The organism is Actinomadura sp. NPDC048394, assembly GCF_040651755.1.
GTDB lineage: Bacteria > Actinomycetota > Actinomycetes > Streptosporangiales > Streptosporangiaceae > Spirillospora > Spirillospora montaniterrae.
This window is the reverse complement of the sequence record NZ_JBEZJL010000005.1, coordinates 110,353-195,850: the sequence shown is the minus strand read 5'-3', so window position 1 is coordinate 195,850 and position 85,498 is coordinate 110,353. Positions and strand designations below refer to the sequence as shown.

General features: G+C 75.3%; 93 protein-coding genes and 1 pseudogene. 51 read left to right on the top strand and 43 right to left on the bottom strand.

All coding sequences use genetic code 11. From position 1 onward, the window contains the following. Positions 1 to 338: pseudogene (locus AB0C78_RS05035) on the top strand (hypothetical protein); the annotation flags it as partial. Between the two features lie 34 nt (positions 339 to 372). Here the strand turns inward: AB0C78_RS05035 and AB0C78_RS05030 are convergent. Then, positions 373 to 1,158: an SDR family oxidoreductase gene (locus tag AB0C78_RS05030; RefSeq protein ID WP_360741824.1), complete on the bottom strand. Its 786-nt coding sequence runs from the start codon at positions 1,156 to 1,158 to the stop codon at positions 373 to 375. A 59-nt stretch (positions 1,159 to 1,217) separates the two neighbouring features. Beyond that, on the bottom strand, positions 1,218 to 2,249 hold the full coding sequence (locus AB0C78_RS05025; RefSeq protein ID WP_360741821.1) for an alpha/beta hydrolase-fold protein: 1,032 nt from the start codon (positions 2,247 to 2,249) through the stop codon (positions 1,218 to 1,220). A 61-nt stretch (positions 2,250 to 2,310) separates the two neighbouring features. On the opposite strand from AB0C78_RS05025, the gene AB0C78_RS05020 reads away from it, so the two are divergent. Continuing rightward, entirely contained in the window at positions 2,311 to 2,838 is a 528-nt protein-coding gene (locus tag AB0C78_RS05020) for a MarR family transcriptional regulator (protein ID WP_360741818.1), read from the top strand. A gap of 19 nt (positions 2,839 to 2,857) precedes the next feature. Here AB0C78_RS05020 and AB0C78_RS05015 read toward each other — a convergent pair whose 3' ends face one another. After that, positions 2,858 to 3,700, bottom strand: a complete 843-nt coding sequence (locus tag AB0C78_RS05015; protein WP_360741815.1) for a tyrosine-protein phosphatase — start codon at positions 3,698 to 3,700, stop codon at positions 2,858 to 2,860. Positions 3,701 to 3,852: 152 nt separating this feature from the next. Here AB0C78_RS05015 and AB0C78_RS05010 point away from each other — a divergent pair, with 152 nt between their 5' ends. After that, positions 3,853 to 4,323, top strand: a complete 471-nt coding sequence (locus AB0C78_RS05010) for a PPOX class F420-dependent oxidoreductase (protein WP_360741812.1) — start codon at positions 3,853 to 3,855, stop codon at positions 4,321 to 4,323. A 119-nt stretch (positions 4,324 to 4,442) separates the two neighbouring features. Next, complete coding sequence (locus AB0C78_RS05005; RefSeq protein ID WP_360741809.1) at positions 4,443 to 6,206, top strand: PQQ-binding-like beta-propeller repeat protein; 1,764 nt, start codon at positions 4,443 to 4,445, stop codon at positions 6,204 to 6,206. On the opposite strand, the gene AB0C78_RS05000 is transcribed toward AB0C78_RS05005, so the two are convergent. Next, positions 6,193 to 8,520 (bottom strand): excinuclease ABC subunit UvrA, encoded by a 2,328-nt coding sequence (locus tag AB0C78_RS05000; protein WP_360741806.1) that lies wholly within the window; start codon positions 8,518 to 8,520, stop codon positions 6,193 to 6,195. The genes AB0C78_RS05005 and AB0C78_RS05000 overlap by 14 nt on opposite strands. A gap of 62 nt (positions 8,521 to 8,582) precedes the next feature. On the opposite strand from AB0C78_RS05000, the gene AB0C78_RS04995 reads away from it, so the two are divergent. Both AB0C78_RS04995 and AB0C78_RS04990 read left to right on the top strand, forming a co-directional pair. Next, on the top strand, positions 8,583 to 9,584 hold the full coding sequence (locus tag AB0C78_RS04995; RefSeq protein WP_360741803.1) for a YafY family protein: 1,002 nt from the start codon (positions 8,583 to 8,585) through the stop codon (positions 9,582 to 9,584). A gap of 111 nt (positions 9,585 to 9,695) precedes the next feature. After that, positions 9,696 to 11,096, top strand: a complete 1,401-nt coding sequence (locus AB0C78_RS04990; protein WP_360741800.1) for an MFS transporter — start codon at positions 9,696 to 9,698, stop codon at positions 11,094 to 11,096. Here AB0C78_RS04990 and AB0C78_RS04985 read toward each other — a convergent pair. The 3 genes from AB0C78_RS04985 to AB0C78_RS04975 are packed head-to-tail and all read right to left on the bottom strand — an operon-like array spanning position 11,048 to position 13,124. Continuing rightward, a complete protein-coding gene (locus AB0C78_RS04985; protein ID WP_360741797.1) occupies positions 11,048 to 11,731 on the bottom strand; it encodes a hypothetical protein in 684 nt (227 codons plus the stop codon). The two genes, AB0C78_RS04990 and AB0C78_RS04985, sit on opposite strands and share 49 nt — an antisense overlap. Then, a complete protein-coding gene (locus AB0C78_RS04980; protein WP_360741794.1) occupies positions 11,728 to 12,324 on the bottom strand; it encodes a hypothetical protein in 597 nt (198 codons plus the stop codon). Before AB0C78_RS04980 ends, AB0C78_RS04985 begins: the two co-directional genes overlap by 4 nt. After that, positions 12,321 to 13,124: a TauD/TfdA family dioxygenase gene (locus AB0C78_RS04975; RefSeq protein ID WP_360741791.1), complete on the bottom strand. Its 804-nt coding sequence runs from the start codon at positions 13,122 to 13,124 to the stop codon at positions 12,321 to 12,323. Before AB0C78_RS04975 ends, AB0C78_RS04980 begins: the two co-directional genes overlap by 4 nt. A 363-nt stretch (positions 13,125 to 13,487) precedes the next feature. Between AB0C78_RS04975 and AB0C78_RS04970 the strand changes: the two genes are divergently transcribed. The 6 genes from AB0C78_RS04970 to AB0C78_RS04945 all read left to right on the top strand — a co-directional run bounded on the left by AB0C78_RS04970 (position 13,488) and on the right by AB0C78_RS04945 (position 18,063). Further along, entirely contained in the window at positions 13,488 to 14,471 is a 984-nt protein-coding gene (locus AB0C78_RS04970) for an HEXXH motif-containing putative peptide modification protein (RefSeq protein ID WP_360741788.1), read from the top strand. 1 nt (position 14,472) lies between these two features. Then, positions 14,473 to 15,681, top strand: a complete 1,209-nt coding sequence (locus tag AB0C78_RS04965; RefSeq protein ID WP_360741838.1) for a YcaO-like family protein — start codon at positions 14,473 to 14,475, stop codon at positions 15,679 to 15,681. Between the two features lie 12 nt (positions 15,682 to 15,693). Continuing rightward, entirely contained in the window at positions 15,694 to 16,416 is a 723-nt protein-coding gene (locus AB0C78_RS04960; protein ID WP_360741785.1) for a methyltransferase domain-containing protein, read from the top strand. Position 16,417: 1 nt separating this feature from the next. Beyond that, on the top strand, positions 16,418 to 16,798 hold the full coding sequence (locus AB0C78_RS04955) for a hypothetical protein (protein WP_360741782.1): 381 nt from the start codon (positions 16,418 to 16,420) through the stop codon (positions 16,796 to 16,798). Then, positions 16,795 to 17,574, top strand: a complete 780-nt coding sequence (locus AB0C78_RS04950; RefSeq protein ID WP_360741780.1) for a hypothetical protein — start codon at positions 16,795 to 16,797, stop codon at positions 17,572 to 17,574. The genes AB0C78_RS04955 and AB0C78_RS04950 overlap by 4 nt, the downstream gene beginning before the upstream one ends. A gap of 117 nt (positions 17,575 to 17,691) precedes the next feature. Continuing rightward, on the top strand, positions 17,692 to 18,063 hold the full coding sequence (locus AB0C78_RS04945) for a VOC family protein (RefSeq protein WP_360741777.1): 372 nt from the start codon (positions 17,692 to 17,694) through the stop codon (positions 18,061 to 18,063). 39 nt (positions 18,064 to 18,102) lie between these two features. On the opposite strand, the gene AB0C78_RS04940 is transcribed toward AB0C78_RS04945, so the two are convergent. Continuing rightward, positions 18,103 to 19,449 (bottom strand): cytochrome P450, encoded by a 1,347-nt coding sequence (locus AB0C78_RS04940; protein WP_360741774.1) that lies wholly within the window; start codon positions 19,447 to 19,449, stop codon positions 18,103 to 18,105. Between the two features lie 91 nt (positions 19,450 to 19,540). Here AB0C78_RS04940 and AB0C78_RS04935 point away from each other — a divergent pair, with 91 nt between their 5' ends. Both AB0C78_RS04935 and AB0C78_RS04930 read left to right on the top strand, forming a co-directional pair. After that, entirely contained in the window at positions 19,541 to 19,993 is a 453-nt protein-coding gene (locus AB0C78_RS04935) for a cupin domain-containing protein (protein WP_225992441.1), read from the top strand. After that, positions 19,990 to 20,778 carry an IclR family transcriptional regulator gene (locus AB0C78_RS04930; protein WP_360741769.1) on the top strand — a complete coding sequence of 263 codons (789 nt, stop codon included), beginning with the start codon at positions 19,990 to 19,992 and terminating at the stop codon, positions 20,776 to 20,778. Before AB0C78_RS04935 ends, AB0C78_RS04930 begins: the two co-directional genes overlap by 4 nt. Here the strand turns inward: AB0C78_RS04930 and AB0C78_RS04925 are convergent. Next, positions 20,750 to 21,694 (bottom strand): LysR family transcriptional regulator, encoded by a 945-nt coding sequence (locus AB0C78_RS04925; RefSeq protein WP_360741765.1) that lies wholly within the window; start codon positions 21,692 to 21,694, stop codon positions 20,750 to 20,752. The two genes, AB0C78_RS04930 and AB0C78_RS04925, sit on opposite strands and share 29 nt — an antisense overlap. Positions 21,695 to 21,778: 84 nt before the next feature. Here AB0C78_RS04925 and AB0C78_RS04920 point away from each other — a divergent pair, with 84 nt between their 5' ends. The 8 genes from AB0C78_RS04920 to AB0C78_RS04885 all read left to right on the top strand — a co-directional run bounded on the left by AB0C78_RS04920 (position 21,779) and on the right by AB0C78_RS04885 (position 29,049). Next, the gene (locus AB0C78_RS04920; RefSeq protein WP_360741762.1) at positions 21,779 to 22,849 is read left to right on the top strand and encodes an aminotransferase class V-fold PLP-dependent enzyme; all 1,071 of its coding nucleotides are present in this window, start codon (positions 21,779 to 21,781) and stop codon (positions 22,847 to 22,849) included. Positions 22,850 to 22,975: 126 nt separating this feature from the next. After that, positions 22,976 to 24,058 carry an NAD-dependent epimerase/dehydratase family protein gene (locus AB0C78_RS04915; RefSeq protein ID WP_360741759.1) on the top strand — a complete coding sequence of 361 codons (1,083 nt, stop codon included), beginning with the start codon at positions 22,976 to 22,978 and terminating at the stop codon, positions 24,056 to 24,058. A 37-nt stretch (positions 24,059 to 24,095) separates the two neighbouring features. After that, positions 24,096 to 24,764 (top strand): glycosyltransferase family 2 protein, encoded by a 669-nt coding sequence (locus AB0C78_RS04910; protein WP_360741756.1) that lies wholly within the window; start codon positions 24,096 to 24,098, stop codon positions 24,762 to 24,764. Then, positions 24,761 to 25,426 (top strand): TIGR04282 family arsenosugar biosynthesis glycosyltransferase, encoded by a 666-nt coding sequence (locus AB0C78_RS04905; protein ID WP_360741753.1) that lies wholly within the window; start codon positions 24,761 to 24,763, stop codon positions 25,424 to 25,426. The genes AB0C78_RS04910 and AB0C78_RS04905 overlap by 4 nt, the downstream gene beginning before the upstream one ends. After that, positions 25,423 to 26,040, top strand: coding sequence for a class I SAM-dependent methyltransferase (locus AB0C78_RS04900; protein WP_360741750.1), 618 nt, complete (start codon positions 25,423 to 25,425; stop codon positions 26,038 to 26,040). The genes AB0C78_RS04905 and AB0C78_RS04900 overlap by 4 nt, the downstream gene beginning before the upstream one ends. After that, positions 26,016 to 27,188, top strand: coding sequence for a molybdopterin-dependent oxidoreductase (locus tag AB0C78_RS04895; RefSeq protein ID WP_360741747.1), 1,173 nt, complete (start codon positions 26,016 to 26,018; stop codon positions 27,186 to 27,188). The genes AB0C78_RS04900 and AB0C78_RS04895 overlap by 25 nt, the downstream gene beginning before the upstream one ends. After that, a complete protein-coding gene (locus AB0C78_RS04890) occupies positions 27,185 to 27,658 on the top strand; it encodes a hypothetical protein (RefSeq protein ID WP_360741744.1) in 474 nt (157 codons plus the stop codon). The genes AB0C78_RS04895 and AB0C78_RS04890 overlap by 4 nt, the downstream gene beginning before the upstream one ends. After that, on the top strand, positions 27,655 to 29,049 hold the full coding sequence (locus tag AB0C78_RS04885) for a hypothetical protein (protein WP_360741742.1): 1,395 nt from the start codon (positions 27,655 to 27,657) through the stop codon (positions 29,047 to 29,049). The genes AB0C78_RS04890 and AB0C78_RS04885 overlap by 4 nt, the downstream gene beginning before the upstream one ends. 34 nt (positions 29,050 to 29,083) lie before the next feature. On the opposite strand, the gene AB0C78_RS04880 is transcribed toward AB0C78_RS04885, so the two are convergent. Further along, entirely contained in the window at positions 29,084 to 29,845 is a 762-nt protein-coding gene (locus AB0C78_RS04880; protein WP_360741739.1) for an SDR family oxidoreductase, read from the bottom strand. Between the two features lie 71 nt (positions 29,846 to 29,916). On the opposite strand from AB0C78_RS04880, the gene AB0C78_RS04875 reads away from it, so the two are divergent. Together AB0C78_RS04875 and AB0C78_RS04870 are read left to right on the top strand one after the other, a co-directional pair. Beyond that, the gene (locus AB0C78_RS04875; protein ID WP_360741736.1) at positions 29,917 to 30,816 is read left to right on the top strand and encodes a LysR family transcriptional regulator; all 900 of its coding nucleotides are present in this window, start codon (positions 29,917 to 29,919) and stop codon (positions 30,814 to 30,816) included. A 115-nt stretch (positions 30,817 to 30,931) separates the two neighbouring features. Continuing rightward, the gene (locus tag AB0C78_RS04870; RefSeq protein ID WP_360741733.1) at positions 30,932 to 31,375 is read left to right on the top strand and encodes a DoxX family protein; all 444 of its coding nucleotides are present in this window, start codon (positions 30,932 to 30,934) and stop codon (positions 31,373 to 31,375) included. Between the two features lie 50 nt (positions 31,376 to 31,425). Here AB0C78_RS04870 and AB0C78_RS04865 read toward each other — a convergent pair whose 3' ends face one another. Beyond that, positions 31,426 to 32,448: a ketoacyl-ACP synthase III gene (locus AB0C78_RS04865; protein ID WP_360741730.1), complete on the bottom strand. Its 1,023-nt coding sequence runs from the start codon at positions 32,446 to 32,448 to the stop codon at positions 31,426 to 31,428. Positions 32,449 to 32,662: 214 nt separating this feature from the next. Between AB0C78_RS04865 and AB0C78_RS04860 the strand changes: the two genes are divergently transcribed. From AB0C78_RS04860 to AB0C78_RS04850, 3 genes are all read left to right on the top strand, one after another. Continuing rightward, entirely contained in the window at positions 32,663 to 33,766 is a 1,104-nt protein-coding gene (locus AB0C78_RS04860; RefSeq protein ID WP_360741727.1) for an acyltransferase domain-containing protein, read from the top strand. Positions 33,767 to 33,865: 99 nt separating this feature from the next. Next, the gene (locus AB0C78_RS04855; protein WP_360741724.1) at positions 33,866 to 35,671 is read left to right on the top strand and encodes an acyl-CoA dehydrogenase; all 1,806 of its coding nucleotides are present in this window, start codon (positions 33,866 to 33,868) and stop codon (positions 35,669 to 35,671) included. A 162-nt stretch (positions 35,672 to 35,833) separates the two neighbouring features. Continuing rightward, positions 35,834 to 36,409: a TerD family protein gene (locus tag AB0C78_RS04850; protein WP_151546229.1), complete on the top strand. Its 576-nt coding sequence runs from the start codon at positions 35,834 to 35,836 to the stop codon at positions 36,407 to 36,409. Between the two features lie 63 nt (positions 36,410 to 36,472). Here AB0C78_RS04850 and AB0C78_RS04845 read toward each other — a convergent pair whose 3' ends face one another. Both AB0C78_RS04845 and AB0C78_RS04840 read right to left on the bottom strand, forming a co-directional pair. Continuing rightward, positions 36,473 to 36,895 (bottom strand): RidA family protein, encoded by a 423-nt coding sequence (locus tag AB0C78_RS04845; protein WP_360741720.1) that lies wholly within the window; start codon positions 36,893 to 36,895, stop codon positions 36,473 to 36,475. A gap of 96 nt (positions 36,896 to 36,991) precedes the next feature. After that, positions 36,992 to 38,710, bottom strand: coding sequence for a class I adenylate-forming enzyme family protein (locus AB0C78_RS04840; RefSeq protein WP_360741717.1), 1,719 nt, complete (start codon positions 38,708 to 38,710; stop codon positions 36,992 to 36,994). Between the two features lie 211 nt (positions 38,711 to 38,921). Between AB0C78_RS04840 and AB0C78_RS04835 the strand changes: the two genes are divergently transcribed. The 3 genes from AB0C78_RS04835 to AB0C78_RS04825 all read left to right on the top strand — a co-directional run bounded on the left by AB0C78_RS04835 (position 38,922) and on the right by AB0C78_RS04825 (position 41,412). After that, positions 38,922 to 39,707 carry an HAD-IIA family hydrolase gene (locus AB0C78_RS04835; protein WP_360741715.1) on the top strand — a complete coding sequence of 262 codons (786 nt, stop codon included), beginning with the start codon at positions 38,922 to 38,924 and terminating at the stop codon, positions 39,705 to 39,707. Between the two features lie 90 nt (positions 39,708 to 39,797). After that, the gene (locus AB0C78_RS04830) at positions 39,798 to 40,748 is read left to right on the top strand and encodes a DUF3152 domain-containing protein (protein WP_360741712.1); all 951 of its coding nucleotides are present in this window, start codon (positions 39,798 to 39,800) and stop codon (positions 40,746 to 40,748) included. A 43-nt stretch (positions 40,749 to 40,791) separates the two neighbouring features. Continuing rightward, positions 40,792 to 41,412: a YigZ family protein gene (locus tag AB0C78_RS04825; RefSeq protein WP_360741709.1), complete on the top strand. Its 621-nt coding sequence runs from the start codon at positions 40,792 to 40,794 to the stop codon at positions 41,410 to 41,412. Positions 41,413 to 41,472: 60 nt separating this feature from the next. Here AB0C78_RS04825 and AB0C78_RS04820 read toward each other — a convergent pair whose 3' ends face one another. The 3 genes from AB0C78_RS04820 to AB0C78_RS04810 all read right to left on the bottom strand — a co-directional run bounded on the left by AB0C78_RS04820 (position 41,473) and on the right by AB0C78_RS04810 (position 44,091). Beyond that, positions 41,473 to 42,261: an alpha/beta hydrolase gene (locus AB0C78_RS04820; protein WP_360741706.1), complete on the bottom strand. Its 789-nt coding sequence runs from the start codon at positions 42,259 to 42,261 to the stop codon at positions 41,473 to 41,475. Positions 42,262 to 42,397: 136 nt separating this feature from the next. Then, complete coding sequence (locus tag AB0C78_RS04815; RefSeq protein ID WP_360741703.1) at positions 42,398 to 43,747, bottom strand: sigma-70 family RNA polymerase sigma factor; 1,350 nt, start codon at positions 43,745 to 43,747, stop codon at positions 42,398 to 42,400. An 8-nt stretch (positions 43,748 to 43,755) separates the two neighbouring features. After that, positions 43,756 to 44,091 (bottom strand): YciI family protein, encoded by a 336-nt coding sequence (locus AB0C78_RS04810; protein WP_151546852.1) that lies wholly within the window; start codon positions 44,089 to 44,091, stop codon positions 43,756 to 43,758. A 260-nt stretch (positions 44,092 to 44,351) separates the two neighbouring features. On the opposite strand from AB0C78_RS04810, the gene AB0C78_RS04805 reads away from it, so the two are divergent. Further along, positions 44,352 to 45,143 carry a GntR family transcriptional regulator gene (locus AB0C78_RS04805; RefSeq protein WP_360741700.1) on the top strand — a complete coding sequence of 264 codons (792 nt, stop codon included), beginning with the start codon at positions 44,352 to 44,354 and terminating at the stop codon, positions 45,141 to 45,143. A gap of 92 nt (positions 45,144 to 45,235) precedes the next feature. Further along, a complete protein-coding gene (locus AB0C78_RS04800; RefSeq protein ID WP_360741697.1) occupies positions 45,236 to 46,033 on the top strand; it encodes a sulfite exporter TauE/SafE family protein in 798 nt (265 codons plus the stop codon). A 54-nt stretch (positions 46,034 to 46,087) separates the two neighbouring features. On the opposite strand, the gene AB0C78_RS04795 is transcribed toward AB0C78_RS04800, so the two are convergent. From AB0C78_RS04795 to AB0C78_RS04785, 3 genes are all read right to left on the bottom strand, one after another. Further along, positions 46,088 to 46,339 (bottom strand): hypothetical protein, encoded by a 252-nt coding sequence (locus AB0C78_RS04795; RefSeq protein WP_360741694.1) that lies wholly within the window; start codon positions 46,337 to 46,339, stop codon positions 46,088 to 46,090. A 74-nt stretch (positions 46,340 to 46,413) separates the two neighbouring features. After that, positions 46,414 to 47,472, bottom strand: a complete 1,059-nt coding sequence (locus tag AB0C78_RS04790; RefSeq protein WP_360741691.1) for an NAD-dependent epimerase/dehydratase family protein — start codon at positions 47,470 to 47,472, stop codon at positions 46,414 to 46,416. A gap of 123 nt (positions 47,473 to 47,595) precedes the next feature. Further along, on the bottom strand, positions 47,596 to 48,195 hold the full coding sequence (locus tag AB0C78_RS04785) for a CGNR zinc finger domain-containing protein (protein ID WP_360741688.1): 600 nt from the start codon (positions 48,193 to 48,195) through the stop codon (positions 47,596 to 47,598). Between the two features lie 86 nt (positions 48,196 to 48,281). Between AB0C78_RS04785 and AB0C78_RS04780 the strand changes: the two genes are divergently transcribed. Then, on the top strand, positions 48,282 to 49,262 hold the full coding sequence (locus AB0C78_RS04780) for an EamA family transporter (RefSeq protein ID WP_360741685.1): 981 nt from the start codon (positions 48,282 to 48,284) through the stop codon (positions 49,260 to 49,262). 42 nt (positions 49,263 to 49,304) lie between these two features. Here the strand turns inward: AB0C78_RS04780 and AB0C78_RS04775 are convergent, their stop codons facing one another. The 4 genes from AB0C78_RS04775 to AB0C78_RS04760 form a co-directional block, all read right to left on the bottom strand. Further along, positions 49,305 to 50,081, bottom strand: coding sequence for a methylated-DNA--[protein]-cysteine S-methyltransferase (locus AB0C78_RS04775; protein WP_151543853.1), 777 nt, complete (start codon positions 50,079 to 50,081; stop codon positions 49,305 to 49,307). Beyond that, a complete protein-coding gene (locus AB0C78_RS04770) occupies positions 50,078 to 50,740 on the bottom strand; it encodes an RNA polymerase sigma factor (protein ID WP_360741682.1) in 663 nt (220 codons plus the stop codon). Before AB0C78_RS04770 ends, AB0C78_RS04775 begins: the two co-directional genes overlap by 4 nt. Positions 50,741 to 50,825: 85 nt before the next feature. After that, complete coding sequence (locus AB0C78_RS04765) at positions 50,826 to 51,491, bottom strand: response regulator transcription factor (protein WP_360741679.1); 666 nt, start codon at positions 51,489 to 51,491, stop codon at positions 50,826 to 50,828. Further along, positions 51,488 to 52,915, bottom strand: coding sequence for a histidine kinase (locus AB0C78_RS04760; RefSeq protein ID WP_360741676.1), 1,428 nt, complete (start codon positions 52,913 to 52,915; stop codon positions 51,488 to 51,490). The genes AB0C78_RS04765 and AB0C78_RS04760 overlap by 4 nt, the downstream gene beginning before the upstream one ends. A 70-nt stretch (positions 52,916 to 52,985) precedes the next feature. Between AB0C78_RS04760 and AB0C78_RS04755 the strand changes: the two genes are divergently transcribed. Together AB0C78_RS04755 and AB0C78_RS04750 are read left to right on the top strand one after the other, a co-directional pair. After that, positions 52,986 to 54,830, top strand: a complete 1,845-nt coding sequence (locus AB0C78_RS04755) for a histidine kinase (RefSeq protein ID WP_360741673.1) — start codon at positions 52,986 to 52,988, stop codon at positions 54,828 to 54,830. Further along, positions 54,827 to 55,489 (top strand): response regulator transcription factor, encoded by a 663-nt coding sequence (locus AB0C78_RS04750; RefSeq protein WP_360741670.1) that lies wholly within the window; start codon positions 54,827 to 54,829, stop codon positions 55,487 to 55,489. Before AB0C78_RS04755 ends, AB0C78_RS04750 begins: the two co-directional genes overlap by 4 nt. Positions 55,490 to 55,561: 72 nt before the next feature. Here the strand turns inward: AB0C78_RS04750 and AB0C78_RS04745 are convergent, their stop codons facing one another. The 3 genes from AB0C78_RS04745 to AB0C78_RS04735 form a co-directional block, all read right to left on the bottom strand. Next, positions 55,562 to 56,362 (bottom strand): ABC transporter permease, encoded by an 801-nt coding sequence (locus AB0C78_RS04745; RefSeq protein ID WP_360741667.1) that lies wholly within the window; start codon positions 56,360 to 56,362, stop codon positions 55,562 to 55,564. Beyond that, positions 56,362 to 57,312 (bottom strand): ATP-binding cassette domain-containing protein, encoded by a 951-nt coding sequence (locus AB0C78_RS04740; protein ID WP_360741664.1) that lies wholly within the window; start codon positions 57,310 to 57,312, stop codon positions 56,362 to 56,364. The genes AB0C78_RS04745 and AB0C78_RS04740 overlap by 1 nt, the downstream gene beginning before the upstream one ends. A 190-nt stretch (positions 57,313 to 57,502) precedes the next feature. Then, the gene (locus tag AB0C78_RS04735; protein WP_360741662.1) at positions 57,503 to 58,303 is read right to left on the bottom strand and encodes a phosphatase PAP2 family protein; all 801 of its coding nucleotides are present in this window, start codon (positions 58,301 to 58,303) and stop codon (positions 57,503 to 57,505) included. Between the two features lie 262 nt (positions 58,304 to 58,565). Here AB0C78_RS04735 and AB0C78_RS04730 point away from each other — a divergent pair, with 262 nt between their 5' ends. Next, positions 58,566 to 59,219, top strand: coding sequence for an HAD-IB family phosphatase (locus tag AB0C78_RS04730; protein WP_360741659.1), 654 nt, complete (start codon positions 58,566 to 58,568; stop codon positions 59,217 to 59,219). Positions 59,220 to 59,231: 12 nt separating this feature from the next. Here AB0C78_RS04730 and AB0C78_RS04725 read toward each other — a convergent pair whose 3' ends face one another. Next, entirely contained in the window at positions 59,232 to 60,257 is a 1,026-nt protein-coding gene (locus tag AB0C78_RS04725; RefSeq protein ID WP_360741656.1) for a tyrosine-type recombinase/integrase, read from the bottom strand. 109 nt (positions 60,258 to 60,366) lie between these two features. Between AB0C78_RS04725 and AB0C78_RS04720 the strand changes: the two genes are divergently transcribed. Then, positions 60,367 to 61,074 carry a DUF72 domain-containing protein gene (locus AB0C78_RS04720; protein ID WP_360741653.1) on the top strand — a complete coding sequence of 236 codons (708 nt, stop codon included), beginning with the start codon at positions 60,367 to 60,369 and terminating at the stop codon, positions 61,072 to 61,074. Position 61,075: 1 nt separating this feature from the next. Here the strand turns inward: AB0C78_RS04720 and AB0C78_RS04715 are convergent, their stop codons facing one another. From AB0C78_RS04715 to AB0C78_RS04700, 4 genes are all read right to left on the bottom strand, one after another. Beyond that, positions 61,076 to 61,408: a YnfA family protein gene (locus AB0C78_RS04715; RefSeq protein ID WP_360741650.1), complete on the bottom strand. Its 333-nt coding sequence runs from the start codon at positions 61,406 to 61,408 to the stop codon at positions 61,076 to 61,078. Between the two features lie 751 nt (positions 61,409 to 62,159). After that, positions 62,160 to 62,381, bottom strand: a complete 222-nt coding sequence (locus AB0C78_RS04710) for a helix-turn-helix transcriptional regulator (protein ID WP_360741648.1) — start codon at positions 62,379 to 62,381, stop codon at positions 62,160 to 62,162. Continuing rightward, positions 62,381 to 62,872, bottom strand: a complete 492-nt coding sequence (locus tag AB0C78_RS04705) for a DUF2975 domain-containing protein (RefSeq protein ID WP_360741645.1) — start codon at positions 62,870 to 62,872, stop codon at positions 62,381 to 62,383. Before AB0C78_RS04705 ends, AB0C78_RS04710 begins: the two co-directional genes overlap by 1 nt. A gap of 286 nt (positions 62,873 to 63,158) precedes the next feature. Then, positions 63,159 to 63,731 (bottom strand): isochorismatase family protein, encoded by a 573-nt coding sequence (locus AB0C78_RS04700; protein WP_360741641.1) that lies wholly within the window; start codon positions 63,729 to 63,731, stop codon positions 63,159 to 63,161. 119 nt (positions 63,732 to 63,850) lie between these two features. On the opposite strand from AB0C78_RS04700, the gene AB0C78_RS04695 reads away from it, so the two are divergent. The 5 genes from AB0C78_RS04695 to cydC all read left to right on the top strand — a co-directional run bounded on the left by AB0C78_RS04695 (position 63,851) and on the right by cydC (position 70,589). Then, positions 63,851 to 64,978, top strand: coding sequence for an MFS transporter (locus AB0C78_RS04695; protein WP_360741638.1), 1,128 nt, complete (start codon positions 63,851 to 63,853; stop codon positions 64,976 to 64,978). 191 nt (positions 64,979 to 65,169) lie between these two features. Then, positions 65,170 to 66,414, top strand: coding sequence for a cytochrome ubiquinol oxidase subunit I (locus AB0C78_RS04690; RefSeq protein ID WP_360741636.1), 1,245 nt, complete (start codon positions 65,170 to 65,172; stop codon positions 66,412 to 66,414). 71 nt (positions 66,415 to 66,485) lie between these two features. Continuing rightward, positions 66,486 to 67,229: a cytochrome d ubiquinol oxidase subunit II gene (locus AB0C78_RS04685; protein WP_360741835.1), complete on the top strand. Its 744-nt coding sequence runs from the start codon at positions 66,486 to 66,488 to the stop codon at positions 67,227 to 67,229. Positions 67,230 to 67,251: 22 nt separating this feature from the next. Further along, on the top strand, positions 67,252 to 68,877 hold the full coding sequence (gene cydD / locus AB0C78_RS04680; protein ID WP_360741634.1) for a thiol reductant ABC exporter subunit CydD: 1,626 nt from the start codon (positions 67,252 to 67,254) through the stop codon (positions 68,875 to 68,877). Next, entirely contained in the window at positions 68,874 to 70,589 is a 1,716-nt protein-coding gene (cydC, locus tag AB0C78_RS04675; protein ID WP_360741632.1) for a thiol reductant ABC exporter subunit CydC, read from the top strand. Before cydD ends, cydC begins: the two co-directional genes overlap by 4 nt. 27 nt (positions 70,590 to 70,616) lie before the next feature. Here the strand turns inward: cydC and AB0C78_RS04670 are convergent, their stop codons facing one another. Beyond that, positions 70,617 to 72,128: a PLP-dependent aminotransferase family protein gene (locus AB0C78_RS04670; RefSeq protein WP_360741630.1), complete on the bottom strand. Its 1,512-nt coding sequence runs from the start codon at positions 72,126 to 72,128 to the stop codon at positions 70,617 to 70,619. A 28-nt stretch (positions 72,129 to 72,156) separates the two neighbouring features. Between AB0C78_RS04670 and AB0C78_RS04665 the strand changes: the two genes are divergently transcribed. Next, on the top strand, positions 72,157 to 73,050 hold the full coding sequence (locus AB0C78_RS04665; protein ID WP_360741628.1) for an L-histidine N(alpha)-methyltransferase: 894 nt from the start codon (positions 72,157 to 72,159) through the stop codon (positions 73,048 to 73,050). Positions 73,051 to 73,101: 51 nt separating this feature from the next. Here the strand turns inward: AB0C78_RS04665 and AB0C78_RS04660 are convergent, their stop codons facing one another. The 10 genes from AB0C78_RS04660 to AB0C78_RS04615 form a co-directional block, all read right to left on the bottom strand. Beyond that, entirely contained in the window at positions 73,102 to 73,602 is a 501-nt protein-coding gene (locus AB0C78_RS04660; RefSeq protein WP_360741626.1) for a gas vesicle protein K, read from the bottom strand. Continuing rightward, the gene (locus AB0C78_RS04655) at positions 73,599 to 73,820 is read right to left on the bottom strand and encodes a gas vesicle protein (RefSeq protein ID WP_225992095.1); all 222 of its coding nucleotides are present in this window, start codon (positions 73,818 to 73,820) and stop codon (positions 73,599 to 73,601) included. The genes AB0C78_RS04660 and AB0C78_RS04655 overlap by 4 nt, the downstream gene beginning before the upstream one ends. Next, entirely contained in the window at positions 73,817 to 74,698 is an 882-nt protein-coding gene (locus AB0C78_RS04650) for a GvpL/GvpF family gas vesicle protein (RefSeq protein WP_360741623.1), read from the bottom strand. Before AB0C78_RS04650 ends, AB0C78_RS04655 begins: the two co-directional genes overlap by 4 nt. Further along, positions 74,695 to 75,105 carry a gas vesicle protein gene (locus AB0C78_RS04645; protein ID WP_360741832.1) on the bottom strand — a complete coding sequence of 137 codons (411 nt, stop codon included), beginning with the start codon at positions 75,103 to 75,105 and terminating at the stop codon, positions 74,695 to 74,697. Before AB0C78_RS04645 ends, AB0C78_RS04650 begins: the two co-directional genes overlap by 4 nt. Before the next feature lie 51 nt (positions 75,106 to 75,156). After that, on the bottom strand, positions 75,157 to 75,417 hold the full coding sequence (gene gvpO / locus AB0C78_RS04640; protein ID WP_151543836.1) for a gas vesicle protein GvpO: 261 nt from the start codon (positions 75,415 to 75,417) through the stop codon (positions 75,157 to 75,159). A 28-nt stretch (positions 75,418 to 75,445) separates the two neighbouring features. Next, positions 75,446 to 75,685 (bottom strand): gas vesicle protein GvpG, encoded by a 240-nt coding sequence (locus AB0C78_RS04635; protein WP_360741621.1) that lies wholly within the window; start codon positions 75,683 to 75,685, stop codon positions 75,446 to 75,448. Then, positions 75,685 to 76,461, bottom strand: a complete 777-nt coding sequence (locus tag AB0C78_RS04630; protein ID WP_360741619.1) for a GvpL/GvpF family gas vesicle protein — start codon at positions 76,459 to 76,461, stop codon at positions 75,685 to 75,687. The genes AB0C78_RS04635 and AB0C78_RS04630 overlap by 1 nt, the downstream gene beginning before the upstream one ends. Next, positions 76,458 to 76,901, bottom strand: a complete 444-nt coding sequence (gene gvpJ / locus AB0C78_RS04625) for a gas vesicle protein GvpJ (protein WP_360741617.1) — start codon at positions 76,899 to 76,901, stop codon at positions 76,458 to 76,460. Before gvpJ ends, AB0C78_RS04630 begins: the two co-directional genes overlap by 4 nt. Positions 76,902 to 77,057: 156 nt before the next feature. Then, on the bottom strand, positions 77,058 to 77,411 hold the full coding sequence (locus AB0C78_RS04620; RefSeq protein WP_360741615.1) for a hypothetical protein: 354 nt from the start codon (positions 77,409 to 77,411) through the stop codon (positions 77,058 to 77,060). 90 nt (positions 77,412 to 77,501) lie between these two features. Then, the gene (locus tag AB0C78_RS04615) at positions 77,502 to 78,458 is read right to left on the bottom strand and encodes a TIGR03557 family F420-dependent LLM class oxidoreductase (RefSeq protein ID WP_360741613.1); all 957 of its coding nucleotides are present in this window, start codon (positions 78,456 to 78,458) and stop codon (positions 77,502 to 77,504) included. Positions 78,459 to 78,642: 184 nt separating this feature from the next. On the opposite strand from AB0C78_RS04615, the gene AB0C78_RS04610 reads away from it, so the two are divergent. The 8 genes from AB0C78_RS04610 (at position 78,643) to AB0C78_RS04575 (ending at position 84,537) form a co-directional block, all read left to right on the top strand. Beyond that, positions 78,643 to 79,383 carry a hypothetical protein gene (locus AB0C78_RS04610; protein ID WP_360741611.1) on the top strand — a complete coding sequence of 247 codons (741 nt, stop codon included), beginning with the start codon at positions 78,643 to 78,645 and terminating at the stop codon, positions 79,381 to 79,383. Beyond that, positions 79,380 to 79,631, top strand: coding sequence for a monovalent cation/H+ antiporter complex subunit F (locus tag AB0C78_RS04605; RefSeq protein ID WP_151546101.1), 252 nt, complete (start codon positions 79,380 to 79,382; stop codon positions 79,629 to 79,631). Before AB0C78_RS04610 ends, AB0C78_RS04605 begins: the two co-directional genes overlap by 4 nt. Before the next feature lie 16 nt (positions 79,632 to 79,647). Continuing rightward, complete coding sequence (locus AB0C78_RS04600) at positions 79,648 to 79,992, top strand: monovalent cation/H(+) antiporter subunit G (protein ID WP_360741609.1); 345 nt, start codon at positions 79,648 to 79,650, stop codon at positions 79,990 to 79,992. Further along, positions 79,989 to 80,384, top strand: coding sequence for a DUF4040 domain-containing protein (locus AB0C78_RS04595; RefSeq protein ID WP_360741607.1), 396 nt, complete (start codon positions 79,989 to 79,991; stop codon positions 80,382 to 80,384). Before AB0C78_RS04600 ends, AB0C78_RS04595 begins: the two co-directional genes overlap by 4 nt. Beyond that, positions 80,381 to 81,073, top strand: a complete 693-nt coding sequence (locus AB0C78_RS04590; protein WP_151546104.1) for an MnhB domain-containing protein — start codon at positions 80,381 to 80,383, stop codon at positions 81,071 to 81,073. Before AB0C78_RS04595 ends, AB0C78_RS04590 begins: the two co-directional genes overlap by 4 nt. Further along, a complete protein-coding gene (locus AB0C78_RS04585) occupies positions 81,070 to 81,417 on the top strand; it encodes a cation:proton antiporter subunit C (RefSeq protein ID WP_151546105.1) in 348 nt (115 codons plus the stop codon). Before AB0C78_RS04590 ends, AB0C78_RS04585 begins: the two co-directional genes overlap by 4 nt. Further along, positions 81,414 to 83,222 (top strand): proton-conducting transporter membrane subunit, encoded by a 1,809-nt coding sequence (locus tag AB0C78_RS04580; protein WP_360741604.1) that lies wholly within the window; start codon positions 81,414 to 81,416, stop codon positions 83,220 to 83,222. Before AB0C78_RS04585 ends, AB0C78_RS04580 begins: the two co-directional genes overlap by 4 nt. A 115-nt stretch (positions 83,223 to 83,337) precedes the next feature. Further along, positions 83,338 to 84,537, top strand: a complete 1,200-nt coding sequence (locus AB0C78_RS04575; RefSeq protein WP_360741602.1) for a hypothetical protein — start codon at positions 83,338 to 83,340, stop codon at positions 84,535 to 84,537. A gap of 17 nt (positions 84,538 to 84,554) precedes the next feature. On the opposite strand, the gene AB0C78_RS04570 is transcribed toward AB0C78_RS04575, so the two are convergent. After that, entirely contained in the window at positions 84,555 to 85,280 is a 726-nt protein-coding gene (locus AB0C78_RS04570) for a hemerythrin domain-containing protein (RefSeq protein WP_360741600.1), read from the bottom strand. Between the last annotated feature and the right edge of the window lie 218 nt (positions 85,281 to 85,498).

The window sequence follows — 85,498 nt, the reverse complement described above, 5'->3', positions numbered from 1 at the left end:
TAGAGCACGATCAGCCGGCCCATCGCGACCTCGGTGTCGTCGTCGCGGTAGACCGACCCGGACAGGGCCGCGGCGTACGGGGCCAGGCTCTGCGGCTGCCGACCGGGCTCGGCCAGGCCCGCAACAACGTGATCGTCAACGCCGCCGACGCCGTCATCGTCGTCGGCGGGTCCTGGGGGACGCTGTCGGAGCTGGCGCTGGCGATGCGCGCCGGGCGGGTCCCGGTCGTGCAGCTCGGCGGCTGGCTGGTGCACGACGAGGACGGCCGGCCCGTCGCCGGGATCGTGCACGCCACCGGCCCCGCCGACGCCGTCCGGGCCACCGGCCTGTGGGACTGACCCGCCCCCGGGCGACGACGTATGCCCGGGCGGGTCAGTGGACGGAGAACCCGCCGTCCACGAAGATCGCCTGCCCGGTGACGTAGGACGCCGACGGCGAGGCCAGGAACACCGCCGCGCCCGCGAAGTCCTCGGCGAGGCCGTTGCGGCCGGTCATCGTGCGCGAGGCGAGCGCCTCCACCCGCGCCGGATCGTCCTGCAGCCGCGCGTTCAGCGGCGTCAGAACGAACCCGGGGACCAGGGTGTTGGCGGTGACGCCGCGCGCCGACCACGCCTCCGCCTGCGAGCGGGCCAGCGCCACCAGCCCCGCCTTCGACACCCCGTAGGCGCCGCTGGTGACGAACGCCCGGAACGCCTGCTGCGAGGCGATGTGGATCAGCCGCCCGTAGCCGCGCTCGGCCATCCCCGGCCCGAAACGCTGCCCGAGCAGGAACGGCGCGTCCAGGTTCACCGCCATCGTGGCGTCCCACACGTCCTCGCCCAGCTCGTCCATCGGCGGCCGCAGGTTGATGCCGGCGGCGTTGACCAGCACGTCCGGCTCGCCGAACGGCTCCACCACGGCGCGCGCGGCGTCGGCGACGCCGGCACGTGACCCGAGGTCCGCGCTGACCCACGCCGCCCGGCACCCGTGCGACTCCAGCTCCCCGACGGTGCCGGCGAGCTCGGGTTCGCGGCGCGCGACGACCACGACCGACGCGCCCGCGCGCGCCAGCGCCACCGCGATGGCCCGCCCGATGCCGGAGCTGCCGCCGGTCACCACCGCCGTCCTGCCCTCCAGCGAGAACAGCCCGGACAGGTACGACCCCGTTTGATCGATCATGTACGGGAGCCTACGGGGCACCGGACGCGGCGGCGCGCCCAGGGCGCGAGGCTGCGCCCTCAGGGCGCGAGGCGGTGGGCCAGCCAGGCGAGGGCGTGGGGATGGCGGTACTCGATGGCGACGTGGCCCGCCTCGAACAGCTCGAACCTGACGGTGTCCTCGGCGACGCCCGCCCGCCGCAGCGCGTCGCGGAAGGCCAGGGCGCCGAGGTCGAGGAACCATTCGTCGCGGGTCCCGGCGTCGATCCAGATCGCGCGCATCGACCGCAGCGCCTCGGCGTGCGCGGGCGCCATCCGGACGGGGTCCCAGCGCAGCCACCGTTCCCAGACCTCGGGCCGCAGCACCCCGGTGACGGGGTCGAACGGCAGCAGCGGCGTGCCGTCGGCGCCGGGCGAGAAGCACGCCGACACCGCCAGGATCTCCAGCAGCCGCAGGTCCTCCCGCTTGGTGAAGGCGGTGCGGGAGCGGAAGTCGTCCCACCAGGTGAAGACGTCGCCGCCGTAGGCGCGCAGGTCCCGCACGGCCTGCAGGAAGTGCGGGATGTACTGGGCCTCCGACAGCGCGTCGCCCGAGTGCGTGGCGAACGCGCCGAACAGGTCGGGCCGCAGCATCGAGGTGATCATGGCGCCGAGCCCGCCGCTGGACTTGCCCGCGATGGCCCGGTGGTCGCGGCCGGGGATCGTCCGGTAGCGGGCGTCGACCCACGGGACGACCTCTTCGCACAGGTAGGAGTGGTAGCGGCCGGTCCCGGCGGAGTCGACGTACTGGCTGCCGCCGTAGCGGGTCCAGGCGTCCACGAACACCAGGATCATCGGCGGCGCCTCGCCGCGGGCGAACAGCGCGTCGGTGGCGACCGGCACCGACGTGCGGAACGCGCCGGGCTGGTTGCTCCAGGCCGCGAGCGTGCCGGTGAACCCGAGCAGCATGTAGACGGCCGGGTAGCGGCGCTCGGGCTCGTCGTCGTAGCCGGGCGGGGTGTACACCCACAGCGGCCTGCGGTGCGGGTCGCCCAGCGGGTTGCCGCGCAGCAGGCGGCTGTCGATGGTGCGCTCGTCGATCCGGCCGGCGAAATCGGGGGGCCACGGGGACATGACGGATCCTCACTCTCAGTTATTACGAAAAGATAATATCCGAGAGGATAGTATGCCCGGTGTGGAGGAGGACTCGATCGACCGGCACATCGCCCACTGGTCCCGCGAGCTGCCCGGCCTCGACCCCGACGTCGAAGGCGCGATCACCCGGATGCAGACCCTCGTCGCGCTCCTGCGCCGCCGCCGCGAGGCCGCGCTCAAGGCGCGCCGCCTCAAAGGCTGGGAGTACGACATCCTGTGGCGGCTCCGCTCCACCGGCCCGCCCTACCAGGCCACCCCCAGCTGGCTCGCCCGGGCGCTGGACACCCACCCCGCCACCCTCACCAGCAGGCTCGACCGGCTGGAGGAGTCGGGGCACCTCACCCGCACGCACGACCCGTCCGACCGGCGGCGCCTGCTGGTCGCGCTCACCGACGAGGGCCACGCCGCATGGGAGGGCACCATCGGCGACCAGGCCGCCGCCGAGCACGCGCTGCTCGCGCCGCTGACCGGCGCCGAGCGCGCGCAGCTCGCCGGCCTGCTCCGCAAGGTCGCCACCGCCGCCGAGGCCGCCGGACCGCCCCTCATGCCCCCGGTCGAGCGGCCCTAGTCCACCGTGCGGCCCGGGGTCAGGACGTCAGCAGCCTCGCGCGCAGCGCCGCGATCGTCGCGTCGCTGAGCCCCAGGCCCTTGTGGACGTAGTTGTCGAAACCGCCGTAGGCCTGGTCGACCTCGTGGAACGCCTCGTCCAGCCACGACGACTCCACCGCGTCCGGCCGGCCGAGGTAGGTGTTGCTGGCCAGGTAGTCCTGGTACACCGTCGCCTTCGGGACGCCGAGGAGCGTCAGCAGCACCGCCGCGCCCCACCCCGTCCGGTCCTTGCCGGCGGTGCAGTGGAACACCGTCGCGCCCGGGTTCGCGGCGATCGAGGTGAGCAGGTCGTGGTAGGCGCGGCTCGCGCCGCTGAAATCCACCATGAACGGGTAGGCGATCGACTGCCCGATGTTGGACGACCCGGTGACCAGCCCGATCAGGAACCCGTACAGCAGGCTCCCCAGCGCCGGGTCGGCGAAGGAGATGCCGTGCGACAGGTCCTCCACGTCGGCGACCTTGTAGGCGATCCCGGCCGGCAGCCGGTCCGGGTCATCCGAGCGCTCCTGCGCGTTGCGCAGGTCGACGTCCAGGGTGATCCCGAGGCTCAGCAGCGTCTGCTGGTCGGCGTCCGACAGGTTCGCCAGCGAGTTGGACCGGTAGACCACGCCGCCGCGGACGTGCCGGCCGTCGGCGGTCGCGTATCCGCCGAGGTCCCGGAAGTTCGACGCCGTCGCCAGCCGCGGCGCCGCGAGCGCGGACGCCGCCGGGGCGGCGGCGGGGGCCCGCGCGGGGACGTCGGCGAGGGCGGGCGGCGCGGTCAGCGCGCCGGCCAGCAGCGCGGTGCCGAGCAGGACTCCGGACGTGCGGGGGGTGCGCATGGCGATCCTCATCGGGCGGCGGGGGAGAGGGGGACGCCCGTCATGATGCAGGCCCGCCCGGCGGCGCAGAACTGGTGAGCCCTCAAAACTTCCCGGCGATCATTGTGCGGGGCGACAACGGGCGCCGCCCGCGCCGTCCCTAAGCTGGAGGCATGGCCCCTTCCATCGCCACCGCGAACCGCGTCGAACGCTCCGAACTGCTGGAATTCCTGCGGCCCCGGCACCGCGCGCTGATCGCCACGGCCCGCTCCGACGGCCGCCCGCAGCTGTCGCCGGTGACCTGCGGCGTCGACGGCGAGGGACGCGTCGTGGTGTCGACCTACCCCGAGCGCGCCAAGGCCCGCAACGCCCGCCGCGACGCGCGGGTGTCGCTGTGCGTGCTGTCCGACGACTGGAACGGTCCCTACGTGCAGGTCGACGGCACCGCCGAGGTCCTCGACATGCCCGAGGCCGCCGACGCCCTCGTCGACTACTACCGGTGCATCGCCGGCGAGCACCCCGACTGGGACGAGTACCGCGAGGCGATGCGCCGCCAGGACAAGTCCCTCATCCGCGTCACCATCGACCGCTGGGGCCCCATCGCGACCGGCGGCTTCCCCGCCCGCCTCGCCCCCGCCGACTGACCGCCGCCCGGACGGGGTTCCAACCGCTTTCCTGACGAACTTGACGGCCGATGTCGGGGCGATCCGGTATAAGTGGATCACCCCGCGCCGAATCCCGTCGATCGTCCGGAAACGGTGGCATGCCCGAACCCGCGGTCCGCCCAGAACACCCGTCCACGACGCCGCCCCCGCCACGCGGACCGCTGAACCGGCTCCGCGACCGTCGCTGGCGGAGCCCCAAACTCCCCGAACCGGTGCGGCGGCTGCCCGCCGCCGACCGCCCGGCGGTCGCGCGGTCCATCCGCAAATGCGTTCCGCCCACCGACCCGTCACTGGACGAACCGACGCTCGCGCTGAGCGCGTTCACGCGCGATCAGATCCGCCGCTACGGCTGGCTGTACCTGCTGCCCCCGGTTGTGCTGCTCGTCGCGAGCGCGGCCATGCTCATCGCGTCCCGCACCGAGCAGACGCTCGGCACCACGGTCATCCTGATCGGCGTGGCCGTCGTCAGCCCGGCATCGGCGGCGCGGCGGCTCGGACGACTCGAACGGCTCGAGGCGGCGATCCGCGCCGGAGACCAGGGCGGATCGCCCCCGCCTGGCCGCCGAGTGCGCGTCCCCTCGCCCGCCACCGCCGCGGTCGCGGCCGGGATCGTGGTGATCGCCTCCGGCCTGTGGCTGCAGTGGGACGCCCGCCACGACCGGCACGACTGGACGATCGAGGGCCCCCACGGCGCGTTCCCCGCGGCGATCGCCGGACAGGCCCCGCTGCACCCGCGGAAGGTGGCGGCGACCTATCCGTTCGACGCCCTGACCTATCGCGGTCTCGCCATCGAGGCCCTCTGGAACTCCGCCTCGGTGACGGCCCACCGCATCAGCCCCGCCGCCACCTACTGGCGGCTCACCCGCCGCGACCACCGGCTCCTGGACGCCGACCTCGACCCGGCCACCGGACGGCTCCTGCTGGTCTGGGCCCATCTGGACCCCGATACCACGTACACCGAGGCGCCGCTGGAGGCCATGGCGGTCGACGTGCGGACGGGCAAGGTCCGCTGGACCCGGACGATCTCCACCGATTCGGACCTCCTGGACCGGGGGTCCACCGTCATCGGGCGAGCGGCGCTGATCCCGGCCGAGAACCTCACCGCGCTGGACCCCGCGACCGGGCGGCGGCGCTGGCGGCTGCACGACCGCTGCGATGAGGCCCCGGCGGGGACCATCGGCCGCACGGTGATCCTCCGGCGCGAATGCCCGCAGACCGGGGTGCTGCTGGAAGGCTACGACGCCGCCACCGGACGCCGCCTGTGGAGCAAGAACTTCGCGAGCTGGTGGCCCGGCAGGGAGCACGCCCCGGTGCTGCCCGTCAAAGCCGCCGGCCTCGACGGGAACAGGCTCGTGGTGTGGACGCTGGAACGCCAAGCCGTCTACGACGCCACGACCGGCGCGGAGATCGGCGAGCACCGCCAGCCGGTCGACGCCGACGGCAAGTTCCTCGGCGCCGGGGAGAACAAGGCCTTCGACGGCGGAACGGACTACGGCCCGTGCTGGATCCACCCGCCCCGCGACCTCCGCAAGGGGATCTGCGCCACCGACCCGGTCTCCGGGCGACGGCTGTGGAGCTTCCGCTTCCCCGGCGCCGGCGAGACCGCGCAGCTCGCCTTGCCGGTGGCCGTCGCCGGCGGACGCGTCTACACCCTGACCAGCGACCACGGCGGAGAGATCGTCGACCACGTCAACGTCAACGACGCCCGGACCGGCGCGCTGCTGGCCCGCGTGTCCCCGACGTTCCCCCGGCCCGATCGCCTGTACGGGATCCACACCGCCGCCGGTGGCGCTCTGGTCCTCACCGACGACCTCCCGCCGGCCTCGATGCCGCACAAGACGGTCGTGCTCACCGACGGGTGATGGCGGCGCGCCGGCTCGCGACCGCTCCGTCGACGCGGGCGCCGAGGGAGCGGCGCAGGAAGTCGGCGGTGACCGAGCCCGTCGCGTCCGCCAGCGCGGCGGGGGTGCCCTCGAACACCACGCGGCCGCCGCGCCGCCCGCCGCCCGGGCCGAGGTCCACCACCCAGTCGGCGTGCTTGACCACCGCGAGGTCGTGCTCGACGACGATGACGGTGTTGCCGGCGTCCACGAGCCGGTCCAGCAGCGCCAGCAGCGCGGCGACGTCGTCGGTGTGCAGGCCGGTCGTCGGCTCGTCCAGCAGGTAGAGCTGGCCGGTGCGGTGCAGCCGCGCCGCCAGCTTCACCCGCTGCCGCTCCCCGCCCGACAGCGACGACAGCGGGCGGCCGAGCGCCATGTGGCCGAGGCCGACGTCGACGAGGGCCCGCAGCCGCGCGGCGATCGCCTTCTCGGCCGCGTCGCCGCCGGTGAAGAACGAAAGGGCCTGCTCGGCGGGCGTCTCCAGGACGTCGGCGATGGAGCGTCCCCGCAGAGTGAGGGCCAGGACGTCGGGGCGGTAGCGGCGCCCGCCGCACGCCTCGCACCGCACGGTGACCGGGTCCATGAACGCGAGGTCGGTGCGGATGACCCCCGCGCCGTCGCACCGCGGGCAGGCGCCGGCGGAGTTGTGGCTGAACAGCGCGGCGTCCACCCCGTTGGCGCGGGCGAACAGGCGGCGCAGCGGGTCCATCGCGCCGAGGAACGTGGCGGGGCTGGAGCGCCGCGACGCGGTGATCGCCGACTGGTCCACCACCACGGCGTGCTCGTGGCGGGCCGCGAACTCGCCCATCACCAGGGTGCTCTTGCCCGACCCCGCGACGCCCGTCACCGCCGTCAGCACCCCGGTGGGGAACCGCACGGTGACGTCGTCGAGGTTGTGGGCGTTCGCGCCGGTCACCGCCAGCCACCCGACCGGTTTCCGGAACGCGCGCTTGACGGGGGCGGCGCGGCGCAGCGCCCGCCCGGTCGCGGTGCCCGCGTTCCGGAGCGCGGCGACGGGGCCGGTGAACACCACCTCGCCGCCGTGCGCGCCCGCGCCGGGGCCCATGTCGACGACGTGGTCGGCGGCGCCGACGACGGCCGGGTCGTGCTCCACCACCAGCACGGTGTTGCCCTTGTCGCGCAGCCGCCGAAGCAGCGCGATCAGCCGGTCCACGTCGCGCGGGTGCAGCCCGGCGCTCGGCTCGTCGAACACGTACGTCATCCCGGTCAGGCTCGACCCGAGGTGCCGGACGACCTTCAGCCGCTGCGCCTCGCCGCCCGACAGCGTGCGGGTCTCGCGGTCGAGGCTGAGGTAGCCGAGGCCGATCTCCTCCAGCCGCCGCAGCCGCGCCACCGCCGCCCCCGCGACGGTGCCGGCGACCGGGCCGGCCACCTCGTCCAGCACCGCGATCAGGTCGCCGATCTCCAGCGCGCACATCTCGGGGAGCGTCCGCCCGGCGACGCGGGACGCGCGCGCCGCCGCGTTCAGCCGGGCGCCGCCGCACTCGGGGCAGGCGTCCTCGCGGACGACCCGCCGCGCCGCGTCCCGCACCATCCCCTTCAGGGAGTCGATGTCCCGCTTGATGTAGAGGCGGTCGAACCGCTCGAGGAGGCCCTCGTAGGCGTTGCTGCCGAGCGACCCGGTCCGGTTGAGCCGCTTCACGCGGAAGCCCTTGCCGTGCAGGAGCAGGTCCCACTCCCCGTCGGTGAAGTCGCGCAGCGGCTTGTCCGGGTCGAACAGGCCCGACTCGGCGTACAGCTGCCACACGAACGTGCCGACGCCGAACGGCGGGAAGTTCACCGCGCCCTCGTTCAACGTCTTGGAGGTGTCGAGGAAGCGGTCCAGGTCGACGCGGGTGACGCGGCCGAGCCCGTCGCATCGCGGGCACATGCCGCGCGGGTCGTTGAACGAGTACGCCGACGCCTCGCCCGCGCTCGGGGCGCCGTGCCGGGAGAACAGCACCCGCAGCACCGGGTTGATGTCCGACGCCGTCCCGACGGTGGAGCGGGCGCCGCCGCCGATGGGCCGCTGGTCCACGACCACGGCGGGTGCGAGGTTCTCGATGGCGTCGGCGTCGGGCCGCTCGTGCTTGGGCATCCGGTCGCGGGCGAACCAGCCGAACGTCTCGGCCAGCTGCCGCCGCGCCTCCACCGCGACGGTCCCGAACACCAGCGACGACTTGCCCGACCCCGACACCCCGGTGAACACCACCAGGCGCCCCTTGGGGATGCGCAGCGAGACGTCCTTGAGGTTGTTCTCCCGTGCCCTGCTGATGATGATGTCGTCCCCGTGCATGCCGGCCACGCTAGGCGGCAATGAGGTCGGGAACGGTCCTCATTGGCGGGCATACTGGCGGCATGTCCTCGGCTCGCCTGCTGCAGCTGCTGTCCCTCCTGCAGACCCGCCGCGAATGGACGGGCCCGGAGCTGAGCGAACGGCTCGGCGTGACGGTCCGCACCGTCCGCCGCGACGTCGAGCGGCTGCGCGACCTCGGCTACCCGGTGCACGCCACGCTCGGCAAGGTCGGCGGGTACCGGCTGGAGGCGGGCACGGCGCTGCCTCCGCTGCTGCTGGACGACGAGGAGGCCGTCGCGATCGCGGTCGGGCTGCGCGGCGCCGCCGGGGGAGCGGTCGAGGGCATCGGCGAGGCGTCGGTGCGGGCGCTGGCCAAACTGGAGCAGATCCTGCCCGCCCGGCTGCGCCGCCGCGTCAGCGCCCTGCACACCGCCACCACCCCGCTGACCGGGCCGCCCGCCGGGCCCGCCGTGGACCCCGAGACCCTCACCGTGCTCGCCGCCGCGTCCCGCGACCGCGAGCGGATCCGGTTCGCCTACCGCGACACCGGCGGCGCCGAGACCTCCCGCCTCGCCGACCCGCACGGCCTGGTCACGGCCGGGCGCCGCTGGTACCTGGTCGCCTACGACACCGGACGCGACGACTGGCGGACGTTCCGCGTAGACCGGGTGACCCGCCCGCACCCGACCGGCGTCCGCTGCCCGCCCCGCGACCTGCCCGCCGCCGACCCCGCCGCGTTCGTCACCCGGTCACTGGCCCGCTCGCGGCCCCTGCGGCGCGCGGTGCTGCGGGTGCACGCCTCCGCCGAGGAGCTCGCCGACCGGTTCCGCGTCACCGGCGCCGAGGTCGAACCGGTCGACGAGCGCACCTGCGTGCTGCGCACCGCGCCCGACTCGCTGGAATGGACGGCGCTGCGCATCGCCTACCTCGACCTCGATTTCGAGGTCGTCGAACCGCCGGAGCTGGCCGAGCGGCTCGCCGCCGTCGGCGCCCGCCTCACCCGCGCCGCCGGCGCCCACCCCTCCGCCCGCGTGCGGACCGGGGGCGCTCAGCAGGACGCGTGAGAACTACAGATTGTGTTCTATAGTTACTCTTGGTAATCATCGTTCCTCGGTGAGCGGAGGCGCGTGGCGTTCGGCCGGAAGGGCTGGCCAGGCAGAGCCAGAACGCGGCGAGTGCCTGACGGCGGCGCGGACCTCGCGGTCACCGCCGCGCCGACCACGCTGCTCGAGCGTCTGCGCGAGGCGCGGAGGCTGCTGGCCCTCCGGCCCTACCGGCTCCTGTTCACCGCGCGCGTGCTGTCGTTGGCGGGGACGGCGGTGGCGCCGATCGCGCTGGCGTTCGCGGTGCTGCGGTTGAACGGCCCCCCTGATCGGCAGGCCGGCCATCTGGGGTTCGTGCTGGCGGCGGGGATGCTGCCACGGATCGTCCTGCTGCCCGTCGGAGGGGTGGTGGCCGACCGGATCCGCCGTGATCACGTGCTGGTCGTGACCAATCTGACGTGCGCCCTGGCCGAAGCGGTGGCGGTCCTGCTGCTCGCGACCGGAGCGGCCCGATTATGGCATCTGGTACTGATGTCCCTGCTGTGCGGCATCGCCTCGGCGTTCGCGATGCCCGCCTCCGAGAGCCTCGTCGCCCACAGCGTCCCGGCTCCGCTGCGCTACCCGGCCACCGTGCTGCTGATGGCCGCGCAGAACAGCGTGAAAGTGGGCGGACCGGCCTTGGGAGGAGCCCTGGTCGCGGTCGTGGGGCCGACATGGCTGATCGCCTGGGACGCCCTGACCTTCACCGCCTCGGCCGCCTTGCTCGCACGGATCGGCTCCGCCCCGGCCCCGACTCACTCGCCCCCACCCCGTCCGGAGCCCGCCGGATCGATCCGTTTCCTGGTCGACCTCGCCGAGGGATGGCACGACCTGCGGTCCCGTCCGTGGCTGTGCCTCCTGGTCGCGCACGCCGCGTTCGTGGCACCGATCTGGACGGTCGGCTACCAACTCATGGGCCCCCTATTCAGCGCCCGCTATCTCGGCGGCGCCGGCCCCTGGGGCAAGGCCATGTCCGCTTTCGCCATGGGGCTGCTGGCGGGTGCGGCGGCCGCGTTCGTCATGCGTCCGCACCGGATGTGGCCGATCGTCTGCGCCTCCACCGCCGCCCAGGCCCTGCCGCTCGGCGCCATGGCGCTGCGATGGCCCGTCCCGGCGCTGACCGGCGCCACCGCCTTGGCCGGCGCCGGTACCGCCATCTATGCCGCGCTGTGGGGGCCGCTTCTCCAGCAGCATCTCCCGCCCGACCGGCTCAGCCGCGCCGTCGCCAACTCCGCGATCGCCCAACTCCTCCCCATCCCCGCCGCCTACCTGCTGACCGGGCCGGTCACCCACCTGTTCGGGCTGCGCGCCGTCATGGCGGCCGGCGCCTTGGCCCTCGCCCTCGCCGCCGTCCTTCCGCCGTTCGCCCCCCAGATCCGTACCCTGACCCTGATCCCCTCCCGCCCCGAAAACGCGGCCGGCCGGACGCCGAGCCGACGGCGTGATCAAGACCCGCCCGCCGGGCCCGGCTCGAGCCCGTCGGTGAAGCGATAGCCGAGCAGGGCGATCTCGGGGGCGAACAGCTCGGCGACGAAGTCGCGTTCGATCGCCGAATAGAGGGCGGAATGGTGACGCCGGTCCGTGCGGTGCTCGCTGTTGGCACGCGGAAGTTCGAGGGCGTCGCGGGGGAGGCCGAGCCGGTCGCCGATCCGGTCGAGTTCGAGGCCCAGGTGCTCGAAGCGCGCGATGTGGTCGGTCACGACCCTGGAGCCGACGGTGTAGAGGCGGAAGTTGACCACATAGTGGGCGCTTCCCGATTCCAGGAAGGTCAGCAGCGGCGGCCGAGTGGCCCGGTCACGATGACGGGCGTAGTAGCGGGAGATCACCTTGTCCCATGGATTGCGTTCCACGCACCAGGTGAAGTAGTTCGTCCAGATCTCCTCTCCGACCAGCAACCTCACCTCCGCGGCGGGCATATGGCCGTAGAAGCGGGCCGTGCCATCGGGATTGGAATAGTGCTGCGGCCCGCGACCGCCGATGCTGCGCCGGAGGGCCTCGTGCCCGGCGTCCTGGATGGGCGTGATCACGTCGTCGGGCCCGCACACCCGCGACAACGCCAGCTCGATGCTCGTCGAAGCGGTCTTGCGGCACCGGATGTAGATGAAACGGTGCTCATGGGAGATGATCACGCCGGGCCCTCCCAGGGCAGCACCTCGGTTCCGTACTCGGCGGCGACGTCGTTCGCCCAGCGGAGGTCGCTCAGGTACACAGGGCCGGTGATCTCGGCGAACTCGGCGCGCACGGTGCCGGCGTGGTCGCGGCCGTCGTTGGGGCCGCAGACCTGCCCCCACGAAGCGAGCACGCCCACGGCGTCCAGCGTCACCGCCCGCCGCTCACGCCGGGACCGGTAGTACGCCAGGAGCCCTTCCAGTGAGCGCATGCTGCGGATCCCGCAGCTGCACCACGGCTGCGGCGCGGTGTGCTCGACGCGTGCGTACCAGGCGTCGACCTCACGGCACCAGTCGGATCGGCTGGTGTTCACACCGGGCTGCCAGACATGGATCATGTCCCGTTCCGGCGTCCAGCGGTGCCGGTTGCCGTCGTGGACGAAGGGATTGACCAGCCGCGCGCCGTCGCGCCCGTACTCGCCGGGGTCGCTCACGACCCACCAGCGCCAGCCGAGGAGAGGCCGGGCGGCCGGGATCATGGCGCGGGCGCCCGGCTCGTGGAACCGGTCCCAGCGCACGTCGCCGGAGGAGGGGAACGAGGTCGCCGGAGTCATCGCGGATCGAGTTTCAGGCGCTTGACGTGCCGCCGGCCCGCTCCGGTGATCTCCGTCCGGCCGTGCAGCACGCGGTGGTTGTCGATGACGAGCACGTCGCCCTCGCGGAGCGCCAGGTCACTGACCACGCCCGGTGCGCGGAGCGCGGCGCGGAAGGCGCCCAGCGCGGCCGCGTGCTCCTCGTCGAGACGGCCGGACGGCTGCCGGACGCACCAGTCGAGCACGCGCCCGTGATACCGGACGCGCGCGCCGCCCTCGTCGTCGAAGGTCAGGATCGGCCGGCGCACGATGGGGTGCCCGTCCGGGCCGTCGCCAGCGAAGGGGAAGCAGGCGTCGCCGAGCAGGCGCACCTGCTCGTGCCGGCCTCTCGCGCGCAGCAGGGCCAGGACCCGGGCGACGGGCGCGAGCAGGGACCGCCCGCCCTCGCCCGGCGCGACCATGGCGAGCGCGATCACGGGATGCGGGCGTTCGTAGTGCGTGGAGTCGGTGTGCGGGTCGAACGCCTCGCGTCCGCGCGAGACCACATCCGGTGAGGCGGCCGGGTCGGGCCGCACGTCCCAGACCAGCCGCCCGGGCGTGCCGTTTCCCGCCGCGACCGGCGTGCCGGCGAAGCTCACCGCGTCCAGCAGGTCCGCGTTGGCCGGCGGGACGTCTTCGAGCACGACCGCGCCGTCCCGCCGCAGCAGCGCCGCCGCGTCGGCGCGCGATGCCCGGCCCCGCAGCCGCACGTGCTCAGGGCCCGCCGCGCCCATGACCTCAGGGCCGGCCGTACCCGCCGCCTCAGGTCGGGCCGTGCCCACGACGGCTCCGCGCCAATGGCATCTTCATGAGAATTCAGAATCCTTACCTCGCCGCGATGTTTCTATGTCCAGCGCGTCTCGGGCCTCCGTTCTCGCCTGATACGAAAGCATAAATCTTCTTCCCGATAAAGCGGGGTTGCCGCCGAGTGAACGTTCTTTCACTGATCACGAGTAAGCCTTGTCAGGACACATTAGCGCCGGTACCTTCCGAGCTGATGGAAGAGATCCCCCTGCCGGGGAATGAGAGGCTGGAGGGCCGATGGAAGAGCGCACCGACTTCGAGATCGAGCCGGTCGAGGCGGAACTGCCCGACTTCGCGCTGATGGTCGACGTCCCCGACTGACCGCCGCGATCCACGGCACGGTGCGCACCGGCTCGCCCATGCGACTCCTCCCCGATCACCGCTCAGCGGCCACGGATCAGGACGGGCTGCTGCGGCTGGTGCGCGCCTGCCTGCAACGGCCGGAACTTCCGCCCGTCCCGTCCGACCTCGGATATCCCGGCTTCGCGGCGGCCGCCCATTGTGCCCAACGTTTGCACCGACCCGGCCCAACCGATCCAAATGAGCGCGAGCGTCTCGTCGCGGAACTGCGGACGATGCCCCGACGCGCCGCCGCCAGTACGCACCGGGCCCTCCGCCTTCCCGGCGGCTGGAACGCGGACCTCGCGCCGCCCGAACCCCATCTGGACGAAAGTTTGGCGCGCGCACTGAGACAAATACCCGAACGCAATGACGGCCGGGCGGTCACGGTCCATCTGACGGACTGGAACGACGAACAACGCGACACCGTCCAGGCCGCCGCCGATCTCCTCGCCTCATTGTGGCCGGACATGCTCGCGGAAATGGCGGTGTCGGTGCGCCAGGTGGCGGTGCTCGCGGGATGGGGCATCGACGGATTCACCGATTTCGCGGCGCACGGAGCGATCTTCGTCAACGAGCGCAGGCTCGCCCCGGACGCCGGCGGCCCGCCACCGCGGCTGCGGCTCGCCGAGGCCCTCGTCCACGAGGGCGCCCATACCCGCTGCAACACCGCCGCCCTGACCGCCCCCTTCCTCGCCCCGGACGGCCCGGCATCGGAGGCCCTCGTCGCCACGCCGCTCCGCGCCGACCCCCGGCCGTTGTCCGGGCTCTTCCAGCAGGTGGTCGTCCTGGCGCGCTGCGTCATGCTGTACGACCTGGTCCTGCGCGACGATCCGTCGCCGGTGCCGCAGATCCCGGCCCGGCGCGACCTGCTGCTCTCGCAGGGGCGAAAGGGCGTGGCGGTCGCGCAAGCGCACAGGTCGCAACTCACGCGGGCCGGCCGGGACGTCCTCGACGAGGCCGCCGAGGTCATCGGCCGTGCTTGACATGCGGGCCCAGGTCTTCCGGCCCTACCCCGGCTGCCCGCGGCTCCGGTTCGGACGCATCGCGGCGCGCTCGGCCGCGTTCGCCCGAGCCGGCGAGACCGGCGGCACCCTCCTGGTCGGCGCCGCAGCCGGAACCGACGACGCGGACGTGGCGGCCCGCGCGCGGGCCGAACTGCTGGAACGTGCGCACAACGTGCTGGCCGGGCGCCGCGCCGAGACGGACGGTACAGCGAGGCGGATCGCCACCTACGAGGCGTTGCAGCATGCCGGAGCCCCGGCCGTGGACCCCTGCGCCTGGTCGGAGCTGAGAACCACGCTGGAGCTGCGCCGGCGACCCTTGCTGTGGGTGGACGCCGTTTCCCTCGTCGACGGACGCCAGGTACTCGTTCCCGCGAGCGGGGTCTTCCTCCGGCACCGCCCGCCCCCGCAGGGCGCCGCGCCGATGCGCCCCGGCTCCACGGGGATCGCCGCTCACCGGACCGAGGGCGAGGCGTCCCGGCACGCGCTGCTGGAGGTCCTGGAGCGCGACCTGCTCTGGCGGGCGTGGTACGGCAGGGGCCCCCGGCGGACCCTCGCCCACCCCCTGCCCGAACCGCTGAGCGGCGTTCTGGGCGCCCTCGGCACCTTCTGCAGCCTGGTGTTCCTGCCCGGGCCCGCCGAAACCGGATGCGTCGTGGCCTGCCTGCACGACGAGCGGGGCGACCGGCAGACCTTCGGCGCACGCGCCACCGCCACACCCCTGAAGCAGGGGACCACATCCCCGGGACGGAGCGCCTCCTTGGAACAGTCCGTCGCGTCAGCCGTCTACGAGGCCCTGATGGTGCGGTGGAGCATGGACACCGCGGACGCCAGAGCCGCCCGCCGCAGGATGCGGGAGCGGGGCGGCCCCCCGATCGGCCCTGTCGAACACGCGGTGTACGCCTACCGGCACCAGGACGCCCTCGCCCACCTGCGCGCGGCCGACGGCGGCGCCGTCCTCCCGCGCCCCACCGCGTCCCCGGCGACCGGCCCCCGCACGCTGGCCGAGGTGGTGGCCGACCACACGGACGAGGACGTGCTCTGGAGACCGACCATGGCCCCCGAACTGGACACCGGCGACCTCACGGTGGGACGAGTGATCGCCCCCGGCGCCCACCGGCTCCCCAGCGACGAGCACGCCCACCCGCCGCCCGCCGATGCCCGTACCCGCCGGCCGCACCCGCTGGGATGAGGAGCGCCGACCATGTCCGGATACGCGACCCGATGGGCCCGGTCGTACGACGCCTGGTTCGGGATGAACCCGCACACCGACGACACCGTGGAGACCCTGGCCAGGCTCGCCGGCGCAGGGCCGGTCCTGGAGCTGGGCGTCGGCACCGGACGGGTGGCCCTGCCGCTGCGGAAGCGGGGCCTGGACGTGCACGGCATCGACGCGTCCGCGGAGATGGTCGAGCACCTGCGCGCCAAGCCGGGCGGAGCCTGCGTCCCCGTCACTCTCGGCGACCTCGCCGACCCGCCGCTGGACGGCACCTACACGCTGATCTACATCGTCGGCGGAACCTTCTTCGAACTGCAGACCCAGCAGGACCAGCTCCGCTGCTTCGCCTCCGCCGCCGAGCTCCTCGCCCCCGGCGGGCTCTTCGTTCTCGACGCGCTGCTGCCCGAGGCGATCAACGGCTCGGACGCGGCGTCCGGACGTCCCGTCCCGACCGCCGGCGCGGAACTGGTCCTGCGCTACCGCGCCGCCGACCGCGCCGAGCAGCGGTACGTCTCGCACTACCTGATCGTGGACGACGATGGCGTCCACCATGTGCGGGTCCCGTTCCGCTACGCCGGCCACGGTGAGCTGGACCTGATGGCCTCCCTGGCCGGGCTCCGCCTCCAGCACCGATGGGGCGGCTGGGACCGCCGACCGTTCGGGCCGGCCAGCACGTTCCACGTGTCCGTCTACAAGGCCGAGACCTGACATGGCCGCGCTTCTCTCCCTGCTTCCCCTCGCGCTCTTCATCGTCTGGGGCGCGACCACGAACCCCCGCCGCCCCTTCTCCTGGGGCATGTACTCGGCCTCGACCAAGGGCTTCCTCTGGACCGAGACCCGGGACGGCCCGCGGCCGATCACCCACGCGCAACTGGGACTCACGCCCGACAGCCACTACCTGGCCCCCGATGACGTCGCCCACCTGTTCGGACAAGCCGACGACCTCCCGCCGATCCGCGGCCTCATCATCGGCCCCCAAGGCGGCTGGACGGTCGCCTACGATCCCGATCGATCCTCGATCACCGTGATCCCCCTTCCCGCGGGCACCGAACTGGCGCACCTCGCCACCGCGTTGCGGCGCGTCACGTGACCGCATTCGCGGTCGCCTGCCTGGCCCTGGCCTGCGCGTGGCGGGCGATGCTCGTCCTGTCCGACGACCGCCGGATCCGCAGGCCGGCGGTCTACCGGCCCGGACTCGGCTGGACCGACGCGCACGAGCTGGCGCCCCGCCGCCGGTGGGCGCGGGCGGGCCTCACGGCGGCGATCTGCCTCATCGCCGCGGCGGCGGCCCCCGCCCCCTGGGCACGGGGGATCACCATCCTCGCCGTCGGCATCCTCATCGCCTGGATCCTGCGCGACCGGATTCTGCACCCCGCCCGCTACACGTCCGTGTGCATCGCCGTCCTCGCCCTCGCCGTGGCGCTGGCGCGGTTCTCGCCGCCGGCGGCCGGGACGGCCGCGTCCTTCTTCGCCGCACAGCTCTATTTCGTCGCCGGGCTGCGCAAGCTGCGCTCTGCCCAGTTCATGTCCGGCCGCGTGATCCTGGACAACGCCGCCTACGGCACGTTTCAGGCGGTGAGCGGAAACCACGAGTTCATCCGCGTCCCCAGACTGGCGGAACTGCTGTCCGGCTCGGCGTTCCCGGCCGCATGCCGCACCGCCGCCATCCTGACGGCCGCGGTGGAACCGGCCCTCGGCCTCGGCGCGATCGGGCTGATGCCGCCGCCCCTCCTCCTCGGCCTGGCGATCCCCGTTCACCTCGGCTTCCTCCTGATCAGCCCCTACCGCATCGTCCCCTTCACAGCGGCCGCGCTCGGCCTGCTCGCCCTGACCACCCTCCACCCGCTCATCCCCCTCGGCCGCTAGGAGCAGGACGGCCCGGCTGCAGCCACTGGACGATCTTCTTCGGGTACCTGACAGAAGGTGTCAGTCTCTCCTGGAAGACTGTGACGCATCGACCTTGAACGACCAGGGAGTACATACATGACCGGTATCGCCGAGTTCATCGCCATCAACATCGACTGCCCGGAACCGCCGAAGCTCGCGGCGTTCTACGCGGCGCTCACCGGCGGCGAGATCACCTTCGACACCCCCGAGGCGGCGGCCGTCGCCCTGCCGGGCGGGCAGAACGTCTACTTCCAGGGCGTCCCCGACCACAAGGCGCCGACGTGGCCGACCGGCGAGCGCCCCCAGCAGTACCACCTCGACTTCTACGTCGACGACCTCGACAAGGCCGAGGCGCAGGTCGCCGAGCTCGGCGGCGCCACCCCCGACTTCCAGCCGGGCGGCGACCGGTGGCGGGTGCTGACCGACCCTGCCGGGCACCCGTTCTGCGTCTGCCTGCGCAGCCAGTAGCGGCCGCGGGAGTCGCGGGCGGCGGCCGCCCGGCGCGCGTCAGGCGGGCAGGACGCGCACGGGCAGGCCGCCGCGCGGCCGCATCGCGGTGACGCTGGTCGGCGTCACCGCCGCGGACACCAGCCGCAGCCGGGGGCCGCGCAGCAGGCACGCGAGCATCGTCTTGATCTCCACGGTCGCCAGCGTCGACCCGATGCAGCGGTGCGGCCCGCCGCCGAACGGCAGGTACGTCGACGGGGTCGTCGGGCGGTGCAGCTCCGAGCCCGGGATCCAGCGCTCGGGCCGGAACCGCCCCGCCTGCGGCCACACCTCCGGCATCCGGTGCGTGACGTAGGGGGAGTACAGCACCATCGCGCCCGCCGGGATCCGGTGCCCGGCGTAGGCGAAGTCCTCGACGGGGACGCGGGCGCTCAGCACCGCCGGCGGGAACAGCCGCAGCGTCTCCTGCACCACCCCGTCCAGGTAGGTGAGCTTCGGCAGGTCGGCGGCCTCCGGCGGACGGTCCCCGAGCACCTCGGCGGCCTCCCGGCGGGCCCGCTCGGCCGCGTCCGGGTGCACCAGCAGCGCGTACACCGCCCACGCCATCGCCGCGCTGGTGGTGTCGTACCCGGCCGAGATCAGGCTGATGACCTGGTCCTGCAGCTCCTGGCGGGTCAGGCCCGCGCCGTCGTCGTCGCGGGCCGCCATCAGCATGCCGAGCACGTCGTCGTGCTCGCCGCCCTCGCGGCGCCGCCGCTCGATCTCCTCGTCCACCCGCCGCGCGACCGCCGCGCGGGACGCGGTGACGCGCCGCCAGTACGGGTTGGGGAGCGCCCGCAGCATCATCTGCGCGACGAAGTTGCGGTCGATGCCGGCCAGCGCGACCTGCAGGCCGTGCCCGATGACCTCGGCGTCGGCGGCGAGCCGGTCGCCGAACAGCACCTCCACGGTGCTGCGGCGGATGACGCCGCGCAGCTCGGCGTAGGCGTCCAGCGTCCGGCCGGGCGTCCAGGACGCCAGCGCGGCGCCGGTGTTGGCGGCGATCCGGGCGACGTACCCGTCGACGCGGCGGTGGTGGAACGCCGGCTGGACGAGGCGGCGCCGCCGCTTGTGGTCGGCGCCGTCGCTGACGATCAGCGCGGTCTCCCCGTTCACCGGCACCAGCAGGTCGAACGCCTCCCGCCAGCGGAACAGCCCGGAGTTGGCGAACACGAACGCGTTGGCGTCCGGGCCGAACAGGTGCACGAACGGCCGGCGGCGCGTCCCGACGGCCACGACCGGGCCGTGCTCGGCGTACAGCCGCAGCAGGCTCGCGCACGGGTTCATCGCGAACCCGACGCCGTGGCGCGCGGTCACCCTCGGGGAGGGGGTCATGGTCGTGGACGGGGTCATCGTCGCGGATCCCACGCGCCCACTATGGCACGGTCCGGCGCACGGCCGGGCGGACGGGCGCGCCCCCGGTCGGTGCCGCCGCCGGCCCGGTGCGAGGATGGGACGCGTGACGGACGAGACCGAAACGCGGGGAACGGCGGCCTGGCACGGGAGGATCGAGCACGTCCGGGGGTCGCAGGTGCGCTCCGACACCGCCCAGACCTCCGGGATGCGGCGGTTCGAGGCGATCTCCGGCACGACGGTGGGGTCGGAGCGGCTGTGGATGGGCCGCACCCACGTCCCGCCGGCGACCAGTTCGGGCGACCACCACCACGGCGAGGCCGAGACGGCGATCTACGTGGTGTCGGGGCATCCGGTGTTCGTGTTCGCCGAGGGGGACCGGGAGGTCCGGGTGGAGACCGGGCCCGGCGACTACGTGTTCGTCCCGCCCTACGTCCCGCACCGCGAGGAGAACCCGTCCGGCGACGAGGAGGCGGTCGTGGTGATCGCCCGCAGCACGCAGGAGGGCATCGTGGTCAACCTGCCGAGCCTGTGGGCCCCGCGGCCGCAGGACGGGTGAGCGCGGTGCCCGCCGGACCGCCGGGACCGGGCGGCCACCGCCCGAAACCGGGCACGCAGACCGTGGACCGGTCGGTGGCGGTGCTGCGCACCTTCGAGGACGCCGACCGGCAGACCCCCACCGAGATCGCGCACCGGCTGGGGCTGTCGGTGAGCACCGCGCACCGCATCGTGCACGCGCTGCACGCCACCGGCATGCTCGGCCGCGACGCGCAGACCGAGCGGTACTTCCTCGGCCCCACCGCCGCGATCCTCGGCCGGCTGGCGCTGGAGCGGATGGGCACCACGCTGCTGCAGCCGGAGCTGACCGCGCTGCGCGACGGGACCGGCGAGGCGGTCAGCCTCGGCGTCCGCGCCGGCGACGAGGTCGCGGTGCTGCTGCACCTGCCCTCCACGCACCCGCTGCGCTACGACCAGCCGCCCGGCGACCGCAACCCCATCCACACCTGCGCGATGGGCAAGGCGTTGCTGGCGTTCGCCGACGACCAGGTCGCGATGGACGAGCCGTACCGGCGGTTCACCCCGTCCACGCTCACCACCCGCGCGGAGCTGCAGGCCGAGCTGGCGCGGATCCGCGAGCGCGGCTACTCGGTGAACGACGAGGAGCGGCTCGCCGGCGTCCGCGCGGTGGCGGCGCCGGTCCGCGACGGCGCGGGCCGCACGTTCGCGGCGGTGGCGCTGCAGGGCCCGTCGGTGCGGTTCGGCGACGACCGGATGCCGGAGCTGACCGAGGCGGTGCTGAAGGCGGCGACGCGCCTCACCGACCTGCACCGCCACCTGGCCTGACCGCATCGCCCGCCGTGGCGCCCGCCGTGCTGGACGGTGCGGCGGCGGCGAGCTCGTCCAGCAGCGCGGCGACCGCGGGCGGCCGGGGCCCGGCGGGCACCAGCGCGGCGATGCGGCGCTTGCCGAGGTCGGGCGCCAGCGGGATCGTCACGCCCGGTTCGGAGTGCAGGCCGAGCGCCAGGCCGGGCAGCGCGGTGACGGCCAGGCCGTGCGCGACGAGCCGCTGGACGGCGACGTGGTCGTCGCTGGCGAACGCGATCCGCGGGACGAACCCGGCGCGCCCGCATGCCCAGTTCAGGTGGTCGCGGCAGCGCGCGCAGCCCGACGCCCACGTCTCCTCAGCCAGGTCCTCCAGCCGGACAGGGCCTGCGGCCAGCGGATGCGCGGCGGGCAGCACGATCCGGATCGGGTCGTGGCACAGCTCGACCTCGCGGAACCGGGCGTCGGTGTCGGGCGGCAGGTACTCGTGGTGGAACACCACCGCGACGTCGGCGTCGCCCGCGCGCAGCGCCGCGAGGGCCTGCGGCGGTTCGGCGTCCATCAGGGTGACGGTGACGCCGGGCGCGCGGGCGCGCAGCCCGGCGAGGGCGGGCGGCAGCAGCGACGCCGCCGCGGTGGGGAACACCGCGATCCGCACCCGCCCGGCGCGCAGCCCGGCGATCGCGGCGATCTGCTCCTCGGCGTCGTCCATGCGGGCCAGGACGTCCTCGACGTGCTCGACGAGGATCCGGCCGGCCTCGGTGAGGCGGACGCCGCGGCCGTGCCGCACCACCAGCGGCGTGCCGACCTCGGCCTCCAGCCGGGCGATGTGGTGCGACACCGCCGGCTGGGTGTAGGCGAGGGAGCGCGCGGCGGCGGTCATCGAGCCGAGGCGGGCGACCTCCCGCAGGATCCGGCCGCGGTGCAGGTCCAGCATCCTCGCAAGATATCAACCGCGCTTATGGGTCATCCAGAGAACCGTACTTTGTGCTATGGCCGGGTGGTGCACGACCATCGGAGCATGACCCTTTCCGTCCACGACGCCCTTTCTATCCACGACGCGCAGCGGGAGTTCACCGCCGGCGTCGCGTTCCTCAACACCGCCACCTACGGGCTGCCGCCGCGCGCCGCGCACGAGGCGATGATGGCCTCCGAACGGGACCGCGCCGCGGGGCTGCTGGTCCCGTCCGACCTCGACGAGGCCGTCGCCCGGTCCCGGCAGGCGTTCGCGCGGCTGCTCGGGCTGCCCGCGAGCCGCGTCGCCGCCGGCTCGCAGGCGTCGTACTACGTCGGGCTCGTCGCGGCGTCGCTGCCCGCCGGCGCGCGCGTCCTGGTCGCCGAGGGCGACTTCACCTCGTTGCTGTTCCCGTTCCTCGCCCGCTCCGACCTGGCGGTCCGCGAGGTCCCGCTGGAACGCATCGCCGAGGAGACCGGGCCGGACGTCGACGTGGTCGCGGTGTCGGCGGTGCAGTCCGCCGACGGCCGCATCGCCCCCATGGACGACCTGGTCGCCGCCGCCCGCGCGCACGGCGCCCGGATCCTGCTGGACGCCACGCAGGCCGCCGGATGGCTGCCGCTGCCCGCCGGGGACGTCGACTGGCTGGTGTGCTCGGGCTACAAGTGGCTGCTCGGCCCGCGCGGCACCTGCTTCTTCGCCGGGACCGAGGAGGCCCTGTCCGCGCTGCCGCCGGTCGGCGCGGGCTGGTACGCCGGCGCCGACGTGTGGGACTCCATCTACGGCACGCCGCTGCGCCTGGCGCCGGACGCGCGCCGCCTGGACCTGTCGCCGGCCTGGCAGTGCTGGGCCGGGCACGCGCCCGCCCTGGAGCTGATCGAGCGGGTCGGCGTCGCCGCGATCCACGACCACGACGTGGCGCTGGCCCGCCGCTTCCAGACCGCGCTCGGGCTCGAGCCCGGCGACTCGGCGATCGTGTCGGTGCCCGTCACCGACGGCACCGCCGAGCTGCTGCGAGCCAACGGCGTCGTCGCCTCCGTGCGGGCCGGGCGGCTGCGCTGCGCGTTCCACCTGTCCACCACCGAGGCCGACGCCGACAAGGCCGCCGGGCTGCTCGCCGACCGCATCGCCGCCTGACCGCCGCGCCCCCGGCGCCCGGGCGGCGGCGCGGAAACCCGCAGATCTTACAAGTCTCGAACAAGGTGCCTTGACGGGCGCCTTCACGCCGGATCCGGCGGCCGCGGCGGCCTACCGTTCGACGGCATGGACGTACTGCTCACCGGGTCGGCCGGTTTCATCGGTTCGCACGTCGCCGAGGCGCTCACCGCCGCGGGCCACCGGGTCCGCGGCCTGGACCTGCGGCCCGACGGCCTGGATCCCTCGGGCGGCGCGGCGGGCACCGCCGACGTCCGCGACGCGCTCGCCGTCGCGCGGCGGCTGCGCGGCGCGGACGCCGTCTGCCACCAGGCCGCCAAGGTCGGCCTCGGCGTGGACGTGTCCGACCTGCCCGACTACGCGTCGGTGAACGTGCACGGCACCGCGGTGCTGCTGGCGGAGATGGCCCGCGCCGGGGTCGGCACGCTGGTGCTGGCGTCGTCGATGGTCGTCTACGGGGAGGGCGCCTACAGCTGCGCGGCGCACGGCCCGGTGCGTCCGGCGCCACGCCCGGAGGAGGCGCTGCGCGCCGGACGGTTCGAACCGGACTGCCCCGAGTGCGGGCGCCCGCTCGCGCCCGGCACCGTCGCCGAGGACGCGGCGCTCGACCCCCGCAACGTCTACGCCGACACCAAGCTCGCGCAGGAGCACCTGGCGGCGTCGTGGGCGCGGACGACCGGCGGCACCGCCGCGGCGCTGCGGTACCACAACGTGTACGGGCCGCGGATGCCGCGCGACACCCCCTACGCGGGCGTCGCGGCGATCTTCCGGTCGCGGCTGATGAACGGCGAGGCGCCGCTGGTGTTCGAGGACGGCGCGCAGCGCCGCGACTTCGTGCACGTCCGCGACGTCGCCCGCGCCAACGTGCTCGCCCTGGAGCGGGCCGCCGCGGGCGCGCCCGGGCCGGGCGCGCTGCGCGCCTACAACATCGCCAGCGGCGAGCCCCGCACCATCGGCGACATGGCGCGCGCGCTCGCCGGCGCGTTCGGCGGCCCGCGGCCCCGCGTCACGGGCGGTCACCGGCTCGGGGACGTCCGCCACATCGTCGCCCGCCCCGACCGCGCGCGCCGCGAGCTCGGGTTCGCCGCGTCCGTGCCGTTCGACGTGGGCATGGCCGAGTTCGCCCGGGACACCGCGGCCCCCGCCGGGCCCGCCGCGGCGCCTGCCCGGCAGCCCGTCACCAGTTCGTAAGGGTCGCCGGCCCGTCACCGAAAGTAGCGTCAGAGCCGTGATCGACGTGATTCTCCCGTGCCTCAACGAGGCGGAGGCCCTGCCGTGGGTGCTGTCGCGGATGCCCGCGGGCTTCCGCCCCCTGGTGGTCGACAACGCCTCCACCGACGGGTCCGCGCGCGTTGCCGCGGACCACGGCGCCGACGTGGTGCCCGCCGCGGCCCGCGGGTTCGGCGCCGCCTGCCACGCCGGGCTGCTGGCCGCCACCGCCGAGGTGGTGTGCGTCATGGACGCCGACGCCTCGCTGGACCCCGCCGAGCTGCCGCGCCTGGTCGCCGAGCTCGACCGGCTCGCGGCCGGCGGCGCGCCCGCGCTGGTGCTGGGGCGGCGCCGCCCGGCCGGGCGCGGCGCGTGGCCGCCGCACGCCCGGCTCGGCAACGCCGTCCTGGCACGGTCGCTGAACCGGCGCGCCGGCACCCGGCTGCACGACCTCGGCCCGATGCGCGCCGCGCCGCGCGCCGGGCTGCTCGCGCTGGAACTGGCGGACCGCCGGTTCGGCTACCCGCTGGAGATGGTGCTGCGCGCCGCCCGCGCGGGCTGGCGGATCGGTGAGCTGGACGTGGCGTACCTGCCGCGCACCGGCGAGTCGAAGGTGACCGGGACGCTCGGCGGGACGGTCCGCGCCGTCCGCGACATGCGCCGCGTCCTGGCGGAGGTCGCCCCGTGACCGCCCCGGACAGCGAGGCCGACCTGATCGTCATCGCCAAGGAGCCGGTGCCGGGACGGGTGAAGACCCGCCTGACCTCCGCCTACACGCCCGATGAGGCCGCCGCGCTGGCCGCGGCCGCGCTGCACGACACCCTCGCCGCGGTCGCCGCGACGCCGGCGCGCCGCCGCGTCCTCGCGCTGTCGGGGGCGTCGGGCCCGTGGCTGCCCCGCGGCTTCGCGGTGGTCGCGCAGCGCGGCGGCGGGCTGGACGAGCGGCTCGCGCACGCCTTCTCCGACGCCTACGACGGCCGCCCGCTCGTGCTGATCGGGATGGACACCCCGCAGGTCACGCCCGCGCTGCTGGCCCGCGCCGGGCGCGCGCTGCGCGGGCACGACGCGGTGTTCGGCGCGGCGCGCGACGGCGGGTTCTGGCTGCTGGGACTGCGCCGCCCCGACGAGCGGCTGCTGCTCGGCGTCCCGATGTCGCGCCCCGACACCGGAACGCTCCAGCTCGCCCGCCTGCACGCCGTCGGCCTCACCGTCGCGGCCATGCCGGAGCTGACCGACGTCGACACCCCGCCCGACGCCGAGGCCGTCGCCGCGCAGGCGCCCGGCGGCCGGTTCGCCGCGGCCGTCCGCGCCCTCGGGAGCAGGGTCGCCGAAGGGACCGTCCCGGCATGATCGGCGAACTGTACGAGGAGGCGCTGCGGGGCGCCGCGCCGGTGGAGATCGAGCACGCCGACGGCCGCCGACGGCCGCTGCCGGTACAGGACTGGCTGGCGCTGCGCCCCGGCGACGCCGAGCTGCTGGACCGCTGCCGGGGCGCCACCCTGGACGTCGGGTCGGGCCCGGGACGGCTGACGGCCGCGCTGGCCCGCCGCGGCCTGCCGGTGCTCGGCATCGACGTGGCGCCGCGCGCGGTCGCGCTGACGATCGCGGCGGGCGCCCCGGCCCTGTGCCGCGACGTGTTCGGGCGGGTGCCGGGCGCCGGGCGGTGGCGGACGGTGCTGCTGGCCGACGGCAACATCGGCATCGGCGGCGACCCCGCCGTACTGCTGCGCCGCGTCCTGGCGCTGCTGGGGCCGGGCGGCCGGGCGCTGGTGGAGGTGGACCCGCCGGGCGCCGGGTCGCGGACCGAGCCGCTGCGGCTGCGGTCGGGCCGCGCGGTCGGCGAATGGTTCCCCTGGGCGCACGTGTCCGCCGACGGCGCCGGCGCGCTGGCCGCCGCGTGCGCGGCCGAGATCACCGAACGGTGGGAGGAGGCCGGCCGATGGTTCGTCGCCCTGCGCTCCTGACCAGGCCGCTCCGCTCGCGGCTGCTGGCCCCGCCGGCGGCGCTGACGACGCTGCCCGAGCGCTTCACCAGCCGCCTGCACGACGAGCGCGTCGCCGCGTGGCTCGGCATCGCGCTCGGCGCCTGCTTCCTCGTCGCGTTCTGCACCGGGCTGGTCAGCCACCTGATGCAGAACCCGCCGAACTGGATGACGTGGCCGTCGCGCCCGGTGAACCTGTACCGGGTCACCCAGGGGCTGCACGTCATGACGGGCCTGGCGGCGGTGCCGCTGCTGCTGGCCAAGCTGTGGACGGTCTACCCGCGGCTGCTGCAGTGGCCGCCCGCCCGCTCCGCCGGGCACGCGGTCGAGCGGCTGCTGGTGTTCGTGCTCGTCGGCGGGTCGCTGTTCCAGCTGGTCACCGGCGTGATGAACATCGACTACTGGTACGCGTTCCGGTTCTTCTTCACCACCGCGCACTACTGGACCGCCTACATCATCATCGGCGCGCTGCTGATCCACATCGCCAACGAGTGGTCCAAGACGCGCCGCACCGTGATGACGCGGCCCACCGACGGGCTGCGCCGCCGCACGTTCCTGCTGACGGTGTTCGGCGCGAGCGGCGTCGTCGTCGCGACCACCGTGGGGGAGACGGTGTCGCCGCTGGCGCGGCTGGCGGTGCTCGCGCCGCGCCGTCCCGGGATCGGGTCGCAGGGCCTGCCGGTCAACAAGTCCGCCGCCGGGTCGGGCGTCACCGCGCTCGCCCGCGACCCGGGCTGGCGGCTCACCGTCACCGGACGCGTCCGGCGCGAGCTGACCCTGTCGCTGGCGCAGCTGCAGGCGATGCCGATGCGGACGGCGCGGCTGCCGATCGCGTGCGTGGAGGGCTGGAGCGCGGAGGCGACCTGGCAGGGCGTGCGGCTGCGGGACGTGCTGCGCATGGCGGGCGTCGACGACGACGCCGACGTCCGTGTCGAGTCGCTGGAGCGCTACGGCCTCTACCGCACCTCGGAGGTCCGGCCGCCGCACTGGCACGACCCCCTCACGCTGCTGGCGCTGCGGGTGAACGGCGAGCCGCTCGACCTCGACCACGGCTACCCGTGCCGGCTCATCGCACCGAACCGCCCCGGCGTCATGCAGACCAAGTGGGTCGAGCGGCTGGTGGTCCGGTGAACGCGCGCACGCTCACGCACGCGGCGACGTACGCGGGAGGACTGGCGCTGATCGGCTACGGGCTGAGCGGGATCGTCGCGGACGTCCCGGTCGGGCGCTGGGCGGCGTGGTTCGCGGGCGCCGCGGTCCTGCACGACGGGGTGCTGGTCCCGGCGGTGCTGGTCGCGGGCGCGGTGACGGGCTGGATCCCGGTCGCCTACCGGCGGGTGCTGCGCGGCGCGCTGCTGGTCGCGGCGTGCGTGACGGCGGTGGCGATCCCGCTGGTGCTGGGCTACGGGCGCCGCCCGGACGTCCCGTCGCAGCTGCCGCTGCCCTACGGCCGCAACCTCGCGATCGTCGTCGGCGTGATCGGCGCCGTGGCGGTCGCGGTGCTGGCGGCGCGGATGCTCACCCGGAGCCGCCGCCGGGACGCCGCGGGCGGCGGCGCGCACCGCGCCGTCCCGCCGCCGAAGAGGGAGCGGGGCAAATGACCGCCACCGACACCCGCGCCCCGGCCGCGGCGGCCCCGGACGCCGGGCGCGGGACCCGTCCGGGATGGATCGCCGTGGCGGTGTGGGCGGCGGGCATCGCGGCGGTGTTCACGGTCGGCTGGTACCTGCGGCGCGCCGGGCTCGCCACCGAGGACGCGCTGCCGCCGCTGCACGCGCGGGCGCGCTCGCATCCGCTGACCTGGCGGATGGCTCCGGCCATCGTGGCGGCCGCCGCGCTGGTGGCGGTGCTGCCGTGGGCGGCGTCGCGGCTGCGGTGGCGGACGCTGCTGCCGGCCGCGTGGGCGGGCGCCGCGCTGTGGGCGGTCGCGCTCGCCGCCTGCGACGGCTGGGGCGCGCTCGCCCGGCCGCTGGACGCGCCGACCGAGTACCCGGCGGGCCTGGCGCAGGTGCGGCCGGACCCGCTGGAGTGGCTGCGGACGTTCACCGAGCGGCTCGGCGGCTACACCACGCACGTGCGGGGGCATCCGCCGCTGCCGACGCTGGCGCTGTTCGCGCTGGAGAAGGCGGGGCTGCCCGGCACCGGGTGGGCGGCGGCGTTCGTCATCGCGTCGGGCGCCTCGGCGGTCGCCGCGATCGCGGTGACGCTGCGGTGCGTCGCGGGGGAGCGGGCGGCGCGGGCGGCGGTGCCGTTCCTGGTGCTGGCGCCGCTGGCGCTGTGGGTCGCGACCGCGATGGACGCGTTCTTCCTCGCCGTCGCCGCGTGGGGGACCGCGCTGGCGGCGGTCGCCGCCCGCCGCGCCGGTCCCGTCTCGGCGGCCGTCGCGGCGGTGGCCGGCGGGGTGCTGCTGGGAAGCCTGCCGTACCTGTCGTACGGTCTGCTGCCGCTGTTCGCGGTGCCGCTGGCTGTGCTGCTGCTGTCCCGTCCGCGCCCGCGGGTGCTGGCGTGCCTGGTCGCGGGGCTGGTGGTGGTGCCGGCCGCGTTCACGCTGCTGGGGTTCTGGTGGCCGGACGGCGTCCGCGCCACCCTGGACACCTACCTCGTCAGCCGCGGCTCGGCGCAGCGGTCCTACGCCTACTTCCTGTTCGGCGACCTCGCAGTGCTGGGGCTGCTGACGGGCCCCGCGGTCGCGTACGCGCTGCCGCGCGCGGCGGGCGCGCTGTGGCGCGCCGCCCGGACCAGGGCGCTGTCCCCGGCGGCCGCGGTGGCGCTGCCGGCGTGCGCGGCGCTGCTGGGCGTGGTCGTGCTGGACCTGTCGGGGGTGACGAAGGGCGAGGTCGAGCGGATCTGGGTGCCGTTCGCGGCGTGGCTGGTGGCGGCCGCGTCGCTGCGGGCCGCCGGGCCCGTGCCGGGCGCGGGGTCGCGGTGGTGGCTGGCGGCGCAGGCGGCCACGGCGCTCGCCGTCCAGGCGCTGGTCCTGTCCCCGTGGTGACCGGGCGGCCGGCCCGTGTCACCACGGGGACGGGTCACCAGGGGACGGGGCCGTCGTCGTCGAAGAACCCGCCGGTCGGGCCGCCGTCCGGCAGGGTCGCCATCCGGATCGCGATCGCGGCGCCCTGCTCGGCGGTGCGGGTGATGGTGCGGCCCGCGCGGATGTGCTCGGTGGCGAAGTCGGTGGCGCAGGCGCCGGGCGCGACCGCGTTGACCAGGATGCCGGTGTCGCGCAGCTCCTTGGCGTACTGGACGGTCAGCATGTTCAGCGCGGTCTTGGACTGCGGGTAGGACGCCACGGCGCCCAGGTTCCAGAAGTAGTGGTCCGGGTCGGTCATGTGGGCCAGCGACCCGGTGCCGCTGGAGACGTTGACGATCCGCGCGGCGGGGGAGCGGCGCAGCAGCGGCAGCAGCGCGTTGGTCACCCGCATCACGCCGAACAGGTTCGTCTCGAACACCCGGCGGGTGCGGTCCAGGTCCGCCTCGGACGGCAGGTCGCGGACGCCGCCGGAGATGCCGGCGTTGTTCACCAGCACGTCGAGGCGGCCCGGCGCGGCGGTCACCGCGCCGGCGGCGGCCCGCACGCTCGCGTCGTCGGTGACGTCCAGCGGGACGAACCGGACGTCGTGCCCGTCGTCGCGCAGATCCGCCGCCGCCTTCTCGCCGAGGTCGGGGTTGCGGGCGGCGAGCAGCACGGTCATCCCGCGCGCCGCGAGGCCTTCGGCGATGGCGCGGCCGATCCCCTTGTTCGCCCCGGTGACCAGGGCGACCTTGTCGTCGTTCGGTGTCTCGGTCATGTCCTTCACTCCACCATCGCCCCCGGGCCCGACTCCAACACCGACCGGACCCCGATCGATACCCTGGAGGTATGGATGTGGTGGAGACGCGGGAGCTGGCCTACTTCGTGGAGGTCGCCCGGGAGCTGCACTTCGGGCGGGCCGCCGAACGGCTCGGCATCGCCCAGCCGCCGCTGTCGCGCGCGATCGCCCGGCTGGAGCGGCGGCTCGGCGTCCGGCTGCTGGAGCGCACCAGCCGCCGGGTGACGCTGACCCCGGCGGGGGAGACGCTGCTGGCCGAGGGCGGCGCGGCGCTGGCGGCCGTCGAGGCCGCGGTGCGCCGCACCCGCCGGGCCGGCGGGTCCGGGGCGCGGCTGGCGCTGGCGATGAAGCCCGGCGGGGACGGCGGCGGGCTGCTGCCGGAGATCCTCGCCGGGTACGAGCGGGAACCGGAGGCGCCGCCGGTGGAGATGGTGTTCGGCTACGGCGCGCGGCAGGCGCTGGACGACGGCCGCGCCGACGCCGCCCTGCTGTACGCGCCGCGCGCCGACCTGACCGGCCTGGCCGTCGAGGAGCTGGTGGTGGAACCGCAGGTCGTCGTCGTGCCCCGGACGCACCGGCTGGCGGGCCGGGCGCAGGTGTCGATGGCCGACCTGGACGGTGAGGTGCTGCCGCGGACCCCGTACCGGCCGGACGGCGACGGGCCGATGGTGACCGAGGGGGGCCAGGTGATGCAGCTGATCGCGCTCGGCCGGATGGTGGCGGTGCTGCCCCGCTCCTACCGGCGGCTGCTGCGCGACGACCTGACGGCGGTGCCGGTGCCCGACGCGCCGCCGACGACGCTGGTGCTGGCGTGGCCGGAGGAGTCGCGGTCGCGGGCGCTGGCGGCGTTCGTCCGCGTCACCGCCGCGGTCGCCGCCCGCCACAACGCCCGCGAGGCGCCCGCCGGCGCCGGTGCGGGGGCGCTCCGGGCGGTCGCTGACCTGCGCTGACGCGGTCCGCGAAAAAACTCGGAGAAAAAATCCGGCGGGATGTCGATCCGGCGTCCGCCCGTGCGACGCGTCAGTGAAGGCACGAGACGAGCACGTCGCACGGAAGGACACCGCCATGACCGTCACCCAGATCCTCGCCGCCCCCGCCACCGGCACCGTCGAGGGCCGCCGCCGCGTCCTGCGCCGCGTCCTGTGGGCCGCGCAGGCCCTCATCGCCGCGTTCCTGTTCTTCGCCTCGGCGATGCCGAAGTTCGCCGGGCAGGCCGACGCGGTCGAGACCTTCGCCCGGATCGGCTGGGGGCAGTGGTTCCGGTACGTGACCGGGGCCGTCGAGGCCGCCGGCGCGATCGGGCTGGTGGTCCCGCGGCTGGCCGGGTTCGCCGCGACCGCGCTGATCGGCCTGCTGGCCGGCGCGGTCCTCACCCACCTGCTGGTGCTGGACGCCGCGTGGGCGCTGTTCCCCGCCGCGCTCGCGGCCGTCTGCGCGGTGATCGGCTGGGACCGCCGCGCCGAGACCCGCGACCTGCTGCGCTCGGTCGCCGGCCTGCTCGGCCGGTGACGGCCCCGGCGCGGCGGGGGCGGGCGGCGCGGCCGCCCGCCCCTGAGGCGTCAGGCGGCGGGCCAGGTGATGAGGGTGTGGCCCCAGGTCAGCCCCGCGCCGAACCCGGCGAGCAGCACCAGGTCGCCGCCGCCGACGCGGCCGGTCCGCACGGCCCGGTCGAGCGCGTAGGGGAGGCTGGCGGCGCCGATGTTGCCGACGTCCTCCCCGGCGATCATCAGCTGCGCGGGGTCGAGGCCGGCGCGCCCGGCCAGCGAGGCCACCAGCCGTGGGTTGGGCTGGTGCGGGACGACCAGGGCGAGGTCGGCGGGCTTGATCCCGGCGTCCTCGCACGCCTCGGCGACCAGCCGGGGCAGCATCTCGGCGATGAAGCCGCGGACGGCGCGGCCGTCCATGTGGATGGTGTGGCCAAGATCGGCCAGCGTTTCGGCGGCGGCGGGGAGGCGGGAGCCGCCGGCGGGGATGAGGACGTCGCCGGCGCGGGTGCCGTCGGAGCCGAGCGTCACCGGCCCGATGCCGTAGGGGGCGGGGACGGGCCCGACGACCGCGGCGGCGGCGCCGTCGCCGAACAGCGCGGCGGTGCCGCGGTCGGCGGGGTCGAGGAACCGCGAGTACACCTCGACGCCGATGACCAGCGCGTACGGGGCGGCGCCGCGCTGGGCGGCGAGCCAGCCGAGCGCGGCCTGCAGCCCGAACACGAACCCGGTGCAGGCGGCGGCGACGTCGAAGGCGGCGGCGCCGCGAGCGCCGAGCAGCGCCTGCACGCGGCAGGCGGTGGAGGGGCCGAGCTCGTCGGGGGTGGAGGTGCCGAGGACGATCAGCCCGACGTCGGCGGGGCGCAGCCCGGCCGCGTCGAGGGCGTCGCGCGCGGCGGCGGCGGCGAGGTCGGAGGCGGCCTGCCCGGGAGCGGCGACGTGTCGGCTGCGGATGCCGGTGCGCTCCTCGACCCAGTCGTCCTCCAGGCCGAGCGAGCGCGCCACCTCGGTGCTGGGCACGCGCCGTTCCGGCAGGTAGGAGCCGGTGCCGCGGATCGCCCACCGGGTGTGCGCGGGCTGCTGGTCGCTCCAGGTCATGCGTCGCTCCCCCCAGCCGGCGGTGAGGCCGGCGGTCGTGGCCGGGCGCGGCGCGGCGGGGGCCGCGCTGCGGTCCGTCCGTTGCACCGACGGTTGCCAGGCCGATTCCATGAGTGAATAATCCCATTTCAGGATTTGTGTTCCATAACTCCTCGTTAAGCGGCCTTTATCCGAAAAGAAAAGAGAGCCTTCCTTCCAGGTAAGGAGACCTCGCGTGTCCCACTCCTCTTTCCATCCGGACGGCCCCTTCGACCCCGCCGGGGAGCTCAAACCCGATGACGTCTGCGCGTTCCTGTTCGCCGGGACCGGCTCGGCAGGCGTCCCCGACCTGCCCTCGCTGGCACGTTCCGGGCCCGCCGCCGCACGCGCCGCCGCCGACGTCCTGGACGCCGTCCAGGAGGGCCTGCCGGACGGGTGGCCGTCGATGCGCGCGATCCTGCTGGAGGACCCCGCCGGGTACCGGGCGGCGGCCCGCGCCCCCGGCGTCGCCCAGCTCGCCGGCTACGCCTCCTCCGTCGCCGTCGACCGCGCGCTGCGCGCGATGGGCGTGCAGCCCGGCTTCGCCGTCGGGCAGAGCTTCGGGGAGATCGCCGCGATGGTCTGCGCGGGCGTGTTCGCCATCGCCGACGGCGCCCGGATGGCCGTCAGCCTCGTCGACGTCCTCGCCCGGCGCGGCGCGGGCGGCGGGATGGCGCTGCTGGAGGCCGGCGAGGACGGCGCCCGCGCCTGCATCGGCGCCGCCGGCGCGCCCGAGGTCGTCGTCGCGTGCCTGAACGCCCCGTCGGTCACCGTCGTGTCGGGTCCCGACGCGCCGCTGGAGGCGGTGCTGGCCGCCGCCCGCGACACCGGGGTGCGGGCCGTCCGGCTCGCCGTGCCCTACCTGTCGCACCATCCCGCGATGGCCGGTGCCGACGACGAGTGGTACTCGGTCATCCGCGCGTTCCCGCAGCGGCCGCTGGAGCTGGCTGTGCACTCCCCGGTGCGCGGCCGCGCCTACCGCGACGACGACGACCTGCACCGCGCGCTGGCCGACTGCATCGTCAAGCCCGTCCGGCTGCCGGAGACGCTGCGCGCCGTGCACGCCGCCGGCGCGACGGTGTTCGCCGAGGCCGGGTCGGGCAACGCGCTGTGCCAGTGCGCCCGCCTCAGCGTCCCGGACGCGCACACCTTCCTGGTGCCGCTGCGCGACCGGCCCCGCCAGGACGTGCCGCGCCCCCGCACCACCGAGACCGCGCCCGGCGCCGCCGAGGCGATCGGGCCGGACGGCCCGCCGGTCGGCAAGTCCGCGCCCGGCATCACCCCCGACCCGCAGGCCTGACCCGCGCAGGCCCGCCCCCCGGGCCCGTACCCCGGCCCGCTCCCGCTTCCGCCCGCCCCCCTCAGCCCGACCACTCCGTCCCGACAGGAGAGCAGCGCGATGGGCATGTCCATGGGCACCTCCCCCGATGGCGACCTCGCCGGTTTCGTGCGCGGCGCGTCCCCCGGCCCCAAACTCCGCGAACGGCTCGCCGACGCCGTCCCCGAGGAGTTCTTCACCTACCCCGGCGGGCTCACCGCCCGCGACCACCAGGCCCTCACCTACGCGCGGCTGCGGCGCGCCGGGCTCGCCGCGCCGCCCGCCTCCGAGCTGCTGGACGACCCGCCGGCGCTGTGCGCGCTGCTGGAACGCGCCGCGATCGCCGACCCGGCGCTGTTCCACGTGATGCTGCTGCACTACACCCTCGCGCTCGGCCCCGTCATCCGGTTCGGCACCGCCCAGGACGGCCCGAGCGCCGCCCGCGAGGCCCTGGAGTCGATGGACTCGTTCGGGACGCTGCTGATGACCGAGGTCGGCCGCAGCAACAGCCACCTGTCGCCGCGCACCGTCGCCCGCCACGACCCCGCCACCGGCGGGTTCGTGCTGCACACCCCCGACGTGCAGGCCGCCAAGTTCCCCACCAGCACCGCCCACCCCGACCTGCCCAAGACCGCCTGCGTCTACGCCACGCTCGTGCACGGCGGCGAGGAGCGCGGGGTGTTCGTGTTCACGGTGCCGGTCCGCGGCCCCGACGGGACCGTCCCGCCCGGCGTGCGGGTCGTGCCGGCGCCCGAGACCACCGGGCTGCAGGTCGACTACGCGGCCGTGCTGCTGGAGGACCTGCACGTCCCCTACGAGGCGTGGCTGCGCGACGGCGCCCGCATCGACGCCGACGGCTCCTTCCACGACCCCGCCGGATCGCCGGGAGCGCGGCTGACCCGCTCGATGGGCATCGCACCGGCGGTGTGGCGCGCGGTGATCTCCGCGTCCGCCGCGATCACCCGCGCGTCCGCCGGGATGCTGCTGGCGCACTCGGCGGGCCGCTCCACCCTCGGCCGCCTCGCGCCGCGCCGCCCGCTGACCGACTACCGCAACCAGCAGGAGGCGGTGCTGGGCGCGCTGGCGTCGGCGTACGCGCTGACCGCCGTCGCCGCGCACGTCAAGGCCCGCCGGACCTCCGCCGACGTCCCCGCCGGCGGGCCGGAGACCGCGTGGGCGCCGTGGTCGGCGGTCGACCGGGACCTGGCGCTGCTGAAGGCGGCGTCCACCGTCACCGCGCAGGAGACGGTGTCGATGTGCCGGGTGCACTCGGGCGCACCCGGTTTCGCGGCCGTGGAGCGCCTCAACGCCTACCGGGGCCTCACCCACGCCTACATGAACGCCGGCGGCGACAACGAGCTGATCCTGTACGACACGGCGAGGGCGATGGCCGACCTGGACCGCTACACCCCGCCCGAGGCGGTGCCGGGCCCGCCGGACGGCGGGGACCTGGACTCGCCGCGGGTGCCGCTGTTCCTGGCGCGCGAGGCCGAGCGGCGGATGCGCGACGCGCTCGCCGCCCGGGTCCGGGCCGCCGCCGACGCGGGCGCCGACCCGTTCACCGCCTGGAACGACAACCTCGTGCTCGCCGCGCGGACCGCGACCGCGTGCGCCGACCGCGTCATGCTGGAGATCTGCGACGCCGCCGCCGAGTCGGGCCCGGCGGCGCTGCGGCCGGTGCTGCGCCTGCACGCGCTGAACTGGATGGCGCGCCGCGCCGACGGCCTGCTGGACGAGGGCGTCGTGCCGCCGGGATGGCTGCAGGAGGTGGACGCGGCGCGGCGGCGGGCCTGCGACGGGCTCGCGCCGCGCGCCGGGGAGCTGGCGGCGGCGTTCGAGCTCCCGCCGGTGATCACCGCGCCGACGGCGTTCCTCACCGGCGGCTGACCCGCTGCGGCTCATGATCGGCGTGGCGTGCGGGCGCGAATCCGCACGCCACGCCGGTCATCGGCGAAACCGCCGGGGGAACCGGCGGGGACTGGCTACCGTTCTGCTAAGACAGGCCGCGGGTGAGGGTCATCCGCCCGGTCCGATACGGAGGTAGGCACAGTGGGAGTCAGTCTGAGCAAGGGCGGCAACGTCTCGTTGACCAAGGAGGCTCCCGGACTGACCGCGGTCGTGGTGGGTCTGGGCTGGGACGTGCGCACCACCACCGGAACCGACTTCGACCTGGACGCCAGCGCGCTGCTGTGCTCGGCGGAGAACAAGGTGCTGTCGGACCAGCACTTCGTGTTCTTCAACAACCTGAAGAGCCCGGACGGGTCGGTGGAGCACACCGGCGACAACCTGACCGGCGAGGGCGAGGGCGACGACGAGCAGATCAAGGTGGACCTGCAGGCGGTCCCGGCCGAGGTCGCCAAGATCGTGTTCCCGGTGTCGATCTACGACGCCGACGGCCGGCAGCAGAGCTTCGGGCAGGTCCGCAACGCCTTCATCCGGGTGGTGAACCAGGCCGGCGGCGGGGAGATCGCCCGCTACGACCTGTCGGAGGACGCCTCCACCGAGACCGCGATGGTGTTCGGGGAGCTGTACCGCAACGGCGCGGAGTGGAAGTTCCGCGCGGTCGGCCAGGGGTACGCCTCGGGGCTGGCGGGCATCGCCGCCGACTTCGGCGTGAACGTCTGACGGTGATCCGGTGCGAAGGGGCGGGGCCCGGAGCCCCGCCCCTTCCGCGTTGCTTGGGGGCGGTCAGGCGGCGGGGACGACGGCGAGGGCCTCCACCTCGATGAGCAGGTCGTCGCGGACCAGCCCGGACACCTGGATCAGCGACGCGGCGGGGTCGACGCCGTCGGGCAGCATCTCCGCGCGGACGGCGCGCACCACGCCGACCTTCGACGCGTCGCGCAGGAAGTAGCCGAGCCGGATCACGTGCTCCCAGCGTGCGCCGGCGGCGGCGAGCGCGGCCTGCAGGTTGGTGAACACCTGCCGGGTCTGGGCCTCCAGGTCGCCGGGGCCGACGAGGTTCCCGTCGCCGTCCAGGGCGATCTGGCCGCTGGCGACGACGAGGCGCCCGGGCACGTCCACCGAGACGACGTGGCTGTAGCCGGGGCCGGGCGCCAGGTCCGGGGCGTTGATCCGGCGGATCCCGCCGGCGGGTCGTTGTTCGCTCACAAGATCACGTTACCCGGCGCGCCCGGGGGTGGACGGGCGCGCCGGTGCCCGTGAGGGGAGCGGCGGGCCGGGGTGGACGGTGGGCGGGGCGGCGGGTCAGCCGAGCAGCTCGCTGCGCAGCCGGGTCTTGAGGATCTTCCCGCCGGGGTTGCGGGGCAGGCCCTCGTCGCGGAACCAGAAGTGGACGGGCACCTTGAACGCGGCGATCCGCTCGCGCAGGAACGCCTGGATCTCCTCGGGGGCCGGCGAGGTGCCGGGGCGGGGGACGACGACGGCGCCGACCTCCTCGCCGAGGACGTCGTGCGGGACGCCGATGACGGCGCAGTCGGCGACGGCGGGATGCTCGTAGAGGGCGGCCTCGACCTCGGCGCAGTAGATGTTCTCGCCGCCGCGGATCAGCATGTCCTTGGCGCGGTCGACGATGTAGACGAACCCGTCGGCGTCGACGCGGGCCAGGTCGCCGCTGTGGAACCAGCCGTCCGCGAACGCCTGCGCGGTCGCCTCCGGCTTGTTCCAGTACCCCTTGATCACGTTGGGGCCGGCGATGAGCAGCTCGCCGACCTCGCCGGGCGGCAGGTCCTCGCCGGTGGCGGGGTCGACGACCCGCACGTCGCAGACCGCGACGGGCGGGCCGACGCTGTCGGGGTGCTCCAGGTAGTTCACGCCGCCGTTGTAGGTGGTGACCGAGGAGGTCTCGGTGAGGCCGTAGCCGTTGCCGGGGACCCGCTGCGGCAGCCGCTCCTTGATCTTGTCGACGAGGGCGGGCGCGGCGGGCGCGCCGCCGTAGCTGACGCCGGTGAGGCTGGAGGTGTCGTACTTGTCGAAGTCGGGGGAGGTCAGCACCTGCCAGGCCATCGTCGGCACGCCGCCGAACCCGGTGACGCGCTCGCGCTCGATCAGCTCCAGCGCCTTGGTGACGTCCCACTTGTACATCAGCACGACGGTGCCGCCCTGCAGGGCGCTGGACACCAGCACCGAGTGGCAGCCGGTGGCGTGGAAGAACGGGACGCTCAGCAGGGTGACGCGCGGCTGCGGCGTGGTGAGCTGCTCGATCGTGGCGCCGGCGCGCACGCCCGCCGACAGCAGGCCGTAGGCGAGGCTGACCGGGTTGGTGGTGATGTTGCGGTGGGTGCCGAGGGCGCCCTTGGAGCGTCCGGTGGTGCCGGAGGTGTAGAAGATCGTGGCGTCGTCCTCGGGGCCGATCTCCACGTCCGGGAGGCCGTCGGCGCCGTCGTCCAGGGCGCGGGCGAGGGCGGTGTCGAAGGCCTCGCCGCCGGCGGGCGGGTCGCCGCCCGGGCGGGCGACCAGCAGCGGGATGCCGAGGCCGGGCAGCACGCCGGCGAGGCGCTCGGCGCGCTCGGCGTCGGCGACGAGGAGCCGGGCGCCGCTGTCGCGCAGCCCGTACTCCAGCTCGTCGGCGCTCCACCAGGCGTTCAGCGGGACGACGACGGCGCCGGCGACGGCGGCGCCGAAGAACGCCACCGACCATTCGGGGTAGTTGCGCATCGCGATCGCGACCCGGTCGCCCTTGGCGATGCCGTACTCGGCCGCCAGCAGCCGCCCGAACGCCGCGGCGCGGCGGTGGTGCTCGGCGAAGCTGAGCCGGTCGTCCTCGTAGACCAGGAACGGGGCGTCGCCGTGCCCGCGCGAGAGCTCCAGGACGTCCCGCAGGGTGGTCGGGGCGTTCTTCCAGACGCGGGTCCGCACGCCGCGGATGTCGACCTCGTCCATCTCGAAGAGCTGGCCCGGGGCCGTCAGCCGGGCTCTGACCTCGGCGATCGTCAGCTCGGGGCCGTTGTTCTCGCGGCTCTGCACGCGCGCCTCCCGCGGACTGCACCGGCGCGCCGCCGAGCGGCCCTTTCACCGAACACGGTTCGGCGCACCGTGGGGCAAATCTATGATTTGTCTCACTCGCCGGTCAACGGTCCGCGCGGACGCCCCCGGTCGCCCCCCGGTCGCCGCCCGGACGCCCCCAGGCGGCCCCGGACCGTTCCACGTGACGATCTCCACCTGCGACAATGGGGACATGACCGAGCGCAAGCCGATCGAGTACTGGCTGTCGGACATGGACGGCGTGCTGGTGCACGAGGGCCACCCCGTCCCCGGCGCCGACGAGTTCATCCGCAGGCTCGCCGCCTCCGGCAAGCCGTTCCTCGTGCTGACCAACAACTCGATCTACACCCGCCGCGACCTGTCGGCCCGGCTGGCCGCGCTCGGGCTGCAGGTCCCGGCCGAGTTCATCTGGACCTCGGCGCTGGCCACCGCCCGGTTCCTGGCCGACCAGCGGCCCGAGGGGTCGGCGTACGTGATCGGGGAGGCGGGGCTGACCACGGCGCTGCACGAGGCCGACTACGTCCTCACCGACATCAGCCCCGACTACGTGGTGCTGGGCGAGACCCGCACCTACAGCTTCTCCCAGATCACCCAGGCGATCCGGCTGATCGAGGGCGGCGCCTGGTTCGTGGCGACCAACCCCGACCCGGTCGGCCCGTCCCAGGAGGGCTCGCTGCCCGCCTGCGGCGCCGTCGCAGCCATGATCACCCGCGCGACGGGGGTGGAGCCGTACTTCGTCGGCAAGCCCAACCCGCTGATGATGCGGACCGCGCTGAACGTCGTCGGCGGGCACAGCGAGCAGACCGCGATGGTCGGCGACCGGATGGACACCGACATCGTCGCCGGCGTGGAGGCGGGCCTGGAGACGATCCTGGTGCTGACCGGGGTGACCCGCAAGGACGAGGTGGGCCGCTTCCCGTTCCGCCCGCACCGGGTGGTGCCCTCGATCGCCGACCTGATCGACCTGATCGACGCCTGACCGGCCGCGGCCCGGCCGCAGGCCGGCGTCGCACCGTTTCCGGACCGATACGATCAAGGCGAGATCGACGATAGGCGCCGTCGTGCGTTCGTGCAGGTCGAGGGCTCGGTGGCGCGCGGCGGGATCGGCCGGCGGGTCCGCCGCCCGTCCTGCCGCCGGACGCCCGCGGGCGCCCTGGCCGAGCGGAGCGCCGTGCACCCCCTTCAGGACCCTCCCGCCCCCTCGGGCCCGCCGGGCGGCGGGCTGCGGCGGCGCCGCACCGCGGTGGCGGTCGGCGTCGTGGCGGTGCTGGGCGCCGGTGCCGCCGGCGCCTGGCTGACGCTGGGCCGTGACGACGACCGCGTCCCGGCCGCCGCTGCCCCGACCTCGGGAGCGGCCTCGGCGCCGTCGTCACCGGCGTCGTCCCCGTCGGCGTCCGGGCGGTCACCGGGCGGGCCGGGCAGGGCGGGCAAGACGGCTGTGCAGGGGCCGATGGTGAACGGCCGCCGCCAGCCGCCCCGCGTCCGCATTCCCCGGTCGGCGAGCGGCCGATACGCGGTGGTTCCGGGCACGGCGAAGCCGAAGGGGACGCGCGGCACCCTCGTCCGGTACACCGTGGAGGTCGAGCGGGGCCTGCCGATCACGGGCGCGGACTTCGCGGCGGAGGTCCAGCGGGTCCTCAACGACCCGCGCAGCTGGGGACACGGCGGCACCATGCGGTTCGAGCGGGTCGGCCGGGGGCCGGTGCGGTTCCGGGTGTCGCTGTCGAGCCCGGCGCTGACCGACCGGATGTGCGCGCCGCTGGTCACCGGCGGGGAGCTGTCGTGCCGGCAGGGGAACCGCTCGGTCATCAACGCGCTGCGTTACGGCGAGGGCGCCGCGTCCTACGGCCGCGACCTGGCCTCCTACCGCGAGTACGTGATCAACCACGAGGTCGGGCACGCGCTCGGCCACGGCCACCTGCAGTGCCCGGGCAAGGGGCGTCCCGCGCCGGTGATGGTGCAGCAGACCAAGTCGCTGTACGGGTGCGCCCCGAACCCGTGGCCGTTCCCCAAGGGCTGAGCCCGGCCGCCGGGGCGGCGCGGCGCCTAGACTCGGGGCCGACATGCGCATGATCAGAGGCGGGGGCTCCCGCGAGCTGGAGATCCGCCGGTCCCGGTTCGTGTGCACGCTGGCGCGCGCGTCCGGCGAGGCCGAGGCGGTGGAGTTCCTGGCGCGGCACCGCCGCGCGCACCGCGACGCCACCCACAACTGCTCGGCGTACGTGGTCGGCGAGCACGGCGAGATCACCAAGAGCAGCGACGACGGGGAGCCGGCCGGGACGGCGGGGATCCCGATGCTGGAGGTGCTGGTGCGGCGGGGCCTGACCGGCACGGTCGCGGTCGTCACCCGCTACTTCGGCGGGGTGAAGCTCGGCGCGGGCGGGCTGGTGCGCGCCTACGGGCAGGCGGTGTCGGAGGCGGTCGACGCGGTCGGGGTGGTGGAGCTGCGGCCGGTGCTGACGGTGACGGTGCGGGTGGAGCACGCGCTGGCGGGGCGGTTCCTGGGGGATCTGCACGGCCGCGGCGTGCAGCCGTCCGACGTCCGCTACGGCGCGGCGGTGGAGGCGGACGTGGCGGTGCCGCTGGCGGAGGTGGAGGCGTTCGAGGCGTGGGCGGCGCAGGTCACCGCGGGCCGCGCCGAGGTGTCCCGCGGCGCGCCCGGCCACATCGAAGTACCGGTCTGAGGGACGTACCCACCCCGGCGTGCGGACCCGGGTGGGGGCCCGCACGCCGGGGTGGGGCGGTCACCCGGTGAGGAAGTCCTCCAGGGCGGGGGCGAGGACGTCGGGTGCGACGTCGTGGGTCTGGCCGTCCAGGACGCGGTGCGCGCCGGCGGGCAGGAGCCCGGCCAGGCGGCGGGCGGCGTCGCGCATCCAGGCCGGGCTCGCGCCGCCGGCCAGCACCAGCGCCGGGACGGTGACGGCGGCGGCGGTCGCGGCGGGCAGGATCCCTCCGGCGGCGTCGTCCATGACGGCCGAGTCGTAGGCGAGGGTCGGCGCGAGCGCCTCCAGGGCGGGCCACATGGGGGCGTTGCGCATCTGGGCGAGGAGTTCGGCGGGCATGCCGACACCGGTCATGAACAGCTCCAGGGCGTCGCCGCGGCGGCCCTGCTCCAGGCGGCGGTTCAGCTCGGCGGCGTGCTCGCGGGTCCGCCGGATCCGGTCGGGCTCGTCGGGGGTGAACGGCGGCTCGTAGAGGGCGAGGCGCGTGATCGGCAGGCCGTGCGCGGCGGCCCGCAGGGCCAGCACGGCGCCCGAGGACATCCCGTACACCGCGGCCTGCCCGCCGACGGCGTCGATGACGGCGGCCAGGTCCTCGATCTCGCGTTCGACGGCGTAGGGGGCGGTGTCGCCGCTGCCGCCGCGCCCCCTGCGGTCGTAGGCGACGACGGTGCGGCGGCCCGCGAGCAGCGCGGCGAGCGGCGCGGCCGACCCGCGGTCGTTGAGCGCGCCGCCCACGCACACCAGGGCCGGTCCGTGGCCGGTGCGGTCGTAGGCGATGGGGGTGCCGTCCTTGGAGTGCACGGTGTCCATGAGCGGTGTCCTTCCGGATGCGTCGGGGCGAGCCGCCGGGTGCGGCCCGTTCGTGCCACCGACGCACGGGCGGGCCGCGGACGGACACCCCCGCGGGAGTCTCCTTCCCCGTTTTCTTCGGACGTGCCCGCGCCGGTCAGCCGGACCCGGCGGGGTCGGCCGCGGTGGGGTCGGGTTCGGTGGTCTCGGCGAGGCGGCGGGCCAGGTAGCGGCGTTCGGCGTCGCCGCCGGTCAGCTCGAGCGCGGCGCGGTAGGCGCGGGCGGCCTCGGCGCGGCGTCCGAGGCGGCGCAGCAGGACGGCGCGGGTGGCGGGCAGCAGGGGGTAGCCGTCCAGGGCGCCGTCCCGCTCCAGCGCCTCGACCAGCGCGAGGCCGGCGCGGGGGCCGCGGGCCATGCCGACGGCGACGGCGCGGTTCAGCGCGACGACGGGGGTGGGCGCGAGGCGGGCCAGGACGTCGTAGAGCGCGGCGATCTGCGGCCAGTCGGTGGACGCGGCGTCGGGCGCGGTGGCGTGGCAGGCGGCGATGGCGGCCTGCACCAGGTACGGCCCGGCGCGGCGGCCGGCGGCGCGGGCGTCGTGCAGCGCGGCGTCCAGGATCCGCGCGCCCTCGTCGATCCCGGCGGCGTCCCAGCGCGTGCGGTCCTGGTGTTCGAGGGTGACGAGCGTCCCGGTGGCGTCGACGCGGGTGGCGGCGCGGGCGTCGTGCAGCAGCATCAGGGCCAGCAGGCCGCGCGGTTCGGGTTCGGCGGGCATCAGCGCGGCCAGCACGCGCGCCAGCCGGATCGCCTCGGCGCTCAGCCCGCGCCGTTCGGGCCCGCCGCCGGCGGTGTAGCCCTCGTTGAACAGCAGGTACAGCACGGCCAGGACGGCGCCGAGCCGGCCGGGCAGCAGGTGCGGCGGCGGGACGCGGTAGGGGATCCCGGCGGCGCGGATCTTGTGCTTGGCGCGGGTGAGGCGCTTGGACATCGCCGGTTCCGACACCAGGAACGCGCGTGCGATCTCGGCGGTGGTGAGGCCGGCGAGGGTGCGCAGGGTGAGCGCGACGCGGGCGTCGAGGGCGAGCGCGGGGTGGCAGCAGGTGAACATCAGCCGCAGCCGGTCGTCGCCGAAGCCGTCCTCGCCCGCGCCGCCTGGGGCGTCGGGGCCGGGCGGGTCGTCGGGGGTGACCGCGGTGAGGGCGGCCTGGCGGAGGCGGGCGGAGCGTGCGGCGTCGCGGCGGAGCCGGTCCACGGCGCGGTTGCGGGCGGTGGTGGTGAGCCAGGCGCCGGGGCGGTCGGGGACGCCGTCGCGGGGCCAGGTGCGCAGGGCGGCGGTGAAGGCGTCCTGCGCGCAGTCCTCGGCGAGGTCCCAGTCGCCGGTCATGCGGATCAGGGTCGCGACGATCTGCCCCCATTCGGTGCGGAACGCCGCCGCGGCGGCGGCCGCCGTGTCCGCGTTCGCAGGCGGGCGGCGGGCCGGTCCGGGGTCCGCGGCGCGCCGGGGCACGGGCCGGGTCACGGTTCGTGGACGGGGCGGATCTCGATCTGGCCGAGCCGGGCCCAGGGGTGCCGGGCGGCGATCTCGACGGCCTCGTCCAGGCCGGCGCACTCGATGAGGCTGAACCCGCCGATCTGGTCCTTGGTCTCGGCGAACGGCCCGTCGGTGAGCAGCACCTCGCCGTCGCGGACCTTCACGGTGGTGGCGGTGGCGGCGGGGGCCAGGCCGGCGCCGCCGTACACCACGCCGCGCTCGGTCATCTCCTGCGACCAGCCGCCGCAGCCGGTGGTCGCGGCCTCCTCGGGATCGGTGCCGGCGGTCTCGTCGCTGCAGATCATCAGCACGTAGCGCACAGGGCCTCCCGCGGTCGCCGGACGAGATCGCTCTGCTCGGCAGGATGCCAGATCCCGGGGTGCCCGCGCACCGTTCCCGGCCGGTCCGCAGCGGGCGGGTGGCCGAACTCCCCGGAGCCCGCCGCACATCCGCTGGTGAGGCGTTAATGCAGGTCAAACAGGGTGGCGTAACAGTGGCGTAATGTTGGTGCGGCATCCTGGGCGAGGGGGCGGGCCGCCGGTTCGGAGCGGCGCGCCGGGGGCTGGAGCGAGGGAGGGCCATGGGCGGGACGTCGCGGGCGGGACGCGGCGAGTGGGTGTCGTCGCGGCCGCGGGCCGAACGGGCCCGGCAGGCCGCCGACGTGCTGCGCCAGCAGATCACCGGCGGCGCGTTCCCCGGCGGGACGCTGCCGGGCGAGCGGGAGTTGGGCGAGCGGCTCGGCGCGTCCCGCAACGCCGTCCGGGAGGCGCTGGCGCTGCTGCGCGCCGAGGGCCTGATCACGCGGCGGCGCGGCGTGGGCACCACGGTGGTCGCGGCCAAGCACGGGCACGGGCTGGACCGGCTGGCGGGGCTGGCGGAGGCGCTCACCGGGCACGGCACGGTCGCCAACGAGGTCCGCGAGATCGGCCGGGTCCCGGTGCCGCCGCCGGCGGTGGCGGCGCGGCTGGGGCTGGCGCCCGGCGCCGGCGCGGTCCGCGTGGAGCGGCTGCGGCGGCTGGAGGGTGAGCCGCTGTCGCTGGACACCACCTACCTTCCCGGCGACATCGGCGAGGGCCTGCTGCGGCGCCCGGACCTCGGCCGGGAGCTGGCCGAGCGGGACCTGTTCGGGCTGATCGAGGAGGTCGCCGGGCAGCCGCTCGGCCGGGCGGAGGTGCAGGTGCACGCGGTGGCGGCCGCGCCGGCGACGGCGGCGCTGCTGGACGTCCCGGCGGGCGCGGCGATCTTCGCGATCGACCGGCTGGCGCATCTGGCCGACGGGCGTCCGGTCGACAGCGAGGCGGTGCACATCCGCGCGGACCGGCTGACGCTGCGCGCCACCCTGTACCGCGCGCCGGGCCCGCCCGGCGCTTGACCGCGCCTGACCGCGCCTGACCGCGCCTGACCGCGCCCGGGCGCCGCCTGCGGGCGGCGCCGGGGTGTCCGTTGCGAGGGAGAGGAGGGGCCGTGGGCGGTCTCGGAATGCCGGTGCTGGCGGGGCTGGTGCTGTTCGGGCTGGTCGCGGGGGTCGGCATCACGGCGGTCGGGCCGGGCGGGGTGCTGGTGACGGTCGGGCTGTTCGCACTGACGGGGCTGCCGCCGGCGCAGGTCGCGGGCACGGCGATCGTCACGCATGTGGCGACCGGGGCGCTGGCGACGGCCGCCTACACCCGGTCGGGGCAGCTGCGCGAGCGCGGCACGCGCCGGTCGGCGGTGGTGCTGGCCGCCGCCGCGGTCGTGGGGACGCCGCTGGGCGTGCTGGTCAACGGCGCGGTGTCGGGGCGGGTCTTCGGGATCCTGCTCGGGGTGTTCGTCGCGCTGGTCGGCGCGCTCGTGTGGCTCCGCGCGGGCCGTCCCGCCGCTGCGCCCGGCGACTCCGGGGAGTCCGGCGGCACCGGGGCCGGTCGGGGGCCGGGGGCGCCGGTGGTGGCGGCGGTCGGCTTCGCGGTGGCGGTGGCCGGCGGGGTGTTCGGGATCGGGGGGCCGATGCTGTGCGTGCCGCTGCTGGTGGTCCTGGGAGTCCCGGTGCTGTCGGCGCTGGCGGCGGCGCAGGCGCAGTCGGTGGTGATCGCGACCGTGGGGACGCTCGGGTACGTGGCGGCGGGGGCGGTGGACTGGCCGCTGGCGGCGCTGACCGGGGTGCCGGAGCTGGCGGGGGTGCTGCTGGGCTGGGTGATCGCGCGGGCGGTGCCGGCGGGCGCACTGACCGGTTCGCTGGTGGTCAGCCTGTTCGCCCTGGCCCCGTATCTGGCCCTGCACGGCTGACCCGGCCCGCCGGGCGGGCGGACGGGGCGGGCGGGCGGAATCGCGCCGCGGGTGTCAGCCGCCGAGGCTGTCGAGGGCGGTGTCGAGGCGCTGGGCGAGGCGCTCGAGCTGCTCGTCGTTGGCGCCGGTGTCCAGTTCGGCGATGACGGCGTCCCGGGTGGTGATCACCATGGCGTCGTCGGGTTCGCCGCGCCCGCCGGGTGTGGACGGGACGACGGCGGCGTGTCCTTCGACGACGACGAGCGCGGCGTCGCGGTCGGTGGAGGACAGCAGTTCGTGCAGGTGGGCTGGTGTGATCGTCGGCATCGGGTGACCTCCTGTGGGTGTTCGGCGGGGCGCGTGGACCGGGACGGGGCCGGGGTGTCCGGGGCCGGGGCGGGTCAGGGCTTGTGGCCGACGCCGGTGGCGATCTCGCGGGCGCGGGCGGGGCCGCCGGCGCCCGGGGACAGGGGCGGGGTGTCGCGTCCGGCGCCGGTGCGCAGGCCCTCCAGGAACTCGGCCATCGCGTCGCGGGCGGTGTGGCGGGGCGTCCAGCCGAGTTCGTCGCGGGCGCGCGCGGTGTCCATGATCGGCACTTGCAGGGCCAGGTCGAACAGGCCGGGGGAGGCGGGCACCAGGTGCAGGTTCCAGGCGGCGGCGAGCGCGGCGCGCACGCCGCGGGCGGGCAGCCGGACGGTGCGGGCGCCGAGCAGGCCGGCCAGGACGCCGGGGTCGATGACAGGGTCGGCGGCGATGTTGAAGGCGCCGCGGGCGTCGCCGAGCGCGGCGAGCGCGAACGCCCGCCCGGCGTCGGCGGAGTGCAGGGCCTGGAAGCGCAGGCCGGGCAGGTCGGGGACGACGGGGACGCGGCCGGGCCGCACCAGCCGCCCGGGCACCAGCGGGCCGGCGAACAGGCGGCGCTGCTCGGCGGCGCTCTGGCGTTCGAACACGAACCCGGGGCGGATCCGCACGGCGCGGGTGGCGGGGTTGCGGGCCTCGAAGACGTCCAGGAGCCGTTCGACGTAGGCCTTCTCGCGGCTGTAGGCGGCGCCGGGCCAGCCGTGGGTGGGCCAGGACTCGTCGACGGCGCGGTCCTTGGGGCCGGGGGAGTAGGCGCCGACGGAGGAGGCCACGACCAGGGCGGGCACGCCGGCGGCGGCGACGGCGTCCAGGACGCGGGTGGTGCCGACGACGTTGGAGTCCCAGGTGACGGCGGGCCGGTGGGTGGGCTGGAACAGCCAGGCGAGGTGGATCACGGCGTCGGCGCCGCGTAGCAGCGGGACCAGGTCGGTGTCGGTGACGTCGGCCTCGGCCCATTCGGTGCGGTCGTCGCGGCCGGCGCGCGCGCCGGGGCCGCGGCGCGACAGCCCGAGGACGGAGGTGACGCGGGGATCGGCGGTGAGCGCTTCGACGGTGCTGGTGCCGATGTTGCCGGTGGCGCCGGTGACGACGACCCGCATGGTGTTCCCCCTCAGTCGTCCCTGCAGGTGGACGGCCCCATTCCCGCCACGCGCCGCTCTACACGTGCGCGCCGCCCCCCTGCCGCCCGTGCGGCGGGGTGCGTGCGGGCGGCGCGGGCGGGGTCAGGCGTGCGGGTCTGGGGTGGTGCGGCGGGCGCGGAACGCGGCGGCCTTGGCGCGGTTGCCGCACTGGCTCATGTCGCACCAGCGGCGGGTGCGGCGGCGGGAGGTGTCCAGGTACAGGCGGGTGCAGGGGTCGGCCTGGCATTCCTTGAGGACGCCGCGGCCGGCGTCGACGCCGTCGCGCTGCTCGCCGTCACCGGGAGCGGCGGCCGCGGCGGCGAGCAGGTCGACGGCGGCGCGGGCGGCGGCGGCCAGGACGGCGGCGGCGTCGCCGTCGCGGTGCACGGCGCCGTCGCCGGTGAGGCGCGGGACGGGTGGCGGGACGGCGGCGCGCCGGTTGATCAGGTCGCGGTCGGCGGCGGCGGGGGGTTCGCCGTGCAGGACGGCGGTGGCGGCGCGGTAGATCGCCTCGCGCAGGTCGAGGGCGGCGGCGAGGTCGGCGGCGCTCACCGGGGGCGGGTCGGTGACCAGGCCGGCGGCGACGCTCCAGCGGGCGAGGTGCTCGGGGGCGGTGAGCAGGTCGCGGCGGTCGGCGCGGCGGTGCTGGACGGTCCCGGCGAGGTCGAGGGCGAGGTCGCCGGACAGGAAGGTGAACTCCATCCCTCCACGATAACCACCTTGACAGGTTATGGACGGCGGTCCGAGGATGAATAACCGTCATAACCGGTTACTCATGGAGGTGCCTCATGGTGGTCCAGCGCTTCGAGGACGCCCCGCCCCGGGGCACCGCACCCGCCCGACCGGACACCCCGACGGACCCTCGGGCGGGCACGCGGACGGCGGCGCCGGGGGAGCGGACCGCCACCCGCACCGGCGGCGGCCGTGCGGGAGCGGCGGCGATGCCCGCGGTGTTCGTCCTGCTGTGGAGCAGCGCGTTCATCGCCGGGGTGATCGGCGTGGACGCCGCCCCGCCGCTGCTGCTGATCTTCGCGCGGTTCGCCGCCGCCGGGATCCTGCTGGCCGGCTACGCGGTCGCCGTCCGCGCGCCGTGGCCGCGGGGCCGCGCCCTGGCGCACCTGGCGGTGTCGGGACTGCTGATCCAGGCCGTCCAGTTCGGCGCCCTCTACAGCGCCCTGGCGATGGGCCTGCCCGCCGGGGTCGTCGCGCTCGTCCAGGGCCTGAACCCGGTCGTGATCGCGCTGCTGGCGGCGCGGGTGCTGGGGGAGCGGATCAGCGGACGCCGGTGGGCCGGGTTCGCGCTCGGCGCCGCCGGGGTCGTGCTGGCCGTCGCCGACCGCGTCGCGTTCTCGCCCCTCGGCGTGGTCCTGTCCCTGGTCGGCCTTCTCGGGCTCAGCCTCGGCACCCTCTACCAGAAGCGGCACGTCCCCGACATGGACGTGCGGACCGGCACCGCCGTGCAGTTCCTGGTCGCCGCGCCGCCGCTGGGCGCGCTGTCGCTGCTCACCGAGACGCCCGCCGTCGCGCACTGGGGCGCGTTCGGCGCCGCGCTCGCCTGGATGGTGCTGGTCAACTCCATCGGGGTGTTCCTGCTGCTGAACACCATGCTGCGCCGCTCGGCCGCCTCGAGCGTCGCCGCGCTGTTCTTCCTCACCCCGTCGGTCACCGCGGTGCTGGCGTGGGCGACGATCGGGCAGGCGCTGGACCCGCTCGCCGTCGCTGGCCTGGTCCTCGGCGGCGCCGGCGTCCTGCTCGCCGGCCGCCGCTGACCCCCGCCCGGCCAGGCCTCTGCGGGGCGGGGGCTCCGCCGGTCAGGCGGGGAACGGGTCGGGGCCCTCGGGACGGCAGTGCCGGCACGGCCGGTACCCCGCGGCCCGCGCGGCGGCCAGGTCCCGGAACCCGCGCCGGTGCGACGGCGCGATCCGGCGGGCGTCGGCGCAGGTCGGGAAGCACACGATCCCGGTGGTGTCGCTGCCGACCAGCCGCACCCCCCGCCGCGCCATGCCGGCGACCTCGTCCACGTCGACGTCCTCGGCGCGCAGCAGCCGCTCCTTGGCCGCCGCCCCGAACACGTACTCGCCCAGCGACCCGTCCGACCGGGTCACCCGATGGCAGGGGATCAGCAGCGGAACCGGGTTGCGGCCCAGCGCCGACCCGACCGCCCGCACCGCCTTCGGACGCCCCGCGCGCCGCGCCACCCATGCGTACGGGCGGGTCTGCCCGCGCGGGATCGTCGCCGCGGCCCGCAGCACCGCCGCCTCGAACCCGCTCAGCCCCCGCAGGTCCAGCGGCAGGTCGCCGAGCCGCCCCGTCCGCAGCGCCGGCACCAGCCCGGCCGGCGGCGCGTCGGCGGGCAGCAGCGGCCGCGCGAACCGCTCCCGGAACGCCGCGGTGAACTCCTCCTCGTCCAGCCCGGCCCGCAGGTACGCCACACCGCGGTCGGTGAACGCCACCCGCAGGCGCTCCAGCGGGCCGTCCACCTCGACGCGGCGCGCGGCGATCCGGTCCAGCAGCGCGGGCGGCGCGTCGGCGGCGAGCCCGGCCAGGCCCTCCAGCAGCGCGTCGGACGCGGGATCGATGCCGCTCATCGGGCACCCCCTCCTTCCTGGTCATGGTGCAGGCGGCGCAGGCGCGCCAGGCCGCGCGACACGTGCGACTTCACGGTGCCCTCCGGCACCCCCATCACCTCGGCGATCTCCGCGACCGGAAGGTCGGTGACGTGCCGCAGCACCACCGCGGCGCGCTGCGCCTCCGGCAGCTCGGCCAGGAGCCCCGCCAGCTCCCGCCCGGTCTCGTGCCGCGCCGCCGCGTCCTCCACGCCCTCGGCGGGGTCGGGCGGGTCCGGCGCGTCCTCCAGCGGACCCGGCGGCGGCTTGCGCGCCGCCGTCCGCAGCCCGTTGCGCCACACGTTCGTCAGGATCGTCAGCAGCCACGCCCGCGGCCGCAGGTCCGCGATCCGCTCCGGCCCGTACCCGCACAGCGCCCGGTAGGCGCGCAGGAACGCCTCGGCGGACAGGTCCTCGGCCTCCGCCCACCGGCCGCACAGCCGCAGCGCGGTGGAGAACACCGGCGCCCGGTACGCCTCGTACATCACCGCGAACCCGCCGTCCAGGTCGCCGGACAGCGCGGCGACGACCCGCGCGCCCGCCGCGTCGCCCCCGCACCCCGCGCCCGCGGGGTCCCCGGCGGCGGCGCCCTCGGCGGACGCTGCGGCGGGCCGGATCGAAACCTCGTCGGTAACCGTCACATCCCCTTCAACACCGCCGCCGCCCGACCCGTTGCACCCCGCGCCCGCGCTCCCGCGGGGTCGCGGGGTCGCGCTGCGGCGGGGGTCAGCCGAGCCAGCCGGGACGGATCATCCCCGACTCGTAGGCCAGCACCACCAGCTGCGCCCGGTCCCGCGCCCCCAGCTTCGCCAGGATACGGCTGACGTGCGTCTTCGCCGTCGCCGGCGACAGCACCAGCCGCTCGGCGATCTCCTCGTTCGACAGGCCCTGCGCGACCAGCTCCAGCACCTCCCGCTCCCGCGCCGTCAGCGCGTCCAGCTCCACCGCCGGCGGCGGCGCGGTGATCCGGGACGCGAACTCGGCGATCAGCCGCCGCGTCACCGCCGGCGCCAGCAGCGCGTCGCCGCGCGCCACCACCCGCACCCCGTGGATCAGCTCCGGCGGCTCGGTGTCCTTCACCAGGAACCCGCTCGCCCCCGCCTTGATCGCCCCGTACACGTAGTCGTCCAGGTCGAACGTCGTCAGGATCACCACCCGGACGGCGGCCAGCGCGGGGTCGGTCACGATCCGGCGGGTCGCCTCCAGCCCGTCCAGCACCGGCATCCGCACGTCCATCAGCACCACGTCCGGGCGCAGCTCGCGCGCCAGCCGCACCGCCCGCTCACCGTCCCCGGCCTCGGCGACGATCTCGATGTCGTCCTCGCCCTCCAGGATCGACCGGAACCCGGCCCGCACGAGCGTCTGGTCGTCGGCCAGCGCCACCCGGATCACGTGTCCTCCCGCATCGCCCGTCCCGGCCTGCCGTCCGCCACCTGTTCTCCCGCTCCCTCGTCGTGCCCCCGCCGGCCGGCGGGGGGCTCCAGCGGCAGGCGGGCCCGCACCCGGAACCCGCCGTCCGGGCCCGGCCCGGCGGTCAGCTCGCCGCCGACCGCCACGGCCCGCTCCCGCATGCCGCGCAGCCCGTTTCCGCGCAGGCCGTCGCCGCGCGCCGGCCCGTCCGGATCCGCGGACGCCGCGGGTTCGCCGGGCGGGCCCGCACCATCATCGTCGATCTGCACGATCACCGCGTCCGCGGTGCACCGCACCTCCACCGTCACCGTTTCCGCGCCCGCGTGGCGGACGACGTTGGTCAGCGCCTCCTGCACGATCCGGTACCCGGCCAGCCCGACCGGTGCCGGCACCGCCGCCAGCGGCCCGCCGCCCTCACCACCACCGGCCCCGGCGGTGTCGGCTTCGGCGGGGGTGGCGAGGTCGCCGGCGCGCCGCACCCGCAGGCCCGCCGCCGCCGTCCGCTCCAGCAGCTCACCGACCCGCGCCAGCGACGGCACCGGCTCCACCGGCCCGCCGCCCCCGCCGGGCCCGTCGACCTGCCGCAACACCCCCAGCACCCCGCGCAGCTCCCGCAGCGTCTGCCGGCTCGCCGCCTTGATCGCCTCCAGCGCCGCGTACGCCCGCGCCGGATCGTCGCGGCGGTGCAGCGCCGCACCCGCCTGCACGTTGATCAGCGAGATCTGGTGCGCCAGGACGTCGTGCAGCTCCCGCGCGATCCGCAGCCGCTCCTGCGCCGCCCGCCGCAGCGCCTCCTCCTCCCGGCCCCGCTCGGCCGCGGCGGCGCGCCGCTCGGCCTCCTCCACCCGGATCCGCCGCCCCCGCACGTACTGCCCGACCGCGACCGTCAGCAGCAGCGCCACCGTCAGCGACGCCACCCCGCGCGCGTCCACCACCGCGTTCGGGTCGTCGCGGCCCCCGCCGCCCCGCAGCGCCGACGCGGTCAGGAACCCCGCGTTCACCGCGATCACCGCGCCGAGCGGCACCGCCGGCCGGCACTCCACCGCCGCGTTGAACAGCGCCACCAGGAACACGAACGCGATCGGCCCGTCCGGATACCCCAGCGGGTAGTACAGCGGCGGCACCGCGGTCGCCACCACCAGCAGCAGCACCGGATGCCGGCGCCGCCACACCAGCGCCAGCGTCGTCACCGCGATCAGCGCCAGCCCGCCCGGCCACAGCGGACGGTCACCGGGCTTGGCGGCGGCCGCGCTCATCACCCACGTGATCACCAGCGCCGCCACCGCCGGCACCACCTCGCCGGCCCGGCCATGCGCCCACCGGCGCGTCCACTCCGCGCGGCGCCGCGCCGACCACGGCCGCGACGGCGGGGCGGGCCGCCCGGGGCGCGGCGAGGGCACGGTCACCCGCCCCACGGTAGCGGCCCCTGACTTTCGGCAGTATCACCGCAGATCACCGGCTTGTACCGTGGTCCGGGTGAACGACCCGGCCACCACCGTCCCGCGGCGCCCGGGGGAGCGGGACACGGGGGAGCGGGGCACGGCCACCCCCGCACCCGCCGCCCCGCCCGGCGCCCGCCCCGCCATCGGCGCCGCCGCACGCGCCCTCCGCGCGGTCCGAGCGGAGACCCGCGCCGCCGTCCACCGCCCCCGCAGATCCCTGCTGGTCAAGGACATCGTGCTGTGGGCGGTGCTGGCGCTGCCCGTCGCGTTCGACCTGGTCTCACCGCTCGAGCCGGCCACCCCGTACTGGTGGCTGCGGATCGCCGGCATCGGCGCCCTGGCCGCCGCCGTCGCGGTCTCCCGGACCCGCCCGACCGCCGCGCTGCTCACCGCCATCGCGCTGATCCCCGTGCACGGCAACTTCGCGTTCGCGATGCCCGTCATGTCCTACCTGACCGGGCTGCGGACGCCCCGCGCCCGCCCGGTGCTGTGGGGATTCACCGCCGTGTTCGCCGCCGGCACCCTGATCGACATCGCCCGTGGCATCGACGTCACCACCTGGTTCCCCCTCACCCTGTGGCTGGTGCTGCTCGGCGTGCTGCCCTGGCTCGTCGGCCGCTACTGGCAGCAGTACCAGGAGCTCCTGCACGCCGGCTGGGAACGCGCCGACCGCCTCGAGCGCGAGCAGCGCATCACCGCCGAACGCGAACGGCTGCGCGAACGCGCCCGCATCGCCCAGGACATGCACGACTCCCTCGGCCACGAACTCGCCCTCATCGCCGTCCGCGCCGGCGCCCTGCAGGTCGCCCCCGGCCTCGACGACCGCCACCGCGCCGCCGCCGCCGAACTGCGCGCGGGCGCCGCCGACGCCACCGAGCACCTCCGCGAGATCATCGGGGTCCTCCGCGACGACACCGCCCGCCGCGCCGCGGCGGGGGAGACCACCGGCCCGAACGGGACGCGGCCCGCCGCCCGGCCCGTCCACGAAAGCGTCCACGACCTCGTCGAACGCGCCCGCGCCTCCGGCGTCCCCGTCCGCCTGGACACCACCGCCGGGCCCGCCCCCGGCCACCTCCCGCCCATGATCGCGCTCGCCGCGCACCGGATCGTGCAGGAGGCCATCACCAACGCCGCCAAGCACGCACCCGGCGCCCCGATCACCGTCACCCTCGCCCGCCGCACCCCCGCCGACGGCGCCGGCGACGGCGCCCCGGCCGCAATCGTCGTCACCGTCGCCAACGACGCCCCGCCCGCCGGGCCCGCCCTCCTCCCGCCCGGCGGCGGCCACGGCCTCACCGGACTCACCGAACGCGCCCGCCTCGCCGGCGGCACCCTGCACGCCGCACCCGCCCCCGGCGGCGGCTTCACCGTCCGCGCCGTCCTCCCCGAGACCCCGCCGCCCGGCCCCCGCCCCCTGAACACCCCGGACACCCCGGACGCCCACGACGCCCCGGGCGCCGCCGGCGGGCCGTCGGAATCGGCCCGGCACCTCGAACGCGAACGCCGCCACGTCCGCCGCGGCCTCATCACCGCCATCGCCGTCCCCGCCGCCCTCATCGCCGCCCTCGGCGCCGTCATGCTCGGCTACTACACCTACGCCACCCTCAACTCCGTCCTGCCGCCCGACGACTACGCCGCCCTGCGCGTCGGCGACACCCGCGCCCACGTCGAGCAGTTCCTCCCGCCCATGCAGGCCACCGAGGCCAGCGGCGTCCGCGCCCGCGTCCCCGAACCGCCCGGCGCCCGCTGCCGCTACTACCGCCCCACCGCCGACCTGCTCGGCACCGGCCACCTCTACCGCCTGTGCTTCACCGGCGGACGCCTCACCGACAAGAACGCCTACAGCACCGCCGACCCCGCCACGAAAGGCCCCGAGTGATCCGCGTCCTGCTCGCCGACGACGAGACCATGATCCGCGCGGGAGTCCGCGCCATCCTGTCCGCCGACCCCGGCATCGACGTCGTCGCCGAGGCCGGCGACGGCCGCGAGGCCGTCGACCTCGCCCTCGCCCACCACCCCGACGTCGCGCTCCTCGACATCCGCATGCCCCGCATGGACGGCCTCGCCGCCGCCGACGAGCTGCGCCGCGCCGCCCCCGCCACCGCCGTCGCCATCCTCACCACCTTCGGCGAGGACGACTACATCGCCCGCGCCCTGTCCGGCGGCGCCAGCGGCTTCCTGCTGAAGTCCGGCGACCCCCACGAGCTCATCGCCGGCGTCCGCGCCGTCGCCGCCGGCGCCGCGTTCCTGTCGCCCAAGGTCGCCCACCGCGTCATCACCGAACTGTCCGGCGGACGCATGGCCGCCGGCGCCGCCGCCCGCCGCCGCACCGCCGGGCTCACCCCCCGCGAACGCCAGGTCCTCGCCCTGCTCGGCGCCGGCCTGTCCAACGCCGAGATCGCCGACCGCCTCCACGTCGTCGAAGGCACCGTCAAGGCCTACGTCAGCGCCATCCTCACCCGCCTGGACGTCCGGAACCGCGTCCAGGCCGCCGTCCTCGCCCACGAAGCCGGGCTCGTCGGCGACCCCACCCCCTGACCGCCCACCACCAGCGGGGCCGCCGCACCGCGATCACGGTACGGCGGCCCTAGGGGTTCGCATCGAGCACGGTCAGGCGTCGCGGCGCCGCAACACCAGCACCCCGCCCCACAACGCCGCGACCGTCCACGCCGCCAGGATCGCCGCCCCGACCCCCGCCGGGTACGGGCCGTCACCGTTCATCAGGTACCGGCCCGCCGTGCTCGGCAGCGCGTCCGCCACATGCCGCCCCATCTCCGAACCGGCGTTCACCAGCAGCATCGGCACCACCAGCAGGAACAGGAACGCCGTCGTCAACGTCCCCGCCGTGCTGCGCAGCATCGCCCCGATCCCGAGCACCAGCAGGCTCACCAGCGCCAAATACACCCCCATCTGCAGCGCGTCGTCGACCGCCACCACCGCCCGGAACCGGCCCCACCCGCCCAGCACCGGACCCGCCACCGCCGTCCCCACCGCCCCCAGCACCGCGCCCGCCGGCAGCATCACCGCCGCCAGCACCACCGCCTTGGACGCCAGCATCCGCCCCCGCCGCGGCACCCACTGCAGCGTCGACCGGATGCTCCCCGTCGCGTACTCACCGGTGATCACCAGGATCGCCACCGCCACCACCACGAACTGCACCAGGTCCAGCGACGCGACCGCGACCCCGCTCACCGACACCACCCCCTGATCGTCCGAGGCGACCTCGTTGGTGTTGTTCGACACCGTCGACGACGCCAGGACCAGCGACATCAGCCCCATCAACGCGGCCGAGCCCGCAAGGCCCCACCACGTCGACCGCACCGACCACAGCTTCGTCCACTCCGCCGCCACCGCTCCCGGCAGCCCGCCACCGGCCCGCTCCCCACCACGCGCCCGCACCGTCGCCGCCATCACGCCCGCACCCCCGCCGCCGCGCCGGCGCCGTACTCCACGCTCGCCCCCGTCAACTCCATGTACGCCTCCTCCAGCGACGCCTTCTCCTCGCTCAGCTCCAGCAACGGCACCCCCGCCTCGAACGCCAGCCACCCCACCCGGTCCACCGGCAACCCCGTCACCACCAGCTCCTCCGCCGACACCCGCACCACCTCCACACCTCCACGCGCCTCCGCTGCCCGCGGCGCCTCCGCCCGCACCCGGGCCGCCAGCTCCGCCGCCCGCGGACTGCGCACCCGCACCGCATTCCGCGAACTCGCCGCGATCACCTCCGCCACCGGCGCGTCCGCGATCAGCCGCCCCCTCCCGATCACCACCAGCCGGTCCGCCGTCACCTGCATCTCGCTCATCAGATGCGACGACACGAACACCGTCCGGCCCTCCGCCGCCAGCGACCGCATCAACCGCCGCACCCACAGCACCCCGTCCGGATCCAGCCCGTTCACCGGCTCGTCGAACAGCAGCACCCCCGGATCGCCCAGCAGCGCACCCGCGATCCCGAGCCGCTGCCCCATCCCCAGCGAGAACGACCCCGCCCGCTTCCCGGCCACCCCCTCCAGACCCACCAGCGCCAGAACCTCCTCCACCCGCCCCGCCGCGATCCCGTTGCTGCGCGCCATCGCCAGCAGATGCCGCCGCGCCGACCGCCCCGGATGCACCGCCTTCGCCTCCAGCAGCGCCCCCACCTCCCGCAGCGGATGCCGGAACTCCCCGTACCGGCGGCCGCCCACCAGCGCCGCCCCCGCACTCGGACGATCCAGCCCCACGATCATCCGCATCGTCGTCGACTTCCCCGCCCCGTTCGGCCCCAGGAACCCCGTCACCTTCCCCGCCGCCACCTCCAGCGACAGGCCGTCCACCGCCGTCCTGTCCCCGTACCGCTTCGTCAGACCACGCAACGCGATCATCACACCGTCCCTCCGGCTCGACGCCCCGACACCGCCAGAACCTAGGCGGCGGGGGAGCGGCCCCGCAGTGCCCGAACGTCGCACCCCGACCCCCTACTTTCGGCAGGGAACCCGCACCGCCCCGGACGAAACGAAACGGGCCGCCCCGGTGCCACCACCGGAACGGCCCGCCCGCACGCGCCCGCCGACGCTACGAACCCGGCCGATGATGCCGCCCCACCGCACCACCACCGGCTCCGGCGCCGCCGACACCCCGCACACCGCCCATCACGTCCGGCATCGTCACCGCCGCATCGTCCACCCGCGTCACACCCCCCGCAGCCGCCGGCACCCGCGCCGGAACCGCACCCGCGTACCCCGCACCCACCGCCGCAGGCACCGGACGAGCCCCCAGCACCACCGCACCCACCGGGAACCCCCGCAGAAGATCCACCACCGGCTCGGCCGCACGCACCAGCACCAGCGCCACCACCGGAGCGACCACCACCCCCACACAGAACCCCGCCGCCACGTCATGCGGGTAGTGCACGCCCACGAACACCCGCGAGAACGCCATCAGCATCGCCAACGGCAGCACCAGCGGCGCCAGCGCCCGCCACACCACCACCAGCGCCGCAGCCGACGCCGCCGCGATCGTCGCGTGGTTGCTCGGGAACGACCAGTCCCCGGGCGGCGGACACGACGCGATGTGCAGCGCCCCCGGCACCGCCCGGCACGGCCGCTCCTCCTGAAGGAAGTCCTTCGACACCTCGCTCACCAGATACGCCGCCACCATCGCGAACGGCGCCGACAACGCCAGCCCCATCGACCGCGCGTCCCGGCCCCGCGCCCGCCACCAGCCCGCCACGAACAGCACCGCGAACAACAGCAGCCCCGCGTTCGTCCCCACGTCCGCCACCGAATGCACCCACGACGGCGTACCCCACGCCCACTCGGTGACGTCCCGGTACAGATGGACGCTGAAATCTGGCGCCTGCATGCTCTCCCTCACGATCCAGACGACCGCCCGACACCACATCCGACACCGGACGGACCGCCGAAGTTCACCCCACGTTCACCGTCCCGTAGAGCTTGGCATGCCACACGATCACCCGCGCCACAAACACCGCGCATCACCCAGAAGTCGGCCCCGCACCCCCGACGAAAGACACCCCCGCCACCCCCGGCCTCCGACAGGACCCGGGCCGCACGCCGCCTACCACAACGAAAACCGATTCGCCCACCACCACCGCCGTCCACCACACTCACACCACGTGGGAAACCTGCACATCTTCGACATGGACGGCACCCTCCTCAACGGCACCACCGCCAACCTCCAACTCGCCCGCCACCTCGGCACCCTCACCGAACTCCACGCCCTCGAAGCCCGCTTCGCCGCCGGCACCCTCGACACCCGCGCCTTCTCCACCGAGATCCACCGCCTCTGGCGCCACCTCACCCCCCAGCACGTCACCGCCGCCTACACCGCAAGCCCCTGGCTCACCGGCATCGCCGACGTCTGCGCCGACATCCGCGCACGCGGCGAACACTCCGCCGTCATCACCATGTCGCCCGACTTCTTCGCCCGCCACCTCCTCGACCTCGGCTTCGACCACGTCATCGCCTCCCGCTTCCCCCCGCTCCCGTTCACCACCGCACCCCTCGACACCAGCGGCATCCTCACCCCCGACGACAAGGTCCGCATCGCCGAAGAACTCCGCACCCGCCACGGCCTCACCACCGACCAATGCATCGCCTACGGCGACTCCATGTCCGACGCACCCCTCTTCCGCCACCTCACCAACACCGTCGCCATCAACGCCGACCACCACCTCGCCGGCATCGCCGCCCTCGACTACCGCGGCACCGACCTCACCGCCGCCTACACCCTCGCCCGCACCCTCCTCCAACCCACACCGGGGGAGTAGCCACCCGGCAACTCACCCCCGCTCCACCGGCCCCAACAACGGATGCACCCGCATCGCCGCCTCCAACTCACCCGGCAGCTCATCCCGATACCGCCCCAGCGTCGACAGATCCGAATGCCCCAGCACCCGCCGCACCGCATCCATGTCCGTCGCCGCCGCCAGCAGATGCGTCGCCGTCGTATGCCGCAACCCATGCGGCGTCACACTCCGCCGCCGCCCCGGCTCCACCCCCTCCAGCACCCGATCGATCACCGCCTGCACATCACCCCGCGCCAACCGCCGCCCCCGCCACGACAACAGCAACGCCCGCGACTCCACCCCACGATCCAGCAGCACCCGCCCCTCCGCCAGATACGCGTCCAGCACCTCCACCACCGGACGAGGCAGCGGCACATCCCGCGTCCGCCCGCCCTTCCCGAAGATCCGCCAATACCGCATCCCCCCGTTGACGAAGAAGTCCTCCGCATTCGCCCGCGTCAACTCCGACACCCGCGGACCCACCGCCGCCAGCAACAGCACGATCAACCCGTCCCGCAACTCCGTCCGCTGATCCACCCGCCGCCGCGGCGCCGGACCCGCCTCCGCCATCTCCCGCGCCGCCCCCAGCAACCCCTCCGCCTGCTCCACCGTCAACGCCCGCCGCTCCGCCCGCAACCCGCCCCGATGCTTCGGCCGCACCGTCACCGCCACCATCGGATCCAGCTGCACCCACCCCGCCACCACCGCGTACTTGAAGAACGCCGACACCGACCGCCGGAACCGCGCCTGAGACGACGCGCTCTGCAACGCACCCCCACCCTCCGGCCCCGACCCGGCCGCCGCGCGGCGCCGCCCGTCCGGCTTGCGCGCGAACCCCAGCAGCACCTCATCGACGTCCGCCCCCGTCAGATCGTCCAGCACCCGATCCGCACCCGCCAGCTCCGCGAACGTCACCACGTCCCGCGCGTACACCTCCGCCGACGCCGGCGCCAACGCCCCCGTCGAGCACTTCGCCCGAACCATCTCCGCATAACGGTCGACGGCCTCGGCCACGGTCACACGCTCAAGATCCGCAGGACGCACCCGCCGGACGCTACAACCCGCCACCGACAAACCCGCCCTCAGACGGGTACCACCGCACCCGACACCCGGGGGAGAGGAGCCGCCCGTGCTGATCGGCACATCCGGATGGCAGTACACCGACTGGCGCGACGTCCTCTACCCGACCGGCGTCCCGCAGCGCGCCTGGCTGCAACGCTACGGCGAGGTCTTCACCACCGTGGAGAACAACAACGCCTTCTACCGGCTCCCCAAACGCCCCACCTTCGAAGCCTGGCACGACAACACCCCGCCCGGCTTCGTCATGGCCGTCAAAGCCAGCCGCTACCTCACCCACATGAAACGCCTCAACGACCCCGCCGAACCCGTCGCCCGCCTCATGGCCGCCGCCGGCGGCCTCGGCACCAAACTCGGCCCGATCCTCCTGCAGCTCCCGCCCACCCTGCAGGCCGAACCCGACCGCCTCGACGAATGCCTGCGCCGCTTCCCTGACGGCGTCCGCGTCGCCGTCGAACCACGCCACCCCACCTGGTGGACCGACGACGTCCGCCGCGTCCTGGAACACCACGGCGCCGCCCTGTGCTGGGCCGACCGCCTCGGCCGCCCCCTCACACCTCTATGGCGCACCACAGACTGGCTCTACCTGCGCTTCCACGAAGGCCCCGCCGACCCCTGGCCCCACTACGACGACGCCACGCTCCGCGCCTGGGCCGACCGTCTGGACGGCGCCGACGACGCCTACGTCTACTTCAACAACGACCCCGGGGGAGCGGCCGTCCGCAACGCCCTGCGCTTCACCCACCTCACCGCCCCGTAGATCACGAACGCGGCGCGTACATGATCAACGCGACCCCGGCCAGGCAGACCAGCGCGCCGGCGACGTCCCACCGGTCGGGCCGGAACCCGTCGACCACAACGCCCCACGCCAGCGACCCCGCGACGAACACACCGCCGTACGCGGCCAGGACCCGGCCGAAGTCGGGGGAGGGCTGCAACGTCGCCACGAACCCGTAGGCCCCGAGAACGGCCACGCCCGCAACGATCCACCACGGCCCGCGATGCTCCCGCCAGCCCTGCCACACCAGCCACGCGCCACCGATCTCCGCAAGCGCAGCCAGCAAGAACAGGGCAACCGAGCGCATGACCATCATGCCGATCACCCTAAAGAGAGCCGAACCCTCCAGGGAGCCCGCCACGACACCCACACCGCCATATGGGATATAGGGGAACAAATTACGCAAACCAGACAGAATCCAGCTTCTGTCTGGTTTGAGATCAGAAGAGAACGCGCGCCGCAACCGGACTCTGCAACGACGACCCCGACCCAACCTTGATCATCGACAACGTCGCCTAGATCAACCGCCAGCCTGGGCCGGGGAGTGGCCAGCACCTTCCCGGACGCAAGGCCCGATCCTCTCAACGCCAGATGCCCATGCGGCATACCACACAGCACACTCCGGCACCCGTCCAACGAGCGCCACCTCGGCACTCTGAGCCGACCGAGGCCCAGGCTGACCGACCCAGTGAACGCCTGAACGCCGTCTGCGCCACGATCTCCAACGCAGCTTCGCGGAACCTGGCGGCGGCATCCTTGTCGGCCCGTGCAGTCGGCCATGAGCCGTCGCACCACGAGCCGCCTAAGCAACGGCGGCATCCAGGACGGCCGGCGCCACGGCGCGAGCCGTCGTGGTTCGCCGCGACGCCGCACCGGCCACCGCGCGCGACCATCTTGCGGCCGATGCCCCTTTCGTTCCAGCTCTCGCAGATGGTCGATAATGAGCATTATGTTAAGTAGAGGTGAGGTCGCGCTGCGAGGAGCGGGCGCCGCCGCCACGTGTATGCGATCCACATGCCGTGTCACGGGCCGGTAGCGCCAGGCACTTTCACGCCTGCCCGGGCGCGTCATGCGCCCGCGGCGTCCTCGGTCTCCCAGCGCAGCAGGTCGCCTGGCTGGCACTCGAGCACCTCGCAGAGCGCGGCGAGGGTCGTGAAGCGCACGGCCTTGGCGCGGCCGTTCTTGAGGACCGCCAGGTTGGCGGGCGTGATCCCGACGCGGTCCGCGAGCTCGCCCACGGACATCTTCCGTTTGGCCAGCATCACGTCGATGTCGACGGCGATCGGCATCAGATCACCTCGTCCAGCTCGGCCTGCATCTGCGCCGCTTCGACGTCCCGCGCGACGGCCTGGGCGAGCAGCGTCCGCAGCACGAGCACGATGAGCGCGACCCCCAGGATGGCCAAGCCGACCCCGGCCATGATGACCGTGACGCCCGGGTCGTCTCGCTGGCCGGGCGCGTTGAGGGCCGTGACCGCGAACCACACGAGCGCGGCCGCCACGATCGCGCCGATGATGACGTCCACGTACCGGAAGGCGGCATGGGAGAAGACGGTTCCGCGTCGCACCATCGTCACCAGCCGCCACACGCAGACCCCGATGACCTGGACCGCCCCGATGCCCAGGATCGTGATGACGCGTAGCGGGGTCAGCGGGAGCGACCCGTCTTCCGGGTCGCTCCCGCTGACCAGCGTCCACACCATCAATGCCTGTACGGACACGGTGCCGACGAGCCCCACCAGGAGCACGGCGCGCAGCGCGCGCACTGTCAGCTTTCCCATGGCCCACCCTTCCATCGACTCACGATGGGAATCTATCGAGTTTCGATAGATCTGGGCAAGAGCTGGGGCGGAGGAGCCGGGTTCGCACCGTGGTGGGGCCGCCTCCCCCACCCGCCGGGCCGGCATCAGCCCCCGGCCGCAGGCACCGCCAGTCGGGCGACGCGCATGGCGCGTGACCTGCAGCGGGATTCTCGCTTCGCAGTTCTCCCCCAACCTCGAGCCCGGACGTCCACGCGACGAGCGATGGAGCTGAGGCTTCGCTGGCCGGGTAGGCGGGGCGTTTGGTTCAGGTCGCTTTGGTGGCGGGGTGGGTGAAGGTGATGCTCTCGGCGGAGGCGACGGCGGCGGTTCGGCCGGGGGCCTGGTGGTATTGCCAGTAGAGGTTGGTGTGGGCGATGACCTGGTCGGGCGGTGGTGCGCCCCAGGCGCTCTGGTCTTGGGTGGTGTGGGCGCCGCCGACGAGGGTGACGTCGTAGCCGCGGGTGAAGGCGCCGTGGATCGTGGAGCGGATGCACGCGTCGGTCTCGGCGCCGGTGACGATGAGCTGCCCGACCGCGGCCGCGGCGAGGACGTCTTCCAGGTCGGTGTCCTCGAAGGAGTCGCCGTAGATCTTGTGGACGAGCGGCTCGGACTCGTGGCGGGTCAGTTCGGGGACGTAGTGCCAGGCGTCGGTGCCTTGGGTGAGGTGGTCGTCGGAGTGCTGGACCCAGATGACGGGGGCGTTGTGGGTGCGCGCCTTGTCGATGAGGGTGGCGATGTTGGTGATGACGGTGTCGCGTTTGTGGGCGCCGGCCATGACGCCGTTCTGGACGTCGATGACGAGCAGTGCGGTGTTGGGGCGGTCCGGCAGTGTGGTCATGTGGTGCTCCCCTGTGCGGGTTGGTTCGGGGGCAGGTTATTGGGTGGCGCTGACAGTGTCGGGGTGCTTAGGGTCGCGGTATGACGTGGCGATGTTGATGCTTCTCCCCCGGGTCCGGGTTGGCGCGAAGGCTGTACGTTTACGCCTTCCTTGAGGACTTCATCCTTATTTATCCGGTCTATTCGGTGCTGTTCGCCGAGGCCGGACTGTCGGCCGCCCAGATCTCGTCGCTGTTCGCGGTCTGGTCGGTGACGGGGTTCGTCGTCGAGCTGCCCGCCGGGTTGTGGGCGGACGTGTTCTCGCGGCGGTCGCTGCTGGTGGCCGCTCCCCTGCTGGCCGGCGCGGGTTTCGGGCTGTGGGCCTTCGTCCCGTCGTATCCGGCGTTCGCGGCGGGGTTCGTGTTGTGGGGTGCGGGGTCGGCGCTGCGGTCGGGGGCGTTGCAGGCGCTGGTTTACGAGGCGCTCGAGCGGTCGGGGGGCGCGGGTTCGTACGCGCGGTTGATCGGGCGTTCGGAGGCGGTGTCGCTGCTGGGGGTGGTGGCGGCGAGTGCGGTGGCGTCGCCGGTGCTGGCGGTGGGTGGTTACCGGTTGCTGGGTGTGGCGAGCGTGGCGGCGTGCGTGGGGTGTGCGGTGGCGGGGTGGTTCCTGCCTGAGGAGCGGGTGGCGCGGATGGACGGCGGGTTGTCGGTGGTGGGGGTGCTGCGGGACGGTGCGGCGCAGGTGAGGCGCGATCCGGCGGTGCGGGGTGCGTTGGTGCTGGCGGCGGTGGTGACGGGGGTGACGTCGGTGGACGAGTACGTGCCGTTGCTGGTGCGGTCGACGGGTGTGGCGGCGGTGTGGGTGCCGTTGCTGGTGCTGGTGGTGACGGTGGGTGACGCGGTGGGCGGCTGGGTGGCGGGGCGGGGTGTGCGGTGGCTGGGGCCGGTGCTGGGGGCGGGTGCGGTGCTGCTCGCGGCGGGGTCGGTGGGTGAGTCGGTGTGGGGTGTGCCGGTGGTGGCGGTGGCGTTCGGGGCGTTCCGGTGGTCGGTCGCGGCGGTGGACGCGCGGTTGCAGGAGCGGGTGGGCGACGGGGCGCGGGCGACGGTGACGTCGTTGGCGGGGTTCGGGACGGAGGCGGTGTGCATGGCGGTGTTCGGCGGGTATGCGCTGGGGTCGGCGTGGGCGGGGCCGGGGGTGCTGATGGCGGTGGCGGCGGTGCCGTTCGGTGTGGTGGGCGTGGTGGTGTGGGCGGCGGCTCGGCGGGGCTAGGACGAGGCTAGGGGCGGGCTTCTCCGTTGGGAGTAGGCACGGCGGTGGTGTACATCCCGGGTTGTAGGGGGCGGGGGTCCGGTACGCGAAACGCGCAGTGCGGTTCGGGGCTTGCGCAGGATCCGCGGAGGGGGTGCGGGGCCGGATGATCGGGTCGTGGTTGCCGCCGATCGTTCGTGGGGGTTGTGCTGATGGATCCGCTGGTGCTGGCTCGGGTGCAGTTCGCGTTGACGGCCGGCTCGCATTTCCTGTTCGTGGCGTTGACGCTGGGGCTGGCGACGCTGGTGGCGTTGATGCAGACGCGGGCGACGCTGTCGGGCGGTGCGGTGCATGCGCGGATGACGCGGTTCTGGGGCCAGCTGTACGTGGTGAATTACGCGGTGGGGATCGTCACGGGGCTGGTGATGGAGTTCCAGTTCGGTCTGAACTGGGCGGGGATGTCGCGGATGACGGGCGGGGTGTTCGGGGCGCCGCTCGCGCTGGAGACGATCGCGGCGTTCTTCGTCGAGTCGACGTTCCTGGGGTTGTGGATCTTCGGGTGGGATCGGCTGAACCGGTGGGTGCATCTGGGGTTGATCTGGGTGGTGACGCTGACGGCGTATCTGTCGGCGTATTTCGTGCTGGTGGCCAACGGGTGGTTGCAGCGTCCGGTGGGTTACGAGATGCGGGACGGGGCGGCGCGGCTGACGGACGTCGGGGCGCTGCTGACCAATCCGACGGCGCTGCTGGCGTTCGCGCACGTGCTGTTCGGGGGGCTGCTGACGGCGGGGTTCTTCATGGCGGGGGTGAGCGGTTACCACCTGCTGCGGCGGACGGCGGAGGTGGAGTTCTTCCGGCGTTCGATGCGGATGGGGCTGGTCACGGTGATGGCGGCGGTGATGCCGGTGGTGGTGGTCGGGGGGATGCAGTACCAGTACCTGCAGCCGACGAAGACCGGTGGTGATGACGCGGCCGCGGCGGTGGCGGACTTCACGGCGCGGTTCGGTCCGGGCGATTACATGGCGCCGGGGCTGGCGGGCGTCGGTGAGGGGGTGATGACCGGGCTGTGGTCGCTGATGATGTTCCTGGCGCTGGCGGCGCTGGTGAAGGTGTGGTCGGGGCGGTGGCTGGTGCGGGGCCGGGTGTTCCACGTGGTGATGGTGTGCGCGGTGCCGCTCCCCTACGTGGCGATGCTGTCGGGCTGGGTGTTCCGTGAGGTGGGGCGGCAGCCGTGGATGGTGTACGGGGTGCTGAAGACGCGGGACGCGCTGTCGCCGGGGGTGGGTTCGGGGACGATCACGGTGTCGTTCGTGGCGTTCACGGCACTGTTCGCGGTGCTGGTGGGGGTGAACGCGTGGTTGCTGGCGCGGTTCGCGCGGCGGGGGCCGGACGGGGCGGCGCTGGGGGCCGCTCCCCCGGTGGCGCCGTCGGCTCCGGCGGTGTCGGCGACGTTCTGATCCTCGGTTTCGCGACGGTGCGGGTTTCGTGACGGTGCGGGTTTCTCAACGGTGGGACGGGAGTGTGCGTGATGGAGTCTCTGGCGGTCGTGCTGCTGGCGGTGTTCGCCGGCGGGTATCTGGTGCTGGCGGGTGCGGACATCGGGGTGGGGATGCTGCTGCCGTGGCTGGGGCGGGATCAGCGGGAGCGGCGGGTGGTGATCGCGTCGTTCGCGCCGTTCTTCCTCGGGAACGAGGTGTGGCTGGTGGCGTCGGCGGGTCTGGTGGCGGGGGCGTTCCCGGGGTTGGAGCACCGGCTGCTGGCGGATCTGTATCCGGTGGCGGCGGCGCTGCTGATCGGGTGGGTCGTGCGGGACATGGGGCTGTGGCTGCGGGGCCGGGTGGACGCGTCGGGGTGGCGGACGGTGTGCGACGGCGCGGTGGTGGCGGGGAGCTGGGCGCTGGGGTTGGCGTGGGCGTCGCTGCTGGGGTCGGTGCTGGGCGGCGGGGGGTTGAACGCGGGGAGCGTTCTGGGGTTGCCGCTGGTGGTGCTGTTCGCGTGGCATGGTGCGGGGTTCGCGCGGTTGCGGTTGTCGGGTGATCTGGCGGTGCGGGCGGCGCGGGGTCGTGGCCGGTACGGGGTGTCGGCGCTGGTGCTGGTGGTGGCGTTGGCGGCGGCGGGGTTGCGGCTGCCGTGGTCGGAGGTGGTGGCGGAGGGCGGCGGGTTGTCGTTGACGGCGGTGGGTGCGGCGGTGCTGCTGCCGTTGCTGGCGGCGTCGCAGGCGCTGGTGTGGCGGACGTTCTGGGGGCGTGTGGACTCCCCCTCCTACCTGTGAGCGGGGGGTCGAGGTGAAGGGTGTGGAGCGGCGCCTGCTGGGGCTGGTCCCCCGGCGGGTGCTGGTGGGGCTGGGTGTGCTGGCGGCGGGTCAGGGTGTGCTGCTGGTGGTGGCGGCGGGTCTGCTGGCGCGGGCGGTGGCGGGCCTGGACGCGGGGGTGCTGCCGTGGCTGGTGGCGGCGGTGGCGGGCCGGGCGGTGCTGGCGTGGGTGTCGTCGCTGGTGGCGGGGCGTGCGGCGGCCGGGGTGAAGGAGGGGTTGCGGGAGGCGCTGCTGGCGGGCGGTGCGGCGGACGCGGGGGCGCGGGTGACGTTGCTGACGCGGGGGCTGGACGCGGTGGACCCGTTCTTCACCGGGTACGTGCCGCAGTTGCTGACGGCGTGCGTGGTGCCGCCGCTGGTGGTGGCGCGGCTGGTGGCGGCGGACTGGGCGTCGGCGGTGGTGGTGCTGGTGACGTTGCCGCTGGTGCCGGTGTTCGGTGCGCTGGTGGGGTTGCGGACGGCGGCTTTGACGGGGCGGCAGTGGGCGTCGCTGCATCGGCTCGGCGGGCATTTCCGGGACGTGGTGGCGGGGCTGTCGACGTTGCGGGCGTTCGGGCGGACGGGTCATCAGTCGCGGGTGGTGCGGGCGCTGGCGGAGGAGCATCGGCGGGCGACGACGGGGGCGCTGCGGGTGGCGTTCCTGTCGTCGCTGGTGCTGGAGCTGGTGTGCGCGTTGTCGGTGGCGTTGGTGGCGGTGCCGGTGGGGTTGCGGCTGCTGGAGGGCGGGATGGCGCTGTCCACGGGGTTGCTGGTGCTGGTGCTGACGCCGGAGGCGTATCTGCCGTTGCGTGCGCTGGGGGCGCGGTTCCATGCCAGCGCGGAGGGGGTGGCGGCGGCGCAGGAGGCGTTCGCGGTGCTGGACACCCCGTCCGCGCCGGCCCCGGGACGGGCCGTCGTACGCGAAGGCGTGCCGGAGATCGTGCTGGAGCGGGTGACGGTGCGGTATCCGGGTGCGGAGCGGGCGGCTCTGGAGGAGGTGTCGTTGCGGATCGGGGCGGGTGAGCGGGTCGCGGTGACGGGGCCGTCGGGTGCAGGGAAGTCGACGTTGCTGCTGGTGGTGGCGGGGTTGGTGGCTCCGGTGTCGGGGCGGGTGCTGGTGGACGGGGTCGATCTTGCGGAGCTGGATCCGGTGGCGTGGCGGCGGCGCCTGGGGTGGGTGCCGCAGCGTCCGCATCTGTTCGCGGCGTCGGTGGCCGACAACATCCGGCTCGGTGATCCGGACGCGGGGCGGGACCGGGTGGTGGAGGCGGCGCGGGCGGCGGTCGCCGACGGGTTCGTCGCGGCGATGCCGCGGGGGTATGCGACGGTGCTGGGCGAGGGTGGTGCGGGGGTGTCGGCGGGTCAGCGGCAGCGGCTGGCGGTGGCGCGGGCGTATCTGGCGGGCGGTCCGGTGATGCTGCTGGACGAGCCGACGGCGCGGCTGGACGTGGCCAGCGAGCGGGCGCTGGTGGAGGGTGCGGCGCGGCTGCTGGAGGCGCGGACGGCGCTGGTGGTGGCGCATCGTCCGGCGCTGCTGTCGCTGGCGGACCGGGTGGTGCGGCTGCGGGACGGCCGGGTGTCGGAGCCGGCGGGTCGTGCGGGTGTCGTCGAGGAGGGCAGGGCGGCGTGAAGGGGGTGTGGGGCGCGGTGCGGCCGCATGCGGTGCGGCTGGTGGTCGCGGCGCTGGCGGGCGTGGCGGCGGAGGTGTGCGGGCTGGCGCTGGTCGCGACGGCGGCGTGGCTGATCGCGCGGGCGTCGCAGCGTCCGGAGCTGGCGGTGCTGTCGGTGGCGATCGTGGCGGTGCGGGGGTTCGCGCTGGCGAAGGGGTCGCTGCGGTACGCCGAGCGGCTGGCGGGGCATGACGCGACGTTGCGGGCGCTGGCGGAGCTGCGGGGACGGGTGTTCGACGCGCTGGCGGCGCGGCGCCGGGCCGAGCCGGGCCTGCGGGACGGTGGGGCGCTGACGCGGATGGTGTCGGACGTGGAGGCGGTGCAGGACCTGCTGCTGCGGTGCGTGCTGCCGGGGGTCGCGGCGGTGGTGTGCGGGGTCGTGGGCGTGGCGGTGTGCGGGCTGGTGGCGCCGGGCGCGGCGGTGGTGCTGGCGGTGGGCGTGCTGGTGGCGGGGCCCGTGCTGGCGGTGGTGGCGGCGGGTGCGGCCGGGCGGGCGGCGGCGCGGGTCGCGGCGGGGCGTGAGGAGCTGGCGGTGCGGGCGCTGGACGTGCTGGAGGGCGCGGCGGACCTGAAGGTGTTCGGTGCGGACGGGCGGTTCGCGGCGGCGGCCGGGGATGCCGCGGCGGGGCTGCGGCGGGCCGAGCGGGCGGCGGCGCGGGTGTCGGCGCTGGTGGCGGGGGCGGGTGTGGCGGTGCAGGGGTGCGTGGTGGCGGCGGTGGTGTGGGCGGCGCTTCGGGGCGGTGCGGACCAGGTGGGGGCAGCGGTGGCGGGTTTGTCGGCGCTGGTGGCGGTGGAGGCGGCCCTTCCCTTGGCGGCGGCCGCGCAGCGGTTGCGGGAGGTGCGGCCGGCGGTGCGGCGGGTGGAGTCGGTGCTGGCCGCTCCCCCGCCTCCGCGTCCGGTGCGTCCGGTGGCGGTGCCGCGGGGGCCGCTGGCGGTGGAGCTGCTGGGTGTGCGGGTGTCGTACGCCGGCGGTGGCCGGGCGGCGCTGGACGGGGTGGATCTGCGGGTGGAGCGGGGCCGCCGGGTCGCGGTGGTGGGAGCCAGCGGCGCGGGCAAGAGCACGCTGCTGGCGGCGGTGGCGGGCGAGGTGGCGCCTGAGGCGGGTGCGGTGCTGATCGGCGGGCACGACCCGTCCGCGTACGGTGCCGGGGACGGGCATGGGGATGGGCGGGGCGTGGTGCGGGGGCTGATGCAGGACGCGCACGTGTTCGCCGGGTCGGTGCGGGCGAACCTGCTGCTGGCGCGTCCGGACGCGAGCGAGGGCGAGCTGGAGGCGGCGGCGCGGCGGGCGCGGTTCCTGGAGGTGGTGGAGGCGCTGCCGGGCGGGTGGGACACGCCGGTCGGGACGGGCGGGCACGGGTTGTCGGGCGGGCAGCGGCAGCGGCTGCTGCTGGCGCGGGCGCTGCTGGCCGATCCGCCGGTGCTGGTGCTGGACGAGCCGGCGGAGGCGCTGGATCCGGTGACGGCCGACGCGGTGACCCGGGATCTGCTGGCGGCGCCGGGCGGCGGGACGCTGCTGCTGGTCACGCACCGGCTGGCGGCGCTGGGCGCGGCGGACGAGGTGGTGGTGATGGACCGCGGCCGGGTGGTGCAGCGGGGCCGTCACGACGAGCTGGTGGCGGTGCCGGGCCCGTACCGGGATCTGTGGGACGCCGAGCTCCTGGCCGCCTGACCCCGCCCGGCGCGGTGCGGGCGGAGGTCAGGTGAGGTCGCGGAGGGCGGCGGCGATCGCGGTGACGCCGTCGTCGATGGCGGAGGGGGCGGTGGCGGCGTAGCCGAGGACGAGGCCGGGCGGGCCGGGCCGTTGGGCGTGCCAGGACAGCGGCTGGGTCTTCACGCCGCGTTCGAGGGCGGCGGCGGCCAGGTCGGCGTCGCGCAGGCCGGGACGCTCGGGGAAGGTGACGAGCAGGTGCAGGCCGGCGGCGGCGCCGTGCACGACCGCGCCGGGCAGCCGCGCGCGGATCGCGGCGATCATCGTGTCGCGGCGGGCGCGGTGGCGGCGGCGCAGCGTCCGCAGCTGCCGCTCCATCTCCCCCGACTCCATCAGGTCCGCGAGGACGAGCTGGGGCAGCGCGGCGTTGCCGAGGTCGGCGAAGCGCTTGGCGTCCACGAGCGCGTCGCGGTGGCGGGGCGGGGCGAGGACCCAGCCGGTGCGCAGCGCGGGCGCCAGCAGCTTGGAGACGCTGCCGGCGTAGAAGACGCGGTCGGTGAGCAGGGCGCGCAGGGCGGGGACGGGCGGCCGGTCGTAGCGGTGCTCGGCGTCGTAGTCGTCCTCGATGATCAGGCCGCCGGCGGCGGCCCAGTCCATCAGCGCGCGGCGGCGGGCGCCGTGCAGGACGGTGCCGGTCGGGAACTGGTGGGCGGGGGTGAGCAGGACGGCGGGGGCGCCGGTGCGGTGCAGGGCGTCGACGCGGACGCCGCGGTCGTCGACCGGGACGGGCGGGGTGCGCATGCCCCAGTGCCGCAGGTGCTGGCGGGTGCCCAGGGAGCCGGGGTCCTCGACGGCGACGGCGCCGACGCCGTCGGCGCGCAGCACCTGGGAGAGCAGGCCGAGGGCCTGGGCGGTGCCGGCGACGACGACGATGTCGGCGGGGTCGGCGCGGATGCCGCGGTTGCGGGCCAGCCAGCCGGCGACGGCGGCGCGCAGGGCGGGGGTGCCGCGCGGGTCGCCGTAGCCGAAGGACGGTGCGGCCAGCGTGGACAGGACGCGGCGTTCGGCGCGCAGCCACGCGGCGCGGGGGAAGGCGGCCAGGTCGGGGACGCCGGGTGACAGGTCGATGCGGGCGGGTGCGGCGCGCAGGACGTCGAACGCCTCGGCGCCGGGCCGGCCCGCGAACACCGACTCGGGCGTCTCGGACGTCTCGGGCTGCTTTGGCCGGTCGGGGGCGCGGCCGGGCGGGGGCGGCGGGGCGGTGAGGGGCGCGGCGACGACGATGGTGCCGGCGCGGCCGCGGCCGGCGACGTGGCCGTCGTCGATGAGCCGCTGGTAGGCGTCGGTGACCACGCCGCGGGAGACCCGCAGGTCCGCGGCCAGGACGCGGGTGGCGGGCAGCCGGCTGCCGACGGGCAGGCGGCCGTCGCCGATCGCCTCGCGCAGCCGCCGGGCGAGCCACGCGGCCAGGCCGCCAGGCGGTGCCTCGGCGGTGTCGAGCTGCAGGAAGTCCGACCCCGTTATGGACTGGTCGGACGCGCCGCCATTGGACCTGTGCATCAGGCCATTGTGGCGGCACGGTGGGCCCATGGAAACAGCGACCGCTCCCGGGCGCCCCCGCGGCCAGACGCCCGGCTATGTCCACGGCTATTCGGCGCACGAGTCGCGGCGGCTCGGCGACCAGGCCGACACCCTCGCCGCGCTGCTGCACGGCCCCGCCGGCGGGCGGCCCGGCACCGCCTACCCGCCGGGCGCCCGCGTCCTGGAGGTCGGCTGCGGCGTCGGCGCCCAGACCGTCCACCTGCTGGAGTCCTCCCCCTGCGCCGACCTCACCGCCGTGGACGTGTCCGCCGCGTCGCTCGCGCAGGCCCGCGAGCGCGTCACGGCCCGGTTCCCGCGAGCGCGGGTGCGGTGGCTGCGGGCCGACCTGCACGACCTGCCGTTCCCCAGCGGCGCGTTCGACCACCTGTTCGTCTGCTTCGTGCTGGAGCACCTGCGCGACCCGGCCGCCGCGCTCGCCGGGCTGCGGCGGGTCCTGCGGCCCGGCGGCACCCTCACCGTCATCGAGGGCGACCACGGGTCGGCGTTCTTCCACCCCGACAGCGCCGCCGCCCGCGCCGCGATCGGCCACCAGGTCCGGCTGCAGGCCGCCGCGGGCGGCGACGCGCTCATCGGCCGCCGCCTGCACCCCCTGCTGACCGCCGCCGGATACCGGCAGGTCGAGGTGCGGCCCCGTACCGTGTACGCCGACCAGAGCCGCCCGGCGCTGGTGGAGGGGTTCACCCGCAACACCTTCACCGCGATGGTGCGGGCCGTCCGCGACGACGCGGTCGCCGCGGGCCTGACCACGGCCGAGGAGTTCGACCGCGGCATCGCCGACCTGGACCGCACCGCCGGCGACGGCGGCACGTTCCACTACACCTTCTTCAAGGGCACCGCCGTCAACCCCGACGACCGGCCGGACGGGGAGCCGGCGCGCTGAACATGCTGGAGCCCACCGCGACGGGGGCGGGCTCCAGCAGGGTCACCCGGGTCACTCGGGCAGCAGCGGGCCCAGCGGGCCGAGGTCGAGGTTCAGGTCGCCGTCCTGCAGGTCGAAGTGGTCCTTCAGCCGGGTCATCGCCTCGTCCAGCCGCATCAGCGCCAGGCCGAGCCGCTCGATCTGCTCGTCGGTGAGGTCGCCGCCCTCCGCGCGGCGCAGCGCCTGCCGCTCCATCAGCTGCCGGATCAGCTCCACCAGCGTCAGCACCAGCTTCACCAGGTCCCGCTCGACGGTCTCGGGGTCGGTGCGCAGCCGCTGCATCGTCCGCGACGACCGTTCCCGCAGGGCGTCGGCGTGCGCGGACGCGCGGGTCGCGCGGACCGGAGCGTCGGCGGACGCGCCGCCGGTGCGGCCGGCGAGGATGTCGTCGGTGAGCGGGTCGCCGGCGGCGGGGTCGCGCACCGACACCTCGCCCGACACCGGTGCGCGCTCCCCGCCGCGGCCCGGCCGGGTCGCGTCGCCGGGGCGGCGGTCGCGGGGCGTGGGGTTCACGGTTCCTCCTCGCGTAGCAGCTCGTCGCCGCGCAGCAGCTCGTCGCGGACGGAGGTGACCAGCGCGCGCAGCGACACCCGCACCAGGTCCACCTCGGCGATGGAGATGACCAGGTCACCGGCGATCATCACGCCGCCGGCCAGCAGCCGGTCCAGCAGGTCGACCAGCGCGACCCGCTCCATCGGGACGTCGCGGCCGGTGTCCAGGACGGCCGTCACCGGCCCGCCCCCTCGGGCGCCCCTGCGGGGTCGGCGTGCCCGTCGGCCGCGGGGTCAGTGGTGTCGATGAAGGAGTACGGCGGCCAGGGCCCCGTCACCTCCACCTCGATGCCCGGGCACCGCTCCCCCGCCGCGCGCGCCGCCTCCGCGAACGCCGCCGCGTCGCCCTCCTCCAGCAGGTAGGCGACGTTGAGGATCTGCACCCCCGCCCGGCCCGACAGCTTGGGGTCCTGCGGCGGGTGATGGCGAGCGGCGACCGCGAGGCCGGCGAGACGGTCGTGGATCGCCGCCGCCTGCTCGCCGACCTTGCGGCCCGCGTCGGCGCGGCGGCGCCGCTCGTCCTGGCGGCGCCGCAGGTACGCCGTCCCCGCCCCGGCCTGGGGCGCCGGTTCGGGCGCGGGCTCGGGAGGTTCGGCGGGTTCGAGGGCCTCGCGGTGCGCGTAGGCCTTGACGCCCCACTCGGCGCGGCCGGTCACCCGGTCCAGCGCCCGCGCGAACGCCTCGCCCTGCTCGGCGAGCACCTGCGCGACCCGCGCGTCGTCGCGGTAGAGGGTGGCGATCCGCACCGGGGCGGTCGGCGCGGCGTGCGCGGCCAGGTCCACCACGTCGTGGTGGGCGCGGGCGGTCGCCTCCAGCCACGCCAGGTCCTCCAGGTTCTCCCGCAGCGCGGCCTCGCCGTACTCCTCCAGCCGCACGGTGCTGACCAGCGCGGTCAGCGTCCCGGCCGGGACGGTCCGCACGGGCGCGCCGCCCACGCCGGCGACGCCGTCCAGAGCGGCCGGGTCCAGGCCCCGCGCCACCCCGTACAGGTAGACGGCGAGGCCGTCACCGGCGGCGGTGCCCTGGCCGGTCGCCAGGTCGGTCGCCCTGTCGGTCACGATCCGGCCTCCTTTCCTTCGCTGCGCCGCGCCCCGGAACGCTCGGAACCGCCGGAACGCTCGGTGTCGGCGGCCGCGGTGGCGCCGTCGCCGGCCTCCAGGGCGGCGAGCCGCTCGCGCAGCCGCCGGTTCTCCTCCAGCAGCTCGCGGTCCGCGGCGCCGTCCACGCGCCCGTCCCCGCCGGAGCGGTCGGTGCGCGCCTTGGACGACAGCGACGGGTCGTGCTCCCACCAGTCGATGCCCATCTCCCGGGCGCGGTCGACCGAGGCCACCAGCAGCCGCAGCTTGATCGTCAGCAGCTCGATGTCCAGCAGGTTCACCCGGACGTCGCCGACGATCACGATGCCCTTGTCCAGGATCCGCTCCAGCAGGTCGGCCAGGTTCGCCGACTGCCGCTCCCCCGCCATCGACTTGGCGGGGCCCCGCGACCCGGTCCAGGAGATCTCGCTCAATGGTCCTCAGTCCCTCTCCACTCGTCCGCGCGGGTACCGGCGGACGCGCCGGTAGGACACCAGTTCGCCGTCCGCGTCGACCTCGGTGTCGTAGATGGCGAGGATGTCGGCGGAGTCGGGGATGCGGTGGGTCTCCACCACCTCCACGCACACGCGCCAGCCGTCCTCGCCGGCCCGCTCGAGCCCGACGACGCTCTCGGCGGCGCGCCCGGTCATCGCCGTCACGTGCTCGGCCGCCCGTTTGGCGGCCTCGGACGCCGACATCATCACTGGCCTCCCTCCACACGCCGCGCCGCTACAGGCCGCGGGCGCGGCCCTCGTGCAGGCGGGCGATCAGTTCCTCCTCGCGGGCGGCGGCCTCGTCCTCGCCGATCTCGCCCGCGGCGACCTCGTCGGCGATCTGCTGCATCTCCGCGGCGATCCTGCCGGGGTCGTACAGCTGCTGCTCGGCCTGCTCGGTGAGCACCTCCGCCAGCCACACCACGCCGCGCACGGGCGCCAGCGGCAGCGTCACCAGCCCGGTGAACAGCCCCATCACGCCTCCGGGACGAAGTCGTAGGGCGGCAGCGGCCCGATCAGCCGCAGCCGCACCCGGTCGGTGTGCGCCTGGCCGAGCTTCTCCACGGCCTTCTCGAACTCCTCGCGCCGGTCGTTGCGGACCAGGAACGAGACGTCCAGGACGTCCTCCTCGCGGGCGGGCGTCTTGCGGACGAACGCCTCCGCGGCGGGCGCGGCCGCCTCCAGCAGAACCTGCCCGTCGCGCTCGCGGCGCCGGTCCATCGCCTGCGCGATCAGCTCGCCGAGCCGGACCTGGTCGTAGTAGACGGCGTCGGCGACGTCCGCGGGGACCTCCCGCAGCCGCCGCGACAGCTCGGCGACCTCCGGCTCCTGCTCCATGATCTCCCGCAGCACGGTGTCCTGGACGTAGGTGGCCTTCAGCCGCAGCTCCACCCGGCCCTCGAGCTGGTCCATGACCTGGCCGAGCCGGTCGGAGTTGCCCTCCAGCAGCTCCTTGCGGACCGCGCCGCGGTCCGACAGGGCGGCGCCGAACCGGAACGGCAGCACCACCAGGCCCGCGTCCAGCAGGGCGTTCAGCACCCGCTGGTGCGCCACCAGGTCGGCGCGCTCGCCCAGCGGGCGGCCCGCCGGCAGGTCGCTGACGACCGCGGCGCAGCGGCCGCCGTCCTCCACCAGGGACACGGGCCGGTCGTCCAGGCCCGCCACGTCGGCGGGCAGGGACGCGCCGGACCGCGTCACCCCGTACACGTACTGGGGGGTCTTGTCCTCACCGGGTTCGTTCGGGGAGGTCATTCGTCGTCCTCCTTCTTGCGGGACGACCGGCGCCGCGCGGGCTGCTTGTCCTCGTCCTCGTCGTCGTCGTTGGAGCCGCCGCCGAAGGTCTCCTTCAGCCGCTCACCGGCGCCTTCCAGCGCGCCCCTGGTCTTCTTCTTCGCGCCCGACTCCTGCATGCCCTCCACGAACTGCGGCAGGCCCTGCGAGGTGCCGTCGTGGGCGATGTCGAGCCGGTTCACCGCCTTGGCGAACCGCAGATAGGTGTCGACGCTGGCCACCACGATCCGCACGTCCACCGTGAGGATCTCGATGCCGACCAGCGACACCCGCGCGTAGATGTCGATGACCAGACCCTTCTCCAGGATCAGGTCGACGACGTCGGCGAGGCTGCTGCTGCCGCCACCGCCGCGCTGCACGGTGCTGGTGCCCGAGGTCTGCTGGGCGATCGGCCCAGTCATGTCATCTCCTTGTCCGGGGGAAAACGTTCGTGCACCCCTCTACCCGCCTCGACCTGTCTAAACGGGCATTCCGGTTTCGGTCAGGCGCCGGTCAAGCGGCATGCCGCGCCCCCGGGACCGTCGCGCCGGACGGTCCCGGGGGCGTGAACGCGCGGGTCAGCGCTTGGTGCGGCGGCCGATCACGATGCCGGCCGCGGCGGCCGCCGCCACCGGCGCCGCCTTCAGCAATCGGTGCAGCGTCAGCAGCCGCGCGAGCCCGGCCACCCGGCCCGGCAGCGCCGCGACCTGCCCGCCGACCTGGCCCGCCACCTGCCCGGCGCCCTCGCCGGCGGAGCGGGCGGCGCCCGCTGCGCCGCGCGCGGTGTCCGTGCCTGCCGCGGCGGCCGACTTCGCACCGGACGCCGTGCCCGAAGCCGCGCCCGAGGCGGCGCCGGACGCGGCGGTGCCGGCGCGCGCGGCGTTCTTGCTGATCTGACCGGGGCCCTTGCCGGGCACCGAGGGGGTGTTCATCCTCATTCCTTCCATCGGGGGGATCTCGGGGGTCTCAGGGGATCTCGGGGGTCTCAGGGGGTTTCAGGGGGTTTCGTCTCGCGCAGGGGGTCAGCTGCGCAGGCGGGGCAGCACCTCGCGGGAGTAGAAGTCGAAGAAGCCGTCCTGCTCGGGCCCGATCTGCGTGACGAACACGTCCTCGTACCCGGCGTCGACGTAGGCGCGCAGCGCCCGCGCGTGCACCTCGGGGTCGGGGCCGCACGGCACCCGCTCGGCGACCATGTCCTCGGTCACCAGCTGCGCCAGCTGCCGGAACTGCCGCGGCTGCGGCAGCAGCTGGTTCGCCTCGCCCGGCAGGTAATCGCTGGCCCACAGCCGCAGCGCGGTCCGCCGCGCCCGCGCCTCGTCGGGCGCCCAGCACGCCTTCAGCCCGCCCTGCACCCGCTTGCCGTCGCCGCCGGCGTCGCGGAACACCTTCACCAGGTCCGCGTCCGGCATCATGCAGATGAACCCGTCGGCGATCCGGCCCGCCAGCGTCGCCGCCTTGGTCCCGAACCCCGACATGTAGATCGGGGGCGGCTCGTCCGGGACGGTGTACAGGCGGGCGGTGTCGAGGCGGTAGTGCTCGCCGCGGTGGGTGACCAGCTTGCCGGTGAACAGGCGCCGCATCAGCGCGACGGCCTCCTCCAGCATGTCCATCCGCTCGGCGGCCGGCGGCCACCGCGAGTCGATGATGTGCTCGTTGAGGAACTCGCCGGTGCCGACGCCGAGGGTGAACCGTCCACCGGTCAGCAACGCGCACGTCGTCGCGGCCTGCGCCACGATCGCCGGATGGGTGCGCACCAGCGGGCACGTCACCGCGGTCCCGACCGGCAGCGACGTCGCCTGCGAGATCGCGCCGATCACCGACCACGCGAACGACGCCTGCCCCTGCTCGTCCAGCCACGGGTGGAAATGGTCGGAGATCCACAGCGCCTCGAACCCGGCGTCCTCGGCCAGCCGCGCCTGCCGCACCAGCTCGCCCGGCGCGTGCTCCTCGCTGGCCAGGAAGTACCCGAACCTCGCCATCCCCGTCCTCCCTCACAAGCGCGGCGTGCCGGACGGTCCGTAGCGCGCCCTACCCCGCCGGACGCACGCAAACATCCCCGCACACACCCCAGACCGGCACGAACCGCCCCACGTGCGGGGGTGCGCGGGGGCCGCGCGTGCCGCCGATCACGGTTGGAACCGTCCGCTCGGGTATGCGGAACGCATGACGCCGCCCACCCCGGGACCGCCCCCGCAGCCGCCGGAGCGCCCGCCGCCGCTCCCGCAGGCCGGGCCGCGGGCCGCCCGCACGATCCCGCTGACCCGCGGCGGCCCCGCCCGCGCCGCCGCCGAACCGCTGGCCTGGTGGGCCGTGCTGTTCGCGCTCTACCTGTCGCTGATCTCCACGATCGACATCATCGAGATCACCGTCGGCGCGGTCGTCGCCGCGTTCGCGGCCGCGGTCGCCACCGGCGGGCGCCGCGCCCTGTTCAGCACCGGCACCGCCGGCGACCCCGCCGGGCCGCGCAGCCCCGCCGCCGACCTGGCGCCCGGGCTAAGGCCCGTCCCGCCCGCCCGCCTGGCGGCCCCGCTGGCGCTGCTGCCCGCCCAGATCGTCGCCGACAGCGCCCGCGTCGCCGTCCTCGGCACCTCCGGCGGCACCTGGACGCGGCTCGGCGTCGCGCCCGGCGCCGCCAACCGGGGCACCGCCACCCTGCTGGTGTCGACCTCGCCCGCCACCTACGTCGGCGGCGTCGACCCCGAGCACGGCGTGCTGACCGTCCACCGCCTCACCCCGCACCCGTCGCCGTTCGAGCGGAGGCTGCGCGCCACCGGCCTCGTCCGCTCCCCCGACGACGAACACGCCTCCGACGACGAACACGCCTCCGACGACGAACACGCCTCCGACGACGAACACGCCTCCGACGAGCGGCCCTCCGACGGCGGCGGGAGGGGGACGCGATGAGCATCGCCGTGCCCGCCCTGGTGATCCTGGTCGCCGCCGTGCTGCCCGCGCTGCTGACCACCTTGCGCGGACGCCCCGCCGACCGGCTCGCCGGCCTCATCGTCACCGGCCCCCTGGTCACCCTCGTGCTCGCCCTGCTCGCCTCCGCCTACGGGCGGACCTCCTACCTCGACGTCGCCCTGATCCTGGCCCTGCTGTCGTTCGCCGGGGCGCTGGTGTTCGCCCGGTTCTTCAGCCGGACCCTGTGAACCGAACGGGAGGCCCATGACCCTGCTCGCCGACACCCTCACCTGGGCCGGCACCGCCGTGTGCGTGCTGGCCGGGCTGCGGCTGGCGGTCACCCGCGGCGCCGCCGCCCGGCTGCACGCCGTCGCGCCCGTCACCGCGCTCGCCGCGCCGCTGCTGCTGGCCGGGCTGGCCCTGCACCCCTGGTCGTCCTGGCACGACGTCGTCAAGATCGCCGTGATCGGGGTGCTGCTGGCCGCCACCGGCCCCGCCACCGTCGTCACCGCCGGCCAGGCCGTCGCCCGCGCCACCGGCACGGGCGCAGGCACGGGTGCAGGCCGCCCGGGGAGCGCAGGCGGCGCGCGGGACGGGGAGCCGTCGTGAGCGACCCGTTCTCCGGCCCGCTCGCCGACGCGCTCATCCTCACCGCGCTCGCGCTGACCGTCCTCATGGCCACCGCCGTCGTGCTGACCCGCCACCCCGCCCGCCAGGCCGTCGTCCTGTCGGGGTACGGGATGGTCCTCGGCGTGCTGTTCCTGGTCCTGCAGGCCCCCGACGTCGCCATGTCGCAGATCGGCGTCGGCACCGTCGTCGTCCCCCTCATCGTCGTGCTGGCCCTGCACGCCACCAGCCGCCACCGCAAGGGCGGCGACACCGGCGAGGACGACCGCCGCCCCGACCACGACACCTCCGGCACCGCCACCGACAGCGCCACCGGCACGGCCTCCGACAGCGACCCGGCGGGGCGGGGCGCGGCCGGTGGGGACGCCCCATGAGGACCCGCACCCGCACCCTGCTGTTCGCCGCCGGAGCCGCCGGCGCCGCCGCCCTGTTCACCGCCGGCGCCCTCGACCTGCCCCGCTTCGGCGGCGCCGTGCACCCCTACGGCGACCGCGCCGTCCGCCAGGCGCTGCGCGAGTCGACCACCAACACCATCTCCTCGGTCAACTTCGACCAGCGCGCCTTCGACACCATCGGCGAGGAGCTCATCCTGATGGCGTCGGCGATCGGCGCGGTGGTGCTGCTGCGCGTCGTCGGCAAGGAGGCCGAGGACCAGGGCGCCGCCCACCGGCACGGACCCGCCGAGGTGTCGGACGCGCTGCGCATCGTCGGCTACCTGCTGCTGCCCGTCACCCTGCTGATCGGCGTCTACATCATCGCGCACGGCGCCCAGTCGCCCGGCGGCGGATTCCAGGGCGGCGTCGTCCTCGGCACCGCCGTCCACCTGCTGTACCTCGCCGGCGACTACCCCGCCCTGCAGCGGCTGCGGCCCATCCCGGTGTTCGAGTCGACCGAGGCGCTGGCCGCCGGCGTGTTCGTCGCGATGGCGCTCGCCGCCGCCGGCGCCGTCCCCGCCCTCAACGGCGCCGTCGGCGTCGAGGTCGGCTGCGCGCTGGTCCTGCTCATCGGCAAGTTCTTCGAACAGGCGCTGCTCGTGCGCGAACCACCCGGAGGGACCCCGTGAGCCACCTGCCCTACCTGGCCGCCGGCTGGATCGTCATCGTCGGGATCTACGGCATCGTCACCAGCCGCGACCTCATCCACGCCGTGGTGTGCCTGTCGGTCACCCAGTCCGGCACCTACGTGCTGCTGCTGGCGATCGGCTACCGCGACGGCGCCACCGCCCCCGTCTTCTCCGACCGCCCGCCGCACGGCCGCCCCGTCACCGACCCCGTCGTGCAGGCCATGACCCTCACCGACATCGTCGTCGGCGCCACCGTCACCGCCCTGCTGCTCGCCCTGGCCGTCCAGGTCGCCAAGCGCCGCGGCACCATCGACCCCGGCGAGCTGAGGTCCCTGGAATCGTGATCCTGCAGCTCACCATCGCCGTCCCCATCCTGGCCGCCGCGCTGCTGGCCACCGCCGGGCGGTGGCTGCCGCGGCTGGTCGTCGACGTCGCCGCCGTGCTGGCCGTCGCCGCCGTCGCCGCGCTGGCCGCCCTCACCCTCACCCGCGCCCCCCACCACGCCCAGGTCAGCTGGCTCGGCGGCTGGGGACCGGCCACCGGCGTCGGCATCCCCCTGGTCGCCGACCCCTTCGCCGCCGGCCTCGCCCTCATCACCGCGCTGCTCACCCTCGCCGCGCTGCTGTTCTCCTGGCGGTTCTTCACCGAGGTCCAGGCGATCTTCCACACCCTGATGCTGCTGTTCCTGGCGGCGATGGTCGCCTACGTCTACACCGGCGACCTGTTCGACGCGTTCGTGTTCTTCGAGCTGATGAGCGTCGTGGCGTTCGCGCTCACCGGCTACCGCTCCGAGGAGCCCTCCACCGTCCACGGCGCGCTCAACTTCGGGATCATCCAGTCGATCGGCGCCTACCTCACCCTCGCCGGGATCGCCCTGGTCTACGCCCGCACCGGGCAGCTCGGCCTGGCCACCGCCGGACGGCAGCTCATCGGCACCGGCAACGGGCACGGCGGGCACGGCGACGCGCTCGTCACCGCCGCGTTCGTGCTGATCTGCACCGGCTACCTGGTCAAGGCGTCCGCCGTCCCGTTCCACTTCTGGCTCGCCGACGCGCACGCCGTCGCCCCCACCCCCGTCTGCGTGCTGTTCTCCGGCATCATGGTGCCGCTCGGCGTCTACGGCATCGCCCGCACCTACTGGGCGACGTTCGCCGGGCTCGTCCCGCTGCGCGCCATCGCCGTCCTCGGCGCCGCCGCCGCGCTGCTCGGCGCCGTCATGTGCGTCCTGCAGCACCACATCAAGCGGCTGCTGGCCTACTCCACCGTCAGCCACGTCGGGCTGCTGCTGGTCGGCGTCGCCGCGCACGGGCCCGATGCCCTCGCTGGCACCGCCTACTACCTCGCCGGGCACGCCGGCGTGAAGGGCGCCCTGTTCCTGGCCGCCGGCGCCCTGCTCAACCGGCACCAGACCGTCGACGAGCACGAACTGCGCGGCCGGGGCCGCGGCATGCCCGTCACCGGCGCCACGTTCCTGCTAGGCGCGCTCGGCCTGGCCGGGATGCCCCCCTCCGGGCTGTTCGCCGGGCACGCCGTCACCGAGCACGCCGCCGAGGAGCTCGGCTGGTGGTGGTTCACCCCGCTGGCCATCGCCGCGTCCGCGCTGACCGCCGGCGCCGTCCTGCGCGTCTGGCTCGGGGTGTTCCGCGGCACTCCCGCCGAGGAGGACCCCGCGCGCGGCGCCCGGCCGGACGCCGGCGGCGGGCACGAGGACCCCGAGACCCGCCCCACCCTGCGCAACCTGCCCTGGACGATGGTCACCCCCGGCCTGGTCCTGCTCGCCGCGGCGCTGCTGGCCGGGCTGATCCCCGGCGGGCCCGTCGGTGCCGCCGCCGCGATGTTCACCGACCGCGACGGCTACGCCGCCCTGGTCCTGGACGGCCGCGTCCCCCACCCCAACTCCGTGCCCGCCGACCCCTGGACCGCCTCCGGCGTCGCCGGGTTCCTGGCCACCCTGCTGCTGGCCGCGCTCATCGCCGTGCACGCCGTGCGGCGCCGGTCCTCCGACCGCACCGGCGGCGGGATCCTCGCGCGCGCCGCCGCCGCGACGTCCGCGCGGCTGCACGCCCTGCACTCCGGGCACATCGGCGACTACGCCGCCTGGCTCACCGCCGGCGTCGCCGTCCTGGCCCTGCTCACCACCCGCTTCTGACCCGCCCCCACCCAGGGCGCGGCCCACCGGCGCGGCCGGGGTTGCCGCCGCACGCACCGGCACGCGACCCTGGCACCCGGAAGCCGCCGCACCCCCAGAGGGGAGGGACCGCCGCATGAACCCCCGCACGGCCCGCCCCGCACCCGCCGCCCCGCCCGCACCACCCGGGCGCGGCACCCTGGGCCCGCCCGCCGCACTCCTCACCGCGGCGCTGCTCACCACCGCCGCGATCGTCACCGTCCTGCTGTACCAGCGGCCCCCGCACCCGACCGGCGCCGCACCGCCCGCCCGCGTCCTGTCCCGCTACGAGACCGCCGCGCCCGGCAACACCATCGACCGCGACTGCGGCTACAGCACCCCCCTCACCGGCCACCGCAGCCTCTGGCTGTTCTGCGACTCCACCTGGAAGGGCACCCGCCCCGGCCTGTGGCTCGGCGCGACCGCCGCCACCGGCACCGCCGCCCCCGGACGCGTCCCCACCGACCTCACCGAACTCCCCACCCCCGGCACCCCCGAGACGGCCGCGCCCGGCGACGGGCCGCCGCAGGCGCTGCTCGCCACCCCGCCCGGCCTCCAGCTGCCCGGCGGCGCCCCCTGCCACATCCCCGGCACCGCCTACAGCGCCTCCTGGATCTCCGGCGCCGCCCCCATGCCCGCCGACGGCACCGTGCTGCTCACCTACACCGACGTGTGCGTCCACGGCACCACCATCACCCCCCAGGGATACGGAATCGCCGCCTACCGGCCCGCCGACCGCACCCTGCAGGGCCAGACCCGCGTGTTCACCGTCCCCGGCGGCCTGCCGTTCCAGCTCACCCTCGGCTCCCCCGTCCTGCGCGACGGCCACCTCTACCTGTACGGGTCGGCCTGCGACACCTGGACGGTCGGCGCCTGCGCCACAGGCCGCGTCACCCTCGCCCGCGTCCCCGCGAACCCCGCCGCCTGGCGCGACCCGTCCGCCTACCGCTACTGGTCCCCCACCGGGTGGACGCCCGACGCCTCACGCGCCCAGACCATCGCCCCCGGCGCCGCGCCCGCCGCCGTCCACATCGCCGACTACACCGCCGCCGGCCACGGCCTGGTCCTCATCGAGCAGCGCGGACTGGACGGCCGGTACCGGCTGTGGCGCGCGCCCGCCCCGCAAGGCCCCTGGCGCCCCGCCGGACAAGGCGCCGTCCCCTGCTCGGGCGGCACCGGCAACGACCAGTGCCGCGCCTTCATCGGCCACCCCGAGCTCAGCACCCCCGAAGCACTGCTGATGTCGTACTACAACCCCGCCGACCGGCACGTCACCGTCCGCGCCGTCCCCTGGTGACACTGCGGGGCCGGTCGTCAGACGCTCCACAGGCGGCGCCTGCGGTAACGCGGCTCCCACCGCATCCGGTTCAGCTCCCGCACCTCCCGCGGCAGCGCCGTCAGGAACCGGCTGCGTTCCAGCGGCGCGATCCCGTCCACCATCCACGGCACCGTCCCCTCACCGCACCCGCCGCCGCCCGACGTGCACGCCGACACCGCGTCGCCCGCGAACCCCGCCCAGTCCGCCGGGCCGAGCACCCGCCGCGCCAGCGCCAGCACACCCGCCTCCTCGTGCCGCAGATGCACCTCCAGCGCCGCTCGCAACGCGCGCACCGCCGCCACGACCTCACCCGCCCCCTGGCCGCCGTCCTCCAACGCGGCGTCCAGCGCCACCACCAGCGGCCCGATCCCGGCGTACTCCGACCGCAGCTCCGACACCACCCCGAGCTCCGGCGCATGGCCCGCCACCGCGCGCTCCACCCGCGGCCACAACGCGCCCTCCTGCAGATCGTGATGCAGGCGCAACTGCTGCTTCAGGTTCTCCCAGCCCGCCCGCACGTGCGGCGCGTGCGCCCGGCCCGCCGCCGCTGCCGCCGCCAGCCGCTCCAGATCCCGGCGGAACGCCGCATGCCCCGCGCGCGCGAACACGTCCACGAACGCCGGCCCGGCCAGACCCAGCACGCCCGCGGCCGCCCGCCCGGCATCCGGCTCGGCCCACGCACCCGCCGCCCCACCGGGCGGCGCGATAGAGAAAGTGTCCATACCAGGATGAGGGCTTCGGACCCCTCGAATGTGACAGGTTCGCACCGAGATCCAGCTCACGTCCGAGGGCGTGGCCCGTCAGCCCTCCGGCGGGGCGACGCGGGCGATCGCCGCCTCGATGCCGTCCAGGACGAGTCGCAGCCCGCCCTCGAACGCCTCCCGCGCCGCCAGCTCCAGATACGACGCCCCGCCATCCGCCTCGCCATCAGCACCGCCAT

Excerpts from the sequence above, each read along its gene's own strand:
- AB0C78_RS05030 (WP_360741824.1), bottom strand. The coding sequence starts at position 1,158 with ATGATCGATCAAACGGGGTCGTACCTGTCCGGGCTGTTCTCGCTGGAG.
- AB0C78_RS05025 (WP_360741821.1), bottom strand. The coding sequence starts at position 2,249 with ATGTCCCCGTGGCCCCCCGATTTCGCCGGCCGGATCGACGAGCGCACC.
- AB0C78_RS05015 (WP_360741815.1), bottom strand. The coding sequence starts at position 3,700 with ATGCGCACCCCCCGCACGTCCGGAGTCCTGCTCGGCACCGCGCTGCTG.
- AB0C78_RS05010 (WP_360741812.1), top strand. The coding sequence starts at position 3,853 with ATGGCCCCTTCCATCGCCACCGCGAACCGCGTCGAACGCTCCGAACTG.
- AB0C78_RS05005 (WP_360741809.1), top strand. The coding sequence starts at position 4,443 with ATGCCCGAACCCGCGGTCCGCCCAGAACACCCGTCCACGACGCCGCCC.
- AB0C78_RS05000 (WP_360741806.1), bottom strand. The coding sequence starts at position 8,520 with ATGCACGGGGACGACATCATCATCAGCAGGGCACGGGAGAACAACCTC.
- AB0C78_RS04995 (WP_360741803.1), top strand. The coding sequence starts at position 8,583 with ATGTCCTCGGCTCGCCTGCTGCAGCTGCTGTCCCTCCTGCAGACCCGC.
- AB0C78_RS04980 (WP_360741794.1), bottom strand. The coding sequence starts at position 12,324 with ATGACTCCGGCGACCTCGTTCCCCTCCTCCGGCGACGTGCGCTGGGAC.
- AB0C78_RS04965 (WP_360741838.1), top strand. The coding sequence starts at position 14,473 with ATGCGGGCCCAGGTCTTCCGGCCCTACCCCGGCTGCCCGCGGCTCCGG.
- AB0C78_RS04960 (WP_360741785.1), top strand. The coding sequence starts at position 15,694 with ATGTCCGGATACGCGACCCGATGGGCCCGGTCGTACGACGCCTGGTTC.
- AB0C78_RS04955 (WP_360741782.1), top strand. The coding sequence starts at position 16,418 with ATGGCCGCGCTTCTCTCCCTGCTTCCCCTCGCGCTCTTCATCGTCTGG.
- AB0C78_RS04945 (WP_360741777.1), top strand. The coding sequence starts at position 17,692 with ATGACCGGTATCGCCGAGTTCATCGCCATCAACATCGACTGCCCGGAA.
- AB0C78_RS04925 (WP_360741765.1), bottom strand. The coding sequence starts at position 21,694 with ATGCTGGACCTGCACCGCGGCCGGATCCTGCGGGAGGTCGCCCGCCTC.
- AB0C78_RS04920 (WP_360741762.1), top strand. The coding sequence starts at position 21,779 with ATGACCCTTTCCGTCCACGACGCCCTTTCTATCCACGACGCGCAGCGG.
- AB0C78_RS04915 (WP_360741759.1), top strand. The coding sequence starts at position 22,976 with ATGGACGTACTGCTCACCGGGTCGGCCGGTTTCATCGGTTCGCACGTC.
- AB0C78_RS04900 (WP_360741750.1), top strand. The coding sequence starts at position 25,423 with ATGATCGGCGAACTGTACGAGGAGGCGCTGCGGGGCGCCGCGCCGGTG.
- AB0C78_RS04895 (WP_360741747.1), top strand. The coding sequence starts at position 26,016 with ATGGTTCGTCGCCCTGCGCTCCTGACCAGGCCGCTCCGCTCGCGGCTG.
- AB0C78_RS04885 (WP_360741742.1), top strand. The coding sequence starts at position 27,655 with ATGACCGCCACCGACACCCGCGCCCCGGCCGCGGCGGCCCCGGACGCC.
- AB0C78_RS04880 (WP_360741739.1), bottom strand. The coding sequence starts at position 29,845 with ATGACCGAGACACCGAACGACGACAAGGTCGCCCTGGTCACCGGGGCG.
- AB0C78_RS04875 (WP_360741736.1), top strand. The coding sequence starts at position 29,917 with ATGGATGTGGTGGAGACGCGGGAGCTGGCCTACTTCGTGGAGGTCGCC.
- AB0C78_RS04870 (WP_360741733.1), top strand. The coding sequence starts at position 30,932 with ATGACCGTCACCCAGATCCTCGCCGCCCCCGCCACCGGCACCGTCGAG.
- AB0C78_RS04865 (WP_360741730.1), bottom strand. The coding sequence starts at position 32,448 with ATGACCTGGAGCGACCAGCAGCCCGCGCACACCCGGTGGGCGATCCGC.
- AB0C78_RS04855 (WP_360741724.1), top strand. The coding sequence starts at position 33,866 with ATGGGCATGTCCATGGGCACCTCCCCCGATGGCGACCTCGCCGGTTTC.
- AB0C78_RS04835 (WP_360741715.1), top strand. The coding sequence starts at position 38,922 with ATGACCGAGCGCAAGCCGATCGAGTACTGGCTGTCGGACATGGACGGC.
- AB0C78_RS04825 (WP_360741709.1), top strand. The coding sequence starts at position 40,792 with ATGCGCATGATCAGAGGCGGGGGCTCCCGCGAGCTGGAGATCCGCCGG.
- AB0C78_RS04820 (WP_360741706.1), bottom strand. The coding sequence starts at position 42,261 with ATGGACACCGTGCACTCCAAGGACGGCACCCCCATCGCCTACGACCGC.
- AB0C78_RS04805 (WP_360741700.1), top strand. The coding sequence starts at position 44,352 with ATGGGCGGGACGTCGCGGGCGGGACGCGGCGAGTGGGTGTCGTCGCGG.
- AB0C78_RS04795 (WP_360741694.1), bottom strand. The coding sequence starts at position 46,339 with ATGCCGACGATCACACCAGCCCACCTGCACGAACTGCTGTCCTCCACC.
- AB0C78_RS04790 (WP_360741691.1), bottom strand. The coding sequence starts at position 47,472 with ATGCGGGTCGTCGTCACCGGCGCCACCGGCAACATCGGCACCAGCACC.
- AB0C78_RS04785 (WP_360741688.1), bottom strand. The coding sequence starts at position 48,195 with ATGGAGTTCACCTTCCTGTCCGGCGACCTCGCCCTCGACCTCGCCGGG.
- AB0C78_RS04780 (WP_360741685.1), top strand. The coding sequence starts at position 48,282 with ATGGTGGTCCAGCGCTTCGAGGACGCCCCGCCCCGGGGCACCGCACCC.
- AB0C78_RS04775 (WP_151543853.1), bottom strand. The coding sequence starts at position 50,081 with ATGAGCGGCATCGATCCCGCGTCCGACGCGCTGCTGGAGGGCCTGGCC.
- AB0C78_RS04745 (WP_360741667.1), bottom strand. The coding sequence starts at position 56,362 with ATGGCGGCGACGGTGCGGGCGCGTGGTGGGGAGCGGGCCGGTGGCGGG.
- AB0C78_RS04740 (WP_360741664.1), bottom strand. The coding sequence starts at position 57,312 with ATGATCGCGTTGCGTGGTCTGACGAAGCGGTACGGGGACAGGACGGCG.
- AB0C78_RS04715 (WP_360741650.1), bottom strand. The coding sequence starts at position 61,408 with ATGATGGTCATGCGCTCGGTTGCCCTGTTCTTGCTGGCTGCGCTTGCG.
- AB0C78_RS04710 (WP_360741648.1), bottom strand. The coding sequence starts at position 62,381 with ATGCCGATCGCCGTCGACATCGACGTGATGCTGGCCAAACGGAAGATG.
- AB0C78_RS04705 (WP_360741645.1), bottom strand. The coding sequence starts at position 62,872 with ATGGGAAAGCTGACAGTGCGCGCGCTGCGCGCCGTGCTCCTGGTGGGG.
- AB0C78_RS04700 (WP_360741641.1), bottom strand. The coding sequence starts at position 63,731 with ATGACCACACTGCCGGACCGCCCCAACACCGCACTGCTCGTCATCGAC.
- AB0C78_RS04690 (WP_360741636.1), top strand. The coding sequence starts at position 65,170 with ATGGATCCGCTGGTGCTGGCTCGGGTGCAGTTCGCGTTGACGGCCGGC.
- AB0C78_RS04685 (WP_360741835.1), top strand. The coding sequence starts at position 66,486 with ATGGAGTCTCTGGCGGTCGTGCTGCTGGCGGTGTTCGCCGGCGGGTAT.
- AB0C78_RS04670 (WP_360741630.1), bottom strand. The coding sequence starts at position 72,128 with ATGCACAGGTCCAATGGCGGCGCGTCCGACCAGTCCATAACGGGGTCG.
- AB0C78_RS04665 (WP_360741628.1), top strand. The coding sequence starts at position 72,157 with ATGGAAACAGCGACCGCTCCCGGGCGCCCCCGCGGCCAGACGCCCGGC.
- AB0C78_RS04645 (WP_360741832.1), bottom strand. The coding sequence starts at position 75,105 with ATGGCGGGGGAGCGGCAGTCGGCGAACCTGGCCGACCTGCTGGAGCGG.
- gvpO (WP_151543836.1), bottom strand. The coding sequence starts at position 75,417 with ATGATGTCGGCGTCCGAGGCCGCCAAACGGGCGGCCGAGCACGTGACG.
- AB0C78_RS04635 (WP_360741621.1), bottom strand. The coding sequence starts at position 75,685 with ATGGGGCTGTTCACCGGGCTGGTGACGCTGCCGCTGGCGCCCGTGCGC.
- AB0C78_RS04630 (WP_360741619.1), bottom strand. The coding sequence starts at position 76,461 with ATGACCTCCCCGAACGAACCCGGTGAGGACAAGACCCCCCAGTACGTG.
- gvpJ (WP_360741617.1), bottom strand. The coding sequence starts at position 76,901 with ATGACTGGGCCGATCGCCCAGCAGACCTCGGGCACCAGCACCGTGCAG.
- AB0C78_RS04620 (WP_360741615.1), bottom strand. The coding sequence starts at position 77,411 with ATGAACACCCCCTCGGTGCCCGGCAAGGGCCCCGGTCAGATCAGCAAG.
- AB0C78_RS04615 (WP_360741613.1), bottom strand. The coding sequence starts at position 78,458 with ATGGCGAGGTTCGGGTACTTCCTGGCCAGCGAGGAGCACGCGCCGGGC.
- AB0C78_RS04610 (WP_360741611.1), top strand. The coding sequence starts at position 78,643 with ATGACGCCGCCCACCCCGGGACCGCCCCCGCAGCCGCCGGAGCGCCCG.
- AB0C78_RS04605 (WP_151546101.1), top strand. The coding sequence starts at position 79,380 with ATGAGCATCGCCGTGCCCGCCCTGGTGATCCTGGTCGCCGCCGTGCTG.
- AB0C78_RS04600 (WP_360741609.1), top strand. The coding sequence starts at position 79,648 with ATGACCCTGCTCGCCGACACCCTCACCTGGGCCGGCACCGCCGTGTGC.
- AB0C78_RS04590 (WP_151546104.1), top strand. The coding sequence starts at position 80,381 with ATGAGGACCCGCACCCGCACCCTGCTGTTCGCCGCCGGAGCCGCCGGC.
- AB0C78_RS04575 (WP_360741602.1), top strand. The coding sequence starts at position 83,338 with ATGAACCCCCGCACGGCCCGCCCCGCACCCGCCGCCCCGCCCGCACCA.
- AB0C78_RS04570 (WP_360741600.1), bottom strand. The coding sequence starts at position 85,280 with ATGGACACTTTCTCTATCGCGCCGCCCGGTGGGGCGGCGGGTGCGTGG.